Source organism: Kribbella sp. NPDC104218 (genome assembly GCF_055584105.1).
The window spans coordinates 1-97,691 of the sequence record NZ_JBVJMQ010000002.1 but is presented as its reverse complement, the minus strand read 5'-3'; the positions used below and the strand labels follow the sequence as shown (position 1 = coordinate 97,691).

The window sequence follows — 97,691 nt, the reverse complement described above, 5'->3', positions numbered from 1 at the left end:
GCCCCATGCGCCGGTGACGCCCGGGTGAGGTCCGTCCACGGGCGACGCCCAAGCGAGATCCGTTCGCCTGTCACGCTCGGATAGGGCCCGTCCATCGGTCATGCCCGGGCGGGAGCGTCGGCCGGCCACCCCGGGATGCCCCACACCCAGGCGGGATTCGTCCGTCGGCCGCGCCCGGATGGGTCACGCTCAGACGGGGTCCGTCCGCCAGACATGCTCAAACGGCGCAGACCGGGTCACGGCAGTCGGCCGGTTCCCCCGACCTCGCGACCCGACCCACCCGGGACGGCGCCCGCGGACGCCCCCACCCGAGACCGCCGTCGCAAACCGGAAACCGCCGAGCTCGCGCCTCAGCCGAGCCGTCCCACGCCGCGTCACACCCGTCCAAGAGCAGCCAGCCATCTTCGACCATCGCGGACCGCCACCACCCACCAATCACCGCCACGCCCCGCGACACGCCGCAAATCACGGCGTGTCGTCGACCTCCAGCTCAGTTGTGTAGCGCCTGAGCTCCGCCCCCTCGTATCCCGTCATCCCCCGCGCCCCGTGCAATCGCGACCAACCCGGGCGGGCACAACCTCCACCGACCCGGCAACCGACCTGTCCGCCGGGCAGGCCACGCGAGGCGTCCCACAGCCCGTCGACAGCTGTCTGCAGCTATGGCGGACCGCCAGCACCGATCAACGACCGCCAAACTCTGCGACGCGCCGTGAATCACGGCGCGTCGCCCGCCTCCAGCTCAGTTGTGCGGTGCCTGAGCTCCTCCACGGCCGCTGTGCCCCGTGCAACCGGGACCAACCCCGGCGGTCGCACCCTCACCGACCTGCCGCCGCCTCGTCCGTCGGGAACGCCCAGGCGAGGCGTCCCGCGGCCTGTCGACTGCTGTCTGTGGGTATGGCGGACCGCCAGCGCTGATCAGTCGCCACCGAACCCCGTGACGCGCCGTAAATCACGGCGCGTCGTCGACCGCCGGCGCGGTGCCTGAGCTCCGCCCTCTCGCCTCCCCACACCGTTAGGCCGCTCGCGCTCGCGCCCGCCATGCCCCGCCGCCCGCCCCTCGTGCAACCGCCACCGCCGACGCCCATTGCGACTTCGAGGGCCATCGCGGCGCCGACGAGCAGCGGTTGGATTTCTGGGCCGCGGATCCGGCTCGGGGAGGTGATTGGCGTGTCGGGCCGGGGCGAGTCGGAAACATTGAGTCGGTCTGCGGCATTTTGTTTCCGGCTGACGGCTGACGGCTGACGGCTGACGGCTGACGGCTGACGGCTGACGGCTCGGGGCGGCCGCCGCGTTGGCGGTGAGGCTGGCAATTGGGCTTGTACAAGAGGTCTTGTTTAATCGCCGGGGGCGCGGCGTGGGGGAAGGGAAGGCGGTGGGGGTTAGGGGCGGAGCCAGGCTGTCCAGCGTTCTAGGCGGTGGTAGTTCAGGCGGTGGTAGAGGGGTTGGCCGTGGTCGGAGGCTATGAGGGCGGCTGGGTGGGTGGGGTGGTGGGTGGTGGCGGTCCAGGTGAGGGTGGCGCCGGCGCCGCGTCCGCGGGCGGCGGGGAGGGTGGCGACGTTTTCGACGACGGTGAGGCCGGCGGCGTGGTGGGCGGTGGCGGTGGCTAGGGGGACGTCGCCGTCGTAGCCGACCCAGACGTCGGAGCCTTCGAGGAAGGAGGGGGAGTACATGGCGCCTGGGCGGAAGGGTTGGAGTTCGGGGATGGGGTAGCCCTCGACGAGGACGCGCTCGGCGTCGGCGAGTCCGGCGGCGTCGGTGATGTGGCGGATGTCGAGGTCGGTGGTCGGTGGTGCGGTCGCCGTGCCGGGGAAGCGGACCATCAGTGGCGGGTGGCCGGCTAGCTCCAGGCCGTGTGGGCGTAGGTCGCCGGTTGGCCACGCGCTGACCAGCAAGTATGGGAAGACGCCCGGTAGCTCCCGCTCGATCTCGGCGATCACCGCGGCTGGGTCGACCGGCTGCTTGAGCACCACCCAGTTCGTCAGCGGCCCCGCGTCACCGAGGACGCCGCCCGCCCACGCGGCGCCGTCGTACCACGGCTTTCCGGCGCGACGAGCGGCGTCCACGGCCCAGGAAGCGTGGGCAAGTACAGCCTGACGGACGACGGAATCGGCCGGATCGAGCTCCGGCTCCCACCCGTTCGCCAGCTCTTCGCCCGCAGGCGGCAGAATCGACGACCCCATGCCCAGACTGTCGCACCGCCGGTCCGGTTTGTCTGCGGCTCACGCGATCCGGTAATGGTTGTTCGGTACAACGGCCTTACGAAATGATGGGCGTATGCGCATATCCGTGGGGCCGCTCGGTGCCTGATGTCTCGCTCTGGACGCTCGTTCTGCTCGTGATCGTCGCCTTCGCGGCCGGCTGGATCGACGCCGTGGTCGGGGGCGGCGGGCTGCTCCAGCTCCCCGCGATGCTGCTCGCCCTGCCCGGCGCGAGTCCCGCGCAGATCCTGTCCACCAACAAGATCTCCTCCCTGTTCGGTACGACGACCAGTGCGGTCACCTTCGGCGTGAAGGTGCGCCCGGACAAACGCACCGTGATCCCGCTCGCGATCCTGGCCGGCCTCGGCTCGGCGGCCGGGGCGCTGGTCGCGACGAAGATCCCGATGGCGTGGTTCAAGCCGATCGTGCTCGTCCTGCTCGTCGGTGTCGCGATCTACACCGCCCTGAAACCGTCGCTCGGCGCCCGCACCGCGCTCCGCTTCGACGGCCGCGAGCACTACCTGGCCGCCTGCGGCGTCGGCGTCGTGATCGGCTTCTACGACGGCGCGGTCGGCCCCGGTACCGGCTCCTTCCTGATCTTCGCGCTCGTCGGCCTGCTCGGCTACAACTTCCTCCAGGCCAGCGCCAAGGCCAAGATCGCGAACGTCGCCACCAACCTCGGCGCGATCATCATCTTCGCCGCCCACGGCGCCCCGCTGTGGCGCCTCGGCCTGATCATGGGCGCCGCCAACATGCTCGGCGGCCTGCTCGGCGCCCGGACGGCGGTCGCCCGCGGCAGCAAGTTCGTCCGCGTCGTCTTCCTGGTCGTCGTCTCCGCCCTCATCCTCCGCCTCGGCTACGACGTCTTCTTCGCCTGAGTCCGGTACGCGATAAACCCCAGACCAGTGACCCTTCTGGTATTGCTGAGACAGATTGAATCCCAGTGATTCAGGAGGGTCCTGGGTGCGGAATCAGGCACCGTCGCCCTCTAGGGTGTGGCCCATGTCTGGGAAACTGGTGCTGCTGCCTGCCGTGGATGTGGCGGACGGGCAGGCGGTTCGGTTGGTGCAGGGTGCGGCTGGGAGCGAGACGTCGTACGGCGATCCGCTGGCGGCGGCGTTGGCGTGGCAGGAGGCCGGTGCGGAGTGGATCCACCTGGTCGACCTGGACGCGGCGTTCGGGCGGGGGAGCAACCGCGAGCTGCTGGCCGAGGTGACGGCGAAGCTGGACGTGCAGGTCGAGTTGTCGGGCGGGATCCGCGACGACGACTCCCTGACGGCGGCGCTGGCCACCGGGGCCCGGCGGGTGAACATCGGGACGGCGGCGCTCGAGGACCCGGAGTGGTGCGACCGGATCATCCAGCAGTACGGCGACCGGATCGCGATCGGGCTCGACGTCCGGGGCCGGACGCTGGCCGCCCGCGGCTGGACGAAGGACGGCGGTGACCTGTACGAGGTGCTCGAGCGGCTGGAAGCGGCCGGGTGCGAGCGCTACGTGGTCACCGATGTGACGAAGGACGGCATGCTGCAGGGGCCCAACCTGGAGCTGTACCGCGATCTGTGCGCGCGCACCGGCAAGCCGATCATCGCCTCCGGCGGCGTCTCCAGCCTCGACGACCTGACGGCGCTGCAGACGCTGGTCGCCGACGGTGTCGAGGGCGTCATCGTCGGCAAGGCGCTGTACGCGGGCGCGTTCACCCTGACCGAGGCACTCGAGCTCACGCGTGGAGGCGACAAGTGAGTCTGGCCGACAAGCTCAAGGACAAGAAAGTCCTGGTCACCGGCGTCACCGGCTTCGTGGGGGAGGCGCTGCTGCACCGGATGATCGGCGACCTGCCGGGCACCACGGTGGTGGCGATCATCCGCCCGAAGGGCTCGCTGACCGGTACCGCCCGGATGGCGCAGCTGCTGAAGAAGGACATCTTCAAGCCGTTCTACGGCGAGGGCACCCCGTACGCCGACGCCGAGGCGCTCACCGCGGCCCGGATCGAGGTCGTCGAGGGCGACCTGTCCGACGTCCCGGCGCTGCCGACCGATCTCGACATCGTCGTGCACTGCGCGGGTGACGTCAGCTTCGACCCGCCGATCCACGAGGCGTTCACGACCAACGTGCTCGGTACCAAGAGCCTGCTGGAGCGGATCGACGAGAGCCGCCAGGGCACCGATCGCACGATCCACTACGTGCACATCTCGACCGCCTACACCGCTGGACGCCGCCGCGGCGCGATCCCGGAGGCGCCCGTCGACCACTTCGTCGACTGGCGGATCGAGGCCGAGGCCGGGATGGCCATGAAGGCCCGGGTCGAGGAGCAGTCCCGGTCGGCGTCGATGCTGGCCAAGTTCCGCAAGGACGCCGAGAAGCTGCACCGCCGCGCCGGGCACCTGACCGCCGCGGCCGACACCGAGCGGCGCCGGACCGAGTGGGTGGCCAAGAAGCTCGTCGAGACGGGCACCGAGCGCGCCCGCAGCCTCGGCTGGACCGACTGCTACACCTTCACCAAGGCGCTCGGCGAGCGCGTGGTGGAGGAGTTCGCCGGGAAGTTCCCGACCTCGATCGTCCGGCCGGCGATCATCGAGTCCGCGGTCGAGAGCCCGCACCCGGGCTGGATCGAGGGCTTCAAGATGGCCGAGCCGCTGATCCTGGCCTACGGCCGCGGTGAGCTGCCCGAGTTCCCGGCCAGCCCGGACTCGGTGATCGAGATCGTCGCGGTCGACCACGTCGTCGGCGCGATCTGCGCGGTGATGGCCCGCGAGCCCGAGCTGAACAAGCCGGAGTACTACCACATCGGCTCCGGCGCCCGGAACCCGTTGACGTTCGAGCAGCTGTACGCCGGGATCCGCGAGTACTTCTCCAAGCACCCGTTCGACCTGGGCGAGCGCGGCGCCGTCCGGCTGCCGGTCTGGAAGTTCCCCGGCGGCGACTCGGTCGAGGCGATGCTGCGGTACGGCGAACGCGCGCACAAGCTGGCCGACGCCGTGATCACCCGCGTCCCGCGCGGTGAGCGGACCCGCAAGTACGCCCGCGAGCTGGACGTGCAGAAGCGCCGGATCGACTTCCTGCGCCGCTACATGGACCTGTACTCCGAGTACGCGCAGGCCGAGATGAACTTCGTCGACGACAACGTGCTCGCGCTGCACAACGCGCTCGAGGGCGACGACCGGACGAAGTTCGCCTGCGACACCGCGGTGGTCGACTGGCCGCACTACATCCAGGAAGTGCACTGCCCGAGCGTCACCGAGTCGATGCGCCGCCTCGACGTCGTCCGCAAGAAGCGGAACAAGGGCCTCGCGGAGGCGGCCGGCGTCCTGAAGAAGGTCGCGCCGGAGGAGGACGCCGAGGTCATCGCGGCCTTCGACATGGACGGCACGCTGCTGTCGTCGAACGTGATCGAGACCTACCTGTGGATGCGGCTGCCCGAGCTGGACGGCCCGCAGCGGGTCGGCGAGTTCGGCCAGATCCTGCGCCGGCTGCCGAAGCTGATCGCCGCCGAGCGCAAGGACCGCGGCGCGTTCCTGCGCACGATCTACCGCCGGTACGCCGGGGCGGAGCTCGCGGAGCTCAACCACATCGTCGACGAGATCCTCGCCGAGCACGTGCTGGAGCGGCTGAGCGGCGCCGCCGTCCGCCGGATCCGGGAGCACCGGGCCGCCGGGCACAAGACGATCCTGATCACCGGCGCCGTCCGGCCGCTGACCCGGCCGCTGGAGCCGCTGTTCGACGAGATCGTCGCCGCGGAGCTGGCGGTCGACGACCGCGGCCGCTGCACCGGTTACCTGTCCGGGCCGCCGCTGGTCGGCGAGTCGCGGGCCGCCTGGATCAAGCACCACGCGCGGGTCCGCAACATCGACCTGTCGAAGTCGTTCGCGTACGCCGACAGCCACTCGGACCTGCCGATGCTGACCACCGTCGGCAACCCGGTCGCCGTCTCGCCGGACGTCCCGCTGTTCCGGGCCGCCCGGGCCGCGCGCTGGCAGATCGTCGACTGGAAGACACCGTCCACTTCCTCCCGCTTGGAGCTGCCTGGAGTGAACGCCCGATGATGCTCGCGCTCGAGATGTACCGGTCGCCGGCCAAGTACCTGGCGGCCAAGGCGGTCGGCGGCCGGATCCCCGGCGTCCTGACCGGCCCGGCGGCGCCGCTGCGCCTCGTCACGATCAACGAGCCGAAGGCCGAGCGGGACGGCTGGGCGCGGATCCGGCCGATCCTGTCCGGGATCTGCGGTTCCGACCTCGGCATGGTCAGCGGCTCGACCAAGATGTACTTCTCCGCGGTCGTGTCGATGCCGTTCGTCCCCGGTCACGAGATCGTCGGCGAGCTGCTCGACGACTGCGCGGATCTGCCCAAGGGCACCCGCGTCGTGATGGACAGCGTGCTGACCTGCGCCACCCGCGGCGTCGAGCCGTGCGAGGGCTGCGTGACCGGCAACACCAACCGGTGCGACCGGATCACCGTCGGCCACCTGAAGCCGGGGCTGCAGACCGGCTTCTGCCAGGACACCGGCGGTGGCTGGGGCAACGTCCTGGTCGCGCACCGCAGCCAGCTGTACGCCGTACCGGACGGGCTGAGCGATGAGCGCGCCGTCCTGGTCGAGCCGTTGTCCGGCGCCGTCCACGCCGCGTTGCGCGCGCAGGTCCAGCCGGGGCAGTCGGTGCTGATCAGCGGGGCCGGTGCGGTCGGGCTGTTCGCGACGCTGGCGATCCGCGAGCTGACCCAGGCCGGCCGGATCACCGTGGTCGCCAAGCACGCCAAGCAGCGCGAGCTGGCCAAGGCGTTCGGCGCCAGCGACGTCGTCGCGCCCGACGAGGTGTTCCGCGGCGTCCGCCGGTCGACCGGCGCCTTCCGGCTGAAGCCGGAGCTGGGCGCGAAGGAGTTCCTGCTCGGCGGTGTGGACGTCGCCGTCGACGCCGTCGGCAGCAAGGACTCGATCGACACCGTGCTGCGGGTCACCAAGGCCGGCGGCCGCGTCGTCCTGTCCGGGATGCCGTCGACCGGTGTCGACCTGTCGCCGGTCTGGTTCCGCGAGCTGGAGCTGGCCGGGACGTACGCGTCCGCACGGCAGGAGCCGAACGGGCGCCCGGCGTTCGAGACGGCGCTGGAGCTGGCCGGCCGGGCCCCGCTGGACGGGGTCGTCGGCGCGAAGTACCCGTTGTACCGCTGGCGCGAGGCGTTGGACCACGCGCATTCGGCCGGCCGCCTCGGTACGGTCAAGGTTGCTTTTGATGTGAGGGCCTCATGAGGGCACAAGGAGAGGGTTTCTGACATGTCTCGGCCAGGTTTTGTGCTTGAGGTGGACGACCGGACGCCGCCGCTGCTCGTGCACAGCGGGGAGAGCTTCAAACTGGAGCGGTTCCCGCTGGGCACCCGGGTGATCTACCCGCCGGAGTCGCTGCCCGCCGTCCGGGACGTCGAAGAGGCGATCCAGAACGCGTTGCTGAACCCGATCGAGTCCGAGCCGCTGCCGGAGCTGCTGCGCGCCGGGATGCGGCTGACGATCGCGTTCGACGACATCTCGCTGCCGCTGCCGCCGATGCAGAAGCCGGACATCCGGCAGCGCATCATCGAGGCCGTGCTGGAGATGGCCGCGGCGGCCGGCGTCGACGACGTCGAGCTGATCTCGGCGAACGCACTGCACCGCCGGCTGACGCCGAACGAGCTGCGCGACATCGTCGGCGAGCGGGTCTTCCGGTCGTTCTTCCCCGAAGGAAAGCTGTACAACTTCGACGCCGAGGACGCCGCGAACCTGACCCACCTGGGCCAGACCAAACACGGCGAGGACGTCGAGATCTCCAAGCGGGCGGCCGAGTCCGACCTGCTGGTCTACGTGAACGTGAACCTGGTGGCGATGGACGGCGGCCACAAGTCGACGTCCATCGGGCTGGCGTCGTACAAGTCGCTGAAGCACCACCACAACAGCCACACGATGATCCACTCGCGGTCGTTCATGGACCACAAGGCCTCCAAGATGCACCATTCGGCCTGGCGGATGGGCGAGGTGCTGACCCAGCACGTCAAGGTCTTCCAGATCGAGACGTCGCTGAACAACGACGTCTTCGGCGGGCCGCTGCAGTTCCTGCAGAAGCGCGAGTGGGAGTGGTCGCTGAAGGACCAGGCGAGCTTCCTGGCCACCAAGCGCGCGCTCGACATCGCGCCGGCCAAGCTGCGGCACAAGATCTTCACCGAGACCAAGTCGCACTACGGCCTGACCGGGATCCACGCCGGCAAGATCGAGCCGGTGCACGACAAGACGCTGGAGAACGTGCACCGCCAGCATCTGGTCGAGGTCCAGGGCCAGTCCGACGTCGCGATCATGGGCGTGCCGTTCGTCGGCCCGTACAACGTGAACTCGGTGATGAACCCGATCCTGGCCGCGTGTATGGGGCTGGGCTACTACTTCAACTCGTACCGCGGCCAGCCGGTCGTCCGCAAGGACGGCGCGGTGATCCTGTACCACCCGGTCGACTACGAGTTCAGCCAGCTGCACCACCCGTCGTACGTCGACTTCTTCGAGGAGGTGCTGTCGGAGTCCACGGACCCGGCCACCATCGAGGCGAAGTTCGAGAAGCAGTACGCCGAGGACCCGTGGTACATCCACCTGTACCGGACGTCGTACGCGTACCACGGCGTGCACCCGTTCTACATGTGGTACTGGATCAGCCACGCGCTGGACCACTGCGGTGACATCGTCTGGGTCGGCGCGAACCGCAAGACCGTCGAGCGGATGGGCTTCCGGTCGGCGTCCACGCTGCAGGACGCGCTGGAGATGGTGAGCCACTCGGTCGGCCGGTCGCCGTCCATCACCTACCTGCACAACCCGCCGCACCTGCTCGCGGACGTGCGCTGATGGGGACGAGCCTGGTGAAGTTCGGCCGGGACACCGTGCGCGACGTGAAGGTCGTCGCGCGTGGCTGGCGCTGGGGCCGGCGGGCGCAGGTGCCGCGGTCGGCCGAGCCGTACGTCGTCCCCAAGGAGACCTCGGTGTTCCCGACCCGCTGGGCGCGGACGCCCGGCGCGGTCGCGGTCCGCGACCTGCTCCAGAAGGGCCCGCTGAACGCGGTGCTCAATTTCGAGGTGAACCCGACGATCAGCGGGCTGGACTCGCTGCGCAAGCTGGACGGCCCGGCGCTGATCGTCGCCAACCACTCCTCGCACCTGGACACCCCGCTGCTGCTGCTCTCGCTGCCGGACGCGATGCGCCGCCGGACGGCGATGGCTGCCGCGGCGGACTACTTCTTCGACACCTGGTGGCGGGCGGCCGGCTCGGCGATCGTGTTCAACACGTTCCCGATCGAGCGCCGCGGCGGCAAGCTCAGCGCGACCCCGGGCGACCTGCTCAAGGACGGCTGGAACGTCGTGGTCTTCCCCGAGGGCACCCGCTCACCGGACGGCCAGCTGCAGCGTTTCCGCCTCGGCGCCGCCTACCTGGCGGTCGAGCACAACGTCCCGGTCATCCCGGTCGGCATCAAGGGCTCCTTCGCCGCGATGCCTCGCGGCCGCGGCTGGCCCGTTCCCGGCCGCCCGACCGTCGCCGTCCGCTACGGCGACCCCCTACGCCCCGCCGAAGGCGAAAGCGCCCGCGACTTCGCCCCCCGCATCGCAGCCGCCGTCTCCGCCCTCCTCGACGAGGAGTCGACCAACTGGTACGACGCCCGCCGCCGAGCCGCCACCGGCACCACCACCCCCACCCAACCCGCCCCCGCAGCCCAATGGCGCCGCGTCTGGGACTCCACCCGCCCCGTCCAATCCACCACCACCCGCCGCAAAGCCTGGAAGTAACAGTCCCTGGCAGCACCGGGCCCCTGGCGATCACCGATCCCAGGGGCCCTTGCTCACCAGCCCATCTGCCGCCCGATGCGCTTGCTGCAGGACCGATGGAACAGTTCGTCGACGGACCGGTCGTTACGTTCCGCGCTGATACGCTGACGAAGTTCTTGGGTTGCAGCTTGGTGCAACGGCCGACCTGACGGTGAGGGGTGACACGGGTCGACTGCCTCGTGAGGGGTGGTCGAGAAGGTCAGGAAGTAGACCCCGGTCATCCGCCGCTTGCATTGGGGTATGGAGAAGGGGCTGACGGTTGCCGTCAGCCCCTTTCGTCTTGCCTGGGGTCAGTCGGCGCGGCGGTCGGACTGGAGGTCGGTGGTGCGGAGGGTTTTGGCGGTGGGGGGGATGACGGTCCAGTCGGGGTGGTTGGGCATGGGCGGGGTCTTGGTGCCGTAGAGCCAGTCTTCGAGGAAGGGGCGGACGGTGGGGTCGCCGGCGACGGTGGAGGCGAGGGTGATGAACTGGTCGGTGGAGATGGTGCTGTTGCGGTGGGTGGCGATGACCGCCTGCTCGATGGCGGCGAACTTCTCCTGGCCGACCTTCTCGGCGAGCGCGTAGAGGACGAGGACGCCGCCGGTGTAGCGCTGGTTGTCGAAGAGGTTCTGGGCGTTCGGCTTGGCGACCGGGCCGGAGGACTTACGCCACAGGTCGCCCTGGCTGTAGGTGTACTTCATCCGGTCGACCATGGTGGTGTAGCCGCGGCTGTCCGGCCAGCCGCGCTCGTAGCGGTAGAGCAGGCCGTAGTAGTCGGCGTGGCCCTCGTTGAACCACAGGTCGCTCCAGGACGCCGGGGTGACGCTGTTGCCGAACCAGCTGTGGACGAGCTCGTGCATCATGTGCGAGCCGATCTTGTCCTCGGTCTGCTCGAGGTACTTCGGCTTGTAGATGGTCAGGGTCTGGGTCTCCAGACCGGTGAAGTCGAAGGCGTCCGCGGCCTCGTTGTTGGCCGGCAGGATGCCGTACGCCTCCAGCGGGAAGTTCCCGAGCCGCTGCTGAACCCAGTCGAGCTGGCCCTTGGTCAGCTTGAGCGCGGCGTCCACCTTCGGCTGCCGGCTCGGCGTCACGACGTCGCGCAGGACGGGCTCGGTCGCCGGGGCGCCCGGGTTGCGGTGCACGATGGTGTAGTCGCCGACGCTGACCTGGACGAGCTCGGTCGCCAGCGGGTTCACGGTCTCGTACGTGTACGTCGTACTGCCGTCCGGGTTCGCCGCCTCGCCGACATACTTGCCGCTGGCAACACCGACGGTGCCGGCCGGCGCGGTGATCCGGAACCGGTACTGCGCCTTGTCGGACGGGTGGTCGTTCCCCGGGAAGACCGTGTGCGCGCCGGACGGCTGCGGCGCGGTCGCGAAGCCGTCGTCGGTCGCCACCCAGCCGCCGGCCGGCGGCTTGATCTTGCGTGGGTCGGCCGTGTAGCCGACCTCGATCACGAACTTCGTGCCGTTGCGGATCTTCCATTCCGGCGTGATCACCAGCTCCTCGCCCTCCTGGGCGAACAGCTCGGTGCTGCCGTCGACGCGCAGCGAGGTGATGTCGAGGCCGAAGGAGTCGAGGTTGAACCGGGACAGGTTCTGGGTCGCGACGGCGAAGATCTTGACCTGGCCGGTGACGAGCTTGGTGCCGGCGTCGTACTTGAGGTCGAGCTCGTAGCGGTCGGCCTGGTAGCCGCCGTTGCCGAGGTTCGGGTAGACGGCGTCGCCGACTCCAGGGGCGCCGGGGGACGCGGGGAAGCCGCCGTCCGCGGCGCGCGCGGCGCCGATCGCGGGGCCGAGGATCAGAGCGGAGGACAGGACGGCGGCGGCAGCGAGCCGCCGGTGGCGTCGGGTCGTCAAGGGGCACTCCTCGAGAGAACGTGGGGGTCTGCGGCCCATCCTCCCCTGCCCGGGGGTCGGCCGCCCGGTCGTTGCACGGGACTCGAATGGTCTACCGGATATTCTGTCCCGGTGACTCTTGCCGTGCGCGTGATCCCCTGTCTGGACGTCGATGCCGGGCGGGTGGTCAAGGGCGTCAACTTCACCGGTCTGCGCGACGCCGGCGATCCGGTCGAGATGGCCCAGGTGTACGACGCCGAGGGCGCCGACGAGCTCACCTTCCTCGACATCACCGCGTCCTCGGGCTCGCGGGCCACGACGTACGACGTGGTCGGGCGGACGGCGGAGCAGGTGTTCATCCCGCTGACCGTGGGCGGCGGCGTCCGCGAGGCCGCGGATGTGGACCGGCTGCTGCGCGCCGGCGCCGACAAGGTCGGGATCAACACCGGCGCGATCGCCCGGCCCGAGGTGATCCGCGAGATCGCGCACCGCTTCGGCAACCAGGTCCTCGTGCTGTCCCTCGACGTACGCCGTTCCGACGCGCAGCCGAGCGGCTTCGAGGTGACCACCCACGGCGGCCGCCGGTCCGCCGGGCTGGATGCGATCGAGTGGGCCCGTCGCGGCTGCGAGCTGGGCGCGGGTGAGATCCTGCTCAACTCGATGGATGCCGACGGCACCAAAAAGGGCTTCGACCTGGAGCTGATCCGGGCCGTCCGCGCGGTCGTCGACGTCCCGCTGATCGCCAGCGGGGGAGCGGGGCGCCCGAGCGACTTCCCGCCCGCGGTCGAGGCCGGGGCGGACGCCGTCCTGGCCGCCAGCGTGTTCCACTTCGGCGATTTCCGGATCGCCGACGTCAAGAAGGCGCTGCGCGACGCCGGGATCGTGGTCCGATGAGCACCCCGGAGCAGACGACCCAGCAGACCACCGAGCCGCTGGTCGCCGAGATCGAGCAGCAGCTGTCGGCCTTGTTCCGCCGGGCCCGCTCGGCCTCGATGATGATGGCCCGCCGCGTCCACCCGGACATGGACGCCGCCGGCTACGCGCTGATCTCGCAGATCGAGTTCGCCGGGGGAGCGGGCGCCGGCGTCCGCGCCTCCGACGTCGCCCAGGCCCTCGGCCTCGACAAGTCGACCGTCAGCCGCGGCATCACCCAGCTCGAGGCCCTCGGCCTCCTCGAACGCATCGGCGACCCCGACGACGGCCGCGCCCGGCTCCTCAAACTGACCCCGCTGGGCGCCGAGCGCTTCGCCGCGCTGCGCGCTCAGCGCCAGCTCGAGTTCCGCGCGATCTTCGACCGCTGGGAAGCCGCCGATCTCGCCGACCTCGGCAGGCTCCTCGGCCACCTCAACAGCGACCTGAGCTGACGTCACACTCCGTCACGGAGCGCCAGCGCTCCGCGCATATGGTTGTAGAAACCAACTATTTGTGTATATAGTTGGGTTATGCAACTAGCTGAGCGGGACGCCACGGCTCAGGAGCTGCTCGAAGGGGTCAGCTCGCTGATTCGCGCCGTGCGCTGTATCGAGCACAAGCACCTGATGCCGGGGAACAACAGCCTGCGCCGCTCCGACGCGAGCGTGCTGAAGGTGCTGATGAAGGACGGCGAGCAGCGCGGCGGCGAGATCGCCGCGAAACTCGGCGTCGACGCGTCCGTGGTCAGCCGGCAGCTGACGGCGCTGGAGGCGGACGGCCTGGTGAGCCGCCGGCCCGATCCGGCCGATGCCCGGGTCGGCCTGGTGCGGGTCTCCGACGACGGCCGGGCCCGCCTGGAGGCCATGTACGCCGCGTACACCAAACAACTTCGCGCCGCCCTGGCGGACTTCGACGACGATGCGCTCGGTGAGGCGGCCGGCGTCCTGCAGCGGCTGGCCCGCGCCGTCACCGAGGCCGCCGACTCCGTGCGACGCGCGAATCCGACGGGAGATTGATGACTGTCACCGAGACGCGGCGCCCGCTGCCCAGCGCGCCGGAGCTCACCCACCGCGAGATCCTCGAGATCCTGATCGGGCTGCTCGCCGCGCTGTTCACGGCGATGCTCAGCTCGACCATCGTCAGCAACGCGCTGCCCACGATCATCGCGGATCTGCAAGGTTCCCAGACGCAGTACACCTGGGTGCTGACCGCGAGCCTGCTGGCCACCACGGTGTCCACGCCGATCTGGGGCAAACTCGCCGACCTGATGAGCAAGAAGCTGCTCGTCCAGCTGGCGATCTCGCTGTTCGTCGTCGGCTCCGCGCTGGCCGGGATGGCGCACAACGTGCCGTTCCTGATCGGCGCGCGCGTCCTGCAGGGGCTCGCGATGGGCGGCCTGATGGCGCTCGCGCAGGCGATCATCGGCGCGGCGATCCCGCCTCGCAACCGCGGCCGGTACTCCGGGTACATGGGCGCCGTGATGGCGGTCGCGACCGTCTCCGGCCCCCTGATCGGCGGCGTCATCGTCGACACCTCGTGGCTCGGCTGGCGCTGGTGCTTCTACGTCTGCGTGCCGCTCGCCGTCGTCAGTCTGGTGATCCTGCAGAAGTACCTGCACCTGCCGCTGCTCAAGCGCAAGGTCCAGGTCGACTACCTCGGCGCGATCCTGATCAGCGTCGCGGCCAGCCTGCCGCTGCTCTGGGTCACCTTCGCCGGGCACGACTTCGCCTGGATGTCGTGGCAGTCCGCGCTCTTCGTCGGCGGCACGATCGTCTTCGGTCTGCTCGCCGTCCTGGTCGAGAGCCGGGTCGCGGAGCCGCTGGTCCCACTGAAGGTCGTCCGCGAGCGGACCACCGCGCTGGCCATCGTGGCCAGCCTCGCGGTCGGCGTCGCGATGTTCGGCAGCGCGCTCTTCCTCGGGCAGTACTTCCAGATCGCCCGCGGCTACAGCCCGACCGAGGCCGGGTTGCTGACCATCCCGATGATGCTCGGGTCGTTCCTCGGCTCGGTCGGCTCCGGCCAGCTGATCACCCGGTACGGCAAGTGGAAGCGGTACTTGGTTGCCGGTGGCATCTTGCTGGTGATCGGCCTGGTCATCCTCGGCACGATCGACCACACCACGCCGTACTGGTACGTCGGCCTCGGCATGCTCGCGATGGGCATCGGGATGGGCATGATGATGCAGAACCTGGTGCTCGCCGTCCAGAACACCGTCGACGTGTCCCAGATCGGCGCGTCGAGCGCGACCGTCTCGTTCTTCCGGAGCCTCGGCGGCGCGGTCGGCGTCGCGGCCCTGGGTGCGGTGCTCGCGACGCGCGTCAAGGAGCTGATCCTCGCCGGGCTGCCGGCCGGCGCGGCCGCGGGGTCGGGCGGGCAGAGCCTGCTCGACGTCAACCACCTGCCCCCGGCGCTGGCGGAGCTGGTCAGGCACGCGTACGGCGATGCGACCGGCCGGATCTTCCTGATCGCGGCCGCCTGCGCCGCCGTCAGCCTGATCGCGGTGCTGTTCATCAAGGAGGTCCCGCTCCGGACGACGGTCGCCAAGACCGAGGAGCTCGTCGAGCTCGACTGATCAGCGGCCCTGCGCGGCAGGTGTCCCGTTCATCGGCACCTGCCGCAGGCCGTCCAGATCGCGCGTCCGCAGGATGGGGGAGCGGATCAGCCAGAGCACCGCGAAGATCCCACCGGTTGCCGAGAGCAACAACGTCTCGCGGACGCCGATCCACTCGCCGAGCTTGCCGCCGACGATCGCGCCGAGTGGGCGGACGCCGTAGTTGATACTGCTGAACGCGCCGTAGACCCGGCTGCGCATCTGCTCGTCGGTGACCGCGGCCTCGATCGAGTTCAGTGGGACGTCGAAGCACATCACCGCGAACGACGCGACGAACTCGGCCACGGCCAGCCCGGTCGCCCGCAGCCACAACGGCCCGCCGGACAGGGCGGCGATCGCCATCGCGCCGGGGAAGAGCACCGCACCGGCGGCGATCAACCGGCCGGCGCCGACGATCCGGGTCAGCGGCGCGGCCGCGATGGCGCCGAGCACACCGCCGGCCGAGCCGATCCCGAACGCGAGGCCGATCACCCCGGCCGGCAGGCCCAGCTCGCGATACGCGAACAGGACGAGCAGAGCGGTCGCCATCAGGTTGAAGAAGTTCACCGTTGTCGCACAGCCGAGCGCGCTGCGCAGGTACGGATGCTTGAGCACGTACCGCATCCCGGAGCGGACCCGCGTCCAGAACGGCTCCGGCTCGTCCTCCGGCGGACCGGGCTCGGTCTTCACTCGCATGAGCTGTAGCGCCGAGAAGAAGAACGACGCGGCGTCGACCAACATCGCGATCGGGGCCGTCAGCCACTGCACGAGCCCACCGCCGACCGCTGGTCCGGCCATGAAGGACAGCGAGCGCGTCGTCGACAGTTTGCTGTTGGCTTCCAGGAACTGCTCGCGGGTGACCAGCCGCACGAAGAACGAGGCGTACGCCGCGCTGAACACGACGTCCGCCGTTCCGGCCAGGATCGCGAGCGCGTAGAGCTGGCCGAGGGTGAGGATGTCCAGCCAGTAGGCGATCGGCAGGCTGAGCAGCAGCACGGTCCGGGCCAGGTCGGCGGCGATCATCAGCGGGCGTTTGTCGCGGCGCTGATCGACCCAGGAACCGATGAACAGGCTGAACAGGTTCGGCAGCCAGACCGCCGCGGTGAGCAGGCCGACCTGGCTGGGCGTGGCGTCCAGCATCGTGACCGCGATCAGCGGCAGGACGATCTCGGTGACCCGGTCACCGAACTCCGAGACCGCCTGCGCGGACCAGAAGCGCCGGAAGCGGCGGTCCTTCCAGAGGCTCATTCGATGGCCTCCGGCAAGGAGATACGCAGGTAGCGGACCGGCCGGGCGCCGTCCGGGGTCTCGCCCTCGTCGCGGCGGCGGACGTACGGCGCGAGGATCTGCTCGACCGCGGCGGCCAGCTCCTCGGTGAGCTGTTCGGCCTCGGCGAGGGTGATCAGCACCTGGGTGTTGGAGACGCCCGGGATCCGCGCCCAGTCGGATTCGAGGGTCGGCTCGGTCTCGGCCTGCCAGCGCGCCGCGGTGTCGAGGGCCTGGGCGAGCATCTCGCCGCCGAGCAGCCGCATCGCCTCGGCGCCTTCCGGGGTGTCCGGCAGCTCGAGCCGGAAGCCGCGCGCTGCCGCCCGCCACCAGCGCTGCCGCCGGTCGGTGCCCTCCGGCGGCGGCCCGTCGACAACGAGCCCGAAGTTCGCCAAGTGGCGGAGATGCCAGCTCGTCACGGACGGCGAGGCCCCGACATGCTCGGACAGCTGCGTCGCCGTCGCGGGCCCGTGCCGCTGCAGCCAGCTGAGCGCGGCCAGCCGCACCGGGTGCGCGAGCGCCCGCATCGCCTGCGGGTCGGTGAGTTCGAAATCGCCGTACGGATTTCTGAGAGACATGTTTCGAGAGTAACCTCTCAGATCTGTTTCGGGCAACTGTGGAACCTGCTGGGCCGGTGGCGCGTGTTAGCTCTGTGGAACCGGATCAGGACGTGGCGGTGCTCTACCGGCGGAGCTGGCCGCGGCTGATCGGCGTCCTGGTGTCCATCGGCGGCTCCCGAGCGGACGCCGAGGAGGTCGCGCAGGACGCGTTCGTGAAGCTGCTCGGCCGCTGGGAGCAGGTCAGCAAGTACGAAGACCCGGAGGCGTGGGTGCGCTCGGTGGCGGTGCGGACGCTCATCAGCCGGCTCCGGCGGCAGCAGGTCGCGGCCAAGGCGCTGACCAAGCTGACTGGACGCCGCCCCGAGGTGGTCGCCCCACCGGACGGCGCCGCGCTCGACGTCGCGTCGGCGCTGGCGATGATCCCGCCCGCGCAGCGAGCAGTCGTCGTCCTGCATCACGTGATGGACCTGCCGCTCGATCAGATCGCCGAGGAGCTGCAGGTGCCGGTCGGCACGGTCAAGTCCCGGCTGAACCGCGCGCGGCATGCGCTGCAGCCGCTGCTGGAGGTGCCGGAGAATGCGTGAGTTGCTGACGGAGTACGTCGACGAGCAGACACCGGCCGAAGCGCCGCCGTTCGAGGGTGTCGAACGCGCCGCACGCGGACGCCGGACGCGGAACCGCCTCACGGCCGCTGTGGTGGCAGCGGTCGTGATGGCCGCCGGTGCGACGTTCGCCGTCGTGGAACGGCCCCGCGCGGACCAGGCGCCGTCCGAGCAGGTCACAGAAGAGGTCATCCAAGGGCTGCCAGTGAAGCGGTTCGCTTACAACGGTGTGGAGATGCAGCTGGTCGGCGAGGTGCGGATCACCTCGATCACCGCCATACCGGATCAGCCGATGTCGCTGCGGGTCTTCGTGCCGCAGGCGCCGTCCGACTGCATACCCGGCACCGTGGTGGAAGTCCTGCACGAGGACGCCAAATCCGTTCGGATAGCTGCCTACCGCTACCGGTCGGCGTCCGAGCGGATCGACGACCTGCGATGTCACCGTTCCAGCAGCCCATATGTGCAGCTGGACCTGGAGCGCGTGCTGAACGACCGCACGGTCTACGCCGGTGCTACCGGGACGCGCGCTCTGACCTACTAGACCTCGACAGTGCGCCGCATCGCGTCGATCACCATGGACTCCGTCATGCCGACCGACAGGTAGAGCCCCAGGGCCGGAGTGGGGTTGTTGGTGTCGACGTGCAGCAGCGTGCCGGTTCGACCGGCGGCCGCGTCCAGGGCGAACTGGTCGCGGAGGAGGAACTTGGCCAGGCCGCGACCGCGCGCCTCGTCCAGGACGGCGAGGCGGGCGATGTACCCACAGTTGTCGTCCTCGACGAACGCCTCGGTGTACTCGCGCATGGCGACGGCCTTGCCGTCCAGCTCCAGCACCGTCATACCGGACCAGTCGAAAGTGGACTGCGCTTCGTGCGCTGCCTGCCACTGGTCGAAAAGGAGCTCGGTGAAGCCGAACTGCCCGATGAAGGCCGTGTTCAGCACCTCGTTGGCCGTCCGCTGGCTCTGCTCGTCCGGAGTCCCGCGGCGGATGGTGACGCCCGGCGGGAGCTCGGGCGCCGGGACCGGGCCGTCGTGGTCGATGCGCATCCGGTGGAACGTCGTACCAACCTCGTAGCCGGCCGCGCTCAGCCGCGCGTGGCGGCCGGTGTCGGCGCGGTAGACGCCGGTGTCGAGTTTGACGGCCTGCTGCCCGTAGGCAGCGCCGATCTCGCGGGCCCGGCGGGTGATCTGCTCGAGGAGGTACGCCTCGACGACCGGGTCGGCAGTGATGGCGTCCATGTCGATGACGTGCCGGTCGCCGGTGCCGAACACTGAGCCGTAGCCGACCAGGCGGTCGCCGTCGAAGACCAGCCAGCCGTCGGTGGCCGGTTCGAAGCCGGGCTCGGTCAGCTCGTCCGCAGCGTCGTCCAGGGTGTAGTCGGCGAACCCCACGACAGAGGTGTTGTACTCGGCGACCAGAGCGAAGACAGCCTCCGCGTCCTCCTTGGCCGGCGGACGAACGGAGTAGGTGTCAGGCAGTGCGGCAGTCATGCCCACATAGTGAACACGAACTGCCGCACTGTCGACGGAATTACGTCAGCAGGCCTTGACCCACTCGGTCTCACTCGCACAGGTCGACTCGGTGCCGCTGCGCTTGCTACTCGGCGCGACCGCCGCCGGCGGGGCCTTCTCGCTCCAGGAAGCGAGCAGGACGCCGACCGCGTCCTCGACCGAGCGCGGCGAGGTCATGTAGTTGTTGCTCATCATCGAGAAGACGAGCTTGCGGCCGTCCTTGTCGGTGACGAAGCCGCCCAGCGCGGTCGCACCGGTCAGCGAGCCGGTCTTGGCGCGCAGGTTGTTCGCGGCCGGCGTGTTCGCCATCCGGGTGGCCAGCGTGCCGCCGACGAACCGCTCCGGGTTACCCGCGACCGGCAGCGCGTTGTACCAGGTCTGGAACCACGGCTCCTGCTGGATGCTGAACAGCAGGTTGGTGATCGCGGTACCGGTCACGTTGACCTTGCGGGACAGCCCGGAGCCGTCGGACAGCCGGATCGTGGCCGTGTCGACGCCCTTGGTCTTGACGTAGTCGCTGACGACGCCCAGACCGGCGGCCCAGGTCGGCTGCGACTTCTTGACCGCGCCCATGGTCTTCACCAGGTGCTCGGCGTGCATGTTGTTCGACAGCTTCATGAACGGGGTCAGCATCTGGCTGAGCGGCATCGACTCGTCGGTGGCCAGCACGCGGGCGCTGGCCAGCGGCGTCGTCGCGTCCTTGACCTTGCCGGTGACCTTGATGCCCTCGGCGGCCAGCGCCCGGCGGAACACGTCGGCGGCGTACAGCTGGGGCTCCCAGACGGTCACCCACTTGGTGTTCTTGTCCGCGCCGAGCGGGTAGGTGCCGCTGATCCGGATGACGTTCTTCCCGTGCTCACGCTCGGCGACCAGAGCCGTCTTCGGGGAGCCGGCCGCGCTGGTCGTCGCGGTGTTGATGACCTGCAGGACGCCGTTGCCGGGGACCAGCGTCGACTTGACCGGAGCGCCGACCGCCGCGCCCGGCAGCGTCTCGACGATCACCGTGCCGGTGTCGTACTCCTTGTTCGGGGCGAGGGTCAGCGCGGAGATCTGCGCGGAGTAGTACGACGACTCGTCGTCGCCCGACCAGCCGTCGCCGAGGCGGGCGCGGTCGAAGTAGCTGTCGTCGGCGACCAGGTTGCCGTCGACGCGCTTGACGCCGGCGGTCTTGAGCTTCTTGGCCAGGCCGACGTAGTCCTCCTCGAGGGTGGTCGGGTCGCCGTAGCCCTTGAGGTACAGGTCGCCTCGCAGCTTGCCGTTGCGCACCGGAGCGGTGGCCAGCACGTCGGTGTGGAACTTGAAATCCGGTCCGAGCACGCCCATCGCCGCGGCCGAGGTGAACAGCTTGGTGTTCGAGGCCGGCATCAGCCGCGATCCGCTGTTGCGGTCGTACAGCACCTCACCGGTCCCGGCGTCGCGGACGATGAGCTCGACCTGGGAGCCGATGTAGCGGCTGTCGCTCAGCAGCTTGTTCAGCTCGGTCTGCAGCGCGGTTTCGTCGGCCTGGGCCGAGGATCCGGTGGACTGCACGATCAGCCCCCCGGCGACGGCGGCGAGCACGGCGCCGGCCGCGATCACCTTGCGCCTTGAAACCCACGATGAATGTCTCACGCAAAACTCCTCAACCAGGCAGAATCCGACGATCGGCAGTCTTCCACTCACAGGGGGCTCGCCTGACAGGTGAATCGATGGAAAACTGCAGAGATCGCCCATCTGAGGAGTACCTCCCATGCTTCGACGATTACTGACCGCCACAATCGCTGCGGCCGGCCTGGCCGCCGTGCTGACCGCTCCGGTACAGCCGAGTGCTGCCGCTGCCGAACCGACAGCTGCCGGCGCCGTCTTCCCCACGACCGCGGTCGGTGAGGACTTCCCCGACCCGGACGTGTTCGAGAAGGACGGCACTTGGTACGCGTACTCGACCAACAACGGTCGTGGTGACGTCCCGGTGGCGACTGCGCCCAGCCCGACCGGGCCCTGGACCATCCGCGGTGACGCGATGCCGGACGGCCCCGCGGAGGAGTGGGCGCGGGAAGGCCGCACCTGGGCGCCGGACGTGCACCCGAACGCCGACGGCACCTACACGCTCACCTACACCGCTTGGCACAAGGCATCCGGTAGGCAGTGCATCGGCGTCGCCACCGCGACCTCGCCGCTCGGCCCGTTCCGGCCGGTCGGCACGACCCCGTTGATCTGCCCGCTCAACCTCGGCGGCGCGATCGACGCGAACACGTTCGTCGCGAACAACGGCGACCGCTACCTGGTCTGGAAGAACGACGGCAACGCGATCGAGCAGCCGTCGACGCTCTGGCTGACCAAGACGACCAACAACGGCAAGACGCTCGTCGGCGACAACGTCGTCCTGCTGTCATCGCAGGGCATTTCCGAGGCGCCGGACATCGTGCAGCGCAACGGCCGGTACCTGCTGCTCTTCTCGACCAACGGTTACAGCGACTGCAACTACGAGACGACGTACGCAACGGCGTCCAGCCTGACCGGGCCCTGGACCATCGCGGCCCGGCCGCTGATGACGACCAAGAGCTTCGACGCGCACGTGTGCGGGCCAGGCGGAGCTGACTTCGTCGGCGACAAGGTCTTCCTGCACGGCTGGGTGAACGGCTCCCGGCACATGTACGTCGCCGACGTCGGCTGGCCGAACGACTTGCCGGTCGTCCGCGGTAGCCGCGTCCGCACCGAGGCCGAGAGCGGCACCCTGAACCGGGCCGTGATTCGGGAGAGCTCCGCGGGCGCCTCGGGTGGCCGAGCGGTCGGCTACATCGACTTCGCCGACTCCTGGGTGGAGAACCGCGTGTACGCGCCGGTGGCCGGTGGCTACACCGTCACCGTCAGGTACGCGAACGGCTCACAGGGCAACGCCAGCCACGGCCTGGTCGTGAACGGCACCAGCCAGGGCTCTGTCAGCTACCCGTGGACCGGCTGGAACCAGTGGACCGACGCCAAGGCGGCGGTGACGCTCCGGGCCGGCTGGAACACCATTCGGCTCACCAAGGGCGCCATGTACGCCGAGGTCGACTACCTCGAACTGCAGTAGCCGACGGTTGCCGGGTCAGGGACCTACCGGGACAGACCCCGGCCCTGACCCGGGAACCACCCGTCCGCCGCGTGGCGCGACGCCGTCGGGGTGCACCATGCCTCGTAGGCTCGGTACCGACAGCGGAACGGACGGGGAGCACGACCAAGAATGGCGAAACCACCGGAACAGGTGTCCGGCGACCGGCGGCAGCGCGGTTCCGGCAGGCCGGTCTGGCTGGACCTGCGGCGGACCGGCCGCGGCCTCCAGGCCATGCTGTACGGCGGCATGGCCTCGCTGATCTCACTGGTCATCACGTTCTGGATGCTGCCGCAGATCAGCAGTGACGGCCGCCTGCCGATCCTGCGGCTCGTCGTGCTGCTGGCCGTCTTCAGCGTGATCATGCGATGGGTCCTGGCCGGAGTGGCGATCCTGATCGGTTCGGTCGGGGTCCTGGTCGGCGGGCTGCTGTCCCAGTTCGGAGTGGTCTACCTGGGCATCACCGTGGACCCGGGCGTGAATCTGCACGGCGTCGAGGCGCCGCTGCTGGTGGCGATCGTGATGTCCTCGGTCAGCGCGTTCGTCGGCTGGTTCTTCTACGCCGGGAGTGACGACGCCTACGTCGCCGAGGTGATGCGGGTCGTGCACCGCAGGGCCCGCAAGCTGACGGCCACGCCCAAGACCGGGATGCTGATCATCCAGATCGACGGGCTGTCCGCTCCGCTGCTGAACTGGATGGTGATGTCGGGCAACCTGCCGCACCTGGGCGGCTGGATCCGGGACGGCCGGCACTCGATGGTCGAGTGGCACACCGGCGTACCGGCCACCACACCGGCCAGCCAGGCCGGCATCCTGCACGGCGGCTCCGGCCAGATCCCGGCGTTCCGGTGGTACGAGAAGGAAACCGGCCGGATCATGGTGACCAACCGGAGCCGGGACGCCGCCGAGATCGAGGCGCGGATGTCCACCGGCCGGGGCCTGCTCGCGGACGGCGGCGTCAGCATCAGCAACAACTGGTCCGGCGACGCGGAGCGCTGCGAGCTGGTGTTCAGCCGCGCAGCGTTGCCGAACAGCCGCAGCCGCGGGTACGTCCGGTTCTTCTCCAGTCCGCAGGGCGCTGCGCGCGGTCTGGTGCTCTGCGTGGCCGAAATGGTCAAAGAGCTGTTTCAGGCCCGCAGGCAGCGCCGCCGCAACCTGGTACCGCGGGTGAAGCGTGGAGGCGCCTACATCTTCCTGCGCGCGATCACCAACGTCCTACTGCGCGATCTGAACGTCTCTCTGATCACCGATGAGCTCGTGAAGGGCACACCGGTCATCTACTGCGACTTCGTCGACTACGACGAGGTCGCGCACCACGCCGGTCCGACACGGCCGGAGTCCCTGCAGACGCTGGAGGGGCTGGACCGGGTACTCGGTGCGCTGCAGCGGATCATCGACATCCTCCCGCACTCGTACGAGATCGTGATCGTCTCCGACCACGGCCAGAGCCAGGGCTCGACGTTCCTGCAGCGCTACGGCCGGACGCTGACCGAGGTGGTCGACGAGCTGGTCGACACCACCAAGGAGCCGGTCGCCGCGGTCGGGAAGTCCGAGGGCTGGGGGCCGGTGAATGCGTTCCTGACCGAGCTGTCGATGCGGCGCAGCGTCGCCGGCACGGTGACCCGGAAGGCGCTGCACGGCAAGGCGACCGAGGGTGGCGTCGAGCTCGGCCCGAAGGACTGCGAGCCGCCCGCGACCGCCGATGAGCAGATGGTCGTCACGGCGTCCGGCAATCTCGCTCTGATCTATCTGGCGACCACTCCGGGCCGGGTGCCGCTGGAAGAGATCGAGTTGCTGCATCCCAAGCTGATCCCTGGTCTGGCGACGCATCCTGGCGTCGGCTTCGTCGTGGTCGATTCGCTGGCCGAAGGGCCGGTGGCGATCGGCCGGGCCGGAGTGCACGTGCTGAAGACCGGCCGGATCGAGGGGGAGGATCCGCTGGAGCGGTACGGGCCGTTCGCGCCGACGTCGATGCTGCGGCAAGCAGAGATGCCGCACAACGGCGACATCGTCGTGGTGAGCCGTGTCGACGACTACACCAGTGAGGTGGCCGCATTCGAGGAGTTGGTCGGCTGCCACGGCGGTATCGGCGGCTGGCAGACCGAGGCAGTCCTGGTGCACCCGTCCCGCTGGGAGCTGACAGAGGCTCCCGTAGGCTCCGACGCGGTGCACGCGCTGCTGATCAGCTGGCTCGAGCAGCTGGGGCAGCGCAAGGACACCGAGCAGCCGGTCGAGACGAAGGTAGAGGCCTGAGCGGTGCGAATCACCTGGTGGGGGCACGCCACCACCACCATCGAGGCCAACGGGACACGGCTGCTGACCGATCCCGTGCTGACCTCGCGCCTCGCACACCTGCGCCGCCGCCGAGGCCCGGCTCCGACAGCCGAGGCCGGCCAGTGCCACGCTGTACTGATCTCGCATATGCATTCCGACCATCTGCACCTGCCGTCGCTGTCGATGGTCTCCCCAGAGGCTGCGCTCGTCGTACCGCGGGGCGCGGCCAAGCTGATCCACCACGACTTCGGCGCCGGCTACTCCGATCGCTGTATCGAGGTTGCCCCCGGCAACCAGGTCCGGATCGGCACACTGGACATCACCGTCGTCACCGCGCACCACGACGGCCGGCGGCTGCCGTGGTCGTCGTACGCCGGGCCGGCCGTTGGCTACCGCGTCGACAGCTCACCCAGCGTCTGGTTCGCCGGTGACACCGACCTGTACGACAGCCTGGCCGCAGAGGCTGGTCCGGTCGACCTGGCGCTGGTACCGGTCGGCGGCTGGGGGCCCTCGCTCGGCCCGGGCCATCTGAACCCGGAGCGCGCCGCTGAGGCTGTGCGGCGGGTCAGCGCGCGGACCGCGGTCCCGATCCATTTCGGGACGTTCTGGCCGATCGGCTGTGACTGGATGAAGCCGGAGCTGTTCCTGCCGCCAGGGGAGCAGTTCAAGACCGCGATGAACGAGTTGGACCCGACCGTGGCTGTAGCGCTGCTGACACCGGGCGAATCGACCGAGGTGACCCCATGACTGGCGACGCGCATTTCGACCTCTGGTACCTGTTCGCACTCGCGGGCGCTGTACTGATCGGCGCTGTCCTGCCGGTGCTTCCGACCGGTGCGGCCGTTTCCGCTGGCGCAGTGCTCGCTTCGCACAGCAATCCGATCGGTCTGGTCGGCGTCCTGATCGCCGGTGCCGCAGGCGCCTATGTCGGTGACCTGATCGTGTACGCCGGTTGCCGTTTCGGTGGGGAGAAGCTGGCCAAGCGAGTCGGCTGGCTGCGGGACAACGCCAAGCTGGACGCGCTGCGGGAGCGGCTGGCTGAGCACGAGATCGGTGTACTGCTGACGTCGCGGCTCATCCCGGGCGGGCGCGTACCAGTCCTGCTGGCCGCCGGGTTGGCCGGCTACCGCTGGGAGCGGTTCGCGCTGGTGGATCTGACTGCCTCGTCGCTGTGGGCTGCTGTCTACATGGCGATTGGTCTGCTCGGCTACGCGCTGTTCGACAAGCCGTGGCAGGGCATCGTGGCTGCGATCGTTCTGGTCGTGCTGGTGAGTGTCATCAGCAGCCTGGTGCAGAAGGTCCGCCACAAGCGGGCCGCTGCCGCATCAGAAGCCGAATGAAGCGTTCTTGAGCCGCTCGACGGAGTCTCCGTCGCCCAGCAGTTGAACGTCCGCGACCGCCTGCCGCCCGAAGAAGAACAGCACCAGCTCCGCCGGCTCACCGACGACCGTAACCGAGCGGCCGTCGACCGGCTGCTTCGCGGTCGCCGTCGTCCCGTCCGGCAGTTGCAGGACCAGACCGGTCGGCGACTTGCGCGTCATGGTCTTCGCCGCGACCCGGATCTGCTTCCACAGCCCGGCCTGCTGGTCGGCGGGCAGTGTGCGGACCGTGTACGACGGCTGCGCGCGCCGGACGTCCTCGTGGTGGACGAGGTACTCGGTCGTGTTCAGCTGGTGGCCGATCAGCGGCAGGCCGTAGATCGACGCGCGCGGCGGGCCGCTGCGGACCTTGGCGACCACGCCGGCGAAGCCGTAGCGCTCCTTGGCCTGCGCCATCCGCTTCTCGGTGGTGTTGGCCAGCGCGCTGATCATGATGCCCGGCCCGGCCATCGGGTCCGACTCCCGCACGTACAGGTGCACGGCGAGGTCGAACGTGTCCCACCCGTCGCACAGCGTCGGCTGATCAGGCCCGAGCTGGTCGAAGAGGTCACACAGTGCAAGTCGCTCTACCCGGCTGTAGTCGGTCACAGGCCCACTCTGCCACCCCCTGGTTTTTCTTTCCTTCCTTCCCTTGGAAGCTGGCATGATGTCAATCGTTGTCATGTCTGTGGCAGCTGTTCGGACCTGACTGGTTTGGAGCGTGTCTTGCCCGTCCCGAAAGTCCCTGACAAAGGGAGCGTGACCCGGCGCGGGTTCGCGGTCCTGCGGGTCGCCGTCTGGGAGGAGCCGTGGGTGTTCGCGCTCTCGGTGGCCGCCAGCATGCTGTACGGCGCGATGACGGTCGCGGACGGCTGGGCGCTCGGCTGGGCCACCGATCACGTCATCCGCCCGGCGCTGGAGCGCGGCGACACGACGTTCGGCGCGCTCGCCGCGCTGGTCTCGCTGTTCCTCGGCATCGCGATCCTGCGCGCGATCGGTGTGGTCGGCCGCCGGATCGGCGCCGGCGTGATGCAGTTCCGGCTGCAGGCGACGTACCGGCGGCGCGTCACCCGGCAGTACCAGAAGCTCCCGCTGGAGTGGCACCACCAGCATCCGACCGGTCAGCTGCTCTCCAACGCGAACGCCGACGTCGAGTCGATCTGGTTCGTGATCGCGCCGCTTCCGATGGCGATCGGCGTGCTGGCCATGCTGGCGTTCGCGACGGTCGCCATGTTCATGGCCGACGTCTGGCTCGCAGTGGTCGGCTGTCTGGTCTTTCCGCTCGTCTTCCTTGCCAATGTGATCTTCCAGCGCATCCTGCAGCCACTGGCCACCCGGGCGCAGCAGCTGCGCGCGGATGTCTCCGAGGTGGCGCACGAGTCGTTCGACGGCGCGCTGGTCGTCAAGACGCTCGGTCGCGAGGCTGCCGAGACGGAGCGGTTCCGGGCGCCGACGTACGCGCTGCGGGACGCGAACATCGCTGTGAACAAGGCTCGGGGCATGTTCGACCCGGTGATCGACGCGCTGCCCCGGGTGGGCGTGCTGGTCGTGCTGCTGGTCGGTGTTGGCCGAGTGCGCTCCGGCGCGGCCGACGCGGGTGACGTCGTCCAGGTGGCGTTTCTGTTCACGCTGATCGGCTTCCCGATCCGGGCGCTCGGCTGGGTGCTCGGTGAGCTACCGCGCTCGGTCGTCGGCTGGGACCGGGTGCAGCGAGTGCTGACCGCGGACGGCGGGATGGAGTACGGCGAGCAGCGGCTCACGGCGACCAGTGCGGCCAGGCTGGACGTGTCCGGACTCCGCTTCGGGTATCTGCCCGGTCGCGACGTGCTGACCGGGATGGACTTCAGCGTCGAGCCGGGGCGGACGGTTGCGGTGGTCGGCCCGACCGGTGCCGGCAAGTCGACGATGACGACGTTGCTGACTCGGCTGATCGATCCGGAGGAGGGCTCGGTCCAGGTCGACGGCATCGATCTCCGCGAGCTGGCCCGGGGTGAGCTGGCCGGTTCGGTCGCGCTGGTCGCCCAGACGGCGTTCCTGTTCGACGACAGCATCCGCGGCAACATCACCCTCGGCGGTGACTACACCGACGACGACATCTGGGACGCGCTGCGGATCGCTCAGGGCGACGGCTTCGTGAAGGCGCTGCCGGAGGGGCTGGACACCAAGGTCGGCGAGCGCGGCACCACGCTGTCCGGTGGGCAGCGCCAGCGGATCGCCCTGGCCCGAGCGCTCGTCCGCCGGCCGCGGCTGCTGATCCTGGACGACGCCACCAGCGCGGTCGACCCACAAGTCGAGGCGCGCATCCTGGCCGGGCTGCGTTCCGTCGTCCACGAGGACGCCGGCGCCGCTACGACCGTCCTGGTGATCGCCTACCGCAAGGCGACGATCTCCCTGGCCGACGAGGTGCTGTTCCTCGACGAGGGCCGGATCACCGCCCAGGGCACGCACACCGAGCTGCAGGAGACGTCGGCCGCGTACCGCGATCTGGTCGACGCCTACGAGAAGGACGCCGAGCGGCGTCAGGACGAGGACCTGGACGAGGTGAACGCATGAGCTCCGGGGAAGCCACCCGGCTCGACCACGGCGACGACGCCGGTGGGCTGGCGACGCTGCGGGAGGGCCTGCGCATCTCACCGGAGCTTGCGCAGGGCTGGTGGGTCACTGCGCTGCTGGCGCTGACCATGACCGCCGGCCGGGTCGTCATCCCGATTGCGGTCCAGCAGACGATCGACAAGGGCCTGTCCGGGCCGGGCGGGCCCGACATGTCGTTCGTGGCCTGGATGTGTGCGGTCTGCGCGGCGGGCATCCTCGTAACGGCCGGTGCGTCGTATCTGACGACAGTGCGGTTGGCCATCAACTCAGAGCGCGGTCTGGCGACCATGCGGCTGAAGGCGTTCCGGCATGTCCATGACCTGCCGGTGCTGACGCAGAGCACCGAGCGGCGCGGCGCTCTGGTCAGCCGCGTGACCTCCGACGTCGACACCGTGTCGCAGTTCCTGCAGTTCGGTGGCTTCATCTTCCTGGTCAGCCTCGGTCAGATGCTGCTGGCGACCGTGGTCATGTTCGTCTACTCGTGGCAGCTGGCGCTGGTCGTGCTGATCTGCTTCCTGCCGCTGTTCGCGAGCCTGCGGGCGCTGCAGCGCCGGATGTCCGACGCGTACGGCGTCGTCCGGGCGAAGGTCGGCGAGATGCTGTCCGCGATCGCGGAGCCGGTCGTCGGCGCGCAGGTCGTCCGCGCGTACTCGATCGAGCAGCGCACCCAGACCCGCATCGACGCCTCGATCGACGACTACCGGCGGACGGCGACCAGCGCGCAGACGCTGACCGGTGTCACGTTCTCCATCGGCGGTCTGGCCGCCGGTCTGGCCAATGCGGGCGTGCTGACGGCCGGCGTCCTGCTCGGGGTGGACGGGCAGGCGACGCTCGGCGAGATCCTCGCCTTCATGTTCCTGGTCGCGCTGTTCTCGGACCCGGTGCAGATCGCCACGCAGGTGCTCACCGACGCGCAGAGCGCCTTCGCCGGCTGGCGGCGGGTGCTCGGCGTGATCGCGACCCCGGCGGACGTCGTCGACCCGGGGGAGTCCGGTGTGACTCAGGCCCGCGGGCCGATCACGGTCGAGTTCGCGGACGTCGACTTCGCCTATCCGGACGGCGACCTGGTGTTGCGGGACGTCGACGTCCAGCTGCAACCACATCGGCGGGTGGCCGTCGTGGGGGAGACCGGCTCGGGCAAGACGACGTTCGCGAAGCTGCTGACCCGGCTGATGGACCCGACGTCCGGTGCGGTGCTGCTGGACGGCGTGGACGCGCGGGAGATCTCGTTCGCGTCGCTGCGCGAGCGGGTGGTGATGGTGCCGCAGGACGGCTATCTGTTCGACGCATCCCTCGCCGAGAACGTCCGCTTCGGCCGGCCTGAGGTGACGGACGCCGAGCTGCTGGCGGCGTTCGAGTCGCTCGGCCTCACCGATTGGCTGGAGTCCCTGCCCGACGGGTTGGCCTCACCGGTCGGTCAGCGTGGTGAGTCGCTGTCGGCTGGCGAGCGCCAGCTGGTCGCGCTGGCCCGAGCCAACATCGCCGACCCGGACCTCCTCGTTCTGGACGAGGCGACCTCGGCTGTCGACCCTGGCACCGAGGTGCGCGTCAACGCCGCGCTGGAGCGGCTGATGGCCGGCCGGACGTCGGTCACCATCGCTCACCGGCTCTCCACGGCGGAAGCGGCCGATGAGGTGCTGGTCTTCGACAACGGCGAGATCGTCGAGCGCGGCCCGCATGCCGAGCTGGTCGCTGCCGGCGGCGTCTACTCGCGGTTGCACCAGAGCTGGATCGCTCAGCGCAGCGCCCTCTAGAACGCACCGGGGCGCGGCCGGTCCCTGGGAGGGTCGAACCGGCCGCGCCCGGATCAGGTACGCGCGACACCGCAGTCAGGTCGGTGCCGAGGTACCTGGCTCAGGGTGTCGGAACAGTGCCGTTGGCTCCTGGCTGCGGAACCAGCAGGAACTCCACACCGCCCTTGTCGTCCACCGCGGCGTCCAGGATCTTGTCGTCCAGGGCGTTCGCCGCGTTCTGTTCGAGGAAGACGCGCGCTCCGGCCTCCTCGACGACCTGGTCGCCCGGGCTCGGCGCCTCGGTGGTGGTCACCGCCAGTGCCGGATCCGCCGGGTTCTCCTGCGAGATCCGCACTCCGGCCCCTTCCGGCGCGCCCTCGACCCCCGTGATGCTCTTGATCACCAGAGTCGCGTTCTCTGTCAGGGTAAGCACAACCGCTCCAACCTCTCGACAACAATGTTGTCTCCGCCCCGTGCCCGATCATTGCCAGGCCAAACACCCGTACCGGAAAGTCGTGTGCGTTCGGGGGCCGCGATGGTGTGGGATTGGGGGATGGCACTCGAGTTGGCGATACCTACGGTCGACGGGCTGAGCGGCGCGGTCAGCGCGCTGCGGGACTGGCAGACCAACGAAACACCGCACCAGCTGCACCCTGGTGATCTGGGCTGGTTCTGGCGTTTCGGCGCCGAGAAGACCGCGGCGTCGACGCGGGTCTGGAGCCGGGCCGGCGTGGTCCTGGCGGTGGGTCTGCTGGACGAGGCGGACATGGTGCGCATCGCCATCGCCCCGGATGCGCTGCGCGACGAGGAGCTGGCGCGGCAGCTCGTGGCCGATCTCACCGAACCGGGGCGCGTGCTGCCGACCGGCAAGGTCTATCTGGAGTCACCGAACGGCTCACTGCTCAAAGAGCGGCTCGCTGCCGAAGGCTGGCAGTGGGACGCGCCCTGGGTGCCGGTGCGGCGCGATCTGACCGATCCGGTCGAAGAGCCGGGCCTACGGGTCGACCTGGTCGGTACCGAAGAGGCGCACGAGCGGGCGCTCGTCCAGCGCGAGTCGTTCGCCGGATCGACGTTCACCGACGACCGCTGGTTCACCATGGCCGACGGCCCGGTGTACGCCGACGCCCGCTGCCTGCTCGGTCGCAACGAGCTCGGTGAGTCCGTCGCGACCGTCACCGTCTGGTTCGCCGGTGAGGGCAAGCCGGGGTACCTGGAGCCGATGGGCGTGCACCGGATCCACCGCGGCCGCGGCTACGGCCGGGCGATCACCCTCGCCGCCGCACGCACGCTGCGCGAGCTGGGCGCGTCCACGGCCTTCACCTACACCCCGGCGTCCAATGTCGGCGCGATCGCCACCTACGAGTCGGCCGGTTTCGTCCGGCAACCCGAGACCCGCGACCTGGTCCGGGAGGCCTAGACCGCAGCCGCCTCGTCGGCGGCCCGGAGCACCCGGAGAATGTTGCCGTTGGCAAGTTTTGCGAGGTCCTGGTCGCTCCAGCCGCGACCGGCCAGGGCCTCGAACAGCACCGGGTACGACGACACGTCCGGCAGCTCCGCGGGCAGCGCGGGGACGCCGTCGTAGTCGCCGCCGATCCCGATGTGGTCGATCCCGGCCACCTCGCGGACATGCTCGACGTGCGCGACCACATCGGCCAGCGAGGCGACCGGCTCGGGCGTGCCGTAGAGCTCGGCGACCTTGGCCTGGTCGGCGGGCGAATGCGGGTCGAGGCCGTTGGCCTTCGCGACTTCGAGCGCTCCCGCGGCCCAGTCGGCGCACGCCTGGGAAACGAAGTACGGGACGAAGGTGACCATGCAGACGCCGTCGTTGGCGGCGAGCGTGCCGAGGACGTCGTCCGGGACGTTGCGCGGGACGTCGCAGACCGCGCGGGCCGACGAGTGGCTGAAGATCACCGGCGACGTGCTGACCCGCAGCGCGTGCCGCATCGTGTCGGCCGAGACGTGCGACAGGTCGACGAGCATGCCGATCCGGTTCATCTCCCGGACGACCTCTTCGCCGAAGTCGCTCAGCCCGCCGAGCACCGGCTCGTCGGTCGCGGAGTCCGCCCACGAGACGTTGTTGTTGTGCGTCAGCGTCATGTACCGGACGCCGAGCGCCCGCATCACCCGCAGCACGCCGAGGGACTCACCGATCGAGTGGCCGCCCTCCATCCCCATCAGCGATGCGACCCGGCCGGCCTTCATCGCGGCGTCCACCTCGTCGGCCGTCGTCGCGAGCTGCAGTGCCTCCGGGAAGCGCTCCACGAGCCGCCGGACGAAGTCGACCTGTTCGAAGGTCCGGCGGACCGCATGCTCGTCCTGCGGCACCCACAGCGACCAGAACTGCGCACCGACGTTCCCGGCGCGGAGCCGCGGCAGGTCGGTGTGCAGCTGCGGCACCGGCCCGCTGAGGTCGTGTGCGTCCAGGTCGTACTCACACAGCTCGTAGAACGCGATGGGCAGGTCGTTGTGTCCGTCGATCACCGGGTGCATCCGTCCATCCTGTCAGGGGGTGGTCAAGACTGTCCGGGGGATCGGTGACAATAGGTGAGTGAGTATCGACGAGCTGACCTTCGACGCGGCCGGGCTGATCCCGGCGGTGGTGCAGCAGTACGACACGCGCGAGGTGCTGATGGTGGGCTGGATGAACGCCGAGGCGGTCCGCCGGACGGCGGAGACCGGCCGGAGCACGTTCTGGTCGCGCAGCCGCCAGGAGTACTGGGTCAAGGGCGAGACCAGCGGTCACCGGCAGCACGTCAAGGAGCTCCTCGTCGACTGCGACGCCGACACGCTGCTCGTCCTCGTCGACCAGGAGGGCCCGGCCTGTCACACCGGCACCCGCAGCTGCTTCGAGCACGGCCGGATCGAGGTGAAGGCGTGAACACCCCGTCCCTGGAGACCTTCCGCGACTACGCGAAGGACCGGCGCGTCATTCCGGTCACCCGGCGCGTGCTGGGCGACGCCGAGACGCCGATCGGCGTCTACGGCAAGCTGGCCGCCGAGCGTGAGGGCACGTTCCTGCTCGAGTCCGCGGAGAACGGCGGTGTCTGGTCGCGGTACTCGTTCATCGGCGTCCGCTCGGCCGCGACGCTGACCGAACGCGAAGGCCAGGCCGTCTGGACGGGGAGCCCGCCGGTCGGCCTGCCGGCGTCCGGCGACCCGCTGACCGCGCTGCGCGAGACGCTTGAGATCCTGCACACGCCCCGGCTGCCGGGGCTGCCGCCGCTGACCGGCGGCATGGTCGGCTTCCTCGGGTACGACGCCGTCCGCCGGCTGGAGCGGTTGCCGGACACAACGACCGACGACCTCGGCCTGCCCGAGCTGACGTTCCTGTTCGCCACCGACCTGGCCGCCCTCGACCACGAGACCGGTGAGATCTGGCTGATCGCGAACGCGATCAACTGGGACGACACCGACGAGCGCGTCGACGAGGCGTACGCCGACGCCGTCCGCCGGCTCGACGCGATGGAGGCCGACCTCGCGCGGCCGACCCCGTCGTACGTCGTCCGCGCGGACCGCGACGCCCAGCCCGACCCGCACCGGCAGCGCTCCAGCGCGGAGTACCGCCAGGCGGTGGAGACCGCCAAGGAGGAGATCCGGGCCGGCGAGGCGTTCCAGATCGTCGTCTCGCAGCGGTTCGAGCTGCAGACCACGGCGTCCGCGCTGGACATCTACCGGGTGCTGCGCCGGTCCAACCCGAGCCCGTACATGTACCTGGTCCGGCTCGACGGTTTCGACATCGTCGGCTCCAGCCCGGAGGCGCTGGTCAAGGTCACCGACAACAAGGTGATCCTGCACCCGATCGCCGGCACCCGCCGCCGCGGCGCCACCCCGGAGGAGGACCACGCCCTGGAGGAGGAGCTGCGCGCCGACGCCAAGGAGCGCGCCGAGCACCTGATGCTCGTCGACCTCGGCCGCAACGACGTCGGCAAGGTCTGCGCCCCGGGCACGGTCGAGGTGATCGACTTCATGAGCGTCCGGCGCTACAGCCACGTCATGCACCTGGAGTCGACCGTCACCGGTCAGCTGGCCGCGGGCAAGACGGCTTTCGACGCGCTGACCGCGGCCTTCCCGGCCGGCACGCTGTCCGGCGCCCCGAAGCCGCGCGCGATGGAGATCATCGACAAACTCGAGGTGACCCGGCGCGGCGTCTACGGCGGCGTGGTCGGCTATCTGGACTTCGCCGGGGACGCCGACACCGCGATCGCCATCCGGACGGCGGTGCTGCGCGGCGGTACGGCGTACGTCCAGGCGGGCGCCGGCATCGTCGCCGACTCCGACCCGGCGTCCGAGGACGCCGAATGCCGCACCAAGGCCGCCGCCGTCCTGAACGCCATCGCCGTCGCCGGAACGTTCAGCGAGGTCTGATGCGCCCACAACGGTTGGTCGACCTGCTCACCCTGGCCGCATTGGTGTTGCTGGGCCTTTCGGCGTATCTGACCTGGGCGACGGCCGATCCGGGCAGTGGGCGGGCGGTGGTCGAGTTCAACGGGCACAGCGTCACCAGAGCGCCGGTGACGCTCGCGCTGGCGGCGGTCGTCGCGGTAGTGGTGACCAAGCTGGCCGGGACGACGCTGCGGCGGGTGATCGGCGCGCTGGTCGCGCTGCTCGGTGTGGCGGCGATCGGCGTCGCGCTGCAGGTCCGCCCGAACGTGGACGAGCTGAGCCGGCTCCGGCCGGAGCTGAGCCAGGCCGTGACCGACCGGGTCGTGCTGGGCACCGGCCCGGCGCCCTGGCTGGCGCTGGCGGGGGGAGTGGCGCTGCTCGCGGCCGGTGCGCTCGCGGTGCTCACCGCGCACCGCTGGCAGCGTGCTACCGCGCGGTACGAGCGGGAAACGAGCGTGACCACAGCTGATCGTGAGGCCGATCAGTGGAAGGCGATCGACGCGGGACAGGACCCGACTCTCTGATCGCGGCGGGCAACCGCCACAATAGGACCGGACGACGACGAGGAGTGGCGGCAACCATGAACAATACGACGGCTGAGCAAACGGGCGCGCACGTGAGCGAGGAGGCTCACGACTCGCACGGCAACAGCGTCGCGGCGTGGACCGCGGTGGCGATCATCCTGGTCGGCTTCACCGTCGGCGCGATCGCGATGGTGCTCGGGCCGCTGTGGTGGCTGTTCTGGGTGTCGGTCGGGATCGTCGTGGTCGGCACGCTGGCCGGCAAGGTGCTGCAGATGCTGGGCTTCGGCGTCCCCGCCGACGGCGATCACTGAGGAGCGGACGGAACATGACAGTGCTTGACGACATTCTCGCCGGGGTTCGCGAGGACCTCGCGGAGCGCCAGGCCCTCGTCAGCCTGGACGACCTGAAACTCGAGGCGCAGCGCAAACCCGACGCCAAGGACCCGATGCCGGTCTTCCGCGGCGACGGGATCGCGATCATCGCCGAGGTGAAGCGGTCCAGCCCCTCCAAGGGCGAGCTGGCCGAGATCACCGACCCGGCCGCGCTGGCCGGGGAGTACGAGGGCGGCGGCGCCGCGGCCATCTCGGTGCTCACCGAGCAGCGCCGGTTCAACGGCAGCCTGGACGACCTGCGCGCCGTCCGCGGCCGCGTCGACGTCCCGGTCCTGCGCAAGGACTTCGTCGTCTCGTCGTACCAGCTCTGGGAGGCGCGCGCGGCCGGCGCCGACATGGTGCTGCTGATCGTCGCCGCGCTGGAGCAGGAGGCCCTGGTCTCGCTGATCGAGCGCGCGCACTCGATCGGCCTGTGCCCGCTGGTCGAGGTCCACGACGAGGAGGAGACCCGGCGTGCGGTGGACGCCGGCGCTCAGCTGATCGGCGTGAACAACCGCAACCTGAAGACCCTCGAGGTCGACCGGGACACGTTCGCGCGGGTCGCGCCGACGATCCCGACCGAGCTGGTCCGGGTGGCGGAGTCCGGCGTCCGGGGCCCGCATGATGTAATCGAGTTCGCGCGCGCCGGGGCCGATGTCGTCCTCGTCGGAGAAACCCTGGTGACCGGCCGCGATCCGCGCGCCTCGGTCGCCGACCTCGTCGCCGCCGGATCGCACCCCGCCATCCAGCAGCGGCACTGACCTCCCCGACCGGTCCAAACGGCCAGGGGCAGTAACTCTCCCGAGCCGTCTGGGCCGGGTTGGAAGGTTTTGTCGGATGAGTACTGTGCTGCCCGACCAGCTCGGGCATTTCGGCCGTTTCGGCGGCAGGTTCATGCCGGAGGCGCTGATCGCGCCACTCGACGAGCTCACCCGGGCCTGGCAGGGCGCCGTGGCCGACCCTGCGTTCACCGGTGAGTTCGACCGGATGCTGCGCGAGTGGGCCGGCGTCCCGAGCCTGCTGTACGACGCGACCCGGCTGTCCGAGGCGGCCGGGGCCCGCATCCTGCTCAAGCGTGAGGACCTCAACCACACCGGCGCCCACAAGGTCCGCAACGCGCTCGGCCAGGCGCTGCTGACCAAGCGGATGGGCAAGCCGCGGGTGATCGCCGAGACCGGCGCCGGCCAGCACGGCGTCGCCACCGCGACCGCCTGCGCCTACCTGGACCTCGAGTGCGTCGTCTACATGGGCGAGGTCGACACCCAGCGCCAGGCGCTGAACGTGGCCCGGATGAAGTTGCTCGGCGCCGAGGTGATCCCGGTGACGAGCGGCAGCCGCACGCTCAAGGACGCGATCAACGAGGCGCTGCGCGACTGGGTCGCCAGCGTCGACAACACGCACTACCTGCTCGGGACGGCGGCCGGTGCGCACCCGTTCCCGGCGATGGTCCGCGACTTCGTCCGCGGGATCGGCGACGAGGCCCGCGCCCAGTCGCTGGAGCTGCTCGGCAAACTGCCGGACGCCGCGGTCGCGGCCGTCGGCGGCGGGTCGAACGCGATCGGCCTGTTCGCGGCCTTCGTCCCCGACGAGGACGTGCAGCTGTACGGCATCGAGCCGGGCGGCGACGGGTTCGAGACCGGCCGGCACGCGGCCACGATCACCGCCGGGCAGATCGGCGTCCTGCACGGTGCGCGCTCCTACCTGCTGCAGGACGAGGACGGCCAGACCATCGAGTCGCACTCGATCTCCGCCGGGCTGGACTACCCCGGCGTCGGCCCCGAGCACTCCTGGCTGGCCGAGACCAAGCGGGCGACGTATCGCCCGGTGTCGGACGCCGACGCGATGGAGGCCTTCAAGCTGCTGTCGCGCACCGAGGGCATCATCCCGGCGATCGAGTCCGCGCACGCGGTCGCGGGCGCGCTGGAGATCGCCAAGGAGCTCGGCCCGGACGCCACCATCCTGGTGAACCTGTCCGGCCGCGGCGACAAGGACATGGACACCGCGAGCACATGGTTCCAGCTGATCGACGCCCCGGAGGCCGGTCGTGAGTGAAATGGTTGCCCTGGGCAAGGCCGGGGCCGCGATCCGGGCGGCGAACGCCGCGGGCCGGGCCGGGCTGGTCGGCTACCTGCCGGCCGGGTACCCGTCGTACGACGGCGGCGTGGACGCGATCAAGGCGCTGGTCGACGGCGGCTGCGACGTCCTCGAGATCGGGCTGCCGTACAGCGACCCGGTGATGGACGGCCCGGCGATCCAGCGGGCCGCCGAGGCCGCGCTGGCCGGCGGTTTCCGGGTCCGGGACGTGCTGCGCACGGTCGAGGCGATCACGGCGTACGCCGACGTCCCGGTGCTCGTGATGACGTACTGGAACCCGATCGAGCGCTACGGCGTGGACCGCTGGGCCGCCGATTTCGCCGGCGTCGGGGGAGCGGGCCTCATCACGCCCGACCTGATCCCGGACGAGGGCGCCGAGTGGGCCGCCGCCGCGGACAAGCACGAGCTGGACAAGGTCTTCCTGGTCTCGCCGTCGTCGACCGACGAGCGGATCAAGATGACCACGGCTGCCTGCCGCGGGTTCGTCTACGCGACTGCGGTGATGGGCGTCACCGGCGTCCGGGAGATGGCGTCCGACCTGGCCGCGCCGCTGGTGGCGCGGACGAAGGCGGCCACCGGGCTGCCGGTCGGCGTCGGGATCGGCGTCTCGAACGCCGAGCAGGCGGCGGCGCTGGCGACCTTCACCGACGCCGTGATCGTCGGGTCCGCGCTGGTGAAGCAGCTGCTCGACGGCAACGGTCCCGCGGGTGTGCGCTCGCTCACGGAGCGCCTGGCCGAGGGCGTCCGGCGGGAACCCTCAGCGGCCGCCGGGCGTTGAGTCTGCTGTGAGTCGAACCAGAAACGCGGCGCTTCTGTTCGCCGCGGTGGCTCTGCTGGCGGTTGCGGGCTGCAGTGGTCAGCAGGACGAGCCCGACAACCCCGGCGGGGCGATCATCCGCACCAGCCAGGATCCGAACGGGATGCGCGGCGCGTCGCTCGACCGTCCGTACTCGTTGCCCGCGGCGACGTTGACCGACACCGACGGGAACCCGTTCAACCTGGTGACGTCGACCAAGAAGCCGGTGACGCTGGTCTTCTTCGGCTACACCAACTGCCCCGACGTGTGCCCGACGGTGCTGGCCGATGTCGCCTCCGCGCTGACCAAGCTGGACGACTCGCAGCGCAAGCAGGTGCAGTTGCTGTTCGTCACCACCGACCCGGCCCGCGACACCGGCCAGGCGATGCGTAAGTACCTCGATCGCTACGACCCGTCGTTCGTCGGCCTGACCGGCAAGCTGGAGTCGATCAAGAACATCGGCCAGACGATCGGCATCCCGGTCGAGGGGATGAAGAAGCTGCCGTCCGGCGGGTACGAGGTCGGTCACGGCGCGCAGGTGCTCGGCTTCGGCAAGAACGACAAGGCCACCGTGCTGTGGATGGCGAACGCCGCGATCGGCGACATGGCGCACGACTTCGGGAAGCTGGTCGAGGCGAACCAGTGAACCGGCGTCCGTGGTTCGCCTGGGTGTCGCTCGGCGCGCGGTTGATCCTGGGCGGGGTGCTGCTGGTCGCCGGAGTGCTGAAGGTCGGCGATCCGGAGACCGCGGCGCAGGCCGTCCGCGCGTACGAGATCCTGCCGCCGGTGCTGGCCGATCCGGTCGGCTGGGGGCTGCCGTTCCTGGAGATCGCGGTCGGGTTGCTGTTGATCCTCGGTTTCGGCGTCCGCGTGACCGCGGCCTCGGCGGCGGCGTTGATGGTGGTGTTCGTCATCGGCGTCGCGTCGGCCTGGGCCCGCGGCCTGGCGATCGACTGCGGCTGCTTCGGCGGCGGGGGGAAGGTCGATCCGGGGCAGACGCAGTACCTGCAGGAGATCGTCCGGGACGCCGGCCTGCTGGCCCTGGCGGTCTGGCTGTGCATCAACCCGGCCAGCAAGTTCGCCCTCGAATCCGATCCGCACGCACTGTCAGGAGAGACCGCGCCGTGAGCAAGACCAAGCCCCCCGTGAACCCGCTGACCAGCACGAGCAAGCGGCGGATCTCGCCCGGGATCGTCGTGGTCGTCGTGCTCGTGCTGGCCCTGCTGGGCGGGGTCGGCCTCCAGTACTGGCGTGCGAACTCCAAGGTCGAGGTCAGCTCGAACGGGCGCCCCGAGCCGGTCGTCATCACCGGCCCGGGCGAGGCGGGCAAGGGCGTCACGGTCGGCACGGCCGGCGCCAAGGCGCAGATCGACATCTACCTGGACTTCCGCTGCCCGCACTGCGCCGAGTTCGAGGAGAAGACCGGCGGCGTCGTCGACAAACTCGTCCAGGACGGGACGGCGACGCTCACGTACTGGCCGCTGGCGTTCGTGAACCCGGATGCCTCGCCGCGGCTGGCCAACGCGTTCGCCGCGGCCGCCGCGAACGGCAAGGCGCTCAGCTACGCCGACGAGATGTACAACGACTTCAGCAAGTCCTGGACGACGGACCAGCTGATCGAGCTCGGCAAGCAGCTCGGCGTCGGCGACGCGAAGTTCCAGGAGGCCGTCCGGCAGAACACCTACGGCGGCTGGGTCGAGTCGGTCGGCAAGGCCGCCGACGCGCGCGGCGTGGCCAGCACGCCGGCGGTCTTCGTCAACGGCAAGCAGCTCGACGACAAGGAGCTGACCGCCGACGGGCTGCAGCAGGCCGTCGACGCCGCCGTCTCGACGGCCAAGTGACGGCGAGTCCCCAATCGTGACCCTGGGTTCCTGGCCGGTGCCCGGGGCGGTCGAGTAGCGTTCCGGATGCCATGTCTAGTCTGATCACCGCCGTGATGGTTCCGGCGTTCATCCCCAGCCCGAGCCAGGGTGTCTGGCACGTCCTCGGCCTGCCGATCCGCGCGTACGCGCTGTGCATCCTGGCCGGAATCTTCGCCGGATACTGGCTGACCCGCAAACGCTGGGTCGCCCGCGGCGGCTCCGCGGTGGTGCTGTCCGACATCATGTTCTGGGCCATCCCGTTCGGGCTGGTCGGGGCGCGGATCTGGCATGTCATCACCGACGCCGAGCTCTACTTCGGCGAGGGGCGCAACCCGGTCGACGCGCTGAAGATCTGGAACGGCGGTCTCGGCATCTGGGGCGCGGTCGGGTTCGGCGCCCTCGGCGCCTACCTGGCCTGCCGCCGCGCCAAGGTCTCCTTCCCGGCCTTCGCCGACGCGATCGCCCCCGGTATCGCCCTCGCCCAGGTCTTCGGCCGCTTCGGCAACTACTTCAACCAAGAGCTCTTCGGCAAACCCACCACTCGCCCCTGGGGCCTCGAGATCGACCCGGCCCACCGCCCCGAGGGCTACGCCGAGTTCGCCACCTTCCACCCGACCTTCCTCTACGAAGCCCTCTGGAACCTCGGCGTCGTCGCCCTCATCCTCCTCGTCGCCCGCCGCTACACCCTCGGCCACGGCCGCGCCTTCTTCCTCTACGTCGCCGCCTACACCGCCGGCCGCGCCTGGATCGAGAACCTCCGCATCGACGAGGTCAACCACTTCCTCGGCCTCCGCCTCAACGTCTGGACGTCGCTCATCCTCTTCGTCCTAGCCGTAGCCGCCTTCGTAGTAAGCGCCCGCACCCGCCCCGGCGAATCCCCCCTAACCACCACCCCCGCTGACGGTTCCCCTGCCGGCGACGCAGAGGCGACGAACGCCACTCCCGCCACAGAGGCGGACACGACCGACGCCACTCCCTCCGAGGCAGACGCGCCCCCCGCCGAGGCGGAGGCGCAGCCGACGTCGAGCCCCGCGCCAGGCGCGTCCGCTGTCACGCCCTCCACCCCGCACAGCTCCGCACCGAACTCAGCCGAGGCGGAGCCGGCCGGAGGACCGGCTGCCTCGGCGTCCCCAGCGGACGGCTCAACCCCGGACGGCGCTCCGAGGTGACCACGAGCCCGGTGCGGGCCCTCCAGACCTCAGCTGAGACGGAGATCCCCACCGGGCGTACGTGCGGCCCAGCCTCAGTAGCGGTGAGGAGCGGGTTGGTGGCTGTGCATCAGCTGAGGTGATGACTTGGGGTCCAGGCCTCGGCCAGGCTCGGTGCCAACCGCTCCAGCCGCTCCAAGTGTCCACCAGGCTCCCCGCGCCGGACGGCCCAGGCTGCCCGGGCCACCGTCGTGAGCGCCGCGGTCAGCACGGCCCCGCGGCGGACGGCGTCCGCTGTGGAAGTTCCGCCGCTGCCCAGCTGGTATGCCGCGACCAGCTCATCCAGCGGATGCTCGGTCGACACCAGCAAGTACCCCAGATCGAAGCCCACCGCCGCGACCCCGAACTGCTCCCAGTCCACCGCCACCACCGCGTCCCCGTCCCGCCCGAGCAGATTCCCCGGATGCGCGTCGCCGTGCGCCGCGACCTGCGGCAACCGATCGAGCTCGCTCAGCACGGCCTCCCGGCGTCCCCACAGTTCGTTGCCCAATCGCCCTATCGCACTCCAGCCGTGCGCCTCGTCGTTCCGCGCCCGATCCCGCAACACGTCCCGCGCGAACCAGTCCGCGACGGGAATCTCGTTGCAGGCAAAGCGCCCGAGCGCCTCGGCCAGCTCGACAGGTGACAGGGGCGCGACGGCGACGACGTCCGTCCACAGCGTGACGCCGTCCGCGTCGCTCTCGATCTTCACGCAGCGCGGCGCCCGCAGCCCGGCCGTCCGCTCGACCACGCGGCTGCTCGCGACCTCGGCCTGCCGCCGCCAGTAGCTGTAGCCGGTACGCCGTTCGTCACCGCGCAGCAGTCGTTTGACCACGAACCCGTCCGGGGTGCGCCAGACGCCGGCGGTCGAGGCGCCGGTACCGGTCGTGAGCGGGGTCCAGGCGGGATGTGGGGCGTAATTCATCTGTTAAGGGTGGCCGGGGGAGGGGGTTACTGGGAGGATAGGGCCGCGGAGTGAGCGCTTGCTTACTGAGCGTGAGATGGCGCGCCTGGCGGTGGAATCGGAGTCCAGATACCGGGCGTCATGAGGTAGTCTCGGGACACCCGGCTTGGGCCAATGTTGTCCCGCGGCCAGTTGTTGACCGTAGGACGACGGGAGCCCCTGAATGTATGGTCGCGCCCCCCAATGGCTCAAGCACCGCCCGAGTGAGGGTCTGTACGACGCCAAGCACGAACACGATGCGTGTGGCGTCGCGTTCGTCGCGACTCTGACCGGTGAACCGAGTCACGACATCGTGGCGAAGGCCCTGACCGCGCTGCGCAATCTCGAGCACCGCGGCGCCTCGGGCGCCGAGCCGGACTCCGGTGACGGCGCGGGCATCCTGATCCAGGTGCCGGACGCGTTCTACCGCAAGGTGTGCGAGTTCGAGCTGCCGGTGCCGCGCAGTTACGCGGTCGGGATGGCGTTCCTGCCGGCCGAGGCGGACGACGCCGCGAAGGCGATCGCCCGGATCGAGGAGATCGCGGCCGAGGAGAAGCTGACCGTCCTGGGCTGGCGCGACGTGCCGACGACGCCGGAGCTGCTCGGCAACACGGCGCGTTCGGTGATGCCGACCTTCAAGCAGCTGTTCGTGACGGCGACCGCGGGCCGCGTGCTCGGCCTCGCCCTGGAGCGGATGGCGTTCCGGCTGCGGAAGCGGGCCGAGAAGGAGACCGAGACCTACTTCCCGTCGCTGTCGGGCCGGACCATCACCTACAAGGGGATGCTGACCACCGACCAGCTGGACAAGTTCTTCCCCGAGCTGACCGACCCCGACCTGGCCTCCGCGCTCGGCGTCGTCCACAGCCGGTTCTCCACCAACACGTTCCCGTCCTGGCCGCTGGCCCACCCGTACCGGTACATCGCCCACAACGGCGAGATCAACACCGTGCAGGGCAACCGGAACTGGATGCGCGCCCGCGAGGCGCTGCTCTCGAGCGACCTGATCCCTGGTGACCTCGAGCAGCTCTACCCGATCTGTACGCCGGGCGCCTCGGACTCGGCCTCCTTCGACGAGGTGCTCGAGCTGCTGCACCTCGGCGGCCGCTCGCTGCCGCACGCGATGCTGATGATGATCCCGGAGGCGTGGGAGAACGCCGCCACTATGGACCCGAAGCGCCGCGCGTTCTACGAGTTCCACTCCACGATCATGGAGCCGTGGGACGGCCCGGCGTCCGTCGTCTTCTCCGACGGGACGAAGATCGGCGCGGTCCTCGACCGCAACGGACTGCGCCCGTCGCGCTACTGGGTCACCGAGGACGGCCTCGTCGTCCTGGCCTCCGAGGCCGGCGTCCTGGACATCGACCCGGCCACCGTCACCGAGAAGGGCCGGCTCGAGCCGGGCCGGATCTTCCTGGTGGACGTCGAGGCGCACCGCATCGTCACCGACACCGAGGTGAAGAACGCGCTCGCCAACGAGAACCCGTACGACGAGTGGCTGCACGGCGGCCTGATCCGCTTCGAGGACCTGCACGAGCGCGAGCACGTCGTCCACAGCCACGCGTCGGTCACCCGCCGCCAGCAGGTCTTCGGGTACACCGAGGAGGAGTTGCGCGTCCTGCTGACGCCGATGGCCAAGACCGGCGGCGAGCCGATCGGCTCGATGGGTACCGACACGCCGATCGCCGTCCTCAGTGACCGCTCGCGGCTGCTGTTCGACTACTTCGCGCAGTTGTTCGCCCAGGTCACCAACCCGCCGCTGGACGCGATCCGCGAGGAGCTCGTCACCTCGCTGTCGTCCAGCCTCGGCCCCGAGGCGAACCTGCTCGACCCGGGCCCGGCGTCCTGCCGACAGGTGGTGCTGCCGTTCCCGGTGATCACCAACGACCAGCTGGCCAAGATCCGGCACATCAACCTGGACGGCGACATGCCCGGCCTGGCCACCACGGTCCTGCGCGGCGTGTACGACGTCGAGGGCGGTGGCGAGGCGCTGAAGGCGCGCCTGGAGGAGATCTGCGCCGAGGCGGACGCCGCGATCGAGGGCGGGGCGCGGATCGTCGTCCTGTCCGACCGGCACTCCAACGCCGACAGCGCGCCGATCCCGTCGCTGCTGCTGACCGCCGCCGTCCACCACCACCTGGTCCGCCGCAAGACGCGGACCCAGGTCGGTCTGGTCGTCGAGGCCGGCGATGTCCGCGAGGTGCACCACGTCGCGCTGCTGGTCGGGTACGGCGCCGCCGGCGTCAACCCGTACCTCGCGCTGGAGTCCGTCGAGGACCTGGCCCGCCGCGGGACCTACCTGCCCGGGCTCGACCCCGAGCAGGCCGTTCGCAACGTCGTGAAGTCGCTCGGCAAGGGCGTCCTCAAGGTGATGTCGAAAATGGGCGTCTCGACGGTCGCGTCGTACACCGGCGCCCAGATCTTCGAGGCGACCGGCCTCGCGCCCGAGCTGATCGAGCAGTACTTCACCGGGACGTCGTCCAAACTCGGCGGGATCGGTCTGGACACGATCGCCGAAGAGGTCCGGATGCGGCACCTGCGCGCGTACCCGGCCGACGGCATCCTGCCCGCGCACCGCAAGCTGGAGGTCGGCGGCGAGTACCAGTGGCGGCGTGAGGGCGAGCCGCACCTGTTCGACCCCGACACCGTGTTCCGGCTGCAGCACAGCACCCGGTCGGGCCGCTACGACATCTTCAAGCAGTACACGCAGAAGATCGACGAGCAGTCCGAGCGGCTGATGACGCTGCGCGGCCTGTTCGGCTTCGACAGCGGCCGCGAGCCGATCGCGATCGACGAGGTCGAGCCGGTCAGCGAGATCGTCAAGCGGTTCTCCACCGGCGCGATGAGCTACGGCTCGATCAGCGCCGAGGCGCACACCACGCTCGCGATCGCGATGAACCGGCTCGGCGGCAAGTCGAACACCGGTGAGGGCGGCGAGGACCCGGACCGGCTGTACGACCCGGCCCGGCGCAGCTCGATCAAGCAGGTCGCGTCCGGCCGGTTCGGCGTCACGGCGGAGTACCTGACGAACTCCGACGACATCCAGATCAAGATGGCGCAGGGCGCCAAACCCGGTGAGGGTGGTCAGCTCCCCGGTCACAAGGTGTACCCCTGGGTCGCGGGGACGCGGCACTCGACGCCCGGCGTCGGCCTGATCTCGCCGCCGCCGCACCACGACATCTACTCGATCGAGGACCTGGCGCAGCTCATCCACGACCTGAAGAACGCGAATCCGCAGGCGCGGATCCACGTGAAGCTGGTCTCCGAGGTCGGGGTCGGCACGATCGCCGCGGGCGTCTCCAAGGCGCACGCGGACGTCGTCCTGATCTCCGGGCACGACGGTGGCACCGGCGCGTCACCGCTCACCTCGCTCAAGCACGCGGGCGGCCCGTGGGAGCTCGGCCTGGCCGAGACCCAGCAGACCCTGTTGCTGAACGGCCTGCGGGACCGGATCGTCGTCCAGACCGACGGTCAGCTGAAGACCGGCCGGGACGTGATCGTCGCGGCGCTGCTCGGCGCGGAGGAGTACGGTTTCGCGACCGCTCCGCTGGTCGTGTCGGGCTGCATCATGATGCGCGTCTGCCACCTGGACACCTGCCCGGTCGGCGTCGCCACCCAGAACCCGGTGCTGCGCGAGCGGTTCTCCGGCAAGCCGGAGTTCGTGGTGAACTTCTTCGAGTTCATCGCCGAGGAGGTCCGCGAGTACCTGGCCGAGCTCGGCTTCCGGACGCTGGACGAGGCGATCGGGCACGCCGAGGTGCTGGACATCCGGCGCGCGGTCAGCCACTGGAAGGCCGACGGGCTCGACCTGTCGCCGATCCTGCACGTGCCCGCGCTGCCGGACGGCGCGTCGCGGCACCAGACCACGGTCCAGGACCACGGTCTGGACAAGGCGCTCGACAACGAGCTGATCCGGATCTGCCGGCCCGCGCTGGACGACGGCGAGCCGGTGCGCGCGCAAGTTGCCATCCGCAACGTCAACCGGACCGTCGGCACCATGCTCGGGCACGAGATCACCAAGCGGTACAAGGCGGCCGGTCTGCCCGACGGGACGATCGACCTGACCTTCACCGGCTCGGCCGGCAACTCGTTCGCCGCCTTCGTCCCGCGCGGCGTGACGCTGCGCCTCGAGGGCGACGCCAACGACTACGTCGGCAAGGGCCTGTCCGGCGGCCGGGTCGTCATCCGCCCGGACCGGCATGCCCGGTTCGACGCGGCCGACCAGATCATCGCCGGCAACGTGATCGCGTACGGCGCGACGTCCGGTGAGCTGTTCATCAACGGCGGCGCCGGCCAGCGGTTCTGCGTCCGGAACTCGGGCGCCACCGCGGTGGTCGAGGCGGTCGGCGACCACGCGTGCGAGTACATGACCGGCGGACGCGTCGTCGTCCTCGGCGCTACCGGGCGGAACTTCGCCGCGGGCATGTCGGGCGGCGTGGCCCACGTGCTCGATCTGGACCGCGCCCTGGTGAACCCGGAGCTGGTGGATCTGCTCCCGCTCACCGAGGACGAGTCCGAGCTGTTGCACGACCTGGTCCGGCGGCATCACGAGGAGACCGGTTCGGAGCGGGCGGCCAAGCTGCTCGGCGACTGGACCGCCGCCGCTGCCCGGTTCACCACGGTGATGCCCCGCGACTACGCCCGGGTGCTGGCGGCCAAGGCGGCCGCCGAGCGCGACGGGCTGGACGAGGAAGCCACCACGCGAGCGATGATGGAGGCCATCTGATGGCTGACCCCAAGGGTTTTCTGACCACCGGCCGCGAGGTCGCGGCCCGGCGTCCGGTCGGCGAGCGGCTGCAGGACTGGAACGAGGTCTACCCCGGCGGCCCGGGCAAGGCGCTGCTGCCGATCATCACCAAGCAGGCCGGCCGGTGTATGGACTGCGGGATCCCGTTCTGCCACAGCGGCTGCCCGCTGGGCAACCTGATCCCGGAGTGGAACGACCTGGTCTGGCGCGACGACTGGTCGTCGGCGATCGAGCGGCTGCACGCGACCAACAACTTCCCGGAGTTCACCGGGCGGCTGTGCCCGGCGCCGTGCGAGACCTCGTGCGTCCTCGGGATCAACCAGGACCCGGTCACGATCAAGAACGTCGAGGTCGCGATCATCGACAAGGCCTGGGAGACCGGGCACGTCCGTCCGCAGCCGCCGGAATGGCTGACCGGTAAGACGATCGCGGTCGTCGGCTCCGGTCCGGCCGGGCTGTCGGTCGCGCAGCAGCTGACCCGGGCCGGGCACACCGTCGCCGTCTACGAGCGCGCCGAGGCGCCGGGCGGGCTGCTCCGCTTCGGCATCCCCGAGTTCAAGATGGAGAAGGCGCAGGTCGACCGCCGGATCCAGCAGATGAAGGAGGAGGGCACGGTCTTCCGCTCCGGCGTCAACGTCGGCGTGGACGTCACCGGGACCCAGCTCAAGCAGCGGTACGACGCCGTCGTGATCGCCACCGGCGCGACCGCGGCCCGCGATCTGCCGGTGCCCGGCCGTGAGTACGGCGGCATCCACCAGGCGATGGAGTACCTGCCGCAGGCCAACCGGGTCGCGCTCGGCACGGCCGTCGAGGAGCAGATCCTTGCCACCGGCAAGGACGTCGTGATCATCGGCGGCGGTGACACCGGCGCCGACTGCCTCGGCACCGCGCACCGCCAGGGTGCCCGCTCGGTGACCCAGCTGGAGATCATGCCGCGCCCGGGCGACGACCGTCCGGCCGGCCAGCCGTGGCCGACGTACCCGATGATCTACCGGGTCGCCTCCGCGCACGAAGAGGGCGGCGACCGCGTGTACGCCGTCTCCACGGTGAACTTCGAGGCCGATGCCGACGGCAACGTCTCCGGGCTGAACCTGGTCGAGGTGAAGTTCGAGAACGGCAAGTTCAACCCCGTCGAGGGCACCGAACGCACCATCCCCGCCCAGCTCGTCCTGCTCGCGATGGGCTTCCTCGGCCCCGAGCGCGAGGGCTTCCTCGACCAGCTCGGCGTCGAGCTCGACGAGCGCGGCAACGTCAAACGCGACAAGAACTACCACACCTCCGTCGAGGGCGTCTTCGCCTGCGGCGACGCCGGCCGCGGCCAGTCCCTCATCGTCTGGGCCATCGCCGAAGGCCGCTCCTGCGCCAACGGCGTGGACACCCACCTCACCGGCTCCTCCACCCTCCCCACCCCCATCCCCCCCACCGCCCGCCCCCTCACCGTCTGACCGCCGCTCCGGACACGGGCCTGACAAGATCCGTGTCCGGAGTGGGGTGTACGGATAGGTTGGGGGTGTGGGACCGAGGTTGGTGACGAGGAGACGGGTCCGCGCGGTGGCGCCGTGGGGCGGGCTGGTCGTGTTGTGGCTGGTGGTGACGCTGGCGGTGGGGTTGTTCGGGTTCTCGAACGACTCCGAGCGGGTGACGATCGGCGCGCACGCGGCGACGGTGTCGCCGACGTTCGACGGGCACGCGACGCTGGATCTGGGCGCGGTGCTGCCGCGGCTGCGGATCCCGGCCGACACGCCGGGCGGGCTGGGCGTGAACATCGACGTCCAGGAGACGGACGCCGAGAACCTGACCGAGCTGCTGAACCGGGACGCGCTGATCGCCTCCCAGCCCGACGGTGAGATCGCCCGGATCCGCCAGGTGATCGAGGAGATGGCGATCGACAACGCCGTCGCCGGCGCGGGCACCGGCCTGCTCGTGGTCGTGCTGGTGGCGACGCTCTGGACGTCGCTCGGACGCCGGCGCCGCCGCGAGCTGTGGGAGCTGGTGCACACCCACGAACGCCGTTTCGAGCACCGGGCGGTCGTCGTCCTGGTGGCGATGCTGATCACGATCGGCTCGATCTTCGGCCCGGCCCGGATGCGCTCGGCCGACGTCGCGCCGACCGAGTGGCGCCCGCTCGGCCAGCTGCTGCCGGACCTGTCGCTCGACCCGCGGCTGCAGTCGGTCCAGGTGGCGTCGGGGTTCTCCACGACCGGCGGCGTCGGGATCATCAAGACCGCGATCGAGACCTACGAGCGGTCGACCGAGTTCTACGGCAAGCTCCGCGACCAGGTCCCCAAGGTCGGCGGCCGGATCCACCAGGCCACCGAGGGCGAGACGGTCGCGCTGCTCGTGTCCGACCGGCACGACAACATCGGGATGGACCCGGTCGCGGCGGAGGTCGCGAAGGTGGCCGGGGCCAAGGTGCTGATCGACGCGGGCGACGACTCGTCGTCCGGCCAGGCGTGGGAGGTGTTCAGCATCCACTCGCTGCGGGAGCACTTCAAGGACCTCAAAGTGGTCGCCGTCGCCGGGAACCACGACGCCGGCGGTCATATCGAGGGCGCCATGCGGAAGAACGGCTTCACCGTCCTGGACTCCGAACCGGTCGAGGTCGAGGGCATCCGCTTCCTCGGCGACAGCGACCCGACCCGGACCGGCCTCGGCAGCGCCGACAGCCCCGGCGACGAGACGATCGCCGAGCAGTCCGCCCGGCTGGCCGACGTCGCCTGCGAGCAGCCCGACGACGAGCGGATCTCGACGATGGTCGTGCACGACCCCTCGTCGTACGCCGACACCGCCGCCCGCGGCTGCGCGACGCTGCTGCTGTCGGGGCACCTGCACCGCCAGGTCGGTCCGGACCACAAGGTGGTCGACGGGCGCGCCGTGACGACGTACACGAACGGGACGACCGGGGGAGCGGCGTACGCGTTCGCGCTCGGCTACACGCTGCGGCGGCCGGGCGAGATGACGCTGATCACCTATACCGGTGGCAAGCCGATCGGCCTGCAGACGGTCAGCGCCGGGCTGGCCGGCGACATCACCGTCGGGGCCTACACCCCCTTGCCTTCCTGACGAAACAGCCTCCGCGGCCACCTGTCATCAGGAGTTAGCCGTCCAGTAATGGGGGTGGACCAGCAACCGAGTGGTCTTGTAGGAGTAGGGTTTTGTGACGTGCGTCGCGCAAAGATCGTTTGTACGCTTGGCCCGGCTACGGCCGCCCCCGAGCGCATCCTGGAACTCGTCCAAGCCGGTATGGACGTGGCTCGTCTCAACCTGAGCCACGGAGCCCATGCCGAGCACGAGCGGATCTATCAGCGGATCCGCACCGCCGCCGCGGAGACCGGCAAGAACGTCGGCATCCTCGTCGACCTGCAGGGTCCGAAGATCCGGCTGGCCGAGTTCGCCGAGGGGAAGGTCACGCTGACCTACGGCGAGCGCTTCACCATCACCACCCGGGAGGTCCCCGGTGACGTGACGATCTGCGGGACGACGTACGACGGCCTGCCCGGCGACGTGAACGCCGGCGATCAGCTGCTGATCGACGACGGCCGGATCGCGCTGGTCGCCGAGGAGGTGACCGAGACCGACGTGATCTGCCGGGTCACCGTCGGCGGCCCGGTCTCCAACCACAAGGGCATCAACCTGCCCGGCGTCTCGGTCAGCGTCCCCGCGCTGTCGGAGAAGGACGCCGAGGACCTGCGCTGGGCGCTGCACCTGCCGGCCGACATGATCGCGCTGTCGTTCGTGCGGGACGCGGCCGACATCCAGCTGGTGCACAAGATCATGGACGAGGAGGGCCTGCGGGTCCCGGTGATCGCCAAGATCGAGAAGCCGCAGGCGGTCGCCAACCTGGACGAGATCATCGAGGCCTTCGACGGGTTCATGGTCGCCCGCGGCGACCTCGGCGTCGAGCTCCCGCTGGAGGAGGTGCCGATCGTCCAGAAGCTGATCATCGACCAGGCCCGCCTGAACGCGAAGCCGGTCATCGTCGCCACCCAGATGCTGGAGTCGATGATCTCCGCGCCGCGGCCGACCCGGGCCGAGGCCTCCGACGTCGCGAACGCCGTCCTGGACGGCGCCGACGCGGTGATGCTGTCCGGTGAGACCAGCGTCGGCCGCTTCCCGATCGAGACCGTCAAGACGATGGCCCGGATCGTGGAGTCCACCGAGGACCACGGCCTGTCCCGGGTCAAGGAGATCGAGTGGGAGCCGCGCACCAAGGGCGGCGTCATCGCCCGCGCGGCCGCCGACGTCGCCGAGCGCCTCGACGCCAAGCTCCTGGTCGCCTTCACCCAGTCCGGTGACACCGCACTCCGCCTGGCCCGCTACCGCACCGAGATCCCGGTCCTGGCCTTCACCCCCGTCCCCTCGGTCTCCTCCTGGCTCTCGGTCGTCTGGGGTATCGAGACCCACATCGTCCCCACCGTCGACCACACCGACGAGATGGTCCGCCAGGTCGACCAGCGCCTCCTCGAACTCGGCACCCTCAACCGCGGCGACCTCGTCGTCATCGTCGCCGGCTCCCCGCCCTCCATCCCCGGCTCCACCAACGCCCTCCGCGTCCACCGCATCGGCGACGCCATCCAAGGCATCGCCCCCGCCTACCGAACCCCCAACCCGTAAGCACGACTACGAAGGCGGGCAGTTGACCAACTGCCCGCCTTCGTCATGTCCTGGGCCCAACGAACCCGTCGAGCCGCGTCGGAGCGATTCGGGGCATCAGGCAACGATCTCGTGTTTCGAGGGGCCCTGCCGGGAGAGCGCGCGGGACGGCGCGGCGTGCGGGGGACGACGCTCGCAGATGGCGTCGACAGCTCTTGTGCCCTGGGTGGGATTCGAACCCACACTGTATCGCGTTTGAGGCGACTCTCTCTGCCGTTGGAGTACCAGGGCCGACGGAGGAAAATCCTAGCTCATCGCGAACGGCTCTCCGTGCATCGGGCCGGGTGGGGGCTCGATACAGTGGGCCTTGTGACTGCTAAGCGTGTGGTGATCGCTGAGGACGAGGCTTTGATCCGGATGGATCTGGCCGAGATGCTGGCGGAGGAGGGGTACGACGTTGTCGGGCAGGCGGGGGACGGGGAGGAGGCGATCCGGCTGGCGACGGAGTTCCGGCCGGATCTGGTGATCCTGGATGTGAAGATGCCGAAGCTGGACGGGTTGAGCGCGGCGGAGAAGATCGCGGGGGAGCGGATCGCGCCGGTGCTGATGCTGACGGCGTTCTCGCAGCGGGAGCTGGTGGAGCGGGCCCGGGACGCGGGGGCGATGGCGTATCTGGTGAAGCCGTTCTCGAAGGCGGATCTGCTGCCGGCGATCGAGATCGCGGCGTCGCGGTACGTCGAGCTGGCGGAGCTGGAGCGTGAGGTCGCGGATCTGGCGGAGCGGCTGGAGACGCGCAAGCTGGTGGATCGCGCGAAGTCGGTGCTGCAGACGAAGTTCGGGCTGTCCGAGCCGGACTCGTTCCGGTGGATCCAGAAGACCGCGATGGACAAGCGGGTGTCGATGCGGCAGGTGGCCGAGCTGGTCGTCGACGAGGCCGGCAGCTGACCGGCGTACCACAATCTGCCTGACGCGTCAGTCGTTGCTAGAGGCCCCGATGTCGGCCGGACGGCGGCCGCCGGGCCGGGTGGGGGCACATTGTCACCCGACGGTGATATGACGTGGGAATCTGTCACGCACCGTGCCCAAATGTCGCAGCGACCGCCGCCTTTCGCTCACGCAGGAAAACCGCGTCCTGACCCTGTGTCATCAAGCCGGTGATAGGACAGGTCTCAGGATGCAAGACGACCCTTACAGCGGTAACGACCTCACAACACAGCTCATGCGCTGTTCGCTTGGAACCTGTCCAGGGCCTAACCTGCCGGTGCTCGCGGCAATCGCGGGGGTCCGGGAATCGGCCGGACTATCCAGACATGGGAGGAACAGTGCACCAGCGTTCCGTAGTAAGGGTCGGCGCGTCGCTGATCGCTGCGTCGTTGGCCCTGACTGCCTGCGGTTCACGCAGCGGCGACGAGGGCGGGGGCGGGTCTGGCGCGACCAAGACCGCCAAGATCGGCATCATCGCCCCGCTGTCGGGTGACCTGTCGGCGCTGGGTCTCGGCATCCAGCACTCGGTCGAGCTGGCCATCAAGCAGGCCAACGACACCAACGCGATTCCGGGCTGGAAGCTCGAGGCCGTCGCGAAGGACGACGAGGGCAAGACCGAGCCGGGCAAGAACGCCGCCACCGCGCTCGCCGGTGACCCCGACGTGATCGGCGTCGTCGGCACGCTGAACACCAGCGTCGCCCAGCAGGTGCAGCCGGTGCTCGCGCCGAAGAACATCGTCCAGGTCTCGCCGGCCAACACCGGCCCCGGCCTGACCCAGGGCGCGGACTGGCAGGCCAACCCCAAGCGGCCGTACGCCAACTACTTCCGCACCTGCACGACGGACGCCGTCCAGGGCCCGTTCGCGGCGCGCTACCTGTTCGAGACCGCGAAGATCACCAAGGTCGCGACGATCCACGACAAGAAGGCCTATGGCCAGGGTCTGGTCGGCACCTTCACCGACGAGTTCAAGAAGCTCGGCGGCGAGGTCGTGGCCGCGCAGACGGTGAACCCGGACGACTCGAACTACCAGGCCGTCATCTCGGCGATCAAGCCGTCGGCCCCGCAGGCCGTGTACTACGGCGGCGAGTACCCGCAGGCCGGGCCGCTGTCGCAGCAGATGAAGGCCGGCGGCCTGAACGTCCCGCTGATGGGCGGCGACGGCATCAAGGACCCGAAGTTCATCACGCTGGCCGGTAAGACCGCCGCGGGTGACCTGTCGACGTCCGTCGGCGCGCCGACCGACTCGACCGAGGCCGGCAAGAAGTTCCTGGCCGACTACAAGACGGCCGGCTTCAAGGAGGACTCCGCGGCCTACGGCGGTTACTCCTACGACGCCGCCAACGCGATCATCAACGCCCTGAAGACGTCCCTGAAGGACGCCAAGGACGTCGAGTCCGCGCGGCAGGCCACGATCGATGCCGTCGGCAAGGTCGCCTTCGACGGCGTCACCGGCAAGGTCGGGTTCGACCAGTACGGCGACAGCACCTCCAAGGTGCTGACCGTCTACAAGGCCGAAGGCGCCGACTGGGCCACGGTCGAGACCAAGGCGTTCGAGACCAAGTAAGCAAGTCGACCTCATGTCTCGGGGGTGGGAGCGATCCTCCCGCCCCCGTGGCATGTCGGAACCGAGGTAGTAGGGAGGTCGACGTGGATCAGTTCTTCCAGCAGCTCGTGAACGGGCTGACGCTGGGATCGCTGTATGCCCTGATCGCAGTCGGGTACACCGTCGTCTACGGCATCGTGCAACTCATCAACTTCGCCCACGGCGAGGTGTTCATGATCGGCGCGTTCGGCGCGCTGACGACATATCTGTTGTTCTTCGACGGCAAGACCGCGGTGTGGATCCTGCCGGTGATGATTCTCGGCGCGATGCTCGCGTCGGTCGGCACCGCGGTGCTGATGGAACGTGTCGCGTATCGTCCCCTGCGGAACGCGCCACGGCTGGCTCCGCTGATCACCGCGATCGGTATCTCGGTGTTCCTGCAGGAGTTCATCCGGCTGATGTACGACCAGCCCGCGTGGACCGTGGCGGTCTTCGCCGGTCTCGCGATCGCGGTCGGGTACTTCGTCGGTCAGCTGCCCGAGCGGCTGAACCTGGACCACCCGGTGTCGAAGTGGTACGACCGGGCGCCCCTGCTCGGGGCCGGTGTCGGCGCGGTGCTGCTGTGGACCGTCGTCCGGCTGATCGCCCGTGAAGTCACCGTCGCGCTGGTCCCGGCGGTGATCGTCGGCGGCGCGCTGGTCGGCGCCGTGGTCGGTTACCTGCTGTCGATCGGCGCCCGCAAGCAGGCCCGGACGACGACGTCCCCGAAGGCGATCGTCCTGGCGGCTGCCAGCGCGGCCGTGGCGGCCGAGCTCGGCTGGGTGATCTTCAAGGTGCTGCTGACCAGCATCGAGTGGCCCACCGCCAAGCAGCGCATCCCGTTCCCGCAGATCGATGTGGTGACCGGCTCGGCGCTGACCGTCGGCGGCGTCACCATCCAGCGGTCCGCGGTCTTCACGATGGCGGCGCTGGCGCTCTGCGCGATCCTGCTCTGGTTCTTCATCAACCGGACCCGGATCGGCCGCGGTATGCAGGCCGTGTCGCAGGACCCGGACACCGCCCGCCTGATGGGTATCAACGTGGACCGGATCATCGTCGTGGCGTTCGCGCTCGGCGCTGTACTCGCTGCGATCGCAGGTGTATCGCAGGGACTGCAGAACAACAACATCGAGTTCCGGATGGGCTTCCTGGCCGGTCTGAAGGCGTTCACCGCCGCGGTGCTCGGTGGTATCGGCAACATCTACGGCGCGGTCGTCGGCGGTCTCGTCCTCGGTGTCGTCGAGGCGATGGCCACGCAGTACATTCCGGGGCAGTTCGGCGGTAGCACCTGGAAGGACGCCTGGGCGTTCGTCATTCTGATTCTGGTTCTGGTGTTCAGGCCGCAGGGCCTGCTCGGCGCGAGGGTGGTGGACCGCGCATGACGGATGTGCAGACCGAAACCGCGGCGGCGGAAGTTCCCGCCGCCCCGAAGGCCAAGCCGTTCGCCTGGCCGGTCGGCCTGGTCGGCGTGGCTCTGGTCGTGATCGGCTCGTTCCTGTCCTGGAGCTACGACGGCACGATCCTGAACAACCTGTCGATCAACTTCTACCCCGGTGGCCTGCAGATCCTGGCGATCGTGGTCGCCGTGATCGCGCTGGTCGTGCTGTTCATCGAGCAGGGCCCGCTGGCCTGGCTGGGCGAGTGGCTGGACGCGACCCTGGGCCTGCGGGTCCTCGGGACCGGCCTGTCGCTCTACATGGCGCTGGTCCTGGTCGCGATCTCGGTCGAGTCCGACGGGCTGATCAACGTCAACCCCGGCGGTTACGTCTCGCTGGTGGGTGCGCTGCTGCTCGCGGTCTCGGGCTGGAGCCTGCCGCTGCGCCCGCAGCTGCGGAACCTGGCCGAGGCCCGGACGCCGGCCTGGCTGGAGATCCTGGCCATCGCCGTCCTGATGGCGGCGCTGCTGTTCGTCGCGGCGTACGCGCTCGGCCTGGAGGACGCCTGGTCGTTCATCCTCTGCCTGCTGTTCGTCGGGACCGTCGCCACCGCGCTGTTCCGCACCGGCGCGATGTCGTGGGTGGGCCAGTCGGGTCAGCGGCACCGCAAGGTGCTGACGCTGGCGTCGTTCGCGGTGGCGTTCCTGTTCCCGTTCACCCAGAACGGGTCGGACGCGAACATGTCGATCGCGACCGCGGTGCTGGTCTTCGGCGCGACCGCGATGGGTCTGAACATCGTGGTCGGTCTGGCCGGTCTGCTCGACCTCGGGTACATCGCGTTCCTGGGTTCGGGCGCGTACGTCGCGGCGACGCTGTCGACGTCGGCGTTCGCGACGATCGGCTGGAAGCCGCCGTTCCTGGTGGTCGTCCTGGTCGGCGCCTGCGTGGCCGCCGTCCTGGGCCTCATCATCGGTTCGCCGACGCTGCGGGTCTCGGGTGACTACCTGGCCATCGTGACGCTGGGCTTCGGTGAGATCTTCCGGTTCGCGATGTTCAACCTGGACGGGAACAACGGCCCGAACCTGACCAACGGCCCGAACGGTATCCCCGGCATCCCCGACCTGGAGGTGTTCGGCTTCAACTTCGGCGTCGCGCACCACCCGTTCGGGATCGAGCTCGGCCGGTTCTCGAACTACTACTTCCTGCTGCTGATCCTGATCGGCGGCGTCATCCTCGCGTTCACCCGGCTGAACAACAGCCGGATCGGCCGCGGCTGGGTGGCGATCCGGGAGGACGAGAAGGCCGCCGAAGCGATGGGCGTGAACGTCTTCGGGCTGAAGCTGCTCGCGTTCGCGGTCGGCGCCTTCCTGGCCGGTCTGGCCGGCACCATCAAGGCCCACCAGGACGGCGCGGTCAGCCCGGACCAGTACATCTTCCTGGAGTCGGCGTTCCTGCTGGCCGCGATCGTGCTCGGCGGTATGGGCACCATCGCGGGCGTGCTGCTCGGCGCGACGATCCTGAAGCTGCTGCCGGAGAAGCTGCGGTTCTTCTCGGAGTACCGGCTGCTGCTGTTCGGCGTCCTGCTGGTGCTGATGATGCGCTTCCGGCCCGAGGGCCTGGTGGCGAGTCGCCGGCGGCAGCTCGAGTTCCACGAAGAGGACGAGGAGCTGGCCGAAGCGGTCGAACACAAGCTCCTGGTCGAGGAGGCCAAATGACCGTCACGGACACGACGCCGGCGCCGGCCCACCAGGTCGGCGGCCCGATTCTCGAGGCCTCCGGCGTGACGATGCGGTTCGGCGGCCTGGTCGCGGTCAACGATGTCAACCTGACCGTTCGCGAGGGTGAGATCGTCGGTCTGATCGGCCCGAACGGCGCCGGGAAGACGACGTTCTTCAACTGCCTGACCGGGCTCTACAAGCCGACCAGCGGGCAGGTCCGGTTCGCCGGGACGCCGCTGCCGCCGAAGCCGCGCGCCGTGGTGAAGGCGGGGATGGCCCGGACGTTCCAGAACATCCGGCTGTTCGCGAACATGACCGCGCTGGAGAACGTGATGGTCGGCCGCTACTGCCGGACCAGCGCGGGCGCGCTCACCTCGGTCCTGCACGGCCCGAAGTTCCGCCGCGAGGAGCACGAGACCCGGGTCCGCGCCCAGGAGCTGCTGAACTTCGTCGGCCTGGGCCGCTCGACCGAGCACCTGGCCCGGAACATGCCGTACGGCGACCAGCGCCGGCTCGAGATCGCGCGGGCGCTGGCCACCGACCCGAAGCTCATCCTGCTGGACGAGCCGACGGCCGGTATGAACCCGCAGGAGACCAAGCAGGCGATGGACCTGATCTTCAAGATCCGGGACTCCGGCCTGTCGGTCGTGGTGATCGAGCACGACATGCGGTTCATCTTCAACCTCTGCGACCGGGTGCTGTGCCTGGTCCGCGGCGAGGCCCTGATCGAGGGCACGCCGGGTGAGGTGCAGTCCGACCCGCGCGTCATCGAGGCCTACATCGGCACCGGTGAGGGCGACGACGACGACGAGGACGACCGTCCGCAGGACGTCACCGAGGAGGCGAAGTCATGACGGACAGCACCGAGGACAAGCCGCTGACCGCGATGCTCGAGGTCCGCGACCTGGAAGTTGCCTACGGCAAGATCGTCGCGGTGAAGAAGATCAGCTTCAGCGTGGAGCAGGGGCAGGTGGTGTCGCTGATCGGCACCAACGGCGCCGGTAAGACCACCACGCTGCGGACGATCTCCGGGCTGCTGCGGCCGAGTAACGGCGAGATCTGGTTCCAGGGCGAGCGGATCGACCACGTCCAGGCCCACGACATCGTGGCCCGCGGGCTGGCGCACTCTCCCGAGGGCCGGCGGATCTTCCCGAAGCTGACCGTCGAGGAGAACCTGCTGCTCGGCGCGTTCGCCCGCCGCGACCCGGCCGGTGTCCGCACCGACCTGGACTCGGCGTACGACCTGTTCCCGATCCTGGGGGAGCGGCGCAAGCAGCCGGCCGGTACCTTCTCCGGCGGCGAGCAGCAGATGCTGGCGATGGGCCGGGCGATGATGAGCCGGCCCAAGCTGATGATGCTGGACGAGCCGTCGATGGGTCTGTCGCCGATCATGATGAAGCGGATCATGTCGACGGTGACCGAGCTGCAGAAGCAGGGCACGACGATCCTGCTGGTCGAGCAGAACGCGCAGGCCGCCCTGAAGCGGGCGGACTACGGCTACGTGCTGGAGGTCGGGCAGATCAAGCTGTCCGGCACCGGGCGTGAGCTCCTGGTCAACGACGAGGTGCGTAAGGCCTACCTCGGCGAGGACTGACGTTGCCTACCCTCCTCGTTCAGCTGCGGAACACGATCAGCAGCTGAACGAGGAGGGGCGCCACGATCAACGCCGGCAACATGTCGGCGACCGCGATCTGCTTGAGTTTCAGCAGCCGCAGCGCGACCCCGATCAGCATCACGCCGCCGGTCGCGCCCAGCGCCGTCACGTGCGCCTCCGGCAGGACGTCGCCCAGTACCGCGCCGACCGCCGTCATCAGCCCCTGGACGACCAGGACGACGAGCGCGGACGCCGCCACTCCCCAGCCCAGCGACGCGGCGAACGCGATCGAGGCGAAGCCGTCCAGGACGGCTTTCAGGAACAGCTGGTCCGCGCCCCGGCCGAGCCCGTCGGACAGCGCGCCGAGGAAGGTCAGCGGCCCGACGCAGAACACCATCGACGCGGTCACGAACCCCTCGACGAACGTGCTCTCGCCGTCCCCGCGGGTGAAGCGGTGCTGGATCCAGGCGCCGAACCCCTCCAGCCGCTGCTCGATCTTCAGCAGCGAGCCGGTGATCCCGCCGATCAGCATCGCGCCGAGCACGATCAGCACCGGCGCGCTCGGGCCGACGGCGTCGCTGAGCGCCTTCGAACCCACGGTGAGTGCCGACGTGATCGCGATCAGCAGCGTGACGAGGCCGAGTGCGTCCGTGACCAGATCGCGGGTCCGGTGACTCAGCCGGTGCCCCACGAGCACACCGAGTACCGAGCCGACCAGAACCGTTGCGACGTTGACGACGGTACCGATTCCGATGAACAAACGAGGTCTCCGCTCCGACTCCTGGGCGCAGCTTTGCAAGTGACCCCGGAGGGCCTACTGTTGCGCGGGGACGAGAGTATCCGGCTCGTCTCGTTCACCTCGGGGGTGGACCAGATCCTGGAGGTCGCCGTGGCAGCAGCCATCGAGGTGCGGGACGCCCAGCGCGGTGACGCCGGCGCCCTGGTCGCGCTGTGGCGCGAGCTGACCACGATCGGCTCCGGGCATTCGTCCCGGCTGCCCGCGGCGCCGTCGGTGGCCGCCGCCGAGGTTGCCGTCGGCAAACATCTGGCCGACCCGAGCGGCCGGCTGCTGGTCGGTGAGCTGGACGGCGCCGTCCACGCGATGGCCTACCTGCGCCGGACGGCGATCAGCCCGCTGCACGACGACACCACCGTCACGATCGAGTACCTGCACGTCAGCGAGGCCGCCCGGCGGCACGGCCTGGGCAAGGCGCTGATCGCCGAGGCGGTGGCCTGGGCCGAGCACGAGAAGTGCCCGCACCTGGCCGCCGTCGCGCCCGCGGTCGCCCGCGAGGCGAACCGGTTCCTGGCCCGGCTCGGCCTCGGCCAGGCCGGCATCCTGCGGTTCGCGAACACGCACACCGTCGCCCGCCGGATGGCCGCCGAGCACGCGCCGAACCTGCTCGCCCTGCTGTCGTCGCGGCGCTCGGTGATCGCCCGCCGCGCCCAGCTGTCGCGGTCGCCGGCCGAGCCGGTCAGCTACCCGCCGGAGCCTGGATCAGCTGGCAGGTGATCCGCGCCGTGCAGACCCGCTTGTCGCGGTCGTCGGTGATCACGATCTCGTAGGACGTCGTCGTCCGGCCGAGGTAGATCGGCGTCGCGACGCCGGTGACGACGCCGTCGCGGACGGCGCGGTGGTGGGTCGCGTTGATGTCGACGCCGACCGCGACCTTCCCGTACGCCGCCGCGTGCAGCGCGGAGCCGATCGAGCCGAGGCTCTCGGCCAGCACACAGGACGCGCCGCCGTGCAGCAGGCCGTAGGGCTGCGTGTTGCCCTGGACCGGCATGGTCGCGACGACCCGCTCCGGCGCGGCCGCACTGACAACGATGCCCATGGACTGCAGCAGCGTGCCCTCGATGTTCATACCCGGCCCGAGGCCGTTCGGATCTGTCACAGCGGCAGACTACGCCCACGTCGGAAAGTGTCCCCGGGACCCACTAGAGTCGGTCCGTGGCTCCAGAAACCAACACCTCGACGATCACGAAAGACTCTGCGGCGGCAGGTTCCGGCCGGCCGCGGATCCTGCTGCTGGACGGGCACTCGCTGGCCTACCGGGCGTTCTACGCGCTGCCCGTGGAGAACTTCTCGACCAGTACCGGGCAGCACACCAACGCGGTGTACGGGTTCACCTCGATGCTGATCAACATGCTCCGCGACGAGCAGCCGACGCATGTCTGCGTCGCGTTCGACGTCTCCCGCAAGACCTTCCGCTCCGAGCAGTACGCGGAGTACAAGGCCGGCCGGTCGAAGTCGCCGGACGAGTTCAAGGGGCAGGTCTCGCTGGTCAAGGAGGTGCTGGAGGCGCTCCGCATCCCGACCACCGAGATCGACGGCTGGGAGGCCGACGACATCCTGGCGACGCTGGCCACGCAGGCCTCCGACCAGGGGTTCGAGGTGCTGATCAGCTCCGGCGACCGGGATTCGTTCCAGCTGGTCAACGAGAACATCACCGTGCTCTACCCCAAGCGCGGCGTCTCCGAGATCGCCCGGATGGATCCGGCCGCGGTCGAGGCGAAGTACGGCGTCCCGCCGCGCCTCTACCCTGATCTGGCCGCGCTGGTCGGTGAGAAGAGCGACAACCTGCCCGGCGTCCCGGGCGTGGGTGACAAGACGGCCGCCAAGTGGCTGAACCAGTTCGGCTCGCTGAACGACGTCGTCGACCGGGTGAACGAGATCAAGGGCAAGGCGGGGGAGTCGCTGCGCGAGCACCTGGCCGACGTGATCCGGAACCGCCAGATCAACGAGCTCGTCCGGGATCTGACGCTCGAAGTCTCGGTCGACGACCTGGTCCGCGTCCCGTGGGACCGCGAGCAGGTGCACACGCTGTTCGACAGCCTGGAGTTCCGGGTGCTGCGCGAGCGGCTGGTCGCCGAGCACGAGCAGGTCGACGAGACCGTCGACCACGGTTTCGAGCTGGACGGCGTCCAGCTGAAGCCGGGTGAGGTCGCGGCCTGGCTCGAGAAGCATGTGCACGCCGGTGAGCGGGTCGGCGTCGCCGTCCAGGGCAGCTGGGGCCGAGGGACGGGTGAGATCACCGGTCTGGCGCTGGCCAACACCTCCGGCGCGGCGGCCTGGTTCGACCCGACCGCGATGACCGCCGAGGATGCGGCCGCTTGGCAGGCCTGGCTGGCCGATCCGAAACAGCCGAAGGCGTTGCATGACGCGAAGGGCCCGCTGCTCGGCTTCCTGGAGAGCGGCTGGTCGCTGGCCGGCCTCAGCTCGGACACCCAGCTGAGCGCGTATCTGGTCCGTCCGGACCAGCGGTCCTACGATCTGGCCGATCTGACCGTCCGCTACCTCAAGCGCGAGCTCCGCACCGAAGAGGTGGAGAACGGCCAGCTCAGCTTCGACGACGTCGAGGGCGGCCCGGCCGCGGATCACACGATGCTGCGCGCCCGCGCGATCGCTGATCTGGCCGACACGCTGGACGCCGAGCTCGAGAAGCAGGCCGGGACGGCGCTGCTCGCCGACGTCGAGCTGCCGCTGATCGATGTCATCGCCGGCCTCGAGCGGGACGGCATCGCCGTCGACCGCGGCTACCTGGAGGAGCTGGAGGAGCGGTTCGCGACCGGCGTCCGCGAGGCCGCCGCCTCGGCGTACGAGGTGATCGGCAAGGAGATCAACCTCGGCTCGCCCAAGCAGCTGCAGGTGGTGCTGTTCGACGAGCTGCAGATGCCGAAGACCAAGCGGACCAAGACCGGGTACACGACCGACGCCGACTCGCTGCAGGCGCTGTTCGAGAAGACCGAGCACCCGTTCCTGGCCTACCTGCTCGCGCACCGCGACGCGACCCGGCTGCGGCAGACCGTCGAGGGCCTGCTGAAGACGATCAGCCCCCGCGACGCCCGCATCCACACCACCTTCAACCAGACGATCGCGGCCACCGGGCGGCTCAGCTCCACCGACCCGAACCTGCAGAACATCCCGATCCGGACGGAGGAGGGCCGCCGGATCCGGCAGGCCTTCGTGGTCGGCGAGGGCTACGAGTCGCTGATGTCGGCCGACTACAGCCAGATCGAGATGCGGATCATGGCGCACGTCTCCAAGGACGCGGGCCTGATCGACGCCTTCAACTCCGGGATGGACTTCCACTCGGTGACGGCGTCCCGGGTCTTCCAGGTGGAGCCGGGTGAGGTCTCGACCGAGCAGCGGGCCAAGATCAAGGCGATGAACTACGGCCTGGCCTACGGGTTGTCGGCCTACGGCCTGAGCCAGCAGCTGAAGATCGGCGTCGACGAGGCCAAGGGCCTGATGGACGAGTACTTCGAGGGCTTCGGCGGCGTCCGCGACTACCTGCGCAGCATCGTCCTCGAGGCCGGCAAGAGCGGCTACACCGAGACCATCCTCGGCCGCCGCCGCTACCTGCCCGACCTGACCAGCGACAACCGCCAGCGCCGCGAGATGGCCGAACGCATGGCCCTCAACGCCCCCATCCAGGGCTCCGCCGCCGACGTCATCAAAATGGCCATGCTCAAGGTCGACACCTCCCTCAAGTCGGCCGGCCTGCAGTCCCGGATGCTCCTCCAGGTCCACGACGAGCTCGTCTTCGAGGTCGCGCCCGGCGAGCGCGAAGCCCTCGAGACCCTGGTCCGCCGCGACATGGGCGCCGCCGTCGCCATGGACGTCCCCCTCGACGTCTCCGTCGGCGTCGGCCGCACCTGGCACGAAGCCGCCCACTAGCCCGGGCCAACGCCGTCCCGACGAGCGCCGACTGCTACCCGCGGTCGGCGCTCGTCACGTAGTAGGGCTGGGCGGCGGGGGAGAGGGCGCGGTCGATCAGGCGGTGTTCTTCGGGGCGGAGTGGGGGGAGGGCGTCGAGGGGCCACCAGCGGACGTCGAGGGACTCGTCGTCGTTGACGCGGGCGGTGGTGGTGAGGGGGCGGCAGCGGAAGGCTAGGTCGAGGAACTGGACCTGGTCGCCGTTGGGGTAGGCGGCGGGCGGGAAGGTTTCGACGCCGATCAGGCGCTCGACCTCGGCGTCCACGGCGGTCTCCTCGTGGATCTCGCGGACCAGGGCAACGGCGGGTTGTTCGCCGGGCTCGAGGATGCCGCCGATCAGGGCCCAGCGGCCGGTGTCGGCGCGCTGGACGAGCAGGATCCGGTTGGCGTCGTCCAGCACGATGCCGGTCAGTCCGGTCAGCCAGAGCAGGTCGTGGCCGACCTTCTCGCGGAGCTCGAGGATGAACTTCGGGGTCGTCATAGCACGACACTATCCACCGGGGGTGCTTACTTTAAGGTGAAAAATAACCGCGCTGAGTGATCCTACCTCTTCCGCGCTGAAACGTTATCTGCCATCCTCGCCTCCAACTGATCAGAGATCCTATCGGATATCGGGAGGCGGGATGCGCGCACAGACCGGACCAGGATCGGTACGACGGCGGACCTTCCTCGCGGGTGCGGCCGGGGCGGCCGCGGTTGGCGGGACCGGGTTGCTGAGCGGCTGCGGCTCGAACGCCGCCGAGGCCGGGGCGGCGCCGGAGAGCCTGACCCAGCCGGTGGCCGAGCTCGGACCGCTGAAGAGCGGCGTCAACTATCCGCCCGGCTACATCGGGCCGAAGGCGCGCCGGCAGCAGACGATCGTCACCGAACCGGTCACGTTCACGGTGGTGGTCCCGCAGAGCCTGGTGGTCGGCGACTGGGCCAAGAACGAGTTCACCCGCTGGATGGAGCAGCAGACCGGCATCCGGATCCAGTGGCGGCAGGTGGCCGGCAAGGGTAACGACGCCGAGACGATGACGAAGGTCAACGCGATGATGGCCGCGGGCGACATCCCGGACGCCTTCCTCGGCATCACCTTCACCCGCTCCCAGCTCTACCTGTACGGCGCGCAGAACCTCTTCGTCGACCTGAATCCGTACCTCGAGCGGTACGCGCCGAACCTGCGGCAGCTGATGAAGGACTACCCGCAGGCGCGCAAGCTGATGGTGTCGCCGGACAGGGGCATCTACAGCTTCCCCGACCTGAACGACTGCTACCACTGCCGCGCCTCGAACGGCCGTGCGTTGCTGAACACCGAGTGGCTGCGCAAGGTCGGGCTCGCGATGCCGACCACGACCGACGAGTTCCGCGAGGTGCTGACCGCGTTCAAGAAGGCCGATCTGGCCGGTGGCGGGAAGACGATCCCGTTCGGCGGCTACAAGGACGCGCCGCTGGACACCTTCTTCATGAACTCGTTCCTCTACAACGCCGGTGAGCCGTGGCTGGCCGTCGAGGACGGCAAGGTCCGGGCGAACTACGTCCAGGACGAGTGGCGCGAGGGGCTCCGATACCTGCGCGGCCTGTACGCCGACGGCTTGCTCGCGAAGGACATCTTCACCGCGAACGAGGACCAGATCAAACGGTACGGCGACAACCCGGCCGGCCCGATCCTCGGCGGCGCGCGGGTCTACTACTGGGGCACGCTGATGACACTGGACCTCGTCGATCCGAAGGCGCGCTGGCACGAGTACGCGACGATGCAGCCGCTGAAGGGACCGAACGGCGTCCAGGTCGCGCCGTGGGACTACCTGAAGGTCGGCCTCGAGGTGTCGACGCTCGTCGTCACCCGCAAGTGCAGACGGCCCGACCTGCTGACCCGCTGGGCCGATTTCCAGCTCGACCTCGAAGTGATCCTGCGCTCGTACGCCGGGCCGGACTTCCGCTGGTCGGTCAAGGGCGACAAGGGCATCAACGGCAAACAGTCCCTCTACGGCATGGAGTCGTGGAACACCGACGAGACCAAGGGCAAGACCTGGGACCAGTACGGCGTCATGTACCGATCGGGCGACTTCCGGCTGTCCGAGCGGGTCGACCCGAAGAAGCCGACCTTCGAGTCGCCGTTGTACGAGCAGACCCGGGACGCGCTGTACCCGTACCGGCAGCCGCTGGAGGAGCAGTTCCCGCCGGTGACGCTGGAGGCCGACCAGGCCGCGCTGGACGCCGAGATCGGGCTGAACCTGAAGACCGAGGTGACCGGCGCGATGGCCAAGTTCGTCACCGGGCGGCTCGACCCGAACGACGACGGGCAGTGGAACGAGTACAAGGACCGGATCAACCAGATCGGGTTGCAGCCCTACCTCGAGATCCAGCAGGCCGCCTACGAGACCTACCAGGGGTGATGCGCATGGCCACCGCCACCAGCAGTCCGCCGGGGACGCCGGCTCCGGTCCGGGAGACCCGCTCCGACCGGATCGTGATGATCTGCAACTACACCGCGCTCGGCCTGTTCACGCTGGCCGTGCTCTACCCGCTGGTGTACGTCGTCAGCGCGTCGCTGAGCGATCCGAAGAACGTCGTCTCGGGCAAGGTCTGGCTGTGGCCGGTCGGCTTGAGCGTCGAGGCCTTCAAGGCCATCTTCGACTACGACTCGATCGTCAGCGGCTTCTCGAACTCGATCCTGTACGCCGTCGGCGGCGCGCTGCTCGCGACCGCGCTGACCCTGCTGGCGGCGTACCCGCTGTCCCGCAAGGGGCTGCCGGGCAAGGGCCTGATCATGGCGCTGTTCGTGTTCACGATGATGTTCTCCGGCGGCCTGATCCCGACGTACCTGGTGGTCGATCGGCTCGGGCTGCTGAACTCGCGCTGGGCGATCGTGCTGCCGGCCGCGCTCGCGGTCTGGAACATGATCATCACCCGGACGTTCTTCCAGTCCACGATCCCCGAGGAGCTGGTCGAGGCCGCGAAGGTCGACGGCTGTACCGACTTCGGCTTCTTCTGGCGGATCGTGCTGCCGCTGAGCAAACCGATCATCGCGGTGAACATGCTGTTCTACGCCGTCGCGCAGTGGAACTCGTGGTTCAGCGCGCTGATCTACCTGACCAACGAGCATCTGTTCCCACTCCAGCTGGTGCTCCGCCAAATCCTGATCCAGAACCAGTTCGACCCCTCCCAGGTCCGCGACACCGCGGAGCTGATCCGGATGAAGGAGCTGCAGGAGCAGCTGAAGTTCTCGCTGATCGTGATCGCGACCGTTCCGCCACTGCTGATCTACCCCTTCGTGCAGAAGCACTTCGTCAAGGGGGCCATGGTCGGCTCGTTGAAGGGCTGATAAATGGAGCTGCGTACTCGCATTGCACGGAACTGGCAGCTCTACGCGATGCTCGCCGTCCCGCTGGTCTGGCTGGCGATCTTCGCCTACTGGCCGATGTACGGCGCGATCATCGCGTTCAAGGACTACAACGTCGTCGACGGCATCCTCGGCAGCCGCTGGGTCGGCTTCAAACACTTCGAGCGGTTCGTCGAGTCCTACCAGTTCTGGCGGCTGCTGAAGAACACGCTGATCCTGCACGTCTACGAGCTGCTCGCGACGTTCTGGCTGCCGATCCTGCTCGCGCTCGGGCTGAACATGGCCCGCCGGCGCTGGTACCGGCGGTCGGTGCAGCTGATCACCTACGCGCCGCACTTCATCTCGACGGTCGTCGTGGTCGGTCTGATCGTGGTCATCGTCGACCCGAACAGCGGCGTCCTGAACCAGTTCCTCGCGCTGCTCGGCATCGGGCCGATCGACGTCCTGAGCAACCCGGACTACTTCCGGCACCTCTACGTCTGGTCGGGCGCCTGGCAGACGATGGGCTTCTCCGCGATCATCTACCTGGCCGCGCTGACCAGCGTCTCACCGGAGCTGCACGAGGCCGCGATCGTGGACGGCGCCTCCCGGTTGCGCCGGATCTGGCACATCGACCTGCCGGCCATCCGCCCGGTCGCCGTCATCCTGCTGATCCTGAACATCGGCTCGATCATGTCCGTCGGTTTCGAGAAGGTCCTGCTCCTCCAGAACACCCTGAACCTGCAGACCTCCGAAGTCCTCGACACCTACGTCTACAAACTCGGCTTCGCTTCCCAGGTCCCGCAGTTCAGCTACGCGGCCGCGATCGGCCTCTTCCGCTCAGTCGTCGGCCTTGCGCTGCTCGTCCTCGCGAACGCCGTCGCCCGCCGCTTCGCCAAGTCCAGCCTCTGGTGACGGACTAAGAGCGTGGCCGGTCTCACGAATCGCCTCCAGTTCGGCGCAGACCGGCTGCCAAGGCTGCCGAGAGCAGAAGCGCGCAGGCGCTTGTGATCGCGACCAGGGTTTTTACTCCGGTGAGGCCGGACTGCTGGAAGAGGATTGCGGTGAGGGTGAGGACGGCTAGGCCGGCCCAGATGAGGAGGGCGGCGCGCTTCTCCTGCTGGGCGATGGCCGCGTAGACGACCATCTGGAGGACGGCGTACGCCGAACCGGCGATGGCGAACAGCCAGGTGAAGGGGCCGAGTGGGGCGTACTTGTCGGCGCCGCCGATGACGGCGACGACCAGGTCGGGTAGGACGAGCGTGCCGAGGACGGTACAGACGCCGAGCCCGGCGACGGCCAGGACGGCGCGGCGGAGTTTGGCGGTGTCGCCGGGGGAGCCGGCCAGGGAGGGGAAGACGATGACGATGACGAACTGGGGGAGGAACAGACAGGCCTTCGCGACGATCACTCCGGCGGCGTAGTAGCCGCTGTGCTGGCCGTCGAACAGACTGCGGGCCAGCAGGACGTCGGCGTTCGCGACCGCGAAGAACGCGAGCAGCGTGTGCGTTCCGTGCGCGGTCTCCCGCAGCACATCCTTCACCTGGTCAGACGAGCCGCCGGTGGTGCCGCGCAGGAAGAAGCTCCCCAGTACGGCCGGAACGGCCGCACCGAGTGCCAGACCGATCATGGCCGCGTCGAGCGATGGGTGAATGAGCAGTGCGCCGCCGCCGAGCACCAGCCGGCCCAGCCCGACCGATGTGTACACCGCCGCCAGTTCCGTCCATCGCTGGCTGCCCTGCAGGACTCCGAGCTGAGAGCCCATCAGAGTGAGCCCAGCAAGTGTCGGCGCGAGCAGAATGACGGCGACGACCGAGTCGATGTGCAGCAGCCACATGAACAGCGGCGTCGCGAGCACACACACCACGGTGAGGCCCGCAGCGGTACGCCGTCCGGCCAGCAGCATCGCGTACGCCAGCGACCCGTCGCCCGCGTTGGTAGCCAGCCGCCGGGCACCCGTGGCCTGAAGACCAAGAGAGGCGACGTTACCGATCAGCAGCAGCCCCAGCAGCGCCGTGATCGCACCGAACTGCTCCGGTGCCAGCCGGTGCGTCCCGAGCAACGTGAAGCCGTATGCGGCCACATTCATGACCGCCATCCCCACCGCGACAACGGTGGCGCTGCGGAGGAAGCTGAGTCTCGGCTCCGTCACGGATTTCATCGCCGATCAATCTACACCGCGGAATCGTAGCGATCCGTTGACGCTCCGTAGCAGGATTTTGGTGGGGGTTTCAACGCTTCGCCGTGGCCAGGGCAGTTGAGAGGATTTCGCCACCGCCCCGAAACGACGGCTGGGTCCGTCCGTTGCGCCTTGTTCTGCCGCCAGCTTTTCCTCTCCGGCACTTGCCGGTCACCTCTGGGGAGTCTGCCTATGCGCGTGCTCAATTTCGGCTTGTCCGCGGTCCTGGCCGCGGGACTTCTGGTGGGAATCGCTTCGCCGGCATCGTCGGCGACCTCCAAACGTCCAGTAGCTCCGGAAGAGAAGGTGGTGGCGCACACCGATGCGCCACTTGCGCAGGTGAAGCCGCCGACGAACCCGGCGGGTGGAGAGGCGCGGCCGTTCACCACGTGGCCGGCTGCGGGCCAGAGCGAGCTGGCGCTGACCGGCGTACGGCGGACCGGGCTCGCCAAGACCGGCGGCCTACCTGTGTCGGTCACTGCCAAGGCCGGCACCGAGTCCGTGCGGATCACCGTCGCCGACCAAGCGATGGCGCGTAAGGCCGGAGTGGCCGGCGTACTGCTGTCGGTCGCCCCGACGAAGGGCGCCGCAGGGGCTGCGACGGTGGCCGTCGAGTACAAGTCGTTTCAGGATGCGCTGGGCGGCGGTTTCGGTCCGCGGGCGCAGCTCGTGCAACTGCCCGCGTGTGCGCTGACCACACCGGCCGTACGGGCCTGCCAGGTGCAGACCCGGCTGCGCTCGCACAACGACACCAGGACGCAGACGGTCTCGGCCGACGCGCCGCTCGGCGCGAAGTCCGGCACGGTGCTGGCTGTGGTCGCGGCCGAATCCGGATCGAACGGGACGTTCACGGCGAGCTCACTGGCGCCGTCGGGGTCCTGGTCGGTGGCGGGCAACTCCGGTTCGTTCAACTGGTCCTACCCGATCGCTGTCCCGCCGGTGGGCAACGGGGAGGCGTCCGGCCCGGCGATCTCGCTCACCTACAGCTCGGGCAGCGTCGACGGACGGACGGCGGCGACCAACGCGCAGCCGTCCTGGATCGGCCAGGGCTGGGACTACACCCCAGGATTCATCGAGCGCGTCTTCCGCAGCTGCGCCTCGATCGAGGGCCTGCCGGAAGAGCGCAAGACCGGTGACCAGTGCTGGGCCGGTGACATCGTCACGATGCAGCTCGGCGGCGAGTCGATGCCGCTGGTCTACGAGAAGGACAAGGGCTGGCACGGCGAGACCGAGAACGGCACCCGGATCCAGCTGGTCGGCGCCGGTGACCGAGGCGCGAACGGCGAGTACTGGGAGGTCACCAAGACCGACGGCGTGAAGTACTACTTCGGCCGGAACAAAGGCGCCGGGCACACGAATCAGGAGCTGACCAACTCGGCCTGGAAGACGCGTGTGTACGGCGCGAAATCGAGCGACCGCTGCTACGACGCGGTCCTGGCCAAGTCGGCCTGTGACCAGATCTACCGCTGGAACCTGGACTTCGTCGAGGACCCGCAGGGCAACACCGAGGCCTACTACTACACGCCGGAGACCAACTACTACGGCGGCCACAAGGAGACCACCGGGTACGAGTACACCCGCGGCGGGACCCTGCGGCGGATCGACTACGGCCTGCGGACCGTGAACGGCAGCATCTACGGGCAGAAGCCGACCGGACAGGTCGTGTTCGGTCTCACCGAGCGGTGCACGCCGACCGCCGACTTCAAGTGCAATCCCGAGGACTTCAAGGTCGAGAACTCCATCCGCTGGCCGGACGTCCCGATCGACCAGGAGTGCAAGAAGGACGCCGTCTGCAACAACCACTCCCCGACGTACTGGTCGACCAAGCGGCTGTCCACCATCACCACCTACTACGACGCCGGCAGCGGCCCGGTGAAGGTCGACACCTACGACCTCAGCCAGGCGTTCCCGTCGATCGGCGACCCGCAGCTCCGGCTCGACAAGGTGCAGCGGACTGGCCACAAGGACGGCAAGTCGCAGTCGCTGCCGCCGGTCGAGTTCACCAGCCAGCTGTACGCCAACCGCGTCGGCCAGGACAACAACTCCAAGATGCCGCACTGGCGGCTGACCGACATCGCCACCGACACCGGATCGATCGTCCACGTCCGCTACACCGGTGCGGACTGCACCGAGACCGACGTCCCGGCCGACCTCCCGAACAACACCCGGCGCTGCTACCCGGTCAACTGGGACCTGGGCTACCACAACCCCGAGCCGGTCAAGGACTACTTCCACAAGTACCTGGTGGCGAAGGTCGAGGTGCAGGAGCGCAATGCGATCGCGCCGACCCAGATCACGGAGTACAAGTACCTGGGGACGCCGGCCTGGCACTTCGACGACAACGAGCTGGTCGAGGCCAAGCACCGCACGTACGGCCAGTTCCGCGGCTACGCCCAGGTCGAGGTACGCAGCGGCGACCCGCAGAACGCCCACCCGGTGGACGGCAGCAAGGACAGGTCCACGCTGACCCGCAGCACCTACTTCCGGGGCATGGGCAAGGCGTTCGAGAACTCGCTCAAGGAGAGCGTGGCCGACCCGAACCAGTTCGCCGGCCAGGCGCACGAGGTGCAGACCTTCAACGGCGACACGGCCGAGCTGATCTCCACCGAGCTCACCGACCTGAGGGTCGAGGCCACCACCGCGACCCGGATCCGCGGCGCCGGCCTGGCGCCGCTGACCGCCGACATCCTCGTGACCGGCCGCACCCGCACCCGGACGCCGACGGCGACCGGTGAGGTCCTCAAGACCAGCGTCACCCACCGGTACGACGCCCTCGGCCGGCCAGTGGCGACCACTCGCACCGGTGACGCTACCGACACGATGTGCGAGTCGACGCAGTACGCCGATAACGCCACCTCGTGGATCCGTGACCGGGTCGCGCAGACCACTACCTCGAAGGCCGCGTGCCCGGACACCGGAGGTGCGCCGGCTCCGATCGTCGGCGCCACCCAGACCTTCTACGACAACTCCACCTCGCTGGGTGCGCTGCCGGGCGCCGGTCTGGCGACGGCCGTCAAGACGGCCACGGCGAACGCCGGCGGTGTGCTGTCGTTCGAGACCACAGGCACCACCGCGTACGACGCGCGCGGGCGTGTCACCACGACTGTCGACGCAGCCGGCCGGACCACCCGTACCGCCTACGGCCCGGTCGACAAGCCGCTGGTGTCGACGGTGACCACCACCAACCCGAAGAATCAGGCCAGCGTCACGGTGCGCGACCCGGGCCGTGGTTCGGTGGTGATGTCCACCGACGCGACCGGCCGTCGTACCGAGGCGGAGCACGACGCGCTGGGCCGATTGGTGTCGGTGTGGCTGCCGGGCCGAGCCAAGTCGGACGCGTTCCCGAGCGTGGCCTACGAGTACCGGCAGAGCGTCGACCAGCCGCTCGCCGTCACCACCAGGACCGCGGTGGACAACGGACACCAGCTGAACCAGCTCACCAAGGTCGAGCTGTACGACGGCCTCGGTCAGCTCCGGCAGGTCCAGACGGACGACCTGTCCAACCCGGCCGGCGTGCAGCGGCGGATCGTCAAGGACGTCTTCCGTGACTCCCACGGCTGGGAGGTGCTGTCCAACAACCGTTATGTCACCGAGGGCAAGCCGGACGCCAAGCTGATCGCGGTCTCGGGTGCATCGGTCGACGATCGCACCCTGACGACCTACGACGGCTCCGGCCGGAACCTGAAGGCTGTCGCGTACAAGGGCATCACGGCGACCAAGGAGACCAAGTTCATCCACGGCGGTGACCGGACCACGGTCATCCCGCCGGAGGGCGGCGTACCGAGTACGGCCGTCGTGGACGTCTGGGGTCAGAGCAAGGCGCTGACGACGTACACCGCACCGCCGACGCTGACCGCGACGAAGTTCGGCACCAAGGTGTCCGGTGGCGACGCGCAGACCACGACGTACCAGACCAACGCCCTGGGCCAGCTGGCGTCGATGAAGGACAGCACCGGCAACACGTGGTCCTACGCCTACGACTTCATGGGCCGGCAGATCAGCTCGACGGACCCGGACTCGGGGACACTCAGCAAGACCCTCAACCTGGCCGGTGAAGTGCTGACCAGCACGGACGCCAAGGGGCAGGTGCTCTCGTACTCGTACGACGTGCTGGGCCGGAAGGCCGCGGAGTACAAGGGCACCGTCAAGACCGACGCCAACCGGACCGCTTCGTGGACCTACGACACGGCGGACAACGGGCTGGGCAAGCTCGCCAGTACGACCCGGTACACCCCGAAGGGCGCCTACCGGATCGGCGTCGGCCGCTACGACAGCCAGGGCAATCCGGCCGAGCAGACGATCGCTCTGCCCAGCGCCGAGGCCGGGTTCCCGGCGACGTACGACTCGCAGATGTCCTACACCAGCACCGGCTTGCTCCGCAGCGTCACCAAGCCGGCTGTCGGCGGACTGCCGGCGGAGACGCTCACGATGGAGTACGACAGGTACGGCCAGCCCGAGACCATGCGGGGGTACAGCGAGTACGTCTCCGACACCGTCTACACGCCGTACGGCGAGACCTCCCAGATCGCACTGGGAGTCAATGACGCCAGCAGCTGGCTGACCTACGACCGGGACCGGCAGACGCGCCTCGTCACGCAAGCGAATCTCTCCGCGCAGCAGGCGTTCCCGCAGGTCGACGACCTGAAGTACAGCTACGACCCGGCGGGCAACCTGAAGCGTCTGGTCAACACCCAGGGCGACGCCGGTAACAACGCGCCGGTGCGCACGCAGTGCTTCGACTACGACGAGCTGAACCGGCTGTCGGAGGCCTGGACGGCGACCGACGGCTGCGTCGCCGGAGTTACGAAGGACACCGTCGGCGGACCCACGCCGTACTGGACCAGCTGGACGCACGAGGCGTCCGGACTGCGGCGACAGCAGGTCAAGCACTCTCTGACCGCCGGAGTCGCCGACACGGTCACGGACTACACCAACGCGGTCTCGGGCGAGGGGAAGATCCGTCCGCACACTCTGCTCAGCGCGAAGACCACTGCGCCGACAGGCACTGCCACCGCTTCGTACGTGTACGACGCCAACGGCAGCACGACGACCCGGGACATCCCTGGCGGCAAGCAGACGCTCGCCTGGAACCTGGACGGCACGCTCGCCTCGGTCACCGCACCGGCTGGTACGACGTCGTACGTCTACGACGGCGACAAGAAGCAGCTGATGCGGCACGAGCCCGACAAGACCACGCTCTACCTGCCGGGTGAGGAGCTCGTCTACGACACCAAGAACCGCTCACTCACCGGCACCCGGTACTACACGCACAACGGCGCCAACGTCGCAGTCCGGACCGGAAGCGCCAGTCCGCAGTACCTGCAGGCCGACCAGCACGGCACCAACCAGGTCGCCCTGCAGCACACCTCGTCCGGCTTCACGACTGCTCGGCGGGAGCTGGACCCGTACGGCAACCAGCTGGCCGGTCAGGGCGTCTGGCCCGACAAGCATGGCTTCCTGAACATGCCCCACAACGAGGCCACCGGCCTCACCGACATCGGTGCGCGAAAGTACGACCCGTCCACCGGACGCTTCATCTCTGTCGATCCGGTCCTCGATCCGGGCGCCCCGCAGCAGTGGGCCGCCTACACCTACGCCAACAACAACCCCACGACGCTGAACGACCCGAGCGGCCTTCACCCCGGCTTCAGCGGCATGGGGATGGGCGGCGGCGGTGGCGGCGGTGGTGGTGGAATGGGCGGCGGTATGGGCGGTGGCATGCTGGAGCCCGGTGGCAGCGCCCCGCCACCGCCGAAGGCGACCGACCTGGGCCCGGGCCGGCCCGGCCGGATCGACTACGGCGGCAACTTCTCGATGATCGTCGACGCCACCGGTACGGCGTACCTGAACGGCATCTTCGAGCTCCCGTGGAGCCCGCTCGCCGCCGACATCTACATCCCGCAGATCAGAGCCGCGCACGGCGACATCTCGACCGGGATGGGCGACGACTGGAACATCGAGCAGTCGTGGAACGCGATGCTCACGCATTGCCGCACCGACGGCGTGACGTGTAGTACCCCGGTCCGCAACTTCATCCTCAAGGAGGCCCTCCGGGTTCAGTTCCTCAGCGGCGCGCTCGACGACGCCTTCTCCGGCGGCGCCGGCGCCGGACGCGGCAGCGTCCTGCGGAAAGCCACCGGCACGCGGACCAAGGCCAATCGGGAGGTCAGCGACCGTCTCGACAGCGTTCAGTGCAGCTTCACCGGCGGTACCGAAGTCGTCATGGCCGACGGCAGCACCAAACCCATCGAGCGGATCAAGGACGGCGATCAGGTCCTCGCCACCGATCCGGAGACCGGCGTGACCGGTCCCCGCGAGGCAACGCTGGTCCCCGCGCACCAGGACCTGGTGATCGACCTCGTCACGAAGGACGGCGCCACGGTCACGACCACTGCCAACCATCCCTTCTACAGCCAGTCCGCCGGGCAATGGAAGCGCGCCGACGAGCTCGGGCCGGACGACGCGCTGCGGACGCCGAGCGGACGTTCGGTCCGGATCACCGGCCTGCGGCACCACACTCAGCGCGAGGCGACGGTCTACAACCTGTCCGTCCAGGGCGTCCACACCTACTACGTGCTGGTCGGCCGGGACGCCACCCTCGTGCACAACATGTGCCCGCGGCGGTCGGACTACAGACCGCCGCCCGCGGTTCGCGCGACCGAGTTCAACGAGGGGCCGGTCCCCGAGTACGTGACGAACGTCGTCAACGCCCGGATCGCGAACGGCGGGAATCCGACGGCCGGGCTCGGCGGCGGTGGACCGTTCAGCAACGACGGGCGGGAGAACGGCATGTTCCTCCGGACCCGTGATGCCGAGGGCAACCTGATCAGCTACAAGGAGGGATACGTGCTGACCAAAGCCGAGGCCAGGCAGAGCGGAACCCAGGAACGACTCGTGATCGGCAACGACGGCTCGTACTACTACACGAACTCGCACTACGCGACGTTCTGGGTGGTGCGTCCGGGCGGGCTGGTCCAGCGGCGGCGGCCGCATCACCAGCTGGTACCGGGGTGCAGGCGGCGGCGGCCGGTGCGGTTGCGGCGGCATCGGGTCAGCTGAGTCCCAGCAGCCGGGTGAACTACCAACTCCAGTAGGACGGAAGCAGAAGTGGGCGGAAGAGGAACGGCCGCGACCGGCTTGGTCGCGGCCTTGGTGGCGGGGGTTCTGACGCCCACGGTGGCGGTCGCGAAGCCGACCGCTCCGGTGACTGCGGCGGCGGCCGGGGCTGTGACCGAGGCGGCGGCGGTGCGGCTGGCCCGCGAGAGCGGGAAGCCGGTGCAGGTCCAGGAGAAGAACACGCAGACGTCGGAGGTGCTGGCCAACCCGAGCGGCACCTTCACGCTGCGGTCCAACGCGCGCCCGGTGCGGGTGCAGCAGGACGGGAAGTGGCGGGGGATCGACACGACGCTGCAGCTCGGAGCCGACGGGACAGTGGCGCCGGTGGCGGCCGCGGTCGAGATGGCGTTCTCCGGCGGCGGCGACGTCCCGATGGTTTCGGTTGCCGAGGGCAAGGGGTCGCTGACGGTCCGATGGCCCGGCAAGTTGCCGAAGCCGACGCTCGCGGGGAACACGGCGACGTACGGCGAGGTCTTGCCGGGGGTCGATCTGAAGCTGATCGCCGAGGCGGACACCTACATCCAGACGCTGGTCGTGCGGGACGCGACGGCGGCGAAGAACCCGGCGCTGGCGGCGCTCAAGCTGACCGTGACGGCGCAGAATCTCGCGCTCGAGGTCGGCAAGGACGGCCGGGTGACGGCGACCGGCGCGGGTGGCAAGGAGGTGTTCGTCAGTTCGGCGGCGCGGATGTGGGACTCGGCGTCCGACCCGAAGGTGGGGCCGAAGCCGACCGCCGCGACGGCGGGCGGGGCCGAGGTCGTCGAGATCCGGACGACGGCGAAGGCCGCGGCGAGCGTCGGCGCGCCGTCGGTCGAGATGCTGCTGACCCCGGACGCGGCGGCACTGACCGGCCCGGACGTGAAGTACCCGCTCTACATCGACCCGCACTTCGCCCGGAACCGCGAGAACTGGACCGAGGTCACCACCAGATCCGATTGGACGCCGAAGTGGCGGACGCCGGACCCGGTCCGGGTCGGTCGCTGCTACAACCGGGATCGGGCCTGCGGCGGGACGTGGACCGCGCGATCGTACTTCAGCGTCTACACCGGCGACCTGAGGATCCGGGACAACGGCACCAAGCCGAAGATCTTCAGCAAGGCGTACATCGTCGGTCAGCTGCATTCCTCGCACAACTGCGAGAACCCCGAGCCCACGCAGCTCTGGGCGGCCGGTGACTTCAACTCCGGCACCCGCTGGGGTGGGCCGGCATCGCGGTACCTGAACACCCAGTGGTCCAACGCCCAGGTCGACTGCGGCGGCGGCCGGGCGGTCAAGTTCGATCCCGGGAACTTCATCGAGGAGGCGATCGACAATCGCTGGAGCTGGCTCAACTTCGGGCTGATCGCGCCGGACGAGAACAACGACCTGCAGTGGAAGGTCTTCGACAACAACCCCGTCCTCGAGGTCGAGTTCGCCTACCCGCCGAACAAGGCGTACGACCTGCGGGTCTCGGGCGCGGTGAACTGCGACGGGAAGATCATCACCCCGGAGGCGCGGCCGGCGTTCTTCGCCAAGGCGACCGACAACAACGATCCGCCGCTGAACCCGGCGCTCTGGTTCTACATCCGGACCGCGGACGACCGCGACGTCGGCAGCGGCGGCGGGACGCGGGTCGGCTCCGGGACCGAGGGCGGCTGGCGGGAGGGCAGCGACCTCGGCAACGGCGACTACAAGTTCCGGGTGTACGTCGACAACAATCCGGGTCATCCGCACAACATGAACGCCGGTTTCAGCGACTGGTTCCACTTCACCGCCAGATCGAGGGGACCAGCGGTCGCGCCGACCGTCGAGCCGAGTGCGGACTACCCGAAGGGCTACTGGGGAACGCCGTACGGCGCCCCGGGCAATCTCGTGGTCAACGCCTCCGGCGCGACGAACATCGTCGGTTACACCTACACCTTCAACGGCTCGGGGACCGCGACCCGGCCGGGGCCGACCAGCTGCGCCTACAACCGTACGTTCGGCCTGAACGGCGGCTGGATCCCGCACAGTGAGAACGCGCCGAACGTGATCCCGATCCCGTCGACGCTGTCGCCCGGTTTCCACACCGTGCACGTGCAGAGCTTCGACGACGCGCACAACCTGTCACCGGAGTCCGCGGCGTACACCTTCTACGTCGCGCCGCAGGTCGTGCACTCGGCGTATCGGCTCGAGGCGGAGAACCTGGTCACCTCCCAGCCGGCCGGTCAGGACCGGCCGATCACCCAGCACACTCACGACACGGTCGGATGGTCGGGCAACAAGGCGATCCGGTTCCTCGGCAATGCCCCGGGCCAGTCCGTGTCGCTGGCCTTCGACACCGCCGTCGACGCGGACTGGAATCTGTCGCTGGGGATGAGCCAGTCCACCGACATCGGCAAGATGATCTTCGAGCTGGACGGCCGGCGAATCGGCGATCCGATGCTGGAGTACGACGGGTACAACATCAGCTGGCAGGCGGTTCGGCACAACCTCGGCGCGCACCGGATCGCCAAGGGCAACCACCTGCTGACCATCAAGATGGTGGGGACCAATCCGAAGTCGCTCGCCGACCGGTACACGGCGCAGATCGACTATCTGACCCTCAGCCAGACCACACGGTCCGAGGCCGAGGATCCAGCGATGGTCACGGTCAGCCAGCCGCCCACCCAGGCCCCGGTACCGATCGAGACGATCACCCGGGGCGCGGGCGGCCCGGCGTACTCGCGCGGGCAGTCGCTGGGCTTCCTGGCCACCGAGCCGAACAAGTCGTTCGACCTGAGTTTCCGGACGCGGGTGGAGGCGGACTACGCGCTCGGTGCCGGGCTGGCCCGTGGGCCGGAGGGCGGCTTGCTGGAGATCTCTGTCGACGGCAAGCCGCTGCAGGGCACCCGGGAGGCGCCCTGGGACAGCTACGCGCCGGGGAGCAGCCTCCCGGTGTACCAGCCGCTCGGTGGTGTGCATCTGACCGCGGGCGAGCACAAGCTGACGATCAAGGTCACCGGCAAGAACGCGGCGTCCGCCGGCTACAAGGCACTGGTCGACTACATCACGGCGATTCCGGTCAACAAGGTCACCGCCGCGGATTTCGGGGCCGCGATGAACAACGACGGGATCGCGCCCGATGGCACGAAGGCGGATATCGATCTGTCGCGTGCCTCGCTGTCGGCGCAGAGCCTGGCTGCGGCCGGCTACGGTCCGGGTGCCACGGTGCGGGTGAACGGCGCGACGTTCACAATGCCCGAGCCCCGCGCCGACGGGGCCGACAACGTGATCGCGATCGGGCAGACCATCCCGTTCCCGGCCGCTCAGCAGGTCAAGGCGACGGCAATCAGTCTGCTCGCTGCCGCCACCTGCGGGAACATCCCGGCGGGGACGGCGACCATCAACTACGCCGACGGGGGTGGCCCGCAGGACTCCCGGGTGCCCGGGCTGACCGACTGGATCTTCCAGGACACGGCCGCGGCCACCGCCGTCCTGCCGTACTGGAACCTGAACGGCACCCCGGCCCCGGATCAGGCACCGCGGTTGACCGTGCTGTCGGTTCCCACCGATCCGACCAGGACCGTCAAGTCGATCACGCTCCCGAACTACGGGACCAACATGTTGCCCGGTGGCTGTTCGCCGGCCCTGCACGTGTTGGCGATGGCGCCTCGTCCGGTCGCTGCCGGCTGGCTTGGCGCGTGGAGTGCTCCTGCGGATGCGGCCAAGCCGACCCCGGGCGGCGTCAACTTCGCCAACCAGACGGTGCGCACCGTGGTTCGCCCGAAGGTCACCGGCGGCATGGTCCGGATTCGGGTCGCGAACCCGTACACCAATCTGCCGGTCACCATCGGCGCGGCGAGCATCGGCGTCCAGTCCGGGACCGGAGCGGCGCTGACCGGCGCACCGACCACGCTGGCGTTCGGTGGGAACGCAGGCGTCACGCTGCCCGCCGGCGGTGAGGCCCTGAGCGATCCGGTGGCCTATCCGGCTGGTGGAAGTCTTGCGGTGAGCCTCTACCTGCCGAACGCAGTACGGCAGACGCCGGTGCACCAGAGCGCCAACCGGGTGAACGAGCCGACGCTGCTGGCCAACGGCAACGCCACCGCCGACACGACCGGTACGCCGTTTGCGACGCTGCTGGACGGGCCTACGCACCTGGCCGGCGTCCTGGTCTCGACCGACGACCGGGTGGACGGGACTGTCGCCGTACTAGGCGATCAGCTGACCGCAGTGCCTCCGGCGGGACCAGACGGGAAGACCTGGGTCGATCAGCTGTCAGGAAAGTTGGCCGATGGCGGAGCGCCGCTGGTTGGTGGTTTGGTCAACGCCTCACAGACAGGTGTGCTGCCGAGTGGCTTGTGGTCGCTGGCTGACGGGAGCGGGACCACTGCGCGCGACACCGCGGGCAGCAGCCCACTGACTCTGGCTGGTGGCGCCACGTGGAGCTCCGAGCGAGGCGGCTCGCTGGCGTTCGACGGAACAGGTAGAGCGGCCACTGAGCCACGTCCGCCATTCCTCACCGACTCGAGCTACACGGTGTCACTGTGGGTGAAGGTCACCGGCGATGCGGTCAACCAGTCCGTCATCGACGCGGAAGGGAACAACAACTTCGGTTTCAAGGTCTGGTACACCGGCGGCGCGAACCCGCGCTGGGCCTACAACCTGCCGGCGGCGGACGTGGTCGGCGGCCCGTTCGTCTCGGTGGTCTCCGCCCGGCCGGCAGTCAAGGACACCTGGACCCATCTGGTGATCAGCTACAACGCCGCCGGTAAGTCGGCGTCGCTGTGGATCAACAACACCTGGGAAGCCTCGGCCCCGGTGGCCACCGTGACCGGTGCGACCAAACGCTTCGTCATCGGGCGTGACCTGCGGGGGTCGGTGTCCGACGTCCGTGCGTATCAGGCGGCGGCCGACCACTTCGACGTCAACCGCGCGTTCCTGCCCGGCAAGCCGACCGGGATCGCCGCACCGACGGCCTTCACCGCGCCGCGATACCTCGAACGGACCGTGCAGGCCGAACCGAACCTGCGGACGGTCGTGGTGAGTCTCGGGGCGAACGACCTGTTGACCGGGATGGATGTCGGTGGCGTCCGGCAGTCGCTGACCAGACTCATGCACACCTCCAGTCCGACCAGCCCCCGGCATCTGCGACGGCCGGACGGCAACTCCGTGCGGATCGTGGTGACCACGATCCCACCGCTCGGGCTGGCCCCTGAGGACCCGCGCGAGCAGCGCCGCCGGGAGCTGAACGCGGACCTGCTGGCGAACTTCACCAACTACGGCGCCAATCACGTCGTCGACATCGCTCCGGCGGTCGCCGACGAATCCGCGCCGAACCGCGTCCGGCCGGAGTTCCTGACCGACGGGCTGGCCAACGGCGGCTACCACGAGGCGATCGCGCAGACGATCGCCGACGCGGCCACGGTGTTCCCGCCGAAGATCCAGCTCTAGCCGCGACGGAATCGAACTCCCAGCGCCTCAGGTGCTGGGAGTTCGATATCACTATGGCCACGCCCAGCGATCGGGGCTGCTGAATCCGTTAGGGTCCGCGTGTGCTGAAGGCAGGAACGTCCGAGCAGGTGGTCTGGCGAGCGAGGCTCGTGCTGGGCTGCTTGTTGCTGACGGCCCTCTGTTTTCAGCGGATGCCGGGGCCGGTCGCGACCGGTGGTCGGCTGGACGACCCGGGGACGGTGTTGCGCGGGGCGCTGCACCTCTGGGATCCGAGTAGTGCGCTGGGACATCTGCAGAGTCAGGCGTTCGGGTACCTGTGGCCGATCGGTCCGTTCCAGTGGCTGACGCGGGCGCTGTCGATGCCGGAGTGGGTCGGTCAACGACTCTGGTGGTCGGTCGTGCTCTGCGTGGCTTTTCTCGGCGTCTGGAAGCTGGCGAACGCCCTGCGGTACGGCGTCCCACTGACGCGCTTCGCGGTCGCATTGCTGTACGGCCTCAGCCCGCTGCTCATCGGGGCGATGTCGATCACCTCCGTGCAGGTGTGGCCGCTGGCGATGGCTCCGTGGGTGCTTCTGCCGTTGGTGACGCCGCGGGCCCGCTCTGGGTGGTGGCGTGTCGGCTGGTCCGCGGTGGCGTTCGCGCTGATCGGTGGCGCGGAGCCCGTGACAGCGGCGTTGACTCTGGTGCTGCCGGCGGCCTGGCTGCTCACTCGGCGCTGGGACCGCTGGACGCTCAAGGTGGCGGTCGGCTGGCTCGGGTGCGTGGCTGCGGTCTCGGTCTGGTGGCTCGTCCCGCTGCTGCTTGTCACGCACTACGGCACGCCCGCGGACCGGGACGTCGCCCTCGCCAAATCCGGCGGTGAGACCTACGACGCAGTCACCGCGCATTGGCGCTCGTGGATCGACCGCCAGGACATGCCCGGCAACGTGCTCGAAGTCCCCGCTGCGCGGCCGCAGTGGGTGGACGACGAGCTGGCGAGCCACCTCGCCTCCGGGGTCGGTGACGAGGCGCTCCGGCAGACGCTGGTCAATGCGGGTGTCCGGTACGTCGTCGTCCGCAGCGATCTGACCGCACTGGCGCCGGTCGCCGTCCACGAGACGCTGACCGAGACCGGTCTGAAGCGAGTGGCCAGCTTCCCGCGGAGCGATATCTACGACGTCGGCCCGGCGAACCTGGCTCGGCTGATCCCGGAGTCCCGGCTGGTCGAAGTCCGGGGGACGGCGAACGACGTACCGGCAGTGCTGTCCGCGCTGGGCGGTGACCGGGAGGCGGTCATCAGTACGGACGCAGTCGGTGGGCTGAGCGAGCTGCCGTTGATTCAGGTCGACGGGTCGGCCAGTGACCGTCAGCCGAGCGCGCTGCTGTTCCGGAGCGACGCGGACGAGCAGTCCGGGCTGCTACGCAGTGTGGATCTGCCGCAGACCGCGTCGTACGAGCTGCGCGGCGCTGTGCGGTCGGCCGACGCCCACAACCGTGCCGGTGCGGCCTGTGGTGCTGGACCGGTGGTGCGCGTGGACGGCGTCACGCTCAAGACCCAAGTGCTCGCAAGCAACTCGGACCTGATGACGTTCACCAGCTGCGAGGCCGGTCCGGTCGTCCTGGCTGCTGGCCGACACAAACTCGACATCCTGGCCAGCGGCGGTTTCGTACCGGTGGAGGCCACGCTGAGCAAGGCCGGCTTCGGCAACGTGTCGGTCACCCCAGTGCACGGCGTCAACCTCTGGCGGCCGAACGCGGCCGGACTGACCCTGGAGGTACCGGGCTCGAAGGAGCAGTCGGTCCTGGCCGTCGCGCAGAACTACAGCGCGGGCTGGGAGGCGTACGACGGCAGCGGCCGCAAGCTGACGCCGATCCGGATCGCCGGCTGGCAGCAGGGCTGGGTGCTACCAGCGGGGGAGGAGCAGCTCGTCTCCGCGCGCTTCATGCCGGACCGGAGTTATCGGGCCGGTCTCCTGGTGGGAGCGCTGGGATTGTTGCTCGTGGCGGGGATGGCAGTGTTCTACCGGCGGCGGACCAGGCGTTCCGGGCACCAGCTACAGGCCGCTCAATGGCGTAGTAGCTGGCTGCTGCGACACCTGCCGTCACGACCAGCGTCCCGCTGAACAAGAGGACGAACTGCGTGCTGATGCGCTCCAGGAGCGTCAGCACGATCACCTGGTACGCAAAGACGCCGTACATCAGATTGCTCGCCCGCTGCGCCCAGCTGCTGCCCAGAACCCGCGTCGCACGCGCAGTCGGGGTCAGCGCCGGGAAAAGCACACAGGCGGCGATACCGGTGTAGAGCAGACTCTTCACCGCGGTCTGCCCAGGCGTTGCCGCGGACAGGTCGTACGGGCCGGCGAGCGGAGTCGCGGCCAGCAACAGCAGGACCGCTGCGACGCCCCACACCGTGCCGGGGATCGTCGTCAGGATGTCGAGAGCGGACGAGCCGAGGCGGCCGCTGCTGCGCGCGACCTGCCACAGAGCGAACCCCATCCCGACTGCGAACCAACCGACGTACCCGGGCAGCCAGAGCGCCGCATTCGGGTGATGAGTCGCGCTCATCACCGTCATCCAGGCCGGGCCGAGCACTGTCAGCGCAGCGAGCACAGAAAGCCGCCAGCGGACGCTGCGCCGGGTCGGGCGCTCGTAGCCGGTCAGCAGCTTCGCCAGCGCGGGGAGCACCAGATAGAACGCACCGATGGCGGCCAGACTCCACATCTGCGTCAGGCCAGGCGCCGCGGTATCGAAGTACACATGGGTCAGCGTCGCGTGCTGCAGGTAGGTCACCCAGTCAGCCGAGTGCAGCAGGACGGCGGCCAGCAGCACGGCCACCCAGAGCACCGGCACGATCCTGGCCGCGCGGTTGCGCAGATACGGCAGAGTGAGCGGCGGGAGCGAGCCCTCGAACCAGGCCTCGACATGCGGCCGGTAGAGCAGGAAGCCGGTGATCGCGAAGAAGATCGCGCCCCCGACGTCCAACCGGGCGAACAGACCGCTGAACGGGCCGGCGTCGCTGTGCAGAGCGACCTGCGCGGTCAGGACGGCGAGGGCGGCGAGCACCCGCAGTCCGTCCAGCGCGGGGAACCGGTGTCGCGTCATCAGCTGCCTCCCAGGTGAGCGGACCAGATCGCCGTCCCCGGCACGTAGCGGCCGCGCTGTGGACCCCAGCCGCCCCAGACCTGTGTGTTGCTCGCCGGCCACTCGGGCTCCAGCAGGTCGTCCACTACGAACCCGGAGTCGGTCAGCGCCCGGAGCCAGTCGCCGACCGTGCGGTGGTGTTCGGCGTACACCGGCCGGTCGGACTCGTCCAGCTCGACGTACGGCGTGCGCTCGAAGTAGGAGTGGTTGATTCGCAGCCCGGCCTCGGTGGGGTCGTCCGGCATCGTCCAGCGGAACGGATGCGTCACCGAGAAGACCAGCAGGCCACCGGGCCGCAGAGTGCGAGCGATCTCGCGCAGCGCGGTCTCCACGTTCGCTACGAATGGCAGGGCGCCGAACGCCGAGCAGACGATGTCGAAGCTCGCGTCGGCGTAGGGGAGTGCGGTCGCGTCGGCTGCCACTGTCCGGACGGCGGTGCCGGTGCGCGCGTCCAGCTGTCGCGCAACGCGCAGCTGCTCCAGTGAGATGTCGAACGCGACGACGTCCGCGCCCTGCCCTGCCAGCCAGCGCGCGCACTGCGCACCGCCGCAGCCGACCTCCAGGATGCGCTTGCCGCGGACCGGCCCGAGCAACTGGGCGGCCTCTTCGTCGACGCCCTCCGGGCACCAGATGAACCGGTCGTCGCCCAGAAAGGCGCCGTGCTCGGCCAGGTACTCCGCGGCGGCCGAATTCCAGTAGATCCGGCTGGCCCGTGAGCTCTCCGCCTCGGTCAGTTCCATCCGTCGCGGCTCGACCACGCGGTCACCCTACCGGTACCGCGCCGGCTGAGCTCTTGCCGTGCCGCGGAAAGTTCTCCATGCTGCTACTGCCCGGTCACTTAACGTCAAAGGCGGCGCGCCATGCAGAAGAGCTCGGTTCGGGTCCGGATGATCGCGGCGCTCGCCGTGACGGGTTCGCTGGTCGCCGTCCCGGCACCGGCCCAGGCGGCGCCGCCGCCCATGGTCTACGTGGCGATGGGCGACTCGTTCGCCGCCGGCTCGCTGGTACTGCCGGCCAAGGAGGTGCTCACCTGCGCCCGGTCCGCGGTCAACTACGCGTCGCTGATCGCGAAGCAGCTCCAGCCGGCCAAGTTCCGCGACGTGACCTGCGGCGGCGCGACGACCACCCACTTCGCGAACCCGCAGTCCGGCATCATCGCGGGCAAGGCGGCGCCGCAGTACGACGCCCTGAGCGCGGACACCACGGTCGTGTCGGTCGGGATCGGCGGTAACGACATCGGTCTGGTCGGGCTGGCGTTCTCCTGTGTGAACCTGCTGCCGCCCGGCGTCGGGACGTCGTGCAAGGCGGCCAACACGGCCGGCGGCGTCGACAAGCTCGCACGGCAGATCGACGCGTTCGCGCCGACGTACGGCACGGTGATCGAGCAGATCCGCGCTCGGGCGCCACAGGCGAAGATCCTCATGGTCGGCTACCCGACCGGGATCAGGAAGGGCGGCTGCTGGCCGGTCGTCCCGGTCTGGAGCCAGGACGCCGACTACCTGCAGTCGGCGCTGACGCGGCTGAACCGGCGGATGGCGGAGCAGGCGGCCGCGCACGGTGCGACGTACGTCGACCTGGCGACGCCGAGCGTCGGTCACGACATGTGCAAACCGGCCGGCACCCGCTGGATCGAGGGCCTGATCCCCAGCGTCACGACCAACGGTCTGGTCCCACTGCACCCGAATGCGGCCGGAATGAGGAACGCCGTCCCACCGGTCTTGGCCGCGATGGCAGGATCGGCGGGGTGGAAGCACTAGCAGCAAGCGCGGTTCCCCTGACCGGCGGTTACCAAGGCCAGACCTTCGCAGTCACCGCGGGCGGCGAGGACGCCGTCCTCAAGCTGTACGTGAAGGACCCGGACCGGGCGGTCGTCGATGCGGCGCTGCTGCAGCTGGTGCGTGGGCTGCTCCCCGTCCCTCGCGTGCTCGATCTGAAACGCGAGGGGTCGTACGAGGACCCGCCGTACCTGCTGATGGAGCGCCTGCCGGGCATGAATCTGGAGGTCTACCTCGAGACCGCCGGACCGGACGAGCGCCGCCGGGTCGGTGCCCAGCTGGGCGAGCTCCTGGCCCGGCTGAGCGGCATGCCGTTCCTGACCGCCGGCCAGTTCCGGGGCGGCGAGCTGACCGTCGAGCCGTTCGGCAGCGCCGATCTGGCCGAGTACGCCGCCGGACTGGGGCTCCGGTACGGAGGGCTCGACGAGGTGTTCGCCCAGGCGGAGGACCTCCTCGACAGCGCGGGCGGGCGGTTCTGCCTCGTCCACAGCGATTTCAACCCGAAGAACCTGCTTGTCGACCCGGAGACCGCGCGCATCACCGGCCTGATCGACTGGGAGTTCAGCCACGCCGGCTCGCCGTACGCCGATCTCGGCAACCTGCTGCGCTTCGAGACCGACCCGGTACTGGCCGGGGCGGTCCTGAGCGCGCTGCGGAGCAGCGGGGTAGGACTCGCCGAGCCGCTTACCGATCTCGCCCGCGCGGCCGATCTGTGGGCGCTCCTGGACCTGGCCGCCCGCGCGACCGAGAACCCCGTCGCGGCCGCGGCGGCGGGGCTGATCGACCGGATCGCGGACAGTCGTGAGATGTCCGGCGGCCGCCCGGACCCCGGCGTCGTACATTGAGCTGAGTGGCACGTCGGGAGACCTCGGCGGGCGGCCGGTCGGTACCGGGTGCCCCCGGTTGTGCTGCCCGAGTCAAGACCGGTATTCTGTGAGATGCGCTATGAGCCCGCGCGACCTCGGACGGAGCAGGCTCGTGCTCGCAGCTTGTCGGTGGTGAATCTGTGCTCTTCAGGCAGTCCAGCGGTGTGGTGCGATCCAACGGCTCATGACGCAACCTCCTCACACCACCAGTCCACGGAGCAACCCACCACATGACGGCCAGCATCGAGGCACCTCTCGACCCCGCAGTGCGCAACACCCCGCAGGTAGCGGTCAATGACATCGGGTCGGAGGAAGACTTCCTCGCGGCGATCGATCAGACCATCAAGTACTTCAACGACGGCGACATCGTCGAGGGCACCATCGTCAAGGTCGACCGGGACGAGGTCCTGCTCGACATCGGTTACAAGACCGAAGGCGTGATCCCCTCCCGCGAGCTGTCGATCAAGCACGACGTCGACCCGAACGAGGTCGTCAACGTCGGCGACCACGTCGAGGCCCTGGTTCTCCAGAAGGAGGACAAAGAAGGCCGCCTGATCCTCTCCAAGAAGCGCGCCCAGTACGAGAAGGCCTGGGGCACGATCGAGAAGATCAAGGAAGAGGACGGCGTCGTCACCGGTACCGTCATCGAGGTCGTCAAGGGTGGTCTCATCCTGGACATCGGCCTCCGCGGCTTCCTGCCGGCCTCGCTCGTCGAGATGCGTCGCGTCCGCGACCTCCAGCCGTACGTCGGCCAGGAGATCGAGGCGAAGATCATCGAGCTCGACAAGAACCGCAACAACGTGGTCCTGTCGCGTCGCGCCTGGCTGGAGCAGACGCAGTCCGAGGTGCGGATGAACTTCCTCACCCAGCTGCAGAAGGGCCAGATCCGCAAGGGCGTCGTCTCCTCGATCGTCAACTTCGGCGCGTTCGTGGACCTCGGCGGCGTCGACGGTCTGGTGCACGTCTCGGAGCTGTCCTGGAAGCACATCGACCACCCGACCGAGGTCGTCGAGGTCGGCCAGGAGGTCACCGTCGAGGTGCTGGACGTCGACATGGACCGCGAGCGCGTCTCGCTGTCGCTGAAGGCGACCCAGGAAGACCCGTGGCAGCAGTTCGCCCGGACGCACCAGATGGGCCAGATCGTGCCCGGCAAGGTCACCAAGCTGGTTCCGTTCGGCGCGTTCGTCCGCGTGGAGGAGGGCATCGAGGGTCTGGTGCACATCTCCGAGCTGGCCGAGCGGCACGTCGAGATCCCGGAGCAGGTCGTCCAGGTCAACGACGACGTCATGGTCAAGATCATCGACATCGACCTCGAGCGCCGGCGGATCTCGCTGTCGCTCAAGCAGGCCAACGAGGGTGTCGACCCGGTCTCCGACGACTTCGACCCCACGCTGTACGGCATGGCGGCGACGTACGACGACCAGGGCAACTACATCTACCCGGACGGCTTCGACCCGGAGACGGGCGAGTGGCTCGAGGGCTTCGACGCGCAGCGCGAGGAGTGGGAGCGGCAGTACGCCGAGGCCCACACGCGCTGGGAGGCCCACAAGAAGCAGATCGAGGACGCCAAGACGGCGGACGTCGAGGCCGGCGAGGCCTCCACGTACTCCTCGGCCACCGGTGGCGGCAGCGCTCCGAAGGACGACGCCCCCGCCGAGGGTGCGCTCGCTTCCGACGAGGCGCTGCAGGCGCTCCGCGAGAAGCTGACCGGCCAGGGCTGATCACTTCTTCGGTAGGTAGCTGACAAGACCCCCGCACCCTCTCGGGTGCGGGGGTCTTGCGTTGTCTCAGTCCGGCAGACCGATCAGGGCCCGGTGCCGCCGGTAGCCGACCCAGCGGTCCAGCTCCGCGCGCAACGCGCCGTCCTCCAGGTTGTGCCGATGCGCGAACGCCGCGTCGATCAGATGCTTGTTCGTCAGCGTCAACTCACGAATGTCCGGCAGCTCGCCCAGACAAGCGGCGACCAGCTCGGAAGCACTGGGGAGCACGTCGCGAGCCGCGGCGTACCGCTCCGGCTGCCAGTCCTCGAGGTAGGTCACCGCACTGGCCCGGTCGATCGCGGCGTACGCCGGCCGTGGAGCGTCCGCTTGGACTCCGTCGTCGAACGCCTGCCACGCGTGCCGCAGTGACTCCCGGTGGTCGGTCGGCTCGGCGTCCGACAGCAGCTCCTGGAGCCGCTTGTTGGCCGCAACCGTGTCCCGGCCCGGCAGGTAGTAAGCCTGCGTCGATGCGATCTTCGGGATCGTGCCCAGCTCGTCGGTGTCGTAGTAGTCGTTGCTGATCAGGACCATGATCTCGATGCCGGTCTCCGGCTGGATGTACCGCTGGTAGTCCTCGTCCCGCCAGGTCTCGACCAGCTCGACTCCACGCCGGTCCAGCTCCGCCTTGAGGTCTGCGTAGTGCAGTGGGCGCTTGAACGGCGTCAGGCCGTGCCGGGCGCGGATCCGCTTGGGGATGTGCCGGGCCGGCACCCGGCCCAGGCGGTGCGCCTGGAAGGTGAAGTGATGCCCGGTGTAGCCGCGGCCCTCCGGGCGAACCTCCCAGAAGATCTCCAGGAATCCGAAGCTCTTCCAGTAGTTGGGGTGGAACAGGTTCTCGCCGTAGTCCCGGCCCAGCGCCGCGGTGGCGACGTCCGGCGGGAGATTGGCGTCGATACCGAGTACGGAACCCGTCTCGACGATATCGGCGTAGAAATCGACCTTGGCCATAGCCCGAAAGCTACCCAAGCACGGGACCAGTAGGGTGTCGGCGTGCTACGAGTGGGACTGACCGGGGGTATCGGATCGGGGAAGAGCGCCGTTTCGGCGCGGCTGGCCGCGCGTGGGGCGGTGGTGATCGATTCCGACGTCCTGGCGCGCGAAGTGGTGGCGAAGGGGAGCGACGGGCTCGCCGAGGTCGCGGCGGAGTTCGGCGCCGAAGTGCTGACAGCCGAGGGCGAGATGGACCGGCCGGCGGTCGGGCGCGTGGTGTTCGGGGACGCCGATGCGCGGCGCAAGCTGGAGGCGATCATCCACCCGCGGGTGCGCGCGCGGGCCGCCGAGATCGAGGCGGCCGCCCCGGACGACGCGATCGTCGTCCACGACATCCCGTTGCTGGTCGAGACCGGTCAAGCCGGTTCGTTCGACCTGGTGCTGGTGGTCGACGTCCCGCCGGAGGTCCAGCTGGAAAGGCTGACAGGGCAACGAGGGATGGCCGCCGACGAGGCGGAACGCCGGATCGCCAGCCAGGCCACGCGCGCGGACCGGCTGGCGGCGGCGGACGTCGTCCTGGACAACTCCGGCACGCTCGCCGAGCTGGACACCCGGGTCGACGAGGTGTGGGCCGCCCTCGCCGAGCGCGCAGGGCACGGTCCGGACACGAAAAGATGACCCTTGCGCGGTAAATGATGAAACCGGGACCGGCTGTACGAGAATCTGTCCCGGTCCGGCTCGGCCGGACGGTCGGCGGCGCGCCCCCGCGCCGGTGAAGAAATCGATGTTGGGAGGATGGCGTGGTGTGTCCGCGCTGTAACTCTGACGTCCCCGACGTCTCGCGGTACTGCCACCACTGTGGCAACGACCTGCGGTCCGGGGACACGGAGCGGAAGAAGGCGTACGCCGCGAGGCCGGACGAGCCGGTCGCGTCGTTCCGGCTGGTCTCGACGATCATGCCGCAGGGCTCCGGTAAACAGCCCTACACGTACAAGGTCGCGCTGGGCGTCGCGCTCGCGCTGACCGTGCTGACGGCGGCGCTCGGCGCGCTCCCGGTGGCCATCATGATCGCGGCGTTCGCGATCCCGATCGTCTACATCCTCTACCTGTACGACGTGAACCTGTGGGAGGACGAGCCGATCCCGGTCGTCGCCGCGGCGTTCGTGCTGGTCGGCGTGCTGGCGGCGGTCTTCACCTGGCTCTGGTCGGACAAGCTGGCGCTGTCCACGGTGACCATCGGCGCGCAGGACATCGGCCCGTCGGGCCGCGACCTGCTCATCCTCCTGCTGCTGGTCCCGGTCGTCTCGGAGCTGATCCGCCAGGTCGGTCCGCTCTACCTGGCCTCCCGGCCGCGGTACGACGACCTGATGGACGGCTTCACCTTCGGGGTCGTGGCCGGTGTCGGGTTCGCCTGCTTCGAGACCCTCGTCCTGCACTGGGGCTGGATCAGCGGCGGCTTCGCCGGTCCGGGCAACGGCGCCGGCACCTGGATCTCGATCGTCGTCCTGCACGGCTTCATCAAGCCGCTCATCTACGGCTCGGCGACCGGTCTGGCCGGGGCGGAGTTCTCCGGCCTCGGCGCCGGGTACGACGGCTTCACGCCGCGCTGGGTGGCCGGTGTGCTCCAGGCGATCGTGATCAACGCCCTGTTCCAGGGCGGCGTCTACCTGCTCGGCTTCGTCGGCGGCCACGGTTCCACGATCGGCGCCGTCCTCGGCGTCCTGTGGGGTCTGTTGCTGCTCGGCGCGCTGATCATCCGGGTCCGCACCGTGCTGCACAAGGGCCTGCTGGAGGCCGCGCTCGAGTCCGCCGCCCGCGGCGGCTCGAACCACGCCTCCGGCGATCTGGCCTTCTGCTCGCGCTGTGAGATGCCGCTGCTGCCGCACTCGGACTTCTGCTCGGCCTGCGGTAACTCGGTCCGCGCGGTGCCGAAGTCGGCGCGCGGCGTGACCGCTCCGGCGGCCGCAGGCGGGTACGACGCGACGACTGGGGAGACGCAGGCATGAGCAACCAGCAACCGCCGTACGGCCAGCAGCCTCCGCACGGTCAGCCGCCGCAGGGCCGGCCCCCGCAGGGGCCGCCGCCTGGTTACGGGCCGCCTCCCGGCCCGCCGCCTGGTTACGGCCCGCCGCCGGGGCAGCCGCCGTACGGGCAGCCCCACCAGCCGCCGCAGGCACCGCCTCCCCAGGGGCCCCCGCCTGGCTACGGCCAGCCTCCGCAGGGTCAGCCGCCGCAGGGCCGGCCCCCGCAGGGTCCGCCGCCTGGCTACGGGCAGCAGCCCGGGCAGTCGCCGTACGGTCAGCAGCCGCCGCAGGGCCAGCCGCAGTACCCGGGCCAGCAGCAGTTCCCCCAGCAGCAGGGCTTCCCGGGGCAGCAGTACCCGCAGCCCTACGGCCAGGGGCGGCCGCCGCAGGGCAAGGGGATGAACAAGATCCTCTTCATCGCCGGCGGCGCGATCGTCGTGGTCGCGGTGATCGGCATCGTGCTGGCGCTGATCTTCGGCGGCGGTAAGAACTCCGAGGCGAACCCGGGCGGCGCCGATCCGAACGGCGGCGGCGACGGCAGCGGTCAGCCGGCCAACGTCGACGAGGGGATCGAGGTCGGCGAGGGAATCTTCGTGAAACCCGCGCCGGGGTACGTCCGCAAGTCGAGGGAGAAGTTCAACGGCGTCTACCTGCTCAAGCAGGGCGAGGCCTACTTCATGATCGAGGCGTTCAAGCCGGCTCCCGGTGAGACCGTGGAGAGCTTCGTCCCGAAGCTGTTCCAGGCCGAGACCAAGGGGCTGACCAAGATTCAGTTCAACGACCCGGTGCGCTTCAGCCGGGGCGCCGACGAGAAGACCGCCGTGAAGGTCGCGATCCGGCAGCAGTACAAGGCGGTCGCGACCAGCCAGCAGGGTTCTTACGAGGCCCTGGGCTTCGTCGGCGCGGTCCAGCGGGACGACGGCGTCATCACGCTGATCCGTGCCTTCGGGCGGTCGGACAAGCGTGACGACATCAACCGGGACAGCACTGCGATGCTGCAATCGGTGTTCAAGAGCCAGTGACCGGTAAGAAGGACAAGGGGGCCGGGGACGCGAACCCGTGGGTGAGCAAACCCGGCCCGGACGAGGACGCAGCGGCAGCGCCGAAACCGGCGCTGCCGCCGTCCCCGTGGAATCTGGAGGTGCCGCCGGCGCCCGGTACGCCGTCCCCGTGGTCGGCCGACGCGGACGCCGACGCCAGCGGCACCACCGGCAGCACCGGCGGTCCGGCGACGGAGACTTCCCCGGCCTGGGGCGAGAAGGTCGGTCCGCCGTCCTTGCGGCGGCCGCCGGAGAAGAAGAAGCCGCGGATCCCGCCGTTGCTGCTGCCGATCGGCGCCGGCCTGCTGGTGCTCGTGCTGGTCACGGTCGCGCTGGTGCTGTTGTCCGGTGGCGGCGGTGGCGACGAGGCCGAGCCGCCGCCGACGACCAGTACGACGCCGTCGGCCAGTCAGCCGACGTCGACGTACACGCCGCCCGCGGGAGCGATCCCGGTCGCGTTCGGGGTGTCGGTCGTACCGGTACCGGGCTGGACGCTGCTGGAGACCGAGACCCGGGGCCGCGAGCTGGTGACGTACGCGCCGAACGGGAAACCGCGCGGCTTCTTCTGGGTCCGCCAGAAGGAGAACGTCGGCGGCCAGGCCTATCTGCTGTCGATCGTCGAGGGCGAGACCGAGGACGAGATCGCCCAGCTCGGCAACACGCGGAACCTGCCGTGCCCCAAGGACGTCCTGGTGGAGTGCGTGGCGATCAGCTACACCTCCGTGGCCAAGGACGAGACCGGCGCCGACGTGAACGTCCAGGGGTACGTGGAGGTCTACGTCCGCAAGGACAAGGTGGCCACCGCGCTGGACTTCCGGACCCGCACGGACTTCGCGCCGAAGGCCGAGGCGGACGCCGCGCAGATGAAGCAATCGGTGCTCGACAGCTTGTGACGTACCCCCGACACACCAACGAGGAACAGCTATGAGTCAGCAGTACGGAGGACCTCCCCCCGGCCCGCCGCCCGCTGCGGCCCCCGGTGGCTGGGGCGCCGGGACCGGCGGACCGGGCGCGGGCGCTCCCGGCGGCTGGGGCCCCGGCCCGGGCCGGCCGGCCAACCGGCCCGCGAAGTCCGGCCGGACGCAACTGATCGTCATCGGCGCCGCGGTGCTCGCGGTGATCCTGGTCGCGGTCGGCGTCGTCCTGCTGGTCACCGGCGGCGACGACAAGTCCGCCGCGCCGCAGACGCCGAACGCGCCCGGCTCGATGTACACGCCGCCGCCCGGCTCCGAGCCGGACGACTCCAAGGGCCCGAACGACGTCGGCGTCGAGGTCGGCAAGGGGATCTGGTTCACCCCGGCCAAGGGCTGGCTGCAGGACTGGGACAAGACCAAGGCCGGCAAGCACTACATCCTGCAGCAGTTCAACGTGCGCGGGCTGATCGACGGGTACTACTGGGTCCGGCAGACCGAGCTGTACGACGCCAAGGGTTTCGCCGAGCACCTGGTCGACCTGGAGTCGGGCGGCATGCAGGACGTGAAGATCGGCAAGGGCGTCGAGTGCAAACCCGCCAACGAGGCGATCAAGGCCTGCTACGCGCTGAACTACACCGCCAAGGTGAAGACCAGCAAGGGCACGCTGATCGACTTCCAGGGGTTCGTCACGGCCTACTCCGACAAGTGGGACCGGATCACCGCCACCGACGCGGCGCTGGAGGCGCGGGTCTACGACCGCCGCAAGGATGAGCTCGCGCGGATGAACGCGAGCCTCGAAAAGAGCTTCTGACCTGCGGTTTCAGGTTTTTGTCGGCGGCGCCACGTACGGTTGGGGACATGAGACAGGTCTCGGATCTTCAGCGTATGGTGGCGCCGCTCAAGGTGGTGTCCGACTTCGAGCCGGGCGGTGACCAGCCGACCGCGATCGCGGATCTCGAGCGCCGGATCAACGCCGGCGAGCAGGATGTCGTCCTGCTCGGCGCCACCGGTACCGGTAAGACGGCCACCGTGGCCTGGCTGGCCGAGCGGGTGCAGCGCCCGATGCTGATCCTGCAGCCGAACAAGACGCTCGCCGCCCAGTTCGCGAACGAGCTGCGGCACTTCTTCCCCGAGAACGCCGTCGAGTACTTCGTCTCGTACTACGACTACTACCAGCCCGAGGCGTACGTCCCGCAGACCGACACCTACATCGAGAAGGACTCCTCGATCAACGAGGAGGTCGAGCGGCTGCGGCACTCGGCGACGTGGTCGCTGCTGACCCGGCGCGACGTCGTCGTGGTCGCCACCGTCTCGTGTATCTACGGCCTGGGCTCGGCCGACGAGTACCTGAACCGGATGATCCACGTGAAGGTCGGCGACGAGATGGATCGCGACGGCCTGCTCCGCAAACTCGTCGGCGTGCAGTATGCGCGGAACGACCTGGCCGGTACGAGGGGGACGTTCCGGGTCCGCGGTGACACGCTCGAGGTCTTCCCGGTCTACCAGGAGCTCGCCGTCCGGGTGGAGTTCTTCGGTGACGAGATCGAGCGGCTGATGACGCTGCACCCGCTGACCGGCGAGATCCTCTCCGAGGAGAACGAGCTCTACATCGGCGCCGCGACGCACTACGTGACCGCGCCCGAGAAGATGGAGCGCGCGATCACCTCGATCGAGGCCGAGCTGGAGGGCCGGCTGGCCGAGCTCGAGCGCAACGGCCAGCTGCTCGAAGCGCAGCGGCTGCGGATGCGGACGACGTACGACATCGAGATGATGCGCCAGATCGGCACGTGCTCCGGTATCGAGAACTACTCCCGCCACACCGACGGCCGCGAGCCGGGGACGGCGCCGCACTGCCTGCTCGACTACTTCCCCGAGGACTTCCTGCTCGTCATCGACGAGTCGCATGTGACCGTCCCGCAGATCGGCGGGATGTACGAGGGTGACATGTCCCGGAAGCGCACCCTGGTGGAGCACGGCTTCCGGCTGCCCTCGGCGATGGACAACCGGCCGCTGCGCTGGGAGGAGTTCCTGGAGCGGATCGGCCAGACGGTCTACCTGTCGGCGACGCCGGGGCAGTACGAGCAGGACAAGTCCGACGGGTTCGTCGAGCAGATCATCCGGCCGACCGGGCTGATCGATCCCGAGGTGATCGTGAAGCCGACCAAGGGCCAGATCGACGACCTGATCCACGAGATCCGGGTCCGGGTCGAGCGCGACGAGCGGGTCCTCGTCACGACGCTGACCAAGAAGATGTCCGAGGACCTCACCGACTACCTGCTCGAGATGGGGATCCGGACGCGGTACCTGCACAGCGAGGTGGACACGCTGCGCCGCGTCGAGCTGCTCCGCGAGCTGCGGATGGGGGAGTACGACGTCCTGGTCGGGATCAACCTCCTGCGGGAGGGGCTCGACCTGCCCGAGGTGTCGCTGGTCGCGATCCTCGACGCGGACAAGGAGGGCTTCCTGCGCTCGGGGCGCTCGCTGATCCAGACCATCGGCCGGGCCGCGCGGAACGTCTCCGGCCAGGTGTTCATGTACGCCGACAAGATCACCCCGTCGATGGAGCAGGCGATCGACGAGACCAATCGCCGGCGCGCCAAACAGATCGCGTACAACGAGGCCAACGGGGTGGATCCGCAGCCGCTGCGGAAGCGGATCGCCGACATCACCGACATGCTCGCCCGCGAGGACGCCGACACCGCCGAGTTGCTCGGTTCGGGGCGGACGCAGTCCCGCGGTAAGGCGCCGGTGCCCGGCGGCGGGAAGAAGGCGGGGGAGAAGGCGAAGGAGCTGGCCGGCGGGCTGCCGTCGTCCGACCTGGCCGACCTCATCCAGCAGCTCACCGACCAGATGCACAACGCGGCGGCGGAGCTGCAGTTCGAGGTCGCGGCGCGCTACCGCGACGAGATCTCCGAGCTGAAGAAGGAGCTCCGGCAGATGACGAACGCGGGGGCGAAGTAGCCCTCGCGGTGGCCGCTGGGGGGCCGATTTGCATCCGCACGGTGAATCACAGTAATGTTCTTCTTGTTGGGAGCGAGTGCAGGACGCGAAAGCGGCCGAACCTCCCAAACCCCCAGAAAGTTTCCGGTAGCTGAAGCTTACCTCGGTAAGGTTCGGTCGCTGAGACACGAGGAGGCTGGCTCGAAAAGCCCGATTTGACCGGGTCTTCGCGAATCAGTAAAGTTACGCAGGTTGCCCCGGAAGCCCTGGACCGCAAGGTTCGGCTGCGGTGTGCGTCCGATTCTTGAGAACTCAACAGCGTGCCGAAAGTCAATGCCGAAATTTAGCATTAACCCCGTGCATAGGCCTTTATGGTCTGTGTTCGGATTCCTTTGATAATTCATGGATTCAGTCAGTTTGATTGTCTCTGATGTTCAAAGGATCAGTTCGATGTTGTCGACACTCCAGCTTGCTGGTTGTCATATTTTTCAACGGAGAGTTTGATCCTGGCTCAGGACGAACGCTGGCGGCGTGCTTAACACATGCAAGTCGAGCGGTAAGGCC

Annotated in this window: 73 protein-coding genes, 1 tRNA gene, 1 rRNA gene and 1 pseudogene; 58 read left to right on the top strand and 18 right to left on the bottom strand. The window is 69.4% G+C overall.

From position 1 onward, the window contains the following. Nucleotides 1-1,379 precede the first annotated feature (1,379 nt). Nucleotides 1,380-2,180: a hypothetical protein gene (locus tag ACZ6ZD_RS16530; protein ID WP_465672862.1), complete on the bottom strand. Its 801-nt coding sequence runs from the start codon at nt 2,178-2,180 to the stop codon at nt 1,380-1,382. A 119-nt stretch (nt 2,181-2,299) separates the two neighbouring features. Here ACZ6ZD_RS16530 and ACZ6ZD_RS16525 point away from each other — a divergent pair, with 119 nt between their 5' ends. The 6 genes from ACZ6ZD_RS16525 (at nt 2,300) to ACZ6ZD_RS16500 (ending at nt 9,971) form a co-directional block, all read left to right on the top strand. Continuing rightward, nucleotides 2,300-3,076, top strand: coding sequence for a TSUP family transporter (locus ACZ6ZD_RS16525; RefSeq protein WP_465672860.1), 777 nt, complete (start codon nt 2,300-2,302; stop codon nt 3,074-3,076). Nucleotides 3,077-3,200: 124 nt separating this feature from the next. Further along, nucleotides 3,201-3,938, top strand: a complete 738-nt coding sequence (priA, locus tag ACZ6ZD_RS16520; RefSeq protein WP_465672858.1) for a bifunctional 1-(5-phosphoribosyl)-5-((5-phosphoribosylamino)methylideneamino)imidazole-4-carboxamide isomerase/phosphoribosylanthranilate isomerase PriA — start codon at nt 3,201-3,203, stop codon at nt 3,936-3,938. Continuing rightward, nucleotides 3,935-6,238, top strand: coding sequence for an HAD-IB family hydrolase (locus tag ACZ6ZD_RS16515; RefSeq protein WP_465672856.1), 2,304 nt, complete (start codon nt 3,935-3,937; stop codon nt 6,236-6,238). The genes priA and ACZ6ZD_RS16515 overlap by 4 nt, the downstream gene beginning before the upstream one ends. Further along, a complete protein-coding gene (locus ACZ6ZD_RS16510; protein ID WP_465672854.1) occupies nt 6,235-7,434 on the top strand; it encodes a zinc-dependent alcohol dehydrogenase in 1,200 nt (399 codons plus the stop codon). Before ACZ6ZD_RS16515 ends, ACZ6ZD_RS16510 begins: the two co-directional genes overlap by 4 nt. A 24-nt stretch (nt 7,435-7,458) precedes the next feature. Continuing rightward, the gene (larAH, locus tag ACZ6ZD_RS16505; RefSeq protein ID WP_465672852.1) at nt 7,459-9,039 is read left to right on the top strand and encodes an NPN-dependent hydroxyacid isomerase, LarAH14/15/16 family; all 1,581 of its coding nucleotides are present in this window, start codon (nt 7,459-7,461) and stop codon (nt 9,037-9,039) included. Continuing rightward, on the top strand, nt 9,039-9,971 hold the full coding sequence (locus ACZ6ZD_RS16500; RefSeq protein WP_465672850.1) for a lysophospholipid acyltransferase family protein: 933 nt from the start codon (nt 9,039-9,041) through the stop codon (nt 9,969-9,971). The genes larAH and ACZ6ZD_RS16500 overlap by 1 nt, the downstream gene beginning before the upstream one ends. A 329-nt stretch (nt 9,972-10,300) precedes the next feature. Here the strand turns inward: ACZ6ZD_RS16500 and ACZ6ZD_RS16495 are convergent, their stop codons facing one another. Continuing rightward, complete coding sequence (locus ACZ6ZD_RS16495) at nt 10,301-11,848, bottom strand: M1 family metallopeptidase (protein ID WP_465672848.1); 1,548 nt, start codon at nt 11,846-11,848, stop codon at nt 10,301-10,303. 111 nt (nt 11,849-11,959) lie between these two features. Between ACZ6ZD_RS16495 and hisF the strand changes: the two genes are divergently transcribed. The 4 genes from hisF (at nt 11,960) to ACZ6ZD_RS16475 (ending at nt 15,311) form a co-directional block, all read left to right on the top strand. After that, the gene (hisF, locus tag ACZ6ZD_RS16490; protein ID WP_465672846.1) at nt 11,960-12,721 is read left to right on the top strand and encodes an imidazole glycerol phosphate synthase subunit HisF; all 762 of its coding nucleotides are present in this window, start codon (nt 11,960-11,962) and stop codon (nt 12,719-12,721) included. Continuing rightward, nucleotides 12,718-13,191, top strand: coding sequence for a MarR family winged helix-turn-helix transcriptional regulator (locus ACZ6ZD_RS16485; RefSeq protein WP_465672844.1), 474 nt, complete (start codon nt 12,718-12,720; stop codon nt 13,189-13,191). Before hisF ends, ACZ6ZD_RS16485 begins: the two co-directional genes overlap by 4 nt. Before the next feature lie 78 nt (nt 13,192-13,269). After that, complete coding sequence (locus ACZ6ZD_RS16480; protein ID WP_465672842.1) at nt 13,270-13,755, top strand: MarR family winged helix-turn-helix transcriptional regulator; 486 nt, start codon at nt 13,270-13,272, stop codon at nt 13,753-13,755. After that, complete coding sequence (locus ACZ6ZD_RS16475) at nt 13,755-15,311, top strand: MDR family MFS transporter (protein ID WP_465672840.1); 1,557 nt, start codon at nt 13,755-13,757, stop codon at nt 15,309-15,311. The genes ACZ6ZD_RS16480 and ACZ6ZD_RS16475 overlap by 1 nt, the downstream gene beginning before the upstream one ends. Here ACZ6ZD_RS16475 and ACZ6ZD_RS16470 read toward each other — a convergent pair whose 3' ends face one another. Beyond that, the gene (locus ACZ6ZD_RS16470; RefSeq protein WP_465672838.1) at nt 15,312-16,577 is read right to left on the bottom strand and encodes an MFS transporter; all 1,266 of its coding nucleotides are present in this window, start codon (nt 16,575-16,577) and stop codon (nt 15,312-15,314) included. Next, nucleotides 16,574-17,173, bottom strand: a complete 600-nt coding sequence (locus tag ACZ6ZD_RS16465) for an ArsR/SmtB family transcription factor (protein ID WP_465672836.1) — start codon at nt 17,171-17,173, stop codon at nt 16,574-16,576. Before ACZ6ZD_RS16465 ends, ACZ6ZD_RS16470 begins: the two co-directional genes overlap by 4 nt. Before the next feature lie 98 nt (nt 17,174-17,271). On the opposite strand from ACZ6ZD_RS16465, the gene ACZ6ZD_RS16460 reads away from it, so the two are divergent. Next, on the top strand, nt 17,272-17,739 hold the full coding sequence (locus ACZ6ZD_RS16460; protein WP_465672834.1) for an RNA polymerase sigma factor: 468 nt from the start codon (nt 17,272-17,274) through the stop codon (nt 17,737-17,739). Further along, the gene (locus ACZ6ZD_RS16455; protein WP_465672832.1) at nt 17,732-18,298 is read left to right on the top strand and encodes a hypothetical protein; all 567 of its coding nucleotides are present in this window, start codon (nt 17,732-17,734) and stop codon (nt 18,296-18,298) included. Before ACZ6ZD_RS16460 ends, ACZ6ZD_RS16455 begins: the two co-directional genes overlap by 8 nt. On the opposite strand, the gene ACZ6ZD_RS16450 is transcribed toward ACZ6ZD_RS16455, so the two are convergent. Next, nucleotides 18,295-19,245: a GNAT family N-acetyltransferase gene (locus ACZ6ZD_RS16450; protein WP_465672830.1), complete on the bottom strand. Its 951-nt coding sequence runs from the start codon at nt 19,243-19,245 to the stop codon at nt 18,295-18,297. The genes ACZ6ZD_RS16455 and ACZ6ZD_RS16450 overlap by 4 nt on opposite strands. Nucleotides 19,246-19,290: 45 nt before the next feature. Continuing rightward, entirely contained in the window at nt 19,291-20,877 is a 1,587-nt protein-coding gene (gene dacB / locus ACZ6ZD_RS16445) for a D-alanyl-D-alanine carboxypeptidase/D-alanyl-D-alanine endopeptidase (protein ID WP_465672828.1), read from the bottom strand. A 118-nt stretch (nt 20,878-20,995) separates the two neighbouring features. On the opposite strand from dacB, the gene ACZ6ZD_RS16440 reads away from it, so the two are divergent. From ACZ6ZD_RS16440 to ACZ6ZD_RS16425, 4 genes are all read left to right on the top strand, one after another. Further along, nucleotides 20,996-22,318, top strand: coding sequence for a family 43 glycosylhydrolase (locus ACZ6ZD_RS16440; RefSeq protein WP_465672827.1), 1,323 nt, complete (start codon nt 20,996-20,998; stop codon nt 22,316-22,318). A 150-nt stretch (nt 22,319-22,468) separates the two neighbouring features. Beyond that, nucleotides 22,469-24,589 carry an alkaline phosphatase family protein gene (locus tag ACZ6ZD_RS16435; protein WP_465672825.1) on the top strand — a complete coding sequence of 707 codons (2,121 nt, stop codon included), beginning with the start codon at nt 22,469-22,471 and terminating at the stop codon, nt 24,587-24,589. A 3-nt stretch (nt 24,590-24,592) separates the two neighbouring features. Then, nucleotides 24,593-25,357 carry an MBL fold metallo-hydrolase gene (locus tag ACZ6ZD_RS16430; RefSeq protein WP_465672823.1) on the top strand — a complete coding sequence of 255 codons (765 nt, stop codon included), beginning with the start codon at nt 24,593-24,595 and terminating at the stop codon, nt 25,355-25,357. After that, nucleotides 25,354-25,950, top strand: coding sequence for a DedA family protein (locus ACZ6ZD_RS16425; RefSeq protein WP_465672821.1), 597 nt, complete (start codon nt 25,354-25,356; stop codon nt 25,948-25,950). The genes ACZ6ZD_RS16430 and ACZ6ZD_RS16425 overlap by 4 nt, the downstream gene beginning before the upstream one ends. On the opposite strand, the gene ACZ6ZD_RS16420 is transcribed toward ACZ6ZD_RS16425, so the two are convergent. Next, entirely contained in the window at nt 25,936-26,577 is a 642-nt protein-coding gene (locus ACZ6ZD_RS16420; protein WP_465672819.1) for a TIGR03085 family metal-binding protein, read from the bottom strand. The genes ACZ6ZD_RS16425 and ACZ6ZD_RS16420 overlap by 15 nt on opposite strands. 150 nt (nt 26,578-26,727) lie before the next feature. On the opposite strand from ACZ6ZD_RS16420, the gene ACZ6ZD_RS16415 reads away from it, so the two are divergent. Together ACZ6ZD_RS16415 and ACZ6ZD_RS16410 are read left to right on the top strand one after the other, a co-directional pair. Next, the gene (locus ACZ6ZD_RS16415) at nt 26,728-28,521 is read left to right on the top strand and encodes an ABC transporter ATP-binding protein (RefSeq protein WP_465672817.1); all 1,794 of its coding nucleotides are present in this window, start codon (nt 26,728-26,730) and stop codon (nt 28,519-28,521) included. Then, nucleotides 28,518-30,314 (top strand): ABC transporter ATP-binding protein, encoded by a 1,797-nt coding sequence (locus tag ACZ6ZD_RS16410; protein ID WP_465672815.1) that lies wholly within the window; start codon nt 28,518-28,520, stop codon nt 30,312-30,314. Before ACZ6ZD_RS16415 ends, ACZ6ZD_RS16410 begins: the two co-directional genes overlap by 4 nt. Nucleotides 30,315-30,414: 100 nt before the next feature. Here ACZ6ZD_RS16410 and ACZ6ZD_RS16405 read toward each other — a convergent pair whose 3' ends face one another. Continuing rightward, entirely contained in the window at nt 30,415-30,726 is a 312-nt protein-coding gene (locus tag ACZ6ZD_RS16405; protein WP_465672813.1) for a Fe-S cluster assembly protein HesB, read from the bottom strand. A 120-nt stretch (nt 30,727-30,846) separates the two neighbouring features. Here ACZ6ZD_RS16405 and ACZ6ZD_RS16400 point away from each other — a divergent pair, with 120 nt between their 5' ends. Continuing rightward, nucleotides 30,847-31,710 carry a GNAT family N-acetyltransferase gene (locus tag ACZ6ZD_RS16400; protein WP_465672811.1) on the top strand — a complete coding sequence of 288 codons (864 nt, stop codon included), beginning with the start codon at nt 30,847-30,849 and terminating at the stop codon, nt 31,708-31,710. Here ACZ6ZD_RS16400 and ACZ6ZD_RS16395 read toward each other — a convergent pair. Beyond that, nucleotides 31,707-32,783, bottom strand: a complete 1,077-nt coding sequence (locus ACZ6ZD_RS16395) for a dipeptidase (protein WP_465672809.1) — start codon at nt 32,781-32,783, stop codon at nt 31,707-31,709. The genes ACZ6ZD_RS16400 and ACZ6ZD_RS16395 overlap by 4 nt on opposite strands. 58 nt (nt 32,784-32,841) lie before the next feature. Here ACZ6ZD_RS16395 and hisI point away from each other — a divergent pair, with 58 nt between their 5' ends. The 11 genes from hisI to lgt all read left to right on the top strand — a co-directional run bounded on the left by hisI (nt 32,842) and on the right by lgt (nt 41,492). Then, a complete protein-coding gene (gene hisI, locus ACZ6ZD_RS16390) occupies nt 32,842-33,171 on the top strand; it encodes a phosphoribosyl-AMP cyclohydrolase (RefSeq protein WP_465672807.1) in 330 nt (109 codons plus the stop codon). Further along, nucleotides 33,168-34,658 carry an anthranilate synthase component I gene (locus ACZ6ZD_RS16385; RefSeq protein ID WP_465672805.1) on the top strand — a complete coding sequence of 497 codons (1,491 nt, stop codon included), beginning with the start codon at nt 33,168-33,170 and terminating at the stop codon, nt 34,656-34,658. The genes hisI and ACZ6ZD_RS16385 overlap by 4 nt, the downstream gene beginning before the upstream one ends. Further along, a complete protein-coding gene (locus tag ACZ6ZD_RS16380; protein WP_465672803.1) occupies nt 34,658-35,200 on the top strand; it encodes a Trp biosynthesis-associated membrane protein in 543 nt (180 codons plus the stop codon). The genes ACZ6ZD_RS16385 and ACZ6ZD_RS16380 overlap by 1 nt, the downstream gene beginning before the upstream one ends. A gap of 56 nt (nt 35,201-35,256) precedes the next feature. Next, nucleotides 35,257-35,511: an HGxxPAAW family protein gene (locus ACZ6ZD_RS16375; RefSeq protein WP_465672801.1), complete on the top strand. Its 255-nt coding sequence runs from the start codon at nt 35,257-35,259 to the stop codon at nt 35,509-35,511. 14 nt (nt 35,512-35,525) lie between these two features. Beyond that, nucleotides 35,526-36,332 (top strand): indole-3-glycerol phosphate synthase TrpC, encoded by an 807-nt coding sequence (trpC, locus tag ACZ6ZD_RS16370; RefSeq protein ID WP_171669948.1) that lies wholly within the window; start codon nt 35,526-35,528, stop codon nt 36,330-36,332. Between the two features lie 76 nt (nt 36,333-36,408). Further along, a complete protein-coding gene (gene trpB / locus ACZ6ZD_RS16365; RefSeq protein WP_465672799.1) occupies nt 36,409-37,623 on the top strand; it encodes a tryptophan synthase subunit beta in 1,215 nt (404 codons plus the stop codon). Nucleotide 37,624: 1 nt separating this feature from the next. Continuing rightward, the gene (trpA, locus tag ACZ6ZD_RS16360) at nt 37,625-38,443 is read left to right on the top strand and encodes a tryptophan synthase subunit alpha (RefSeq protein ID WP_465676052.1); all 819 of its coding nucleotides are present in this window, start codon (nt 37,625-37,627) and stop codon (nt 38,441-38,443) included. A gap of 7 nt (nt 38,444-38,450) precedes the next feature. Beyond that, nucleotides 38,451-39,107 (top strand): SCO family protein, encoded by a 657-nt coding sequence (locus ACZ6ZD_RS16355; protein WP_465672797.1) that lies wholly within the window; start codon nt 38,451-38,453, stop codon nt 39,105-39,107. Then, the gene (locus tag ACZ6ZD_RS16350; protein WP_465672795.1) at nt 39,104-39,589 is read left to right on the top strand and encodes a MauE/DoxX family redox-associated membrane protein; all 486 of its coding nucleotides are present in this window, start codon (nt 39,104-39,106) and stop codon (nt 39,587-39,589) included. The genes ACZ6ZD_RS16355 and ACZ6ZD_RS16350 overlap by 4 nt, the downstream gene beginning before the upstream one ends. Beyond that, nucleotides 39,586-40,302, top strand: a complete 717-nt coding sequence (locus tag ACZ6ZD_RS16345; RefSeq protein WP_465672793.1) for a DsbA family protein — start codon at nt 39,586-39,588, stop codon at nt 40,300-40,302. Before ACZ6ZD_RS16350 ends, ACZ6ZD_RS16345 begins: the two co-directional genes overlap by 4 nt. A 71-nt stretch (nt 40,303-40,373) precedes the next feature. After that, a complete protein-coding gene (gene lgt / locus ACZ6ZD_RS16340) occupies nt 40,374-41,492 on the top strand; it encodes a prolipoprotein diacylglyceryl transferase (protein WP_465672791.1) in 1,119 nt (372 codons plus the stop codon). Between the two features lie 109 nt (nt 41,493-41,601). Here lgt and ACZ6ZD_RS16335 read toward each other — a convergent pair whose 3' ends face one another. Beyond that, nucleotides 41,602-42,435 (bottom strand): phosphotransferase, encoded by an 834-nt coding sequence (locus ACZ6ZD_RS16335; protein WP_465672789.1) that lies wholly within the window; start codon nt 42,433-42,435, stop codon nt 41,602-41,604. 202 nt (nt 42,436-42,637) lie between these two features. Between ACZ6ZD_RS16335 and gltB the strand changes: the two genes are divergently transcribed. The 4 genes from gltB (at nt 42,638) to pyk (ending at nt 51,811) form a co-directional block, all read left to right on the top strand. Continuing rightward, a complete protein-coding gene (gltB, locus tag ACZ6ZD_RS16330; protein ID WP_465672787.1) occupies nt 42,638-47,176 on the top strand; it encodes a glutamate synthase large subunit in 4,539 nt (1,512 codons plus the stop codon). Then, the gene (locus ACZ6ZD_RS16325) at nt 47,176-48,642 is read left to right on the top strand and encodes a glutamate synthase subunit beta (protein ID WP_465672785.1); all 1,467 of its coding nucleotides are present in this window, start codon (nt 47,176-47,178) and stop codon (nt 48,640-48,642) included. The genes gltB and ACZ6ZD_RS16325 overlap by 1 nt, the downstream gene beginning before the upstream one ends. A gap of 82 nt (nt 48,643-48,724) precedes the next feature. Beyond that, on the top strand, nt 48,725-50,260 hold the full coding sequence (locus ACZ6ZD_RS16320) for a metallophosphoesterase family protein (protein WP_465672783.1): 1,536 nt from the start codon (nt 48,725-48,727) through the stop codon (nt 50,258-50,260). A gap of 99 nt (nt 50,261-50,359) precedes the next feature. Next, nucleotides 50,360-51,811, top strand: coding sequence for a pyruvate kinase (gene pyk, locus ACZ6ZD_RS16315; protein ID WP_465672781.1), 1,452 nt, complete (start codon nt 50,360-50,362; stop codon nt 51,809-51,811). Nucleotides 51,812-52,008: 197 nt separating this feature from the next. Here the strand turns inward: pyk and ACZ6ZD_RS16310 are convergent. Next, nucleotides 52,009-52,081 (bottom strand) — tRNA-Leu (locus ACZ6ZD_RS16310). A 69-nt stretch (nt 52,082-52,150) separates the two neighbouring features. Between ACZ6ZD_RS16310 and ACZ6ZD_RS16305 the strand changes: the two genes are divergently transcribed. From ACZ6ZD_RS16305 to ACZ6ZD_RS16280, 6 genes are all read left to right on the top strand, one after another. Then, on the top strand, nt 52,151-52,735 hold the full coding sequence (locus ACZ6ZD_RS16305; protein WP_465672779.1) for an ANTAR domain-containing response regulator: 585 nt from the start codon (nt 52,151-52,153) through the stop codon (nt 52,733-52,735). Between the two features lie 365 nt (nt 52,736-53,100). Continuing rightward, entirely contained in the window at nt 53,101-54,339 is a 1,239-nt protein-coding gene (locus ACZ6ZD_RS16300; protein ID WP_465672777.1) for a branched-chain amino acid ABC transporter substrate-binding protein, read from the top strand. An 83-nt stretch (nt 54,340-54,422) separates the two neighbouring features. Next, nucleotides 54,423-55,739, top strand: a complete 1,317-nt coding sequence (locus ACZ6ZD_RS16295) for a branched-chain amino acid ABC transporter permease (RefSeq protein WP_465672775.1) — start codon at nt 54,423-54,425, stop codon at nt 55,737-55,739. Further along, complete coding sequence (locus ACZ6ZD_RS16290; protein WP_465672773.1) at nt 55,736-57,448, top strand: branched-chain amino acid ABC transporter permease; 1,713 nt, start codon at nt 55,736-55,738, stop codon at nt 57,446-57,448. The genes ACZ6ZD_RS16295 and ACZ6ZD_RS16290 overlap by 4 nt, the downstream gene beginning before the upstream one ends. Then, on the top strand, nt 57,445-58,305 hold the full coding sequence (locus tag ACZ6ZD_RS16285) for an ABC transporter ATP-binding protein (protein WP_465672771.1): 861 nt from the start codon (nt 57,445-57,447) through the stop codon (nt 58,303-58,305). The genes ACZ6ZD_RS16290 and ACZ6ZD_RS16285 overlap by 4 nt, the downstream gene beginning before the upstream one ends. A 23-nt stretch (nt 58,306-58,328) precedes the next feature. Next, nucleotides 58,329-59,045: an ABC transporter ATP-binding protein gene (locus tag ACZ6ZD_RS16280; protein WP_465676050.1), complete on the top strand. Its 717-nt coding sequence runs from the start codon at nt 58,329-58,331 to the stop codon at nt 59,043-59,045. 19 nt (nt 59,046-59,064) lie between these two features. Here ACZ6ZD_RS16280 and ACZ6ZD_RS16275 read toward each other — a convergent pair whose 3' ends face one another. After that, the gene (locus ACZ6ZD_RS16275; RefSeq protein ID WP_465672769.1) at nt 59,065-59,805 is read right to left on the bottom strand and encodes a DUF554 domain-containing protein; all 741 of its coding nucleotides are present in this window, start codon (nt 59,803-59,805) and stop codon (nt 59,065-59,067) included. Nucleotides 59,806-59,865: 60 nt separating this feature from the next. On the opposite strand from ACZ6ZD_RS16275, the gene ACZ6ZD_RS16270 reads away from it, so the two are divergent. Then, entirely contained in the window at nt 59,866-60,558 is a 693-nt protein-coding gene (locus ACZ6ZD_RS16270; RefSeq protein ID WP_465672767.1) for a GNAT family N-acetyltransferase, read from the top strand. Here ACZ6ZD_RS16270 and ACZ6ZD_RS16265 read toward each other — a convergent pair. Beyond that, nucleotides 60,521-60,940 carry a hotdog fold thioesterase gene (locus tag ACZ6ZD_RS16265; protein ID WP_465672765.1) on the bottom strand — a complete coding sequence of 140 codons (420 nt, stop codon included), beginning with the start codon at nt 60,938-60,940 and terminating at the stop codon, nt 60,521-60,523. The two genes, ACZ6ZD_RS16270 and ACZ6ZD_RS16265, sit on opposite strands and share 38 nt — an antisense overlap. 56 nt (nt 60,941-60,996) lie before the next feature. Between ACZ6ZD_RS16265 and polA the strand changes: the two genes are divergently transcribed. Beyond that, nucleotides 60,997-63,726 (top strand): DNA polymerase I, encoded by a 2,730-nt coding sequence (gene polA, locus ACZ6ZD_RS16260; protein ID WP_465672763.1) that lies wholly within the window; start codon nt 60,997-60,999, stop codon nt 63,724-63,726. Between the two features lie 34 nt (nt 63,727-63,760). On the opposite strand, the gene ACZ6ZD_RS16255 is transcribed toward polA, so the two are convergent. Beyond that, nucleotides 63,761-64,246, bottom strand: coding sequence for an NUDIX hydrolase (locus ACZ6ZD_RS16255; RefSeq protein ID WP_465672761.1), 486 nt, complete (start codon nt 64,244-64,246; stop codon nt 63,761-63,763). A 142-nt stretch (nt 64,247-64,388) separates the two neighbouring features. Here ACZ6ZD_RS16255 and ACZ6ZD_RS16250 point away from each other — a divergent pair, with 142 nt between their 5' ends. Genes ACZ6ZD_RS16250 through ACZ6ZD_RS16240 form a run of 3 tightly spaced genes read left to right on the top strand, consistent with a single transcriptional unit; the run spans nt 64,389 to nt 67,984 of the window. Beyond that, entirely contained in the window at nt 64,389-66,143 is a 1,755-nt protein-coding gene (locus tag ACZ6ZD_RS16250; RefSeq protein WP_465672759.1) for an extracellular solute-binding protein, read from the top strand. Between the two features lie 5 nt (nt 66,144-66,148). Next, nucleotides 66,149-67,072: a carbohydrate ABC transporter permease gene (locus ACZ6ZD_RS16245; RefSeq protein WP_465672757.1), complete on the top strand. Its 924-nt coding sequence runs from the start codon at nt 66,149-66,151 to the stop codon at nt 67,070-67,072. A 3-nt stretch (nt 67,073-67,075) separates the two neighbouring features. After that, nucleotides 67,076-67,984: an ABC transporter permease gene (locus ACZ6ZD_RS16240; protein ID WP_465672755.1), complete on the top strand. Its 909-nt coding sequence runs from the start codon at nt 67,076-67,078 to the stop codon at nt 67,982-67,984. A gap of 22 nt (nt 67,985-68,006) precedes the next feature. Here ACZ6ZD_RS16240 and ACZ6ZD_RS16235 read toward each other — a convergent pair whose 3' ends face one another. Further along, nucleotides 68,007-69,230, bottom strand: coding sequence for an MATE family efflux transporter (locus ACZ6ZD_RS16235; RefSeq protein ID WP_465672753.1), 1,224 nt, complete (start codon nt 69,228-69,230; stop codon nt 68,007-68,009). A 210-nt stretch (nt 69,231-69,440) separates the two neighbouring features. Here ACZ6ZD_RS16235 and ACZ6ZD_RS16230 point away from each other — a divergent pair, with 210 nt between their 5' ends. From ACZ6ZD_RS16230 to ACZ6ZD_RS16220, 3 genes and pseudogenes are all read left to right on the top strand, one after another. After that, on the top strand, nt 69,441-76,307 hold the full coding sequence (locus ACZ6ZD_RS16230; RefSeq protein ID WP_465672751.1) for an RHS repeat-associated core domain-containing protein: 6,867 nt from the start codon (nt 69,441-69,443) through the stop codon (nt 76,305-76,307). Between the two features lie 48 nt (nt 76,308-76,355). Further along, nucleotides 76,356-81,758: a LamG-like jellyroll fold domain-containing protein gene (locus tag ACZ6ZD_RS16225; RefSeq protein ID WP_465672749.1), complete on the top strand. Its 5,403-nt coding sequence runs from the start codon at nt 76,356-76,358 to the stop codon at nt 81,756-81,758. Nucleotides 81,759-81,859: 101 nt separating this feature from the next. Continuing rightward, nucleotides 81,860-82,990: pseudogene (locus tag ACZ6ZD_RS16220) on the top strand (alpha-(1->3)-arabinofuranosyltransferase domain-containing protein); the annotation flags it as partial. A gap of 688 nt (nt 82,991-83,678) precedes the next feature. Here the strand turns inward: ACZ6ZD_RS16220 and ACZ6ZD_RS16215 are convergent. Together ACZ6ZD_RS16215 and ACZ6ZD_RS16210 are read right to left on the bottom strand one after the other, a co-directional pair. Next, nucleotides 83,679-84,839, bottom strand: a complete 1,161-nt coding sequence (locus tag ACZ6ZD_RS16215; RefSeq protein WP_465672747.1) for an acyltransferase family protein — start codon at nt 84,837-84,839, stop codon at nt 83,679-83,681. After that, nucleotides 84,839-85,636 (bottom strand): class I SAM-dependent methyltransferase, encoded by a 798-nt coding sequence (locus ACZ6ZD_RS16210; protein ID WP_465672745.1) that lies wholly within the window; start codon nt 85,634-85,636, stop codon nt 84,839-84,841. Before ACZ6ZD_RS16210 ends, ACZ6ZD_RS16215 begins: the two co-directional genes overlap by 1 nt. A gap of 102 nt (nt 85,637-85,738) precedes the next feature. On the opposite strand from ACZ6ZD_RS16210, the gene ACZ6ZD_RS16205 reads away from it, so the two are divergent. From ACZ6ZD_RS16205 to rpsA, 3 genes are all read left to right on the top strand, one after another. Next, nucleotides 85,739-86,635, top strand: a complete 897-nt coding sequence (locus ACZ6ZD_RS16205) for an SGNH/GDSL hydrolase family protein (protein WP_465672743.1) — start codon at nt 85,739-85,741, stop codon at nt 86,633-86,635. Further along, nucleotides 86,623-87,498 (top strand): phosphotransferase family protein, encoded by an 876-nt coding sequence (locus ACZ6ZD_RS16200; RefSeq protein ID WP_465672741.1) that lies wholly within the window; start codon nt 86,623-86,625, stop codon nt 87,496-87,498. Before ACZ6ZD_RS16205 ends, ACZ6ZD_RS16200 begins: the two co-directional genes overlap by 13 nt. Before the next feature lie 251 nt (nt 87,499-87,749). Beyond that, entirely contained in the window at nt 87,750-89,240 is a 1,491-nt protein-coding gene (rpsA, locus tag ACZ6ZD_RS16195) for a 30S ribosomal protein S1 (protein ID WP_171669904.1), read from the top strand. Between the two features lie 66 nt (nt 89,241-89,306). On the opposite strand, the gene ACZ6ZD_RS16190 is transcribed toward rpsA, so the two are convergent. Then, entirely contained in the window at nt 89,307-90,227 is a 921-nt protein-coding gene (locus ACZ6ZD_RS16190; protein ID WP_465672739.1) for a hypothetical protein, read from the bottom strand. Nucleotides 90,228-90,269: 42 nt separating this feature from the next. On the opposite strand from ACZ6ZD_RS16190, the gene coaE reads away from it, so the two are divergent. From coaE to ACZ6ZD_RS16155, 7 genes are all read left to right on the top strand, one after another. Beyond that, nucleotides 90,270-90,887 carry a dephospho-CoA kinase gene (coaE, locus tag ACZ6ZD_RS16185; RefSeq protein WP_465672737.1) on the top strand — a complete coding sequence of 206 codons (618 nt, stop codon included), beginning with the start codon at nt 90,270-90,272 and terminating at the stop codon, nt 90,885-90,887. A 125-nt stretch (nt 90,888-91,012) separates the two neighbouring features. Continuing rightward, the gene (locus tag ACZ6ZD_RS16180; RefSeq protein WP_465672735.1) at nt 91,013-92,215 is read left to right on the top strand and encodes a PrsW family glutamic-type intramembrane protease; all 1,203 of its coding nucleotides are present in this window, start codon (nt 91,013-91,015) and stop codon (nt 92,213-92,215) included. Beyond that, on the top strand, nt 92,212-93,255 hold the full coding sequence (locus ACZ6ZD_RS16175) for a hypothetical protein (RefSeq protein WP_465672733.1): 1,044 nt from the start codon (nt 92,212-92,214) through the stop codon (nt 93,253-93,255). The genes ACZ6ZD_RS16180 and ACZ6ZD_RS16175 overlap by 4 nt, the downstream gene beginning before the upstream one ends. Then, complete coding sequence (locus ACZ6ZD_RS16170) at nt 93,252-94,166, top strand: hypothetical protein (RefSeq protein ID WP_465672731.1); 915 nt, start codon at nt 93,252-93,254, stop codon at nt 94,164-94,166. Before ACZ6ZD_RS16175 ends, ACZ6ZD_RS16170 begins: the two co-directional genes overlap by 4 nt. A gap of 31 nt (nt 94,167-94,197) precedes the next feature. After that, the gene (locus tag ACZ6ZD_RS16165) at nt 94,198-94,998 is read left to right on the top strand and encodes a hypothetical protein (RefSeq protein ID WP_465672729.1); all 801 of its coding nucleotides are present in this window, start codon (nt 94,198-94,200) and stop codon (nt 94,996-94,998) included. Nucleotides 94,999-95,045: 47 nt separating this feature from the next. Further along, on the top strand, nt 95,046-97,148 hold the full coding sequence (gene uvrB / locus ACZ6ZD_RS16160; protein ID WP_465672727.1) for an excinuclease ABC subunit UvrB: 2,103 nt from the start codon (nt 95,046-95,048) through the stop codon (nt 97,146-97,148). A 467-nt stretch (nt 97,149-97,615) separates the two neighbouring features. Next, nucleotides 97,616-97,691: ribosomal RNA gene (locus tag ACZ6ZD_RS16155) — 16S ribosomal RNA — on the top strand; the annotation flags it as partial.

Bases quoted from the DNA above. Each gene is read 5' to 3' on its own strand.
- ACZ6ZD_RS16530 (WP_465672862.1), bottom strand. From the start codon at position 2,180: ATGGGGTCGTCGATTCTGCCGCCTGCGGGCGAAGAGCTGGCGAACGGG.
- priA (WP_465672858.1), top strand. From the start codon at position 3,201: ATGTCTGGGAAACTGGTGCTGCTGCCTGCCGTGGATGTGGCGGACGGG.
- ACZ6ZD_RS16510 (WP_465672854.1), top strand. From the start codon at position 6,235: ATGATGCTCGCGCTCGAGATGTACCGGTCGCCGGCCAAGTACCTGGCG.
- larAH (WP_465672852.1), top strand. From the start codon at position 7,459: ATGTCTCGGCCAGGTTTTGTGCTTGAGGTGGACGACCGGACGCCGCCG.
- ACZ6ZD_RS16500 (WP_465672850.1), top strand. From the start codon at position 9,039: ATGGGGACGAGCCTGGTGAAGTTCGGCCGGGACACCGTGCGCGACGTG.
- ACZ6ZD_RS16485 (WP_465672844.1), top strand. From the start codon at position 12,718: ATGAGCACCCCGGAGCAGACGACCCAGCAGACCACCGAGCCGCTGGTC.
- ACZ6ZD_RS16480 (WP_465672842.1), top strand. From the start codon at position 13,270: ATGCAACTAGCTGAGCGGGACGCCACGGCTCAGGAGCTGCTCGAAGGG.
- ACZ6ZD_RS16475 (WP_465672840.1), top strand. From the start codon at position 13,755: ATGACTGTCACCGAGACGCGGCGCCCGCTGCCCAGCGCGCCGGAGCTC.
- ACZ6ZD_RS16470 (WP_465672838.1), bottom strand. From the start codon at position 16,577: ATGAGCCTCTGGAAGGACCGCCGCTTCCGGCGCTTCTGGTCCGCGCAG.
- ACZ6ZD_RS16465 (WP_465672836.1), bottom strand. From the start codon at position 17,173: ATGTCTCTCAGAAATCCGTACGGCGATTTCGAACTCACCGACCCGCAG.
- ACZ6ZD_RS16455 (WP_465672832.1), top strand. From the start codon at position 17,732: ATGCGTGAGTTGCTGACGGAGTACGTCGACGAGCAGACACCGGCCGAA.
- ACZ6ZD_RS16450 (WP_465672830.1), bottom strand. From the start codon at position 19,245: ATGACTGCCGCACTGCCTGACACCTACTCCGTTCGTCCGCCGGCCAAG.
- ACZ6ZD_RS16440 (WP_465672827.1), top strand. From the start codon at position 20,996: ATGCTTCGACGATTACTGACCGCCACAATCGCTGCGGCCGGCCTGGCC.
- ACZ6ZD_RS16435 (WP_465672825.1), top strand. From the start codon at position 22,469: ATGGCGAAACCACCGGAACAGGTGTCCGGCGACCGGCGGCAGCGCGGT.
- ACZ6ZD_RS16425 (WP_465672821.1), top strand. From the start codon at position 25,354: ATGACTGGCGACGCGCATTTCGACCTCTGGTACCTGTTCGCACTCGCG.
- ACZ6ZD_RS16410 (WP_465672815.1), top strand. From the start codon at position 28,518: ATGAGCTCCGGGGAAGCCACCCGGCTCGACCACGGCGACGACGCCGGT.
- ACZ6ZD_RS16400 (WP_465672811.1), top strand. From the start codon at position 30,847: ATGGCACTCGAGTTGGCGATACCTACGGTCGACGGGCTGAGCGGCGCG.
- ACZ6ZD_RS16395 (WP_465672809.1), bottom strand. From the start codon at position 32,783: ATGCACCCGGTGATCGACGGACACAACGACCTGCCCATCGCGTTCTAC.
- ACZ6ZD_RS16380 (WP_465672803.1), top strand. From the start codon at position 34,658: ATGCGCCCACAACGGTTGGTCGACCTGCTCACCCTGGCCGCATTGGTG.
- ACZ6ZD_RS16375 (WP_465672801.1), top strand. From the start codon at position 35,257: ATGAACAATACGACGGCTGAGCAAACGGGCGCGCACGTGAGCGAGGAG.
- trpC (WP_171669948.1), top strand. From the start codon at position 35,526: ATGACAGTGCTTGACGACATTCTCGCCGGGGTTCGCGAGGACCTCGCG.
- trpB (WP_465672799.1), top strand. From the start codon at position 36,409: ATGAGTACTGTGCTGCCCGACCAGCTCGGGCATTTCGGCCGTTTCGGC.
- trpA (WP_465676052.1), top strand. From the start codon at position 37,625: ATGGTTGCCCTGGGCAAGGCCGGGGCCGCGATCCGGGCGGCGAACGCC.
- lgt (WP_465672791.1), top strand. From the start codon at position 40,374: ATGTCTAGTCTGATCACCGCCGTGATGGTTCCGGCGTTCATCCCCAGC.
- ACZ6ZD_RS16335 (WP_465672789.1), bottom strand. From the start codon at position 42,435: ATGAATTACGCCCCACATCCCGCCTGGACCCCGCTCACGACCGGTACC.
- gltB (WP_465672787.1), top strand. From the start codon at position 42,638: ATGTATGGTCGCGCCCCCCAATGGCTCAAGCACCGCCCGAGTGAGGGT.
- ACZ6ZD_RS16325 (WP_465672785.1), top strand. From the start codon at position 47,176: ATGGCTGACCCCAAGGGTTTTCTGACCACCGGCCGCGAGGTCGCGGCC.
- ACZ6ZD_RS16300 (WP_465672777.1), top strand. From the start codon at position 53,101: ATGGGAGGAACAGTGCACCAGCGTTCCGTAGTAAGGGTCGGCGCGTCG.
- ACZ6ZD_RS16290 (WP_465672773.1), top strand. From the start codon at position 55,736: ATGACGGATGTGCAGACCGAAACCGCGGCGGCGGAAGTTCCCGCCGCC.
- ACZ6ZD_RS16285 (WP_465672771.1), top strand. From the start codon at position 57,445: ATGACCGTCACGGACACGACGCCGGCGCCGGCCCACCAGGTCGGCGGC.
- ACZ6ZD_RS16255 (WP_465672761.1), bottom strand. From the start codon at position 64,246: ATGACGACCCCGAAGTTCATCCTCGAGCTCCGCGAGAAGGTCGGCCAC.
- ACZ6ZD_RS16250 (WP_465672759.1), top strand. From the start codon at position 64,389: ATGCGCGCACAGACCGGACCAGGATCGGTACGACGGCGGACCTTCCTC.
- ACZ6ZD_RS16245 (WP_465672757.1), top strand. From the start codon at position 66,149: ATGGCCACCGCCACCAGCAGTCCGCCGGGGACGCCGGCTCCGGTCCGG.
- ACZ6ZD_RS16240 (WP_465672755.1), top strand. From the start codon at position 67,076: ATGGAGCTGCGTACTCGCATTGCACGGAACTGGCAGCTCTACGCGATG.
- ACZ6ZD_RS16235 (WP_465672753.1), bottom strand. From the start codon at position 69,230: ATGAAATCCGTGACGGAGCCGAGACTCAGCTTCCTCCGCAGCGCCACC.
- ACZ6ZD_RS16230 (WP_465672751.1), top strand. From the start codon at position 69,441: ATGCGCGTGCTCAATTTCGGCTTGTCCGCGGTCCTGGCCGCGGGACTT.
- ACZ6ZD_RS16215 (WP_465672747.1), bottom strand. From the start codon at position 84,839: ATGACGCGACACCGGTTCCCCGCGCTGGACGGACTGCGGGTGCTCGCC.
- ACZ6ZD_RS16205 (WP_465672743.1), top strand. From the start codon at position 85,739: ATGCAGAAGAGCTCGGTTCGGGTCCGGATGATCGCGGCGCTCGCCGTG.
- rpsA (WP_171669904.1), top strand. From the start codon at position 87,750: ATGACGGCCAGCATCGAGGCACCTCTCGACCCCGCAGTGCGCAACACC.
- ACZ6ZD_RS16190 (WP_465672739.1), bottom strand. From the start codon at position 90,227: ATGGCCAAGGTCGATTTCTACGCCGATATCGTCGAGACGGGTTCCGTA.
- ACZ6ZD_RS16175 (WP_465672733.1), top strand. From the start codon at position 92,212: ATGAGCAACCAGCAACCGCCGTACGGCCAGCAGCCTCCGCACGGTCAG.
- ACZ6ZD_RS16165 (WP_465672729.1), top strand. From the start codon at position 94,198: ATGAGTCAGCAGTACGGAGGACCTCCCCCCGGCCCGCCGCCCGCTGCG.
- uvrB (WP_465672727.1), top strand. From the start codon at position 95,046: ATGAGACAGGTCTCGGATCTTCAGCGTATGGTGGCGCCGCTCAAGGTG.